This is a genomic window from Pseudochelatococcus sp. B33 (assembly GCF_053570585.1).
In genome coordinates, this window is sequence record NZ_JBSEFH010000007.1 from 1 (window position 1) to 112,259 (window position 112,259).

A 112,259-nucleotide genomic window follows, 5' to 3' on the forward strand; every position below is an offset into this window, starting at 1 on the left:
CGGACGCTTCCGGAAACGTGATGATTTGATGGTGCGCAGGGCGGATTGCAGCGTATCCCGGTCCCGCTCGGGATATTGGTGCCGTGGCTTTTTGCTTCTTTCGCGCTTCCGGCCCCTTTCGTCGCGCTGCGGGGGGCTACGATCGAGCCAACACCATCGCTTCATGCTGTATGCCGTGTTGGCGAAGGTAATGACGGCTTTGGCTTTGGTACAATGCCGATGATGTTGATGAACCGGCCCATGCGATCCTTCTGCTCGGCAAAAAAATGCTCGACGCGGGCGCGGACTTTCGATTTCTTGCCGTTGGCGCGACGCACTGCGTCTGGCATCGGCCGGTCTGCGGCTTCTGCGGCCATTGCTCCGATCAGGTCGCGGGTGCTCGTTGCTTCAAGAGTCTACAGCAGCGTCACCGCCTCGCGCACCTGCCCGTCATCCAATACGGCCGGGGATGCGGGTGATACTTGCGGTTATTCCACTTTCCGTGGTGGTTTCCTTGTCTGACCACCAGAATCGCCAGCCACAGCGCGGAAAGTGTGTCTCAGGCGGGCTGGTCCAACCGATAAACTTTCGAGGCCGTGCCACTGAAGAGCGCTTGCTTCTCGTCGCCCGAACAGCCAGCGGCAATCCGCTTGAAAGCGTTCCATAGCACCGGATAGGTGCAGGTTTGTTTGTCGACGGGGAAGTTGCTCTCGAACATGCATCGCTCCGCGCCGAAAAGCTCCACCGCAGTCTCGACGAAGGGCCTCCACGCCGCTGCCAACGTCTCCGAATCAGGCGGTGCGGCGTGGGTGTTGAAGCCGAAGCCGCAATTTGGCATCCCAAGTCCGCCAAGTTTCACGTAAACATTTGGGCAACCGGCGAGATCGGTCATGGCGACCTTCCAACGGGCGAATGTTTCGTTGCGCTGCAGGGCGAACGGGCCGACACCCAAGACACCCCCCAGGTGATTCAGCACGATCACCGCTTCGGGCACCGCCCGCGCCATCTCCGTGACCTCCGCTATCTGCGGATGGAACTGCCAGGAATCGTAGACGAGCCCGGCTGCGGCCAAGCAACTGAGGCCGATCAGGAAATCCGGATCCTGCATCATCCCCTTCGATGACCGCATCTTGCCGTACGCGCCAATCGACGGTTCGTATTCGCATCGGTTGCGCACCCCGCGGAACCGCCCGCCTCCCGCTCTGACATGCGCCTCAAGCACGGGTACCACCGCGTTCCCACGCCTCAGATCGGCATAGCCGACGATGCCGTCGTTCACTCGCGTCGGACCATAACCGCCGCTCGCGCTCTGCGCCGCGAGACCGTTCGCAAATTCGGTCTCGCCAACCGGCTTCATCGCCTCGGGTCCCGATGCGCGCCACATTGCCCTGCACTCGACAAACACCGTCGCCACGATCCGATGTCCGGTCTCGAAATCGTCCCGAAACGCCTCCAGCAGGTAGCGTTGCGGCGGCCGATCCCATAGATGGTGGTGGCAATCCACGATCTCGATCTCTGGCTCGAGGATCTCCTCCGGCGCCTGTTCGGCATAGCGCTCAGTCAATTCGGCCAACGTGCGTCGCACATCCCAGTCGTGTTTGGTTTCCGACTTGTTCATGATATTCTCTTCATAAAGTCGTCGGGGGATGGGCCCCGGAGCAGTGCCTTCTGGTGACCTGTTCGTGTCCACCCCAAGGATGCAATGCCATTTTTCGTTGGGTGTTCCGGCCTCGCTCTCCGGAGGACCGCCTCAAGCACCATCACCATCGGTCCGAAAGCGGATGGAACTACGCTTGACGCTGCAGGAAAGCCCCTGAGCCCCTACCGCAGAGACGTATCCGGCGTTGGCGTCGACGGGAAGCGGCTATGACAGATGGTTCGGGGCTGTCGGAATACCTCTGCTTGATATTCTCCCGCTTGATATTCTCCGCTGCCGGTCGCGTTCACTATCTTGCTGTCCAGCGTTCCCCCACATCACGACAAGGGGACCGCAGGGTCAAGGCCGACATTGTCGGGCCTTCCCCCGTTTTTCTCACGAAACTTGATCGCACCTTGTCACTACTCACCGATCTCCAACGCACCCGCGTCGATCAGCTCGCGTGTGTCTCGGACTTCGGCTTCGATCATGGCGGCGAAGTCCTCCGGCGTGCCGCTCGTGACTACGACAAAGCCCTGGGCCTCGATATTCGCCTGAACCGCAGGATCGAGCAGGGTCTTGCGCACTTCGGCATTGATCTTCTCGACCAACTCCGGCGGCATGCCTTTCGGAGCGAAAATACCGTACCAGTTGGTCTTGTAGATGCCTTGATAATCGCTTTCGTCCGAAGATGGAACGTCGGGCAAAGTCGGGTTGCGCTCCGGCGCCATTGCCGCGATGAACTTCAGCTTACCCGCGTCGATACCCGGCAGGTAGCCGGAGCTATTACCCAATCCGACATCGACGGCGCCACTCATGAGATCGGCCAATTGATCGGCCACGCCATTGTAGGGCACGAAGTTGAACTGGACGCCTGCCTTGAACTGAATCGCGGCATTGAGGTAGTGAGCGTTGCTTCCTACCCCACCGCCAGCCACGCGCACTTCTCCCGGATGCGCCTTGGCATAGTCGATGAACTCCTGAAACGTATTGAACGGAGCTGCGGCGTTCGCGACCAATACATTCGATCCGTACGCGGTTTCGAGAATTGGCAGCAGGTCCTCCTGCGGCTTGTATGGCGTGCTCGCCGCGAAGTTCGCCGCGACGATCGGCGGGCCTGAGGTGAACAGCAGGCTGTAGCCATCCGGGGCCGAATTCCGTGCCACTACGGCGGTGCCGACTATGCCCGCCGCCCCGGGGCGGAAGTCAAGCGGGAAAGCTTCACCAAGCCTGCGGGCCAAGGGTTCGAAGATGACACGCGCCAGCGCATCCGAGCCGCCTCCGGAGGCCCAAGGGACGATCACCTCGACAGGACGTGTCGGCCACTCGTCCTGTGCGATCGCCGGTGTTGCCAAGACTATTGCCGGCAGACCCACCACAGCAATAACGGCCGCTAGTGCCCTGAAACTTCTCAATTGCTCCCCCCTTGTAACAGCCCCGGATATTGATGCCCGAAGTCGATTGAATTCATAACTCAGTTTCATTTTAGGGTCAACAAGGCTGCGACAAGCAGGCAGCCGGTGATTTCCTCGCACGATAACTAATTCAAAATTCTCATTTTTTGTCTGTCTCTAGTCAGAGATTTTGGGATAACCGGCGCGATGATCTAACGGAGGCTCTGGCGCATCAGGGTTGCCGGTTTAGGTGGCTTCCCAACCTCAGTCGCAGCGTGTTGCACCGCTGCCTGCAGCGCCACGGCATATCGCGCCGGTCTCCGTTTGCGGGCTGCCTGCCGAAGCCTATACGGACTCCTTCCAAGGATGCAGCGCCGCCGCGGCCCGGCCGGCTGCCCGACCGAATGTGATGCATTCGGCCAGATTGCCCCCGCCCTGGTAGACGAACTGGAAGGCCGAGGCAATTTCTCCAGCGGCGTACAGCCTGGCGATCGGCCTGTCCTGCCAGTCGAGCACGCGCCGCTTGCCGTCAGCCCGCAGGCCGCCCTTGGTGTTCGGTCCGCCCGGATAGAGCGGGATTGCATAGAACGGGGGCGTGGCGACCGGGCCCAGCGTGTCGGGGTCGCGGTTGAAGTCCGGGTCGTGCCCGCTCATGCAATGGTCATTGTAGGTCTCGACCGTCTGCTTCAGGGTCTTGCTGTCCATGAGACCTTTGTTGTCGGGGTGTTCGTTAATCTTGCGCGCCAGTTCCTCCAGCGTCTCGCCTTTCAGCACCCAGCCCTTCTCTATCGCTTCCAGATTGTCGTCGCCCCAGGTAACGCCCGCATAAGCGGCCGCGGCAAGGCGCACGACCGGACCTTTGCAACGAAGCTCTTCGTCGAATACCATCCAAGACGGTATCCGGGGATAGAGCAGCGATATCGTGTCGAACGGCAGCACCTCCTTATAGAAGATGTACCGGCTCGGGTCCTTGGTGATCCGCCGCTCGGAGGCGAAGCGCCGGCCGTAGTTGTCGACGACGATCTCGTTGGGCTTGCCGACGGCCGAGGTGTTGAGACCGATCTTCAGCCCGTGCCGGCGTTCCGGTATGGCGCAGATGATGCGGCCTGCCACTTTCCCGGCCTTGGCGATGCCCGCACCGACCTTGAGCGCCATTTCGATTCCGTCGCCGGTGTTCTCGGTCGAGCCGTAGAAGGCCCAGCCCTCACCGCCCGGCCCTTCGAGGAAGGCCTTGCGCATGCGCTTGTTGTATTCGTACCCGCCGCAAGTGAGAATGACGGCGCGTCGGGCTACGTAAGTCGTCTCTCCGCTGTCGCCCGAAGCGCGCACCCCGGTCACTGCGCCGTCCTCGTCGACGATCAGCGACTGCGCCCGGGTGGCGAAATCGACCCGGATGTCGCGCGATGCGATCCCCGTCCGCAAACAGGTGTAGAAGGCCTCGCCGGCTTCTTTTTCGTCCTTCTGGGCGTCCCTGGTGTTGCGGATACGGGACGCTTCGTCACTGCGCCCGGTATAGGTGCTTCTGACCACGGCGTAACCCGCGTCGCGCGCGCCCGGAAAGTCGGGAAAGGCGGCGTTGCTGAGCTTGAAGGTCTTGAAGTCCGGATCGAGGCTGCGCATGAAGTCCTCATTCTCCGGTGAGAGGTTGGCCCAGACCTCGGCAAGCTCGTCAGAAAATTCCGGCTGCTCACCTTCGAGGCTCTGCGCAAGGTTCTCGCCGCTGAACATCGCCTTCACGTATTCCTTCAAGGCTTGAGGATCCCCCGACGGGTCGGGGCTGTGGAAACCTCCGCCGCTTATGCGCGTGTTGGGATAGTGATGCTCCTTGGGCTGCTTTTCGACGACGATGACCTCGGCCCCCGCATCGTGGGCGGCAATGGCCGCGCATGCGCCCGCTCCACCAAGCCCGACGATCACTACATCCGCCTCGTATTCCTGCTCTCGCATCTGTTCACCTTCCTCCAATCGTTGCACCGCACCGCTGCCGCCGGAGCGGCGACGGAGCCGCGGAACCGACTGACGCGCGACCGTCCGGTAGTCCAGAACCCGACAGGCTGACCAAGCCGCGGCCGGAACCCAAATGAATAGGCATCTGTAGCCTACCTTCAACGATGATTGAATTCTTAATTCAATTATACCGCCGGTCAATCGGCTTTTTCGCTTCGGCTTCAGCGATCGGCTCAAGGAATATCCGCACCATCTCTTCGGCGGCATGCGCCAGCGCGTGATGATGCTATCCTTTGGCCTGTAACCCCAAGGTGCCCATCGCCGGTGAGCAGACCATGGCGCTGACCGCGCAGACCATGCCGCTTCTACGGGTCGAAAACCTGCAGAAGCATTACCAGCTTGAGGCCGGGTTGTCGGGCGATGAGAGCGTGAGCGCGCGCGCCGTTGACAGCATCTCCTTCGATCTGCAGCGGGGAAAGACGCTGGGCTTGGTGGGCGAATCCGGTTGCGGCAAGACCACGGCCGGCAAGACCACGGCCGGCAAGACAATCCTGAGGCTGATCGAGCCGACCCGGCCCAGGACGGTGCCGAGCCCGGCCAAGCCGTGGCCGGGTTGCCGCCTCCATACGTGCTGCCCCGCCGCTTTCGCGCGCTGCCGGACGGAGGATCCGGTGCTGCTGCCGATGGCGGGCGGACGATCTCCACGATTCATGAGAAAGGGGGCGCATCCCTGCCGTCCGCGCGCCGATGCAAGGCCCTGCAAAGCCTGCATCGGTGCAAAGGCTACTTGGCCGCCTCGGTTTCCTGCTGGAGCTGCTTGAGCGATTCGTGCACCATCCCCGCCTTGTGGCGCAGGTGCAACTTGAGGATCGCGCCGAGGCGGACCGGATCACGGTCCCGCAGCGCCTGCATCATCTGCTCATGATCCGCGACGGCCTCCCGCCAGCGTTCCGGCGACTTCTGCGCGACAAAGCGCACAGAATGGATGCGCACCATCATTGTCTGATAGAGCTGCGTCAGCGCGCTGTTGTCTGCGATTTCGAACAGGGATTCGTGGATCTGGCGGTTGAGGCGCAGGTAAGGCACCGCCTCGCCCTTCTCGTAGTGACCGACCATCGCCTGATGCAGGGATTCCATGCGCGCGATGTCCTTGTTGGTCGCACGCTCGCAGGCGAGCTCCCCTGCGAGCGCTTCCAGCGCACCCATGATGGGGAACAGCTCGTCGATCTCGGCAGGGGTGATCTTGGCGACCGTCGCGCCGCGGTTGGGTGACAGGACGAGAAGGCCTTCCGCCGCCAGCACCTTCAGCGCCTCGCGCAGCGGGGTGCGGGAGACGCCGAAGCGCAGGCAGAGCATCTGTTCCGACAGCTTGTCTCCAGGCTTCAGTTCGCCGCGGACCATCATGTCCCGCAACTGCACTGCAAGCTCGCCGTGAAGGCTCCGCCGCTGTATGATGTCAGTTTGCGACATTCCCATCGAGTACGCTTGATGTAACGGTCATTGATCTGATTCTTTCCATCTTGGGTTTCGACGAGTTCGACTGACCCAATTCATCTTAAAGATCGACATTTTCGATAGCACGGTCCTCCAGATAGTCAATCGCAGTTTGAACGCCGCCCCGGTGGTGCGGCACGCCGCTGGCCCTCAATCCCATCTCCACCCCGGCCAGCGCGCCTATAATGGTCAGGTCGTTGGTGTCGCCGAGATGACCAATACGGAAGACCCGTCCCGCCAACCTGCTCAGCCCGCTGCCGAGGGAGATGTTGAAATGGCCGAGCGCCTTGGCGCGGAACTTGTCCGCGTCGTGACCTTCAGGCATCAGGACCGTCGTCACTGATGAAGAATAGCAGTGCGGATCGCGGCAGAATACCTCCAGCCCCCACGCCTGCACCGCGCGGCGCGTGGCCTCGGCGTGGCGGTCGTGTCGCGCGAAGACGTTTTCCAGTCCCTCCTCGTGCAGCATGTCGATCGCTTCCGCGAGCGCATAGAGCAGATTGGTTCCCGGCGTGTAGGGGAAGAAGCCCGTCGCATTGGCCGCAAGCATCTCGTTCCACGACCAGTAGAGCTTCGGCATGGTGGATTTCTCCGCCGTCGCGAGGGCTTTGCCCGAGACCGCCGTGAAGGACAGGCCGGGTGGCAGCATCAGCCCCTTCTGCGACCCACCGACGGTGACGTCGACGCCCCATTCTTCGTGCCGATAGTCGATCGAGGCCAGCGAGGAGATGGTATCGACCAGCAGGAGGGCGGGATGGCCGGCAGCGTCGATCGCCCGACGCACGGCTTGGATGTCGGATGTGCAGCCGGTGGAGGTTTCGTTGTGGACGATGCATACCGCCTTGATCTCGTGCTGCCGATCCTCGCTCAGGCGTGCCTCGATCGCGGAGGCATCCGCGCCCACCCGCCAGTCAGAGGGAATGAAGTCGGGCTTGAGCCCCAGCCTGGTCGCCATGTTTTTCCACAGCGTGGCGAAATGCCCGCTCTCGAACATCAGCACCCGGTCCCCCGGAGACAGCACATTGACCAGCGCGGCTTCCCACGCCCCGGTGCCGGACGCCGGATAGATGACGACCGGCCCGCTGGTTTTCAAGATCGTTTTCATACCTTCGAGCACGCGCAGCCCGAGTTTCTGGAACTCGGCGCTACGATGGTCGATCGTCGGCATGTCCATCGCCCGCAGAACCCTGTCGGGCACGGGGGTGGGTCCGGGGATCTGCAGAAAATGCCGGCCAGCGATCCGTACTCTGTTGCTGGTCATCCAATCTTCCTTTCTTTCGCGAGTCCGCATCCGCTTCGGTTCCGCTCTGGACGCCGGACCGCGAACGAGCCGACTGAATTGAATAATGAATGCGATCTTATGTCAAATCCGCCGCAGTGATCCTGCAAGCTCAAGCTTCGCCCCTCTGCGGGGCGGCGTTGTTTCCCGGCGCACTGCAGCACTTTCCGCCGGGGGTCCGGAGCCCGGTCAGCTGGTTGCTCGCTTCTGTCCCGCAGGCGGGTTCAGGTGCGCCGGACGTGCTGGCCATAGCGACGGGTCATACGGTTCCATCGGTGAGATGGGACACGCTCTTGGGCACGGTGTAGTATTGCAGCCCCTCGGTGCCGCCTTCGCGGCCGTAGCCGCTGTCCTTCACGCCGCCGAACGGCGTCTCTGGAGTCGACGCGGTCAGATGGTTGATCGAAAGCGTACCGACCTCGAGCTCGTCGGCCAGCCGGCCGGCGTTGTGGGCGGACCTGGTGAAGGCGTAGCCGGAGAGGCCGAACGGCAGGGAGTTGGCCTTGTGGATGGCCTCGTCGAGGCTGCCCACCTTCGAGACGAGGGCGATCGGACCGAAAGGTTCCTCGGACATGGCGCGCGCGTTGTCGGGAACGTCGGCGATGACGGTCAGCGGATAGAAGTAGCCGCGATTGGCGATGCGGCTGCCGCCTGCGACGACCTTCGCGCCTTTCGCCGTGGCGTCCTCCACGAACATCTCCATTGCCGCGATTCGGCGCTCGTTGGTCAGCGGACCCATCTGGCTCTCCGGATCGAGACCGTCACCGACCCGAACCTGCTTCGCCTTGTCGGCGAAAGCCTCGGTAAAGCGGTCATAGATGGCGTCGGCCACGAAGAAGCGGGTCGGCGCATTACAGACCTGGCCGGAGTTGCGGATCTTGCCGGTGACCGAGATCGCCGCAGCAGCCACCGGATCGACATCGTCGCACACGATTACCGGGGCGTGCCCGCCAAGCTCCATAATTGCCGGCTTCATGTGCTGCGCGGCCATCGAGGCGAGATGCTTGCCGACCGGCACCGACCCGGTGAAAGTGACCAGGCGGACCGTCGGACTGGGGATGAGATGATCCGAAATATCCGACGGTTTGCCGAAGACGAGGTTGAGAACGCCCGCGGGCAGGCCGGCTTCGGCGAAGGCCTCGACGAGCTGGACGGCGCCAGCAGGAGTTTCCTCGGAGGCCTTCAGGATGATCGAGCAGCCCGCCGCCAGCGCGCCGCCGACCTTTCTGGCCGGCGCGCTCACAGGGAAGTTCCAGGGCGAGAACCCCGCCACCACGCCGATCGGCTGGCGCAGAACCGAATAGCGCATGCCGGGTTCGCCCATCACGATGCGCCCGTAGACCCGCCGTCCTTCCTGCGCGTCCCAGTCGATCAGGTCGCAAGCGCGCAGGATCTCGGAGCGAGACTGGGCGAGCGTCTTACCCTGCTCCAGCGTCATCGCCACCGCCATCTCCTCGACGCGGGCGCGCACGATCTGCGTGGCCTTTAGGATGATCTCGGCGCGCCGCGCAGGCGAGGTACGGGACCAGATCTTGAAGCCGGCAGCTGCCGCCGTCAGCGCGTCGTCCAGATCTGCCTTGTCGGCATGCGGCACGATGCCGATGACGTTCTCGTCCGCCGGGTTGATCACCGGCTGGCCGTCTCTGGCCCTCCACTCTCCGCCGATGAAGAGCTTCAGGTCGGGATAATTTCTCATCGTCTACTTCCTGTGGGCGCCGGGAAGGGCGGTGGCTTCTCAGATAGGGCTGGGTTTCCGGCAGCCGCATGCCGTCGTGTTCGCGCACGCGGTAGCCTGCGTTTCTCCAGCGTCTCCTTCTTCGCGAATAATCTCTTGCATTCTTAATTCAGATTCTGATAGTTGGTCAATAGGCAATAACTGCTCTCGCAGCCGCCTTGCCCATATCTGAAAGTGGGGAGCCTGCAATATGTAATCAGCAGGAGAATATCCCATATATATCAGCATAGGCGCGTAATCGCAGGATATGCGTTGAAGTACAGATAAAACATAGAATATAAAAACGCCATTTAGACTTGAAATAAACCTTGTAAATTGGGAGGAAATGCATTGCGGTCTGAGTGTGAACGAGATTCTGGACTTGGTCGCATGAAGGGGTTGGATGGACCCGGTATGCTTGCCGGAATCCGCGTCATCGAATTCGCCGACGAACTTGCCGAATATACGGGACTGCTCCTGGGTGGCCTCGGGGCCGAGGTGATCAAGGTCGAGCCGCCGCAGGGAAGCCCGACGCGGGCGTTCGGCCCGTTCTTCGGCGACGAGCCCGATCCCGAACGCTCGCTCTTCTTCTGGAACTACAACCGCGGCAAGCGTTCGGTGGTTCTCGATCTGGACGAGCAGAAGGGCCGTACGCACATGCTGCGCCTGCTGGAAGGCGCCGACGTGCTGATCGATTCGAGCAACGGCCGGCTGGGTCAGGCGCTGGGGCTCGACCCGGCCGCTCTCGGCGCCCGCTTTCCCGCCCTCGTGGTCGCCCGCATGACGCCGTTCGGGGATGTCGGCCCCTGGAAGGATTTCAAGGGCAGCGACCTGGTCCATCTCGCACTCGGCGGCGAGATGATGGTGTGTGGCTACGATCCGGACCTGAACTTCAAGTACGACCTGCCCCCGATTGCACCGCAGGCGTGGCACTCCTACCAGATCGCCGGCGAGCAACTCGCTATCGGCATCGCTGCGGCGCTCGCCTATCGCCAGAGCTCCGGGGAAGGTCAGGAAGTGTCCTGCGCCGTGCACGACGCGGTGGCCAAGAACACTGAGCTCGACGTCATGTACTGGGTCATGCGCCGCGCGCCGCTATGGCGCTTGACCTGCCGGCACGCGATAGAGAAGCCCAACCATCTGCCGACCATCGTCCACACCAAGGACGGACGCTGGCAGATCGCCCATTCGATGGGCACGGCGGATTTCGTCAACCTCACCAGGCTCCTTGACAAGTACGGGATGGAGGGCGAGTTCGAGGCGCCGCCGCCGGAGGCCAAGATCAGCGGGCGCAACGTGCCCGGCACGGTCGCGGAAGGGCGCTCGAAATACCTTTCGGCGGTGCAGCGCTTCATCGGCACCTTCACCTACGAGAACCTGCCTTGGAAGCAGGCGCAGGAAGAGGGGCTTCTGTGGGCGCCGCTGCGCAAGCCGCACGAGAATGCGGTCGATCCGCACTGGCTGAAGCGCAATACGTATGCCGACGTGCACCATCCGGAGCATGGCCGCAGCTTCCGCTACCCGGTCAGTAAATGGCTGTCGGACGAGACGGCTTGGCAGGTCGGCCGCCGCGCGCCGCTTCTGGGCGAGGATACAGAGGCGGTGCTGGCCGCGCCGCCGCGCCGGCCGAGCGTGCCGGCCGAGCCAAAGCCTGGGGCGACCCCCCTCCTGTCGGCTGCCCACGGCAAGCCGTTCCCGTTGCAGGGAGTCCGCATCCTCGACTTCTCCTGGTTCCTGGCATCGGCAGGTGGCACACGGTTCCTGGCCGCGCTGGGCGCGGAGTGCCTTAAGGTGGAATGGAAGGACAACCCCGATACGCGGTTGGCAGCGATGGCGCCGGTTGGTGGCCGTGAGGCCCGTGAGAAGGCCACCTCAGTGCTTGAGGGCATCACCGATATCAATATGGGCGGCCAGTTCAACAACAAGAACCCCGGCAAGCGCGGCATCTCCCTCAATCTGCGCGATCCGAGGGGGCTACAGATCGCCAAGGACCTGCTGCAGGTCTGCGACGTGGTGGCGGAGGGCTTCTCGCCCGGCGTCCTCGACCGTCTCGGCTTCGGCTACGATGTGATGAAGAAGATCCGCCCGGACGTGATCTACATCCAGCAATCGGGCATGGGCGCCCACGGCCTTTACGGCCGCATGCGCACGGTGGGGCCGGTGGCGGCCGCCTTTACCGGCCTGTCGGAGATGTCCGGCCTGCCCGAACCCGCCCTGCCGGCCGGCTGGGGCTATTCCTACCTGGATTGGGTCGGCGCCTACAGCTTTGCGCTCGCTCTGCTCGGCGCGATCTACTACCGCAACCGCACCGGCAAGGGACAGTGGATCGACGCGTCGCAGTGCGAGTCGGGTCTATTCCTGCATGGCTCGACGGTTCTCGACTGGTCCGCCAACGGCAATGTCTGGCGGCGCGTCGGCAACCGCTCGCCCTACAGGAAGGCGGCTCCGCATGGTGCCTACCGCTGCGCGGGTGACGACCGCTGGATTGCGATCGCCTGCTTCACTGACGAGGAATGGAGGGCCCTCGCCGACGTCGCGGGGCATCGGGAATGGCTCGACGATCCGCGCTTCGCCCATCTTTCGGCGCGCGTGCGCAATCATGACGCGCTCGACGCGGCCCTCCAGTCGTGGACCGTGACGCAGGAGCGCTACGAGCTGATGTCCAAGCTCCAGAAGGCGGGGGTGGCGGCGGGCGTCTGCCAGACGGCAGAGGACCGCTGCGACAACGACCCTCAGCTCGCCGCGCTGGAATGGCTGACGGAGGTCACCGGCTCCAAGATCGGACGTTGGCCCGTCTACGGCCTGCCTTTCCAGATGAGCGAAACGCCGCCCTATGTCGGCGGGCCGATCGACCGCGGCGCGCCCTGCTATGGCGAGGACAATATGTGGGTGCTGACCGAACTGCTCGGCATGACCCCGTCCCAGGTCGAGGCGCTGGCGGAGGAAGGCGTAATCTAGAGCCTTCGATGAAAGGACCGAGGGCCGTCTGTCGCCCTCAGCGAGGCGATCCGGCGGAAGGAAATCCGGCCGGCTGGCCTACAGACCCCACCCGGCCGGGCGGCTGGGTCCCGCAATCGAGAATCGATGGAAGACGCGATGTACAAGAGGTCAGAACTCAAGGACAAGGTTGCCGTTATCGGGGTGGGAAATACCCCATATGGCAGCTTTCCCGAAACCGACGATTACGGCCTGGGTGCCCAGGCGTTCAAGGCGGCGGTGGAGGACTGCGGCATCGACAAGAGCAAGATCGATGGTCTCTTGGTGTGCCGCATTCCTTCCTATGTGCGCATGGGAGAGGTGCTGGGCATTGATCCGCGCTGGACCGTGACCATGCCCGGCCACGGCCGTATGTCGGGCATGGGCATCATAGAGGCGGCACTGTCGCTGATCGCGGGCGAGACGACGCATGTGGCGCTCGTCTACGGAAACATAGGCCGTTCGCGGCGCATGTACTACGGCGGCGAGAACGTCTCCCCCTGGGATCCGTGGGGAATGACGTCGCCCGGAGCCGGCCACGCGATGGCGTTCCGGCGGCATATGGAGATGTTCGGCACCACGACACGGCAGCTCGCCGAGGTGTCCGTGGCCATCCGTCACCATGCCTGCCTCAACCCCGACGCGGTGATGAAGCGGCCGATCACCATCGACGAGCATGAGGAGGCGCGCTTCATCACCGCGCCGCTGCGGCTGCTCGACTATTGCCTCATCAACGACGGAGCCGTCTGCATCATCATGACCACGGCCGAGCGCGCCAAGGACTTCCGCAAGCCGCCGGCCCTGCTCTCCGGCTGGGGTGGGCGCGAGAGCTTCAAGAGATCCTCGCTGGGCAATTTCGACATGAACTTCTGGCACGACGCAGTGAGCACCGCCGGTCGTGAGGCCTACGAGATGGCCGGCGTGTCGCACGATGAAGTCGATGCGCTCATGGCATACGACAATTTCTCCCCCACCGTGCTCTTCAGCCTCGAAGGGCTGGGCTTCTGCAAGCAGGGCGAATCGGGAGCCTTCGTCGAGGGCGGAGCGCTCAAGCTGGGGGGCAGGCTGCCCACGAACACCGACGGCGGGCACCTGTCCAATTCCTACATGCAGGGCTGGGCGCTGAACGTCGAGGCGGTGCGCCAGGTGCGCGGCGAGTGCGGCGAGCGTCAAGTGCCCGGCTGCGAGGTGGTGCAGTATGTCCAGGCGACACCCTGCACGCGTTCGATCATCTACACCAGGGGTTGAGGAGGAGCGCCATGACGACGACCTACGCCAAACCGTTGCCCAAGATTAACCCGCTCAACAAGCCCTTCTGGGATGCCGCCCGGGAGGGACGCCTCGTCATGCAGAAGTGCTCCGAATGCGGCGATATCCACTTCCCGCCCGGACCGGTCTGCCCGAAATGTTTGAGCGAGGCGCAAGAATGGGTGCCCGTCTCCGGCAAGGGGACGCTGCAGTCGTGGATCGATTTCCATCGCGCCTACTGGCCCTCCTTCGCCGACAGCCTGCCTTACCGGGTGTGTCTGATCGAATTGGAGGAGGGACCGCTTCTGATCAGTAACCTCGTCGGCGACTCGGAAGGCGCAAAGCTGGGCGCTCCGGTCCATGTGGTGTTCGACAAGGTTACCGACGAGATCACGTTGCCGAAGTTCACGCTGACCTGACCCCCGCCGGCCGGTTCTTCAGCGTCCGGCCGGCGGATTTCAGATACGCATGCCAGCGACCGGGGAGACAAGGGAGACGCTCATGAGTCTGAGGATGAAGAAGACGAACAAGACGGTGCGCAAGGACGTGCTGGTCATAGGCGGCGGCACGGCCGGCTTCGCGGCGGCCATCGCTGCCGCGCGCAATGGCGCCGACGTGCTTGTGCTCGAGCAGCGCGACCATCTCGGCGGCACCCATTCCGGCGGCATGGTGATGATGATCCGCTCGATGCGCCATATGAAGGCGCCGGTGGGCTTCGAGCAGAAGAAGCTGCTGATGACGACATATGAGAGCTCCTTCGACGACGAGCAGCTCGTTCGCTCGATCGCCCAGGAATACATCGACCGGATGCTGAGCATCGGCGCGGCCTGGGGCCAGACCGGGCAGGCGACCGCGCGGCAGATGTTCGACCCGGAAGTCGCCAAATGGGTCATCCAGCAGATGGTCGAGGAGGCGGGCGCGGAAATCTGGCTCAATTCCCAGGTGACCGACCTGCTGCGGGAGGGCGACAAGGTGACGGGCGTCGTTCTCGACAGCCTGCGCGAGCGCGTCGAGGTGCACGCGACGATCCTGATCGATTCGACCGGCGACGGCGACATCGCAGCGGCGGCCGGCGCCTCATTCCAGTTCGGCTCACCCGATGACGGCCTGTGCCAGCCGATGAGCCTCTATTTCGGCGTCGGCGGTGTCCAGCTCGACAAGACGCTTGATTATATGCGGACCCACCCGGAGGAGTTTGGCCAGGAATATGTCGACCGTCTGCTGCAGATGCGGGCGGAGGACAAGCCGTTCACCATGTTCCCTTTCAAGAACAAAATCCGCGAGGCGCTGGCCAATGGCGACTATCCGCTCCCGCTCGGTCTCGAGACGGTCAATCCGGACACGCTGAGCTACATCGTGCGGCCGATGTTCAGGAACGGCAGGCTGCGTTACGACGTGACCTACCACAACATGGACATGGCCTACAACATAGACGCCACCGACAGGATCGAGCTGACGCGCGCCACGCTCTCGATGCGGGACATGGCCAACCGCATGACGGCGTTCTATCGGAAGTACATTCCCGGCTATGAGGACTGTTACCTGTCGCACACCGCGCAGTCGGTCGGTATCCGCGACAGCCGCCGCATCGACTGCGACTACACGCTCACGGTGGATGACGTACTCGCCGGCCGCAGCTTCCCGGACGGCATCGGCCGCTACGGCAGCGTGATGGACGTGCATGACAAGTCCGGCAAGAAGTCACTTTCCCTTACCGAGGTGGGTGGATCCGGGTGGTTCCACATCCCCTTCCGCTGCCTGCTGCCCAAGGGCGTCGAAAATGTGATAGTGGCCGGGCGCTGCATCTCGGCCGATTACCACGCCCAGGGGAGCGTGCGCTCCCAGGCGGCGGCGATGATGACCGGACAGGCGACCGGAACGGCCGCCGCACTCGCGGTGCGCCAGAAGCGGATGCCGCGGGAGCTGGACATCGCCGAGCTCCAGAGCGTCCTGCGTTCGCAGGACCAGGTGATCTGACCCCCAGGCCGGCGCCGGCTTCTCCCGGCTCCGGCCGGTTTCCGGGGGGATGGCCCCGAAGAGAGCCGGACCGTGCGGCAGGCCCGTTATCCCCGACGCCACGGATACGATCTTGAACCGAACCGTCCCTCTCATCCTCGCGGTTGCCCTGTTCATGGAGAACATGGACTCGATGATGATCGCGACGTCGCTGCCGGCGATCGCCGCCGATCTCAAGACGAGCCCAATCGCGCTGAAGCTGGCGTTCGCCGCCTACTTCGTCTCGCTGGCCATCTTCATCCCTGTCAGTGCCTGGATGGCGGACAAATTCGGCGCCAAGCGCGTGTTCCGCGTGGCGATCGGCATCTTCATCGTCGGCTCGGTCCTGTGCGCGGTGTCGGGCTCGCTCACGGCTTTCGTGATATCGCGCTTCGTGCAGGGCATGGGCGGCGCGATGATGACGCCCGTCGCCCGGATCATCCTCGTGCGCATAACCCAGAAGCGCGACTTGCTGTCGGCAATCACCTGGCTGACTTTCCCGGCCCTGGTCGGACCGCTCCTCGGGCCGCCCGTGGGCGGGTTCATCACCACATTCTTCAGCTGGCACTGGATCTTCCTCATCAACGTGCCGATCGGGCTGCTGGGCATCCTCGTCACGGGGACCTATCTTCCCCATGTGCCGCCGACGCAGGTGGGGAGCGTCGATTTCACGGGCTTCACCCTATCGGCGGTTGCCGCTTCCGGCATTGTTTTCGGCCTCTCGGTGATCAGCCTGCCGGCGCTGCCTCCGGTGGCGGGAGTGGCCACCACGGTCGCGGGTCTGGCAGCGCTGGCGCTATATGTCCGCCACGCGCGCCGCTGCCCGCATCCAATCCTCGATCTCACGCTGTTCTCGAACCTGGCATATCGAACTGCCGTTGCCGGCGGCTCGGTCTTCAGGGTCGGCAACGGCGCGCTGACCTTCCTGCTGCCGCTCATGCTCCAGCTCGGCTTCGGTCTGTCGCCGCTCGAATCCGGCATGCTGACCTTCGCCACGGCCATCGGCTCGGTGATCGTCAAGATGATGATCCGCTTCTTGCTGAGGACGGGCGGCTTCCGCATGGTGCTGATCGCCAGCGGAATCCTTTCGGGCATCTTCATTGCGATCATCGCCGGCTTTACGCCCTCCACGCCGGCGATGGTCATCATCGCGGTGTTCGTCGTCGTCGGCTTCGCCCGCTCGATCTTTTTCACCTCCCTCACCTCACTGACCTTCTCCGAGGTGGACGAGCATTCTGCAGGTCAGGCGGCGGCGATCTCGGCGGTCACCCAACAGGTCAGCATAGCGCTCGGCGTCGCGGTCGGCGGCGGCGTCCTGGAGGTCGTCTCGGACCTGTCCGATGATGGGACGATCACCCTTGCCGCCTTCAAGGTCGCCATCCTCATCGTCGCGGGGGTCACGGCGCTCGCGTCGATCTTCTTTTTCCGTCTCGCGCCGGACGCCGGCAGCGACGTCTCCGGACATCGCCCGCGCATCCTGTCTCCTGCCCGTCCGGACGATCCGCCGACCGCAACCTAACTGTGGCAGCAGCCGGAGGTGTTCCAGGCGCTGGCAATGAGTTTCTGCCTCGTCATCTGGCCGCTCAGCCTGGCCTTTCTGCTGGTGACTGTGGCGCTGCTCATCCGGAGCGGTTGGCGCAGCCGGCGGCAAGAGCGGCACGAGGCGGCGGCGACCTGAGCGCGGCCGTCACGCCTGCGCCCGACCTCTGGCTGGAGGTTGCGGCGGGGATTGACAGTTTGTTGTCGGGCGTGATTGAATGAATTCATAATACAATCTGTGGTGACAGGCATTGCACCAACAGGCATTGCACCAGAGGAGGAAGCGCCAGCCCCTGCTTTGTTTGCGCGACGCGTCTGCTGCGCTGCCGGCGTCTCGCGCCAGGCCGGGATGACCGGTGTCCGGGATTGCAGCAGAACCGTTTGCCCTGCGGCCGTCCGCGATTTGCGCGGGACCGCAGTGTTTGCGGGACCGGTACGGGGCGATGGCTGTCGGCAAGGGAGGGAGGAAGGAAAGATGGCGACCTATCCCGACCCGCGCTGCGAGGAGGCTGCGCCGGGTTGGCCGTGCGACGGGAAGCTGATGGAGCTGCTCGGCCAGCTGCAGCTACGCGCCTGCGAGACGGTGCCTTTCGCGCGTATCGGCCAGTACTTCCAGCCAGCCGCTTGCCGAAGCAACGTCACAGGCGTCATCAAGGCCGGACTGCCCGTCTACTGGAACATCTCAAAAAATAAAACCGGCGACCCCGGTTTGACGACAGGAGGTCTCTATGAACGTCAATAGCAAGAATGTCCAGGCTGAGCGGGAAGACATTGTGGCTGAGCTGTGCGGCCATGTGGTTTCCACGACGCTCGACGATATTCCCGGCCCGGTGCGGGAGCGCATCGGCGAGCATGTGATGGACGTGCTCGGCGTCGGGCTGGCCGCCTCCGGCGAGCCGGCGGGCCGGATCGTGGCCAGCATGTTTCCGGGCCGCGAGACCGGATCGCGGATCATCGGCGACGGCAAGCGGGCCGAGCCCTGGGACGCCGCATGGGCGAACGGCACGCTCTGCCACCTGCTCGACTTCGACGACGCCGGCTTCACCCATCCGAGCGCCTGCACCGTGCCGGCCGTTCTCGCCGCCGGCGAGCGGCAGAACGCCACCGGAGCCGACTTCGTCGTCGCCATGGCGGTCGCCTATGAAGTCTTCGCGCGCCTCATCCGCTCGTTCCGCTTCTACGACGGCGCGTTGAAGAAACGCGGCGTCCATACGATGAGCGTGGTCGGTGGCATCGCGGCCGCCGCGGGCGTGGGCAAGCTGCTGCGCCTTGACAAGGACCAGCTTTTGGTCGCGGTCGGCCTGGCGGCCTCTCAGAGCTTCGGCGTGATCGAGCATTTTGGCACCTGGGCCAAGCCCGCCCATGCCGGGAACGCGGCCCGTGCCGGCGTTTTCAGCGCCATGCTGGCCGAACGCGGCTATCAGGCGAGCCGGACAGCGGTGCTCGGGCACTACGGGCTTTTCAATGCCCTGCTCGGGGAAGGCAATTATGACATCGCCAAGATGGATACCCCCTGGGGCGGGAGCTGGGCGATCGAGAAACCGGGCATCGGCATGAAGGCCTTTCCCCTGTGCAATTGCGCGCAGCGCGCGGCGCGCGCCGTGGTCGACCTGCGTCGCGACAGGCTGCACGATCCGTCCGCGGTCGAGCGCGTCGAGGTCTCGCTGACGCAGGGGCTGATGGAAAATCTGCATGTGGACTGGCCGCAACAGGGCCTCGGGGGCAAGTTCAGCATCAGGTATGTCATCGCCGCAGGTCTGGTCGACGGGGATGTCACCATCGACAGCTTCAGCGACGCCTCCCTGGAGCGCCCCGAGATCCAGGACATGATGGGCCGCATCGAGGTCGCCGTCCTGGACGGCGGCTACGAGGACAACGAGTTCAGGAAGGCGACGCCCATTCGCATCTCGCTCAGGGACGGGTCGACGCTGGAGCTAAATGAACGCAGTCCGCTCGGCTCTCCGGACAACCGCATGAGCCGGGCCGACGTGGCGAGCAAGTTCGCCGCCTGCGCTGGCCGTGTCCTGGACAGCGCGCAGGTGCACAGGTCCATAGCCTTGATAGAGAACCTCGAGGATACGAACGTCAGCCAGCTCGTGGACGCGCTCGTGGCCGGAAGCGCGTTGCCGCGGCCCTGAAGGAAGGCTCTGAAACATGCATACGCAGATCATCAGGATGCAGGGCACGCGCGCGTCTTCCCCGGTGGAGCCGCGGCCCGACATATCGGTCTACTGGAAGCCGGGTTGCTCGATGTGCCTCAAGGTGAAGGAATTCCTCACCGACCTCGGCGTCACATTCGAGTCGCTCAACGTCGCCGCGAATCCGGATGCCCTTGACGAGTTGATGGCCTCGGGCGTGCGGGGCCTGCCCGTGGTCAGACGCGGCGAGGAAATGATCATCGCCCAGTCGCTGGACGATCTGGCGGAATTCGTCGGTGCCGCGCATGATGTGGCCGCGCGCGAGAAGCTTACCCAGGAGCAGTTGCTCGACCGCTGGGGCGAGGTGCTGGATCGGGCCCGCGTGATCATCGTCGACTTCACCGAGGAACAGTTGGAACGGCAAGCCATCCTCGGCCGCGACCGCACCATCAAGGAGCTCAGCTCGCATGTCTTCCAGATCCCCGAAGCATTCCTGACGATGGTGGAAGAGGGCAGAACCAACATCCGCGAGATGATGGGGAGGCCGAGAAGCGACATCGTGACCCGGAATGATCTCCACGCCTATGTGCAGAAGATCGATGCGCGCTATCGCGACTGGCGCCGGCGGGGAGGCGAGAGCGCCATCGGCGATCACATCACGACCTTCTGGGGCACGCAGCCGTCGCATCCCGTGCTGGAGCGCTTCGTCTGGCACTCGACCCAGCATTCACGCCAGCTCGACGTGATCGCCGCAGGAATGGGCGCCGAGTTCCGGATTCCGCCCGAGCTCTATGCCGGCCTACCGCTGCCGAATCGCCTGTGGGCATGAGCGTGCGGGGAACGGTGCCTGCCGATTTCCCCCCACGAGCGGCGCGTGGATTGCGAGCGGCGGGTGGATTGACCGTCCTTCCCGGGCGGTTTCCCGGCGCTCGTGAATGAATTCATTGTCAGCAACCAACCGCTAATACAGGAAATGAGTCGCGATCATGAAGATAACCGCCATCGAAACCCATCTCGTCTCCTCGCCGCTCGACACGGTCTGGCAAACCGGAATCGGCACCGGCACGCGGCGTGACGAACTGCTGGTGGTCGTGCGGACCGATGAGAACCTCTACGGCATCGGCTCCTCCTATCACGCGCATGCACCGCTGGCCGTCAAGGGCATCATCGATGAAAAGCTTGCGCCGATGGCAATCGGCGAGGACGCACTCGATATCCAGGGCGTCTGGGAGAAGCTCCACTACGGTTCAGTCTATCTGGGCTCTTCGGCCGTCTCGGCGATCTCAGGCATCGATATCGCGCTGTGGGACATTCTCGGCAAGGTCACCGGCCAGCCGATCGCGCGCCTGCTGGGCGGCGGCGGGGTCGACAGGGTCGTGGCCTATGTCGGCTGCATGGTGCTCGGCCACAAGCCGATGGACGAACTGATGGCGGAGGTGCAGTCCTATCTCGACCTTGGCTACAAGGCGCTCAAGGTGCGCGGCGGCGCCGGCGTCGAGCGTGACATCAAGGTGGTCAAGGCCGCCCGTAAGCTCGCCGGTCCCGACATCGACATCATGATCGACATGAACGCCAGCTACTCTTGGCCCGAGGCGGTGCGCGTTGCCAGGGGCCTGGGCGAGGTGGGGGCCTTCTGGATGGAGGATCCCTTCGACTTCACCGTCGCCAACCACCATGACGACGTCGGCCGCCTGACGAAGCTGGCGCTGGTCCCGATTGCTTCCGGCGGCAATGTCTACTCCCGCTATGACGTGCGCAACCTGATAGAACGGGGCGGAGTCGACTTCATCACGCCGGACGCCGTCAAGTGCGGCGGCATCTCCGAGGCGCTGAAGGTCGCCCATCTTGCCAGCGCCTACAACATGCTAGTTGCGCCGCATACGTTGAACGGGCTCGGCCAGGTCGCGAACGTACATTTCGCGGCGGCGATCCCAGCCCATGTCCGTGCCCATGTCGAGTGGGATCCGACCCCGCACAACCCGTTGCGTGACGAGCTGCTGACCAATCCAATCAAGGTAGTCGACGGCTTCCTCGAGGTGCCGACGGCGGCGGGCCTTGGCACCGACCTTAACTGGGAGGTCGTGCGTCAGCTTCCCTTCTCCACTGGCGAGGAGATCAAGGGCCACGGCAAGCGGCGTTCGCGGCGGTGGAACAGATGAGCCGCCGTCATTGGAGCATGCTGTCTTTTCACGGAAACGACAACATGCTATAACTTGTTGATTTTGAACGATAATCTCTCTAACATCTGGTTGCGCGGCCAAGTCGCGCAACTGAAACAACCTCTGGGCAACCCCATTGGTTCGCCCACGTTTGTTGCGTTCGGAATGCGTTTGTCGAATACTGGCCGTCTGGGATAACCGAGCGGCGCCACGATGCGCGAGAGACGATCAAGGGCGCGTTGCACCTGCGGAGGCATAGTGATGTCGTTCTATCGAGGCATGATCTGCCAGAATGTGACCATCGCGGGCGACCAAGGAACCCCGATAACCGCTTATGCGGCCAAGCCGGAGGGTACGGGTCCCTTTCCCGGTGTGGTTCTCGTCCACCATCTCCCGGGGTGGAGCGAGTTCTATATCGAGACTGCAAGACGCTTCGCCCATCACGGCTATCTTGCGATCTGCGCTAATCTCTATCAGCGCGCCGGCGAGGGGCACCCCGACGATGTCGCCGCCAGGGTGCGCGCCGAGGGCAGCGTTCCCGACACTCAGGTGATCGGTGACACCGAGGCTGCGGTCAAGTGGGTGCGCACGCAGCCCGAGAGTAATGGCAAGGTCGGCATTTTCGGCTCCTGTTCCGGCGGCAGGCATGCCTTCCTTTATGCCTGTCGGAAGGCGGACATCGATGCCTGCGCCGATCTCTGGGGCGGCCGTGTGGTGATGGGCGAGGAGGAACTCAACGCCAAGACTCCCGTTGCGCCAATCGATCTGACGAAGAGCCTCTCCTGCCCGTTGATCGGCATCTTCGGTAACGACGATCGCGCGCCGAGCCCCGAGCAGGTGAACCAGCACGAAGCCGAACTCAGGAAGTACGGCAAGACCTACGAGTTCCATCGCTATGATGGAGCCGGGCACGGTTTCTTCTATTGGCACCGGCCGCTCTACCGTCCCGAGCAGGCCATGGACGGATGGAGCAAGATACTCGCTTTTTTCGAGAGGCATCTGGCAAAATAGGAGGCGCCGGGTATGTGTACGTCCATTGTCGAAATCGTCCGTGCGCAAGGTATGGCCAAGCGGGGCGACGAATGGTTCCCGCTTTCGCAGGCGGTGGTCGCCTACGATCATGCTCGCCATGCACCGTTGGGCGATGTCGTGACGCTCGACTTCATCAACACCGCATTGGAACCCGGAGCACGGGCCGGCATCGAGCTGACCCTCGAAACAGCCAAGGAACTACGCGATGCTCTCGACCGGGCGATTGCCGCCGCCGAGTTCGAGGAGGCGGAAGTGAGGGGCAAGGGCGCAGCACCCCACCTCAACCGGGCGGCGTGACCGGCAAAACAAGCAGGGGGGACACGACCGTCCCTTTGGTGCCAGCGCACCGCCAGCTGCGTTGTTCCACTTCTCCCTCACCCGGGAGAAGCAGCATCCCGACGAGCATCTTGCCAAATGGCAGAGCATCCTGCAGGGGGATGCCTACGCTCGACCGCTGATACCGGTTCACCCGGTCTTCGGCGGATCGCCCGCTCACCTGCCGTATTCCATCCATGTCCAGCCGAGGCATTGCAGCCAGGCGCCCGTCCATGAGGCGGCGTCCGGGTGCTTGAGCGCGCCGGGTTCGGGGCGATCGGCGATCCATGGTTCCGGCGGCGGGAGAGCGGGGTCGGTCGCCAGCGGCAGCCGCGCGCTGCGATGCATCTCCCGCCATAGCGCCAGCCCGGCGGTCGGCCCGCGCGCCACCCCCACCGTCAGAATCGGAATCCGCCGCAATAACGGGCCAAACCACAGGGTGATCTTCAGATCGTCACGGTAATGCGATCCGTCGATCAGATATCCCTGCGCGTCCGGCACCGGCAGCACGCCGCCCAGCAGCACGCCGTCGAGCAATTCGGCGCATGCCGCGATGTCATGGTCCGAGACCGCTTCGCGCGCCAGGGGCACGACGTGGCCGGTCGTCAGCGTGACGTGTTGGAGACGGTTCGTCATCTGGTTCTCGCAGTCCTGTAACACGCGCGGATTCCGCCCCGCGCGGATCCCTATGTCGTCGCCAATCGATATGACACACGCCCTGGTTGACACCCCTGCCGCCGCCTGTGCAAGTGCTGAATTCCGGCAGGCATCGCGCATGCTTCTCGTTGACAATCCGCTATAACAGATGATAGAAATTATAGAATAAGTATTTTGGTCAGCGCCGTCGCTGAGTGGACTTGAACTTGATAACACTAAGCAATGCTTCGAAACTATTCACCACCGCGTCCGGCTCGATCACGGCTCTTGACGATGTAACGCTCACGGTCGAACGCGGGCAGATCTATGGCATTATCGGCTATAGCGGCGCCGGCAAGAGCACGCTCATCCGGCTGCTGAACGGGCTGGAGCGTCCGGACAGCGGCTCCGTCGTCGTCGGCGGGCTCGATCTGTCGCGCGCCTCCGAGGCGGAACTCGCGCGGGCACGGCCCAAGATCGGCATGATCTTTCAGCATTTCAACCTGCTCTGGTCGCGCACGGTGGCGCGCAACATCGCCTTCGCGCTCGAGATCGCGGGGGCGGACAGGGCCGTCATCGCCCAGCGCGTCACGGAGCTCGTGCGCCTCGTCGGGCTGGAGGGACGGGAAGACGCCTATCCTTCCCAGTTGAGCGGCGGGCAGAAGCAGCGTGTCGGCATCGCCCGCGCGCTCGCCAACCGGCCCGATGTGCTGCTGTGCGACGAGGCGACTTCGGCGCTCGACCCCGAGACCACCGATTCGATTCTCGACCTGCTGTCGGACATCAACCGCCGCTTCGGCCTCACCATCGTGCTGATCACCCACGAGATGCACGTGGTGCGGCGCATCTGCGACGCGGTCGCGGTCATGGAGGCGGGGCGGATCGTGGAGCAGGGCCGGGTGGCCGACATCTTCGCCAATCCGCGCCAGCCGGTGACCCGGCGTTTCGTGCGTCAGATCGCCGAACTGGAAGAGACGAAGGAGACCGGCGCCACCTTCGATCCCTACGCCATCGACATCGGATCGGGCGCGCTGGTCAGGCTTGTCCCCTCGGGCCCCGGGGCGCGCCAACTGGTGCTGGCCGATGTCGCGCGGCGTTTCGGCCTGTTCATCGACATCCTGCATGGGCAGCTCGCGTTCACGCGCGAAGGCGCTGCGGGCGAGCTCTATGTCGAGGTGCCGGCGAAGGGCGAGGAACTCGTCGCGGTGCTCGCCTATCTCGCCGAGCGGGACATCGCCTCCGAAATCGTGCGGCGGGGTGACTGATGCTGGAAGCGCTCTTTCCCAATGTCCGCCTCGATCCGCTGCTGCAGGCGACGTACGATACCGTCTACATGACCGCGCTCGCCGGCGCGGCGACGTTCCTTCTGGGGCTCGTTCTGGGCGCGCTGCTGTTCCTCACCGGGCCGGGGCAGCTGCTGGCGAACCGTTTCGTGTATGGAACGCTGTCGATGTTCAGCAACATCTTCCGGTCGATTCCCTTCATCATCCTCATCGTGCTGCTCATCCCGCTCACCAAGCTTCTGGTGGGGCGGATTCTCGGCGTCAACGCGGCCCTGCCGGCGCTGATCGTGGGCGCGGCCCCCTTCTACGCGCGGCTCGTCGAGATCGCGTTCCGCGACGTGGACAAGGGCGTCATCGAAGCGACGCGCGCCATGGGCGGCGGCATCTTCACCATCGTGTTCAAGGTTCTCATCCCGGAATCGTCGCCGGCGCTCGCGGCGGGGCTGACGGTGACGCTCATCTCGCTGGTCGGCTTCACCGCCATGGCCGGCGTCATCGGCGCCGGCGGGCTCGGCCATCTCGCCTATCTCGAAGGCTTTCAACGCAATAACGCCGACGTGACGCTGGTCGCGACGGCAACCGTTCTCGTCATCGTGTTCGCCATTCAGTTCGTCGGCGACTGGGTGACGCGAAGGCTCGATAAACGTTAGCGCGGCGGGCTGAAAATCTGATCGGTGCTGCCGCGCCATCCCTTTGTTTGAGCATCGAATTCATCCAAAAAACGGTACCCATTCTTTGGTTTGATGCTTTCGTTCCCGTTAGTCCAACGCAAGGAAGTCGCCATGATCAAAGCCCTCATCTCCGCAGCCGTGCTCGGTGCCGTCACCTTCGCGGCGCCGGCGTTCGCCCAGACCAAGCTGACGGTGGGCGCGTCCTACGTGCCCCACGCCGAGATTCTCGAACAGGCCAAGCCGATCCTCGCCGAGGAAGGCATCGAGCTCACCATCGTGCCATTCCAGGACTACATCCTGCCGAACACGGCGCTTGCCGCCGGCGAGATCGACGCCAACTACTTCCAGCATGAGCCCTACCTCAATTCCGTGCTGGCGGACCACAAGGACGATGCCACGTATGATTTCGTCAGCGTCGGCGGCATCCATATCGAGCCCATCGGCATCTATTCGAAGCGCGTGAAGAGCCTCGGTGACCTGCCGGAGAACGGCACCGTCATCCTGCGCGATGCGGTCTCCGAGGAGGGGCGCATCCTGTCCATCTTCCAGCGCGAGGGCGTGATCAAGCTGCGCGACGGCGTGACGCCGATCACGGCCCGCATCGCCGACATCGTCGAGAACCCGAAGAACCTGAAGTTCCAGGCCAATGTCGAAGCCGGCCTGCTGCCGCGGGTCTACGAAAACGACGAGGCCGACGCTGTCGTCATCAACGCCAACTACGCGCTCGACGCCAAGCTCGACCCGGTCAAGGATCCGATCGCGGTGGAAAGCGGGGAAAACAATCCCTACGCGAACCTCATCGTGGTGCGCAAGGCCAACGCCGAAAAGCCCGAGATCACGAAGCTGGTCGAGGTGCTGCGCTCGAAGCCCGTCCAGGACTTCATCAACGAGAAGTACAAGGGCGCGGTGCTGCCCGTGAGCGAGTGACGGGGCGCATCGCCCGTTGCCCGATCGCCCGCCCGGCCTTGCCGGGCGGGTTTTTTATGCTTTCGGCAAGCTTATTTCTTCGCGAAAGCGTCGGCGGCGGCGCGGCCCACGGCGGAATCGTCCGAGAAGAAGGCGTTGACGCCGGCCTTGAGGTACACGGTGATCTCGCCCACGCTGTCGCCGCGGGCGGTCTTGTCGTCGGCGGGGTCCTTCCGGAAGCCCGCGGGCAGGAAGCTGTTCTCCGGCCGCAGGGTCCAGATGACGACGGCAAGGCCGGCGGCGTGCGCGCGCTCGGCGAGGCCGGTGGGCTCGCCCGGCTTGCCGTCGACGACGGGGACGATGAGCGTCTTGTAGGGCGCCAGGATATCGGCGTAGGTACTGATTTCCTTCAGCCCCTCGTCGGTGATGAGGTCGTCGTAGGTGCGCTTTTCTGCCTCGCCCTGCACGATGAAATCGTACGGCCGGCCCTCGCTGTCGATGAGCTGGGCGAGGCGCACCGGCGTCTGCTGCCGCAGCTCCTTGAGATTGCCGACCTCGAAGGACTGTACGATGACCGGCGCTTCCTTGCGGTTGAGGTCGTTCCTGTTCAGGATCTCGATGAGCGCCGGTTCCAGCGGCTGGCCGATGCTCTTGAAGAACGTGGGGTGCTTCGTTTCGGGTGCGATGCCGATGGTGCGGCCGCGCTTTTCCGATTCGGCGCGGGCGAGGTCGATGACTTCCTGGAAGGTCGGGATCTCGAACTGGTCGTTGAAGGCGGTGTTGGCCGGGCGGATCGCCGGGATGCGCTCGCGCGCCCGCAGGGTCTTGAGCTCGTCGAGGGTGAAGTCCTCGACGAACCAGCCGGTGATCTCGACGCCGTCGATGGTCTTGGTGGTCTTGCGGTCGGTGAATTGCGGCAGCTCTGCCACGTTGGTGGTGGCCTCCTTGATGCTGCCGTCGGCGTCGAGGATGGCGATGGCGTTCTCGTGGCGGGCGACGAGGACCCCGTCCTTGGTGATGACCAGATCGGGCTCGATCACGTCCGCGCCGTCCTCGATCGCCTTGAGGTAGGAGGCGACCGTATGCTCCGGCCGCAGGGCGGAGGCGCCGCGATGGGCGATGACCGTCGGCTCCGGCGGCCAGTCGGCTCCGCCCGCGCTCTGCCAGCTGTACGCGCCCTCGTTGGCGCCCGCAAGGCCGGGCGCCGCGAAAACCCCATAAAGGAGCGCCGCGACCACGGCGGCCGATTTCAGATTGGCGGAAGTCGTCATCGTTGTCCTCGCTGCGCGGTGGGAATCGGAATGCGTGCGACCCTACCATAGGCGAAGGCCACGTCCGGCCAATGACGCACCGGACGTCGCCCGCGATATGTCCGCAAGGGCGCTCACCGTCTCCGGGACTGTCTTGCGGGGCCGCCTGCATTCTTCTCCGTCAGGCTTGCGCGGGGCCGCCCACTCCCAGATAGGCGTCGGTCGATTGCAGCGTCGCGTAGGCGAAGGCCAGCGTCGCCATGGCGGAGGCGTGGACCTGCGCGGCCGGAATGGTCTTGCCGTCGAAGTCGAGATCCCGCGTGGCGACGGCATCGTGCACCACCGTGGTGCGATAGCCGTAGTCGGCGGCAGCCCGCGCAGCGGCCTCGACGCACATATGGCTCATTGCCCCGGCGAGGGTCAGGTCGGTGACGCCGCCGCGGTCGAGCAGGGCCTTGAGATCGGTGCCGCGAAAGGCGTTGACCGTGTTCTTGAGCACGACGGCCTCGCCTTCGCGCGGCTCGACGGCCTTGTTGATCGCCGCGCCCTCGGAGCCGGGGGCGAAGAACGGCGCGTCGGCGGTGGGGAATTCGTGGCGGACATGCACCACGAGGTCGCCGCTGGCGCGTGCCGCATCCAGCAGGCGGGCGGCGTTTCTGGCGGCCGCATCGATGTTGTCGAGCGTGAACCTGCCGCCGGGGAAATAATCGTTCTGCAGATCGATGATGACGAGTGCGCGCTTGCTCATATCGGCCTCCCTGATGCGCCGCGTCGCGTCACGCGGCTCGTGTTCCGGCTTGCAGGGATAGGCGGGTCGTGACAGGATGCCCATTGGCGAATATGACAAAGAACGGGGCATTTCCGACAAATGAACGGATCCCGGCCGACCGCCCGGGAACGCACCCGGCACATTGCGATCCTGGCCTATCCCCGGGCGCAGGCGGCGGCGATTCTCGGGCTGACGGACCTGTTCACCATCGCCGGTCAACTGGCCCGCAGGCGCTCCGGTATTTCCCTGCCGCGATTGCGGGTCGGCCACCTCGGCCTCTCGGTCCGGGGCGATGCGGTCGTGCCGCTGTTCGACACCCATCCCGGCCCGCCGGGCGAGCCCGATGTCGTCATCCTGCCGCCGTGCCTCGGCGATCCTCCCGCGGTGACGGACATGGCGGCCGTGGCCGGATGGCTGCGTGAGCGCCATGCTCGGGGCGCCGTGCTCGCGTCCGTGTGCGCCGGCGCGTTCCTGCTCGCCGAGACCGGCCTGCTTTCGGCAAGGCCGGCGACCACCCACTGGACCTATGCCGGGCGCCTCGCCGCCCGCTTTCCCGCCGTGCGCGTGGATACCGGGAAACTGCTGATCGACGATGGCGACATCATCACCGCCGGCGGGCTGATGGCCTGGACCGACCTCGGCCTGCATCTCGTGGGGCGGCTTCTGGGCACGGCCGCGATGATCGAGACGGCGCGCTTTCTGGTGGTCGATCCGCCCGGCCGCGAGCAGCGCTGCTACAGCGCGTTCGTGCCGCGCCTCGACCACGGCGACGAGCCGATCCTCAAGGTGCAGCGCTGGCTGGAGGCGAACGGCACGCGGGCGGTCACCGTCGCCGACATGGCGGCGCAGGCGGGCCTGGAACAGCGCACGTTCCTGCGCCGGTTCATCGCCGCCACCGGTCTGCGGCCGATCGAATATTGCCAGCACCTTCGCATCGGCCGCGCGCGTGAATTGCTGGAGAGCACGCATACGGCGGTCGACACCATCGGCTGGGACGTCGGCTACGACGATCCGGGTTCGTTTCGCAAACTGTTCCTGAGGCTCACCGGCCTGACCCCGGGCGACTATCGCCGCCGTTTCGGCGCATCGCGCCCCGGTCCATCTGTCCCGGAACCGGGCAGGGCCTGAGGCCGTTCATCATCCGGAAGGGCGTGCGCCGGTGCCGGGGGCGTGATCGGCGCGCGGGGCTTCTTGTGTTAATCTGTATGGCCGGGATGCGTTGCCCGTCCCGGGGAGGTCAGTATGGCGCTTGTGTTCGACAACAGTTACGCCCGGCTGTCGGATCGCTTTCACGTCCGCCAGCAGCCGCAGCGGATGCCGGCGCCGGAACTGGTCCTGTTCAACGAGGCGCTCGGCCGCGAGCTCGGGCTCGATCCGGCCGACTTTTCAGCCGGCGAACTCGCGGCGATGCTGTGCGGCAACGTCCCGCCCGAGGGGGCGGAGCCGGTGGCGATGGTCTATGCCGGCCACCAGTTCGGCACCTGGGTGCCGCGTCTGGGCGACGGACGCGCACTGCTCCTGGGCGAGGTCGTGGACAGGCAGGGGCAGCGTCTCGACATTCACCTGAAGGGCTCCGGCCGCACGCCCTTCTCGCGCGGGGGAGACGGGCGCGCGGCGCTCGGGCCGGTGCTGCGCGAATACATCGTCAGCGAAGCCATGGCGCGGCTCGGTATTCCGACGACGCGCGCGCTCGCGGCGATCGCGACCGGCGACGCTATCATGCGCGAGACGTGGTTGCCCGGCGCGGTGCTGGTGCGCATCGCCGGAAGCCACGTCAGGGTGGGGACCTTCCAGTATTTCGCCGCCATCGGCGATCGCGACGCACTGCGTCAGCTCGCCGATTATGCCATCGCGCGGCTCTATCCCGAGGCGGCGGAAGCGCCCAACAGGTACAGGGCGCTCATGGAGGCGGTCATCGGCCGGCAGGCGCGGCTCGTGGCGCGCTGGATGGGAGTGGGATTCATCCACGGCGTGATGAACACGGACAATACCTCCATCGCCGGCGAGACGCTCGACTACGGGCCATGCGCCTTCATGGACGCCTTCGATCTCGGCGCGGTGTTCAGCTCCATCGACACGCTCGGCCGCTATGCCTACGGCAACCAGCCCAACATCATCTACTGGAACCTCGCCCGCCTCGCCCAGGCGATCATGCCCCTGCTCGCGCCGGAACCGGAAGCGGCGGCGCGGGAGGCGCAGGCCGCCATCGACCTGTTTCCGGACCAGTACGAGGCCGCTTGGCTCGGCGAAATGCGCCGCAAGCTGGGGCTCGCCTCGGCGCGGGAGGAGGATCGGGCGCTGGTGCGCGACCTGCTGCGGCTCATGCACGACAGCGGCGCCGACTACACGCTGACCTTCCGCCGTCTCGCGGACAGCCTCGCGGCCCCCGATGCGCCGCCGGCCGATGCGCTCGACCCCGCCCTCGCGCCGTGGGTGGAACGCTGGCGCGACCGCCTGTCGCAAGATCTTGCAGCCGGGGAGAGCGCGGAATTCGATGCCGTCCGGCAGGCCATGAACGGCGTCAATCCGCTCTACATCCCGCGCAACCATCTGGTCGAGGAGGCACTCGCGGCGGCCTATCAGGGCGACTACGCGCCGGCTCGCGCCCTGCACGGGGTGCTGGCCGATCCCTTCACCGGGCGGGAAGCCCACGCCGAATACGCCCGCCCGCCGCGGCCGGAACAGATCGTGCGTGCCACCTTCTGCGGCACGTAGGGCAACATCTTGGACGCCCTCGTGGAGCGCTTTCGTGGCCGCGCCAAACGATCACGTTGCACGGGACGATCGTCCCGGCAATTGATGTTCGTCAATTCCGGCCCGCGAACGACAAATAATAAAAAAATATGAAAATAAGTTCGAAACCCATATCCGCGGTCATTGACAGTTTTCACGGCGGGGGGATGAAGATAGCCGCATCACAGTACCCATGAAGAGGATCTGACTTTGGTTTACGTCGATATTCCCTCGCTTGCCGAGATCAAGGCCCTGAGCGAATTGCGCGCCGATGCGGTCGTGTCGATATATCTGCCGACGACGCCGGTGACGCAGGACATCGAGGCGAGCCGGATCGCGCTGGGCAATCTCGTCAAGGCGGCTGTCGGCCAGCTCGGTGAGTCCGGGTTCGACAAGCGCCGCCTGGCCGCGCTGCAGGAACAGCTCGACGATCTGCGCGCGGACGATGCGTTCTGGATCTATCAGGCCAACAGCCTCGCCATCGTCGCCACGCCGGACCAGTTGCGGACCTATCGCCTCGCCAACAAGCTCACCGAGATCCTCGAGGTTTCCGACCGGGTGCATCTCAAGCCGCTGCTGCGCGCCGTCACGTTCCCGCATACGGCCTACGTGCTGTCGCTGTCCGAGAACAACGTGCGCCTGATCGAGCTTTCCGCGGACCTGCCGGCGCGGGAGGTCTCCGTCAGCAACATGCCGAGCGACGCCGCGTCGGCGGTCGGCAGGAAGACGGTGAACGACAGCACGATCGACCAGCGCGGGCATAGCCCGGGCGGGCAGAAGACCTTTCTCACGCAGTACTCCCGCAAGGTGGATGCGGCGCTGCGGCCGCTGCTGGTGGGGCGCTCGGTGCCGCTCATCCTCGCCGCGACGGAGCCGCTGGCGTCGATCTACCGCTCCGTGGCTTCCTATCCCCATCTGCTGGCGCAGGGGATCTCCGCCAGCACGGATCGCTGGACGCTGCCTGAGTTCACCGACGCCGCGCGCCCGATTCTCGATGCCCATTACGCTGCGCAGATCGACGACCTGAAGGCGCTCTTCGCCGTCCGCGCGGGCGAACGGCGGGCGACGACGGATGTCGCCGACACGGCGCGCGCCGCCACCTTCGGCCAGGTCGATACGCTGTTCGCGGATATCGACGAGATCGTGCACGGCACCGTGGACGAGGCCACCGGCGAGGTGCACTTCGGGGAGGAGGGACCCGACACCTACGGCATTGTCGACGAAATCGCGGTGCGGGTGCTGAACAGCGGCGGACGGGTGCTGGCCGTGCGGCGCGCGGACATTCCCGGCGAGGGTTCGCTCGCCGCGATCCTGCGCTTCCCGATCTGAGGATCGCGCCGCCCCGCCGGTGACGATGACGCCATGCGGCGGGGGCGTTCCGCAGTTGCCGTTCCGCAGCGTGCGCAAGGGCGGATACCGCTTTCGTCGGCAAAGCTGCGCTCTCGTCAAGCCGGGGAACCGGGGTAGGTCGTGCGCAGGATGTCGATCCAGGCGCGCGCCGCGTGGGAGAGATAGGCGCCCCTGCGCCAGATCATGGCCATGTGCCAGTCGGTGAGCGGGTCGTTCAACGGGAAGGTGCGCACCGCCGCGTGCGGGCTCTGCTCCGCGATCATGCGCGGCAGGAAGGCGGCGCCGAGGCCCGCCGCCACGAGGCCGACGATGAAATCGATCTGGCTGCTGCGCGCCGCCACGGACGGGGTGAATCCGTGGCGCTTGCAGAAGTCGAGAATGATCCGGTTCAGTGCGAAACCGCTTTCGAACAGAATGAACGGCAGCTGCTGCAGGGCCTGCGGCTCGAAGCGGCCGGCGCGCGCCAGATCGTGCGCGGCCGGGATCAGCGCCATGAGCGGCTCGGCCCGCACGCTCTGCCATTCGAAATCGTCCGACACCGGCAGCAGCGAGCCCGCGAGGTCGATCTCGCCGGACAGCAGGATTTCCTCCAGCCTGTCGCTGCCGGCCTCGATCAGCCGCACGTCGACGCCGGGATAGAGATTGCGGTAGCGGGCGAACAGCGGCGCGAACAGGATGCTGCTGCCGATGCGCGGCAGACCGAGCTTCAGCGTGCCCCGCTTCAGCCCGCGCAATTCGCCGATCTCGGCGAGAAGATCCTCCCGCTCCGCCAGGATGCGCAGCGCGCGGCGGTAGACGATGTCGCCGGTTTCGGTCAGCACCGTGCGATGGCCGACGCGGTCGAACAGCGGCGCGCCGATCTCCTCCTCCAGCCGCCGGACCGCCTTGCTGACCGTGGATTGCGTGGCGAACACCACCTTGGCGGCCTGCGAGAAGCCACCCTGGCGAACCACTTCCACGAATGCGCGCAACACTCTCAGATCCATCTCTATTCCATATCAGAATAGTGATCAGTCAATCAATTCATTTGAAGAATATGTCAGGAAAGCATACCTTTCCAGCATGACATTTTCCATGAGCGCGTTCCGATCGGAATTCGCTCAAAATCAAAAAGTTAGAGCATGTCAGCGTTTCCGTGAAACGATGACATGCTCATGCCTGGATGAAGCCCATGACCACCAGAAACGCCAGCTTCCGCACCGCGATCGGCGCCTTCGGGCGCACCCTGTCCGGCAACAGATGGGTGCAAGCCGGGCTGCTGCTTGCGTTCTGGCTGGCGGGGGAGGGCGTCGTGCGCGTGCTGTCCCTGCCTTTCCCCGGCGGGCTCGTGGGGCTGGTGCTCGTGCTGCTGCTGCTTCTGAGCGGCCGGCTGCGGCTGTCCCGCATCGAGCGGGGGGCGCAGTGCCTCCTGTCGGACATGCTGCTGTTCTTCGTGCCGGCCGTGCTTGCCATCCTCGATCATCGGGCGTTCCTCAGCCTGACGGGGCTGAAGATCCTCGCCGTCATCGTTCTCAGCACCGCTACCGTGATGATAGCCACGGCCCTTGCCATCGACCTCTGCTATCGCTGGGCATCGCGTGATGAGCATGGAAACGCTGTTGCGGAGTGATCCGTTCCTTCAGGCCGTATTCTGGTCCGCGGCGACGATCGGCTTCTATCTGGTGACGAAGGCCGTCTACCGGCGCTGGCCCCGCTGGTGGCTGCTGCCGCTGGGGTGGACACCGGCCCTGCTGATCGTCGCCGTCCTGTTCCTCGATACGAGCTATGCCGAGTACATCCGCGGCACGCAGTGGCTGATGGCGCTGCTCGGGCCGGCGGTCGTGGCCTTCGCGGTGCCGATCTACCAGCGCCGCGCCCTGATCCGCAGGCACTGGCCGTTGCTGGCTTTCGGCATGGTCGTGGGCAGCACCACCGCGGTCGTCTCGTCATGGGGCTTCGCCACGCTGCTGGGGCTCGACGGGGAGCTGCGCCTCAGCCTGCTGCCGCGTTCCCTCAGCACGCCCTTCGCCATGGCGGTGTCGAGCGAGATCGGCGGCGTGCCGGATTTGACGGCCGTGTTCGTGGTGATGACCGGCATTCTGGGCGTGGTGCTCGGCGACCTGCTGCTCACATGGCTGCCGCTGCGCTCGAGCATCGCGCGCGGCTCGCTCTTCGGCATGGGCGCTCACGCGGCGGGCACGGTCAAGGCCTACGAGGTGGGCGCCGAGGAGGGCGCCGTCGCTGGTCTCATCATGGTGCTGGTGGGGCTGCTCAACGTCCTGCTCGCGCCGCTCGTGGTCGTCGCCTTCAACGGTTTCTAGAGCGCGTTCCGATCAGATGGAATCATTTGATCGACAAGAATTCGCTCAAAATCCAAGAGGGAAAGCATGTCAGCGTTTCCGCGGAACGATGACATGCTCTAATCGACGGCCAGCGAGTCCCGCGTCAGGTCGGCAACGGATTTCGCGCCGGTCAGCGTCATGGCGACGCGCAGCTCCTTCTCGAACAGCTCCAGCAGGTTGACGACGCCCGCCTCGCCCGCCGCCGCGAGCGCGTAGACGAAGGCGCGGCCGATCAGCACCGCGTCCGCGCCGAGCGCGATCATGCGCGCGACGTCAAGCCCGGTGCGCACCCCGCCGTCGACGAGGATCTTGAGATCGTCCTTCACCGTGTCCACGATCGCCGGCAGTGCCCGCACCGAGGAGAGCACGCCGTCGAGCTGGCGGCCGCCGTGGTTGGAAACGACGATGCCGTCGGCGCCGAAGGCCACCGCGTCGCGCGCGTCGGCGGGGTCGAGGACGCCCTTGATGACGATCGGCCCCTTCCAGAAATCGCGGATCCATTCGAGGTCCCGCCACGAGATGGAGGGGTCGAAATTGGTGCCGAGCCAGCCGATGTAGTCCTTGAGGCCGGTCGCCTTGCCCAGATAGCGGGAGACGTTGCCGAGATCGTGCGGCTTGCCGTGCAGGCCCACGTCCCACGCCCAGGCCGGATGGGTGAACGCCTGCAGCACGCGGCGGAATTCTGCGTTGGGGCCGCTCATGCCCGAATGGGCGTCGCGGTAGCGCGCGCCGGGCACGGGCATGTCCACCGTGAATACCAGCGTCCTGATGCCCGCGGCCTGCGCCCGTTCCAGCGCGTTCCTCATGAAGCCGCGGTCGCGCAGCACGTAGAGCTGGAACCAGATCGGCCGCTCGACGGCCGGCGCCACTTCCTCGATGGGACACACCGAGACGGTCGAAAGCGTGAAGGGAACGCCCTTCTGCGCCGCCGCGCGCGCCGCCTGCACCTCGCCGCGCCGCGCACACATGCCGGTGAGCCCCACGGGCGCGAGCACGACGGGCATGTCGAGCTTCTCGCCCCACAGCTCCGTGCTGACGGAGAGGTCCGCCATGTTCCGCAGCACCCGCTGGCGCAGGGCGATGTCGGCGAGGTCGCTGACATTGCGCCGCAGCGTACGCTCCGCATAGGCGCCGCCGTCGATGTAGTGGAACAGGAACGGCGGCAGCTTGCGGCGGGCGGCTTCGCGATAGTCGGTGGCAGCGGAGATGATCATGGCGTCTACTCTCTAAAGCATGTCGGCGTTTCCGTGAAACGATAACATGCTCTCACTCTTAGATTTTGAGCGGATTCTTGGATTTTGAGCGGATTCTTGTCAATTGGATGATTCCATCCGATCGGAACGCGCTCTTGCCGACGGTCCCCATTACGGATTTTCGGAGGCGAGGACGCTTTCGGGGTCCTCGGCGAGCGCCTCCCGGTCCCGCCAGTGCCAGACGAACAGGCCGACACACACCGGCACGAACGCGTAGAACGCCGTCTGCAGGCTGGTGACATGGCCGGCGACGGCGCCGACGAGCCCGCCGATGATGCTGCCGAGCGGCGACGTCATCATGATGAGGCCCGACACCTTCCCCTGTCCGAACCGCGCGCCGATGCGTACCACCCGCAGCAGTGTCACGGTCTGCAGCAGGCCGAGGCTCGCGCCGAGCAATACCACGCCCGGCCAGAATGAGGCGGGCGTCGCCGCCGACCCCTGCAGCAGCAGGGCGACGACGGCCAGCGAGAAACCGACGAGATAGCTGTTGCGCGGTCCGATCGACAGGATGAGCCGATCGGACCAGAACAGCGCGCCGATGAACGCGAGGCCGGCGGCGGTGACGAAGGCCGACGCGCCGGCGCTGTCCATGCCGAACACCTGCAGGGCGATGGCGACCACGAACATCGTCACAAACACCATCAGGCTTTCGATGAAGATGTCCACGACGCAGATCCAGCGCAGTTCCGGGTGACGCGCCAGTTCCATGAGCTGCGCCAGGAAGGTGCGGATGGGCAGCCGCCTGCCGCCGTCCTCGGTCAGGCGCTTTTCGGCCGGGCGCGTTTCGGACCGGCGCAGCACCAGCGGCGAGACGGCGATGGTGACGGCGAAGCTCGCGGCCAGCGCCCACCACGTGCCGGCGAAGCTGAGCAGGGCGATCAGCCCCACGGCGACGGAGGGGCCGATCAGGAACTGGCCGCTCATGTGCATCGCCCTGTACCATCCCGCCTTGGCCGAACCCATCCGGCGGATCTGCTCGAAGAACACCGTGTTGAGCGACACGAACCGCAGCGGCATGAAGAAGCTGATGGCGACGATGCAGCCCAGCAGGAACGCAGCATGCGCGCCGAAGGGAATGAGCGCGTAGGTCGCGCCGGCGAGCCCGCTGCCCAGGATGAAAAGCCGGCGCGGCCCGAAATGGTCGACGAGAAAGCCCGTCGGAATGCTCATGAACAGCGTGCCGAACATCTGCCCGGCGACGATCATGCCGAACTGCGCCGCGCTGGCGCCGAGCTCGATCGCGTAAAGGGCCGTCGCGAGCTTCGCCACCCCCACGCTCGTCCCCATCAGGGAAGCGAGCAGGGCGAAGACGATGAAGAAGCGATTGGCGGCAAACCAGTCCTTCAGCGCGGTCGAGGACACGCGATGCTCCTGTCGTGCGGTGGATCCCCGGCCGTGGGCGGGCGCGCCGCGCTGCCGGTCGGCATGATCGATTAATGAATTCTATCAACATACATTGAAATTGCGTCCCGACCCATGTCGTCCCGCCACTTCTGTCCGTCGTCCGGCGCATGTCTGCGCATCCCGGCCGCCGGCATCTATGGGACGCGGGCAACAGCGACAATTTCTCCGGCCCGAGACGGCGCCGTGTCACGCCAGTGTCATCGCCCGACCATGAGATTAAGACGTTCGTATCGTTCCATCCCGCGCACACGGACTCCGGAGAAAAAAATCCCATGAAACGTCCCATCCTGCTGGCCATCGCCGCGGGCCTGCTGTCAGCTACGTCCCTGACGGCGGCCGAGCCGCTGAATTTCAACCGGATCGCGGTCTTCCCCGTCATCCGCAACCTGCCGGAAGGCGCTGATCCCGAGAAGCAAACGGTGTCCGAGATCATCGCGGCCAATGCCGAGGGCACGCTGCTCGTCTACACCGATTCTCCCGGCAACCGCGTCGGCCTCGTCGACATCACCGATCCCGCCGCGCCCAAGCCTGCGGGCGTCGTCGCCGTCGAGGGCGAGCCGACCTCGGTCATCGTCGTGGGCAACAAGGCGCTCGTCGGCGTCAACACGTCGGAGAGCTATACCGAGCCGTCGGGTTTCCTCGGCGTGGTGGATCTCACCAGCAAGACCCTCGAAAAGAAGATCGATCTCGGCGGCCAGCCGGATTCGGTCGCCCTGAGCCATGACAAGAAGACGGTCGCGATCGCCATCGAGAACGAGCGCGACGAGGACCACAACGACGGCGCGCTGCCGCAGCTCCCGGCGGGCTTCCTCGTGCTCGCCACCGTGGGCGACGACGGCAATGTGGACGAGGCCGACGTGCGCCGCGTGGACCTCACCGGCCTTGCCGCCTACGCGCCCGAGGATCCGGAGCCGGAGTTCGTCGACTTCAACGCCAACGGCGAGGTCGTCGTCACCCTGCAGGAGAACAACCACATCATCATCGTCGACTCGAAGGATGGCAAGATCGTCAACCACTTCCCGGCCGGCGCCGTGACGCTGGAGAACGTCGACACCAAGCGCGACGGCGTCATCAACCCCACCGACAGGGTGGAGAACGCCCTGCGCGAGCCCGACGCCGTGCGCTGGATCGACAACGAGCGCTTCGTCACCGCCAACGAGGGCGATTACAAGGGCGGTTCGCGCGGCTTCACCATCTTCAACCGCGACGGTACGGTGGCGTTCGAAAGCGGTTCCGCCTTCGAGCACGAGATCCTGCGCATCGGCCACTATCCGGAGAAGCGCAACGCCAAGGGCGTGGAGCCCGAGGGCATCGCCATCGGGCAATACGGCGACGACACGCTGATCTTCGTCGGTTCCGAGCGCGGCTCGGTGGTGGGCGTGTACCGGGAGGAGGGCGTGGGCAACGACCCGACGTTCCTGCAGCTTCTGCCGGGCGGTGGCGTCGGCCCCGAGGGCCTGCTGGCCATTCCGCAGCGCGATCTGTTCGTGATCGCCAACGAGACCGACCTGCGCAAGGACGGCGGGCCGGGCACGACGGTCGCCATCTTCAGGCGCGAGGAGGCGCCCGCGGCCTATCCGACCATCATCTCGGGCGATGACGCCGCCGGGCTGCCGATCGGCTGGGGCGCGCTTTCGGGCGCCGCCGCCGATCCCACCGTTCCCGGCCGTCTCTATGTCGTGAGCGACAGCTTCTATTCGCAGGGCGCCATCTACGTTGTCGACGCGACGCAGACGCCCGCCCGCATCGTCGAGAAGCTTGTCGTCACCAAGGACGGCGAGCCGGTGCCGAACCTCGACCTCGAAGGCATCGCGGTGCGTCCCGCCGGCGGCTTCTGGCTGGCGTCGGAGGGCAACCCCGAGCGCGAGAAGAACCCGACCCATTCCCAGATCCTGCAAGTCGACGAGAAGGGCGTACTCCAGGAGGTCATCGACCTGCCGGAGGACCTCCAGAAGCAGGCGACGCGCTACGGCTTCGAGGGCATCGCGGTGGCCGGCGAGGGCGACAACGAGACCCTGTGGATCGCCGTCCAGCGCGAGTGGAAGGACGATCCCAAGGGGCACGTCAAGATCCTCGCCTACACCCCCGCCTCCAAGGAATGGGGCGCGCTGCACTACCGCCTCGACACGCCGGAGAAGGGCTGGGTCGGCCTGTCGGAAATCACGTATGTCGGCAACGACACCTTCGTTGTCATCGAGCGTGACAACTTGGTCGGCGACGATGCCGCGATCAAGAAGCTCTACCGCTTCCCGGTCAGGGACCTGAAGCCCGCCGCCATCGGCGCGAAAGAGATCGCGGTGGTCGAGAAGACGCTGGTGCGCGACATCCGGCCCGACCTCGCAGCCGCCAACGGCACGGTGCTTGACAAGGTCGAGAGCTTCACCGTCGACAAGGACGGCGTCAGCTACATCATCACCGACAACGACGGTGTGGACGGCTCGTCGGGCGAGACGCAGTTCATCAACCTCGGCAAGATCGAGCTGAACTGACGTAATAAACCGTATGGGGACAGAGCGGGCCGGCGGAGCGATCCGCCGGCCTCGTCGTTGCCGGTATCACGACGGACGTGTCAGGACGCGCCTTCGGCTGCCTCTACTGTCGGCGGGAAGCGCAGGAGGCGCTCGACGCGTTCCTCCAGCACGAGATCGGGCCGTTCGGCCTCGGCCATGCGCATGATGTCCTGCGTGGAGGGCGCGGCCGACACCGCCACCATCTCGCCGAAGCTCGCCGCGAGGAACGGCAGCAGGGCGTCGCCGAACGAGTCGCGGTAAAACAAAAGCTTGCCCGCCGCGCCCTCGCAGCGCGTGCGGATCAGGGCCGGCCTGCCGGACGGATCGGTCTGTCGCTCCAGTTCCTGCACCGTGCAGGGCAGGGCCTCGGCGCGCACGTCGGGGACCTGTTCGAGGCGGTCGATCAGCGCCATGCGCGCCAGATCGCCGGGGCCGTTCGGGCGCGTGCCGAAATCCGCGTCGTCGAGATCGAGGGGGCGCAGGCCCAGATGCGTCATTAGCGCGCGATAGGCGATGGCGGCGCCGCGCTCGTTCCAGTGCGTGTCGTCGCGCATGTAGAGGTGGCCCGCGGGCTTCCCGGCGAGAAGGTCGGGGCGCAGATCGATGACCGGCAGCCCGTGGGCCCGCGCCATGGCGACGACCTGATCGTAGGGAGAGGGATTGCCGCCCTGGCGCAGATAGTCGGGCATGTATTCGCCGTAGATCGTGTGCTTGTCCGGGGGGATGGCGAAAGCGTAGCCGATGCCGCGATCGGCGAGCGCCTGCCTGCGCTCCGCCAGTCTGTCGCGCCACCTGTCGAGCCGGTCCGGATCGAGCTCGACCGCGCGCTGGAACAGCGCCAGCGCACCCTCGCCGGCATAGAACAGCCAGCCGTCCTTGCCGGCGACGACCTGGTCCGTCGGCAGCCGGTTGAGCAGGGCGGTCGACAGGGCCGTGTAGGTGCGGATGAGCGCGGCGCGAAAACCGAAGCGGTCGTTGACGAACGCCTCGAAGCGTTGCGGAAGATCGTCCCATTCGTCGAGGCTGCGCGGCAGGGGCGGCAGTACGCCGGCCCGCCGGTTCTCGCCGGGAAGCGCCTCGCCGCGCGCAAACGGCGAGAGCAGCGTGCCCGTCATGCCGCCGACGATGAAAAGTCCCAGCAGTCCGGCAAGACCATAGCCGTAGACGCGCGCCGCGAGGGGGCGGGGGGAGGCCGGAGGAGGAGCTGTCGCCATATCTTGATCTCGGAAATGTCCTGTCTCGGAAATCGCGGTGCCTCAGAACCGGAAGTAGATGAACGGGTTGTAGGTGCCGCTCGCCATCTGCGCCGCCGACAGCCACGCGATCGCGACGAGCAGCGCGAAACGCGCGACAAGCGCCGCGCGTCCGTCCGCGCCGATCCTGAGCGTATCGAGCCCCGGCGACAGCACGCCCCGCGACTGCCCGGCCCGGCAACGCCAGTCGGCGGTGAGGCGGCTGAACAGGGAGGCGCTCGCCAGTATGCCGAGAACGAGGCAGATCTGCACCCCGGGATCGAGATATTGCGCCGGATCGGGGCCATCCGCCACCCCGTTCAGCCCGGCCATGGCGGCGAGATAGGCGAACGCCGCGCCGATGTCGTCGGCGCGGAAGAAGACCCATGCCACCATCACCGCGAGAAGCACGTAGGCATGGCGCAGGACCGTGGGCAGCCGCGCGAGCCACCGGCCGAGGCCGGCGCGCTCCAGCGCCAGGAACAGGCCGTGCAGCGCCCCCCAGACGACGAAGGTCCAGTTCGCCCCATGCCACAGGCCGCAGGCCAGGAAGACGAGGATGAGGTTGAACCACACCCGCCATTCCGCCACCCGGTTGCCGCCGAGCGGAATGTAAAAGTAGTCGCGGAACCAGTTCGACAGCGAGATATGCCAGCGGTGCCAGAACTCCTGCATCGAGCGGGCGGTGTAGGGATAGTTGAAGTTCTCGAGAAAATCGAAGCCGAAGATGCGCGCCAGCCCGATGGCCATGTCGGAATAGGCCGAGAAGTCGAGGTAGATCTGCAACGTGTAGCAGACGATCCCGAGCCAGGCCACGGGGGTCGTGAGCTCCCCGGCCGGCAGCGCGAACACCGCGTCCGCCACCTCGCCGAGCGGGTTGGCGAGCAGCATCTTCTTGCCGAAGCCGGCCACGAACCGCTCCACGCCCGACACCACGTAATCGAAGCGCGTGCGCCGCTCGGTCAGCTGCGTGTGGATGTCGTGATAGCGGATGATGGGACCGGCGATGAGCTGCGGGAACAGCGAGATGTAGAGCGCGAAATCCACCGGGTTGCGCTGGGCGCTCGCCTCGCGCCGGTAGATGTCGATGACGTAGGACAGCGCGTGAAAGGTGAAGAACGAGATGCCGAGCGGCAGGTGCGGCGCGTCGAACGCGACGCCCGCAAACCCCAGCGGCACGATCACGGCGTTGAACTGGTCGACGAGAAAGCCCGCATACTTGTAGAAGCCGAGCAAGCCGAGATTGACCGCGACCGCCGCCGCCACGACCGCCTTGCCGCCCTGCTGTGCCGGATAGCGCTGCAGCAGCAGGCCGAACCACCAGTTGGCGGCGATGGAGGCCAGCATCACCAGCGTGAAGAACCGCTCTCCCCACGCATAGAACAGAATGCTGACGAACAGAAGGACGGCGTTTCTCAGCCTGAGCGGCGACAGGAAATAGAATATCAGGGCAACCGGAAGAAACAAGAATACAAAGACGGGCGATGCAAAGACCATTTTATCTCTGTTTTCTTGTTGCTTCGGCTGTTTTGCGGGGAGCGGATAGACGGGCGTCGGCAGCGTTCGCCGTTTCTATGTCAAGCAGCCGCCATCCACAAGCTGCGCGTCGTCCGGCCGGGGCTTGATTCACGCGCAAGCCGGGATAAGCTGCGGCGCAGCTCTCCCCGGTGTTCTTTCCGGCAAGCACGGGGCGTCCCCGCATTCCGTTTCGAAGAGAAGCCGCAGTGCCCGTCCGGCCCATCGTCCGCTACCCCGATCCCGTGCTGAAGGCCCCCGCCGAGCCCGTCGCGGCGTTCGACGCCGGTCTGCGGGCGCTCGCGGCCGACCTGCTCGACACCATGCGCGCGGCGCCGGGCATTGGCATCACCGCGCCGCATGTCGGCGTCCTCAAGCGACTCGTGGTGATCGAACTGTCGCCCGAGGGGGGCGTGCGCCACTACGTCAATCCGGAGGTGGTCGAGGCGTCGGCCGAGCGCATCCGGCACGCGGAGGGCAGCGTGTCTCTGCCCGGCGTCACCGAGGAGATCGAGCGCGCGGCGCGGGTGCGCGTGCGCTATCGGGACCTCGGCGGCGGGGCCCACGAGGAATGGGCCGAGGGCCTGCTCGCCGTCTGCCTCCAGCACGAGATCGACCAGCTCGACGGCGTCTTCTGGCTCCAGCGCCTGTCGCGCCTCAGGCGCGAGCGCGTGCTGCGCCGCTATGACAAGGGCCTGTCGGCACGCTGAATTCCCGTGCCGTTTGCGGACGTGATTTGCCCGAACCGCCGCCAGTCGTCTATTCTCGGGCGACTCGGGAGCAATGCGATGGCGATCAACAACAAGCACCAGTTCACGGCGTGGTATTGGCTCGTGGCCATCGTCGGCCTGATGCTGTTCCAGTATTTCCTCACCTCCGTGACCCAGGTCGCGCGGATTCCCTACAGCCAGTTCGAGAGCTATCTCAACGAGGGCAGGATCGCGGAGGTCGCCGTCTCCGACCGGTTCATCCAGGGCCAGTTCAAGGAGCCCATAGACGGCCGGCCGATGTTCGTCACCACCCGCGTGGAGCCGGATCTGGCGCGCCAGTTGCAGGAGCACGGCGTCGTCGTCACCGGGCAGATCGAGAGCACGTTCTTTCGCGATCTGCTGTCGTGGATCATTCCGCTCGCGCTCTTCGTCGGTGTCTGGCTGTACATCCTGCGGCGCGTGGGCGGGATCGGCGGCGGCGGCGGGCTGATGCAGATCGGCAAGTCGAAGGCGCGCGTCTACGTCCAGTCCGACACCGGCGTCACGTTCAAGGATGTCGCGGGCGTCGACGAGGCCAAGGACGAGCTCAAGGAAATCGTCGATTTCCTCAAGGATCCGCAGGGCTACGGGCGCCTCGGGGGCCGGATGCCGAAGGGGATCTTGCTGGTCGGCCCGCCCGGCACCGGCAAGACGCTGCTGGCGCGGGCGGTGGCGGGGGAGGCAAGCGTGCCGTTCTTCTCCATTTCCGGCTCGGAGTTCGTGGAGATGTTCGTGGGCGTGGGCGCGGCCCGCGTGCGTGACCTGTTCGAACAGGCGCGGGCACGGGCGCCGGCCATCATCTTCATCGACGAGCTCGATGCGCTCGGCCGCGCGCGCGGCATCGGCCCGCTCTCGGGCGGCCACGACGAGAAGGAGCAGACGCTCAACCAGCTGCTCGTCGAGCTCGACGGCTTCGACCCGTCGTCGGGGCTCGTGCTGCTCGCCGCCACCAACCGGCCCGAGATCCTTGATCCGGCGCTGCTGCGCGCCGGCCGCTTCGACCGGCAGGTGCTCGTGGACCGCCCCGACAAGGTGGGCCGCGTGCAGATCCTCAACGTCCATCTGAAAAAGGCCAAGCTCGCAGCCGACGTCTCGCCGGAGGAGATCGCCGCGCTGACGCCGGGATTCACCGGCGCGGATCTCGCCAATCTCGTCAACGAGGCGACGCTGCTCGCCACCCGCCGCAGGGCCGCGGCGGTGATGATGGAGGACTTCAACAACGCCATCGAACGCATCGTCGCCGGCCTCGAAAAGCGCAACCGGCTGCTCAATCCGAAGGAGCGGGAGATCGTCGCCTACCACGAGATGGGCCACGCGCTCATCGCCATGGCGCTGCCCGGGGTCGATCCGGTGCACAAGGTGTCGATCATCCCGCGCGGCATCGGCGCGCTCGGCTACACCATCCAGCGCCCGACCGAGGACCGGTTCCTGATGACGCGCGAGGAGCTCCAGAACAAGATGGCGGTACTGCTCGGCGGGCGCGCCGCCGAATGGATCGTGTTCCGGCACCTGTCGACGGGGGCCGCGGACGATCTCGTCAAGGTCACCGACATCGCCCGCGCCATCGTCACCCGCTACGGCATGACCGAAAAGCTCGGCAACGTGGCGCTGGAGAAGGACCGGCAGTCGCACCTCGCCACCGACCAGCCCTACTACGGCTTTTCCGAGCGGAGCTATTCCGACGAGACCGCTGCGCTGATCGACGAGGAGGTGAGGCGGATCGTCGACGAGACTTTCGAGCGGGCCGTGGCGCTGCTCACCGAGCGGCGCGCCGTGCTCGACGCTTCCGCGCGCAAGCTGCTGGAGAAGGAGACGCTGGCGGAGGACGACCTGAAGGCGCTGGTCGGCAAGGCGGCTTCGCACGCGGAGGCCTGAACACGTGGGGGCGCAACCCGCGCAGCCGCGGCAGCCTAAAGCAATTCCAGCAAAAGTGGGAACCGGTTTTGCATCCGGAATTGCGTAAAAACAAAGAGATAGAGCATTTCTCCATTTCAGCGAAAAAGAGAAATGCTCTACCGCCAGTCGCTCGCCGCGACGAAGCTGGCGGCGATCCGCTCGAAGCCGATCCGCTCCTGCTCGCCGAAGCGTCCCGTCACCGGGCTGTCGAGATCGAGCACGCCGAGGATCCTCTCGCCGGCGAGGAGGGGGACCACCAGCTCCGACTGCGAGCTGGCGTCGCAGGCGATGTGGCCGGGGAAGGCGTGAACGTCCGCCACCACGATGGACCGGCGCTCTTTTACGGCCGCGCCGCACACGCCCCTGCCGACCGGAATGCGCACGCAGGCGGGCTTGCCCTGGAACGGGCCGACGACGAGCTCGTCGGGCGATCGCAGGAAGTAGAAGCCGGCCCAGTTCAGACGGGGAACGAGCTGGAAGATCAGCGCCGAGGTATTGGCCGCGTTGGCGATGACGTCGCGCTCCCCCGCGAGCAGCGCCCGAAGCTGGGCGTCGAGGCCGGCATAGAACAGCGCGGGATCGGATGCCTCTGTCGTCCTTGCCTCGAACATTGAAACTCCTCGCTGCAGCTTGCAGGATCGATGCTCCGGCCGTGCGACGGTCCGGGCGGTTACCGCGCCGCGCCCGTGCTCGGGATCATGCGCTGGGCCACGTCGTCGCGCCGGATGAAGCGGTGGACGAACACCATGAACACATGCCCGGCGATCAGAAGGAGCAGCGTCCACGCCAGCACGCCGTGCACGGCGTTGGCCGGCGCCACCGCCCAGGCGATCTGCTCGCCCGTCGCCGGAAACACCGGGATGCCGAACGGCTGGAAGCCGCGTCCCGACCCCCACGCCCGCAGCAGCGCCAGCGCCGGCACGATCACCATCAGGGCATAGAGGCCGATATGGCCGGCCCTGGCGAGAGCCCCCAGCAGACCCGGTTCGTAGGGCGGACGGTGGCGGCGGTTCAGCAGCCCCCACAGCACGCGCACCACGACCAGCATGAACAGCAGCGCGCCGACCGGCTGATGGGTGCCGACGAAGAACGACACCAGCGGCGTGCGGCCGAGGGTCAGTCGCAGCCCCATCCCGACGAACTGCCACAGAAAGATCGCCGCCATTGCCCAGTGCAGCGCGCGGCTCACGGCGCCGTATCGCTGTGCGTTGTCAAACCACCCGCTTATCATCGTGCCTCGCATGGAATCCCGAAGTAAGTACGGCATCTTAAAACGCCGGCGCAATATCCGGGATAACAACATCGTGCATCCGGGGCGAGACCGGCTCGCGGCTGTGGATCCCGCCCGCTCCCCTGCCGTTCAGTCGGTGGTGCGCCGTTCCCAGAACACCGCGCCGTCGAAGCTGAACACTTCCTCGCCGGCGCCGTTCAGCGCCCGGTTGCGGGTGCTGACGATGCCCCAGTCCGGACGCGAGGCGGTGGGGCGCTTGTCGGTGACCGCGGTGCGATAGGTCAGCACGTCGCCGGCATAGACCGGCTTCAGCCAGCGCAGGTTGCGGAAGCCGGGCGAGGGGCCGAGCCGGCCCACGGAAAGGCCGGCCTTCGCCGCCCGGCGCGCCTCGCCGGTCTGGTAGGCCAGCATCACCTTCATCCACACGGCGGCCGTGTGCCACCCCGAGGCGCACAGCCCGCCGAAATGCGTGCGCCGCGCCGCTTCCGGATCGGTATGGAAGGGCTGCGGATCGTAGGCGCCGGCGAAGCGGACGATCTCTTCGGCGCTGAAAAGGTGGCTGCCGATGACGGCTTCCTCGCCGACCGCGATATCCTCGAACCAGACGGCCGGGGGCCTGTCCGCCGCCGGCGCCTCGGGCGCGGCCTGCGGCGGCGCGGAAGGGGACGCGTTGCCGCCGGGGCGGTCGGCCGGCGCGTCGCGGCGTCCGAACATCACCCAGCAGGACTGCGCGTAGACCGCCTCGTCGCGCTGGTTGACGACGTCGAAGACGAAGCGCACGAGCCCCATCTCCGGCCTGCTGCGGGAGGGACGGGTCTCCGGGACGGTCTGGCGGATGCGCAGCGTGTCGCCGGGCAGAACGGGCCGCATCCAGCTTCCCTCGTCGACACCCGGCGACCCCATGCTGGAGGAATCGGCGAGGACGTGATCGTAAAACATGCGCATCGTCAGGGCGCATGTGTGCCAGCCGGAGGCGATCAGCTCGCCGACGAAGCTCTTCCGCGCCGCCTCCGGATCGGTATGCATCGGCTGGGCGTCGTATTCGCGCGCGAAGGCGATGATGTCGTCGGCGTTGACGGTGACGCCGCCGTAGACGGTCGTCGCCCCGGGGACGAAGTCCTCGAACACGTGGGTGGGCATCGTTGACCTCTAAAGCAGTCTGCGTTTGATCTGATCATCAAATTAAACGCAAGTTGCGGAAAACTATAAAAGCCAGAGAGGCTTGCACAGCAGGTGCTGTTTCAGCACCAATGCAAACCTCTCTAGCATGTCGTTACGTGCCGAAGGGACCCCCGTCTCTCCCTAACGACTGTTTGTTACACCAGCCCGGCGCCGGCGGCAAGGACCCCTGCGGCGAGCGCCAGTGCGGACACGCCTGTGATCAGCAGGCCGAAGCGGCGCGAACCCAGCGCCACGCTGTAGATGGCCTTGCCGACGATGTTGGCGGCGATGGCGAGCAGGATCGCGAGTTCGAGCGCGCCGTCCGACAGTCCGGCGGCCGGCGCGGCGTTCGCCTGTGTGGTCTGCGCCAGACGCGTGATCGACAGGATCACCGAATCGATATCGACGAAGCCCATGATCACCGACACCAAGATCATGCCCCGGTCGCCGAACAGCGCGGAGGCGACGCGCGCCGCCACGGTGGCGAAGGCGATGATCGCGGCGAGCTTCAGCACCGATCCGATCTCGAACGGGTTGTCGGCTTGCGGTGCGTCGGCGGCGGGGGACAGCTCTCCGTCCGCGGGTGCGCCGGCCGGGGCCGCGTGCGTGAGGGCGCAAAGCACGGCGGCGAGTGTCAGCACCAGCCCCGTGGCCGCGAGCGCCGGCAGGATGCGTCCCAGCATGGCCGGGGCGAAGATGACGACGAGCGCCGCGCCGCGCGCCACCGATACTGCGCTTGCCGCGAGCGCGCCCGATGCGATGGCGCGGATGTTGGCGCCGGGCAAGAGGGAATCCCGTGCCGACGTCAGCGCCACGGCGGTGGAGGAGACGAGGCCGCCGGCAAGCCCCGCGATGAGCGGCCCGCGCGTGCTGCCGAAGACCTTGACCGCCACGTAGCCGACGAAGGAGACGCCCGCGAGCGCGATGGCGAATATCCAGATCTCGGAGGGATTGAGCGCATCGTAGGGACCCATGGCGCGGTCGGGCAGCAGCGGCAGCACGATGAAGGCCATGGCGAGCAGGAAGATGGCGGAACGCAGTTCCGGCCAGGTGAGCCGCTGCACGAACGCGTGCAGACTCTCCCGGCTCGCCAGCAACGCCGTGAGCGCGATCGCCGCGCCGGCAGCCGCCGCCTGATGATCGAGCGCCGCCAGCACGCCGAGCAGGAACGTCGCCTGCCCGGCAACCACCGTGGTGACGCTGAAATCGTGCTGGGCCTCCGCCTCGCGCCATTTGAACGCGCCGAAGACCCCCGAGAAGGCCACCAGGGCCGCGCCGATCAGGATGGCGGCCGAGAAGCCGGGCGTTTCCGCGATGGTGCCGGTGAGCCCGCCCAGGAGGCCCGTGATACCGAAGGTGCGTATCCCCGCCGTGCGTGCGCCCGGCGCGTCGTCGCGCTCGCGCCAGTGCCGCTCGGTGCCCACGAGCAGGCCGATGGCGAGCGCGAGCCCGAGTTGGAAGAGCAGCGAGGACGCGTTCATCGCCTGAGCTGCCTTGGCCTGAGCTGCCTCGGCCTGGACTGCCTTGGCCTGGACTGCCTCGGCTTGGGCTGTCTTGCGAGCCGTCTCACGGTTCCACGTCCGGCGTGTCGCTGGTGACCAGCAGCTCCACCCTGTCGGCGGAGAAGACGGCCTGGCCGAATTCGATCGGCCGCCGGTCGCGGTCGACATTGACGCTCGTCACCGCCAGAACGACGCGGCCGGCGGCGAGGTTGAGCAGCGCCGCCTCCTCGCCCGTGGCCGGGCGGGCGGCGATGCGCGTCTCCAGCCGGCGGTAGTCGTCCACCCCGCAGGCGGCGAGCGCGGGCGTCACCGCGTTGTGCCGCCGGTAGGCATCCGCGAAGCCCGCGAAGCGCGGCAGCGGCAGATAGAGCGTGCCGCAGGAGACCGGCGTGCCGTCGGCGAACCGGCGCGTGCTCACGGCCGCCACCGGCGCATCGACCGCGATCGCCAGCGCGCGGGCGATGGCGGGCGTCGCCGGGATTTCCTCCGCCCGCAGCAACTCGCCGCCGGGCTGGTGGCGCTCGCGCGCCACGTTCTCGGAGAAGCGCGTGCGCGGGCCGATGGGGTAGGACAGCGGCCAGTTCTCCACGAAGGTGCCGCGCCCCTGCGCCGCCTTGATGAGGCCGCGCTCGGCGAGCGCCGCGATGGCCCGGCGTACCGTGTGGCGGTTGACGCCAAAGCGCGCCGCGAGCCGCGCCTCCGTCGGCAGTTGCTCGCCCGGCCCGAACCGCTGCGTCGCGATGTCGGCCTCGATCTCGTCGGCGATCTGCCGCCACGCCGCCACCCCCTCGCCGCGATAGAGCGGGGAAGGGTGGGCCATCTGGGCCGCGTCGTCATCCGATAGCGTCATCGGGCCTTCGTTCACATCCGTCATTGTCTCGCATCACCCGTGCATCCGGCCACAGGATACGCCGCCGGCCCCCTGTCACCAAATCTTCACTGGCAATCCTGGTCAACTTGTCTACAAATAGAGACAAATCGAGCGCCAGCACGCAAGCGTCAACCGCATGGTTTCCGATATGGCCGCTGCGTGCAACTGTCAAAAGCCGAAAAATGATTGAAAATGAGAATGATAGGCCAAGTATTGCCGCCGGCGTTGCGGCGCGGCAACGGATCATGGCCCTGTGCGCCGATGCGTCGGCCGCCGATCTCGGCGCGGCGCTGACGGCGCTCGGGCCTTTGCCGCCCGTCGTCGACCTGCGCCCGCCGGATGCCGGGCTCCTGATGGTACAGGGGCGCATGGGCGGCGACGGCGGGCCGTTCAACATCGGCGAGGCGACCGTGGCGCGCGCCGCCGTGCAAGTGGGCGGAGCAGCCACCGGCGACGCGGCTCTGGGCGAGGCGGCTACGGGCTTCGCATGGCATCTGGGGCGTGATCTCGCCAAGGCGCGCCTGGCCGCGGTCATCGACGCGCTGTGGCAGGACGAGACGCGCCGGGCGTCCGTCGAGGCGGCCCTGTCGCCGATCGCGCGGCGCATTGCCGAACGGGCGGCGCAGCGCGCGGCCGAGACGGCGTCGACGCGGGTCAATTTCTTCACCATGGTGCGGGGGGACGACTGATGGCCGGCGCCGATGGTTCCGTTCCGGGCGTCGGGCTCGCGGACGTCGCGACGAGCGCGCAGGCGGTTTTTCGCGTCATGGTCGATGTGCTGTCGCGTCCGGGCACGATCCGGCCGCTGCCGGTGAGCCTCGTGACGTCGGCGCCGCTGACGCCGGAACTCGCCGCCGTCGCCGTGACCATGGTGGATCAGGAGGCGCCGCTGTGGCTCGATCCGCCGCTGGCGCGCAGCGAGGCGGCGCTGCGTTTCCTGCGCTTCCATTCGGGCGCACGTCTCGTCGGGCAGCCGTCGCAGGCGGCCTTCGCCCTCGTCAGCGACGCCCTGTCCATGCCCGAGCTGCAGGCCTTCGCCCAGGGAACGGCGGATTATCCCGACAGGTCCACCACGGTCGTCGTGGCGGTGGACCGTCTGGCCGAGGCCCAGCCCGGCGCGCGCGGCGCGCTGGAGCTGGAAGGGCCGGGCATTCTCGGGCGGGCGGCGCTGTCCGTGGGGCCGCTGCCGCTCAACATCCGCACCCAGTTCGCGGAGAACCGCGCGCGCTATCCGCGCGGCGTCGACTGCTTCTTCGTCTCGCGCGGGCACGTCGCCGCGATCCCGCGCTCGGCAACGGTTTTCGGGGAGGGCTGAGCCATGTACGTCGCGGTCAAGGGCGGCGAGGCCGCCATCGACAACGCCCATGCGCTGCTCGCGCACCGGCGGCGCGGCGACCCGGCCGTGCCCGAGGTCGCGCCCGCGCAGATCGCCGAACAACTGACGCTCGCCACCGACAGAGTGATGGCCGAGGGCTCGCTCTACGACCCGGCGTTGGCGGCGCTCGCCATCAAGCAGGCGCGGGGCGATCTGGTGGAAGCGATCTTCCTGGTGCGCGCCTTCCGCACCACTTTGCCGCGCTTCGGCCAGTCGGTGCCGGTCGACACCTCGGCGATGGCGATCGAGCGGCGCATCTCCGCCACCTACAAGGACCTGCCGGGCGGGCAGGTGCTGGGGCCGACCTTCGACTACACCCACCGCCTTATCGACTTCCTGCTGGAGGCGGGCGCCGAACTGCCGCCGCTGCCTGAGGCCGATGCCGTCGGGCCGGAGCCCTCGCCCCGCGTCACCGATCTCCTCGACGGCGAGAGCCTGATCGAGCGCGAGACGCGCCCCGAGGACGAGGCGCCGGCGCCCGACATCACCCGCGATCCGGTGTCGTTCCCTGCAAGCCGGGCCGAGCGGCTCCAGATGCTGGCGCGCGGCGACGAGGGATTTCTGCTGGCGCTCGGCTATTCGACCCAGCGCGGTTTCGGGCGCACGCATCCCTTCGTCGGCGAGATCCGGTTCGGCGACGTGCCGGTGGAGTTCGTGCCGGAGGAACTGGGCTTTCCCGTGCCGCTCGGCCACGTCCGGCTCACCGAATGCCAGATGGTGAACCAGTTTCATGGGTCAGGCGACACGCCACCGCAGTTCACGCGCGGCTACGGGCTCGTGTTCGGCCAGTCCGAGCGCAAGGCCATGGCGATGTCGCTGGTCGACCGGGCGCTGCGGGCGAGCGAACTCGGGGAATACTCAGGCGCGCCGGCGCAGGACGAGGAATTCGTCCTCTCCCATTGCGACAACGTGCAGGCCACAGGCTTCGTGGAGCACCTGAAGCTGCCGCACTACGTCGACTTTCAGGCCGAACTCGACCTCGTGCGCCGTCTGCGCGCCGAACACGAAGCCCGGCATACGCGGGAGACCGCCGAATGAGCGCAGCCAGTCAGGTCACGGGCTACAACTTCGCCTATCTCGACGAGCAGACGAAGCGCATGATCCGGCGCGCCGTCCTCAAGGCGATCGCCATTCCCGGCTATCAGGTGCCCTTTGCCTCGCGCGAGATGCCCATGCCCTACGGCTGGGGTACCGGCGGCGTGCAGGTGACGGCGGCGATTATCGGCCGCGATGACGTGCTGAAGGTCATCGACCAGGGCTCGGACGACACCACCAACGCCGTCTCGATCCGCAAGTTCTTCGCCAGGACGGCCGGCGTCGCGACGACGACCAGCACGCGCGATGCGACCATCATCCAGACACGCCACCGCATCCCGGAGGAGCCTTTGCGGGAGGGGCAGATCCTCGTCTATCAGGTGCCGATCCCCGAGCCGCTGCGCTTTCTGGAGCCGCGCGAGACCGAGACGCGCCGGCTGCATGCGCTGAGGGACTACGGCCTGATGCACGTCAAGCTCTACGAGGACATCGCCCGCCATGGCCACATCGCCACCACCTACGCCTATCCGGTCGAGGTCGCGGGCCGCTACGTGATGGACCCGTCGCCGATCCCGAAGTTCGACAACCCGAAGATGCACATGAACCCGGCCCTGCAGCTCTTCGGCGCCGGGCGCGAGAAGCGCATCTACGCCGTGCCGCCGCACACGCCGGTGAGGAGCCTCGATTTCGACGATCACCCCTTCGCGGTGCAGCACTTCGACAAGCCCTGCGCGCTGTGCGGGGCCGAGGGCGTCTATCTCGACGAGGTGGTGCTCGACGACAGGGGCGGGCGCATGTTCGTCTGCTCGGATACGGATTTTTGCGAGGAGAGGCGGGCGCAGGGCTGCATCGGTGAAATGTCGCCGGGATGGAAGGATGCGCCCGCCAATTCCGCTCCTGCCAAGCCGCAGCCGGAGGTGGGCCATGGTGGCTGACGACGATCCGCCGCTGCTCTCGGCACGCGGGCTGACGAAGTATTACGGCGAGCGGCTCGGCTGCACCGACGTGAGTTTCGACCTGCACGAGGGCGAGGTGCTGGCCATCGTCGGCGAGTCGGGCTCGGGCAAGTCGACGCTGCTGTCGCTGCTCGCCAGCGAGCTTCCGGCGACGTCCGGTTCCGTGCATTACCGCTTCGGGGACGGCGTGACGCGCGACCTCGCCACGCTGACCGAGGCCGAGCGCCGGCATCTGCTGCGCACCGACTGGGGCTTCGTGCGCCAGGACGCGCGCGAGGGCCTGAGGATGGGCGTGTCCGCCGGCGGCAACGTCGGTGAACGCCTGATGGCCGTGGGCGCGCGCCACTACGGCGACATCCGCGCCGCCGCCCTCGACTGGCTCGGGCGCGTCGAGATCGACTCGCGGCGCATCGACGACACGCCGGACGGCTTTTCCGGCGGCATGCGCCAGCGGCTCCAGATCGCCCGCAATCTCGTCACCGGTCCGCGCCTCGTGTTCATGGACGAGCCGACATCCGGCCTCGACGTGTCCGTGCAGGCGCGCCTGCTCGATCTCGTGCGCTCGCTGGTGCACGGCATGGGGCTTGCGGTGATCATCGTCACCCATGACCTCGCCGTCGCACGATTGTTGTCTCACCGCATTATGGTGATGCGCAGGGGCCAAGTGATTGAGCATGGATTGGCGGATCAGGTTCTTGACGATCCGCGCGAGGCCTATACCCAACTTCTCGTTTCATCGGTGCTGGCGGCATGAGTACGCAACCCGTTGTCGTTCTTGATGATGTGTCGAAGAGCTTCACCCTGCACCTGCAGGGCGGCGTGCGCATCGGCGTGGTCGCGGGCGTGCGCCTGGACGTGGCGGCGGGCGAGTGCGTCGTGCTCGGCGGGCCGTCGGGCGCGGGCAAGTCCTCCATCCTCAAGATGATCTACGGCACCTACCGCTGCGACCATGGCCGCATCCTGCTGCACGACGGCGCCGGGGTCGTGGACGTCGCGGCCGCCACGCCGCGGCGCGTGCTGGCGCTGCGCCGTTCCGCCATGGGCTACGTCAGCCAGTTCCTGCGCGTCATCCCGCGCGTGCCGACCATCGAGATCGTCGCGGAGACGGCGCGCGAGAACGGCCTCGGCCCGGACGCGGCGCTGATGCGGGCGCGCGATCTGCTGACCCGCCTCAACGTGCCCGAGCGGCTGTGGGAGCTGCCGCCGGCGACGTTCTCCGGCGGCGAGCAGCAGCGGGTGAACGTGGCGCGCGGCTTCGCTGCCGAGCGGCCGCTGCTGTTGCTGGACGAACCGACCGCCTCCCTCGACGCCGTCAACAGAAAGGTCGTCATCGACCTCATCAATGAGCGAAAGCGTCGCGGTGTGGCCATGATTGGCATCTTTCACGATGAGGACGTGCGCGACGCGGTCGCCGACCGCATCATCGACATCCGCGGTTTCGCCGCGCCGCAGGCCGCCTGAACGGCGAGTAAGACAAGAAGAAGATCGTTCATGACAACCGACAGCCTCGTCCTCGAAAACGCCTCCCTCGTTCTGCCCGACCGGGTGGTCGAGGGCGGCTGGATCGCCGTCGCCGACGGCGTCATCGCCGAGATCGGCGAGGGGCGCGCGCCCGAGCGCGGCCAGGACGTGGGCGGCGACTATGTCATCCCGGGGCTGATCGAGCTGCACACGGATCATATCGAGAGCCATTTCATCCCGCGCCCGCACGTGCGCTGGCACGCGCTGAGCGCGGTCATGGCCTATGACGCGCAGATCGCCGCGGCCGGCATCACCACCGTGTTCGATTCGCTGCGCGTGGGCTCCGACTTCGACCTGCAGGCGCTCGACAACGACGACCTGTGGCGGCTCTCCGCGGCGCTGGCGGAGGCGAAGGAGGCGGGCCACCTGCGTGCCGAGCACCGCACGCACCTGCGGTGCGAGATCTCCTCCGGCGACGTGCTGGAGCAGGCCGAGGGCTTCGTCGCGCGCTATCCCGTGCACCTGATGTCGCTGATGGACCACACCCCCGGCCAGCGCCAGTTCCGCGATATCAGCATCTGGAAGCTCTACTACATGGGCAAGACCGACGCCTCCGACGAGGAGGCGAGCAAGCTCATCGCCTGGCGTCTCGACCTGCACGAGCGCAACGCCGAGCGTCACCGCCAGGCGCTGGTCGAGTTCGCCCGCAAGCACGGCGCGGTGCTGGCGAGCCACGACGACGGCACCCATGAGCATGTCGCCCAGGCGGTGGCGGACGGCGTCGCGGTGGCCGAGTTCCCCACCACGCTGGAGGCGGCGCAGGCGTCGCACGCGGCCGGCATCCAGGTGATGATGGGCGGCCCCAATGTGGTGCGCGGCGGCTCGCACTCCGGCAACATCGCCGCCGAGACGCTGGCGCGCGATGGCATTCTCGACCTGCTGTCGTCCGACTACGTGCCGGCGAGCCTGCTGATGGCGGCGTTCGACCTGCCGCGGCGGGTGCCGTCGATCACGCTGCCGCAGGCGCTCGCGACCGTCACCGCCAACCCGGCGCGGGCGGCGGGGCTCGACGATCGCGGCGCGCTCGCCGCCGGGCGGCGGGCGGACATCGTGCGTGTGCATGTCGCCGGCGGCGTGCCCGTGGTGCGGGAAGTATGGCGCGAGGGACGCAGGGTGGCATGACGCAGGACGGCGGGGCTCAGGGCGGCAGGGCGCAGGACGGCAGGGCTCCTGGCGCATTCGTTTGCATCGTGGGGCCGAGCGGCGCCGGCAAGGACAGTCTGCTGTCTCACGCCCGCAAGATGCTCGCCGACGATCCTGCCATGGTGTTTCCGCGCCGTCTGGTGACGCGCGCCAAGGATGCGTCCGAGGATCACGACACCATCACCCAGGAGGCGTTCGACGCCGGCGTGCGCGACGGCGCCTTCAGCCTGCACTGGCAGGCCAACGGCCTGAGCTACGCGCTGCCGATGGAGGTCAAGCAGGCGGCCGAGGCGGGCAAGGTGGTGGTCTGCAACGTGTCGCGCGCGGTCATCCCCGATGTCCTCGAACGTTTCGCCCGTGTCTATGTGGTGCTGATCACCGCGCCGCCGACGGTGATCATGGAGCGCCTGCGCCAGCGCGGACGCGAGTCGGGCGCGAGCATCGCCGCGCGCATGGAGCGCAGCAAGCGCCTCAGCGCGGTGCTGAACCCCGACCTCACCATCATGAACACCGGGCCGGTGGAGATCGGCGGCGAACGCCTGTCGGGCTTCCTGCGGCGCGTGGCCGAGAGGGGCGCCGCCGTCGGCGAGCGTGTGTAGGGCGTCCGGGCCGGCCTTGAAAGCGCGGGGCGAATGGGTCATCCTGCCGCGACCATGCCGGATGTGTCGGGCCCGTGCGGCTTGCTGACCGGCTGGACCCCGCCCGAAACGGACCGGTGGAGAAAACCCGATGACTTTCGCATTTCTTCGCCGTTTGGCGATTCCGGCTGTCGCTGTTCTCGCCCTCGCCCTCGCGCCGCCGGTTGTCGCCCAATCGCAAAAACCCTTCGAGCGCCGCGATCTGGCGAGCGAGGCCGTGCGCTTCGATTCCGTGTTGCGCGCGCGGGCTCAAGCAGCCGATCTGAAACGGCCTGTCGCCCAATTGCGCAAGGACCTCGCGGCTGCGCAGGGTCGCGGCGACACCGCGCGGGCACTCCAGCTCGCGAGCGCCGTTCTGGTGCACGAGCCGGCGGTTGCCGCCGACTGGCTCACCTATGCGCGGCTTTCCGCCGCCCTCGACACCGACGACTACGCGGAGCAGCAGCGGCTGCTGCGCAACGCGCGGGTCGCCGCCTACGCCGGCTTCCAGCACGCGACGAGGCCCGCCGACAAGGCTGAGGCGTTGGTGGTGCTGGGCGAGGTGCAGATCAACGCCTCGCTCTTCCGCCCCGCGCTCGACGCCTACCGCGCCTCCCTGGCGCTGGTGGACGATCCCGCCGTACGTCAGGTCTATGACGAACTGCGCAGCCGCTACGGTTTTCGCGTCATCGACAACAGCGTCGACTCCGACGCCGCCTCGCCGCGTGCCTGCTTCCAGTTTTCGGAGCGGGTCGCGGCGGGCGTGGACTTCGCGCCCTTCGTCGCCGTGGCGGGCTCCGCCAACGCGGCGGTGACGGCCGAGGACCAGCAGATCTGCGTCGATGGCCTCAGGCACGGCGAGCGCTACGCCATCGTGCTGCGGCAGGGCCTGCCGGCCGCCTCCGGCGATACGCTCTCCCGCAACGCCGACTACGAGATTTTCGTGCGCGACCGCGCCCCGTCCGTGCGCTTCACCGGCCGCAACTACGTGCTGCCGTCGAGCGGGCAGGAGGGCATCCCGCTCGTGTCCGTCAACACCGAGGCGGCCGAGATCGACATTTTTCGCGTCGGCGACCGCAGCCTGCTGCCCACCATCCGTGACGGCGGCTTCCTCGACCAGCTCGGCCGCTGGGTGATCGACACGCTTGCGGGTGAGCGCGGCGAGAAGATCTGGAGCGGCACGCTCGCCACCCGCTCGCCGCTCAACGCCGACGAGGTGACGGCCTTTCCCGTCAACGAGGCCATCGGCGAGCGGCTCTCGCCCGGCGTCTACGTGCTGACCGCCCGGCCGGCCGGCGGGCCGCCGGCGGACGAGGATTACAGCCAGCGCGCCACGCAATGGTTCGTCGTCTCCGACCTCGGCCTCACCGCGCTGTCGAACGCGGGCGGCCTCAGGGTGCTGGTGCGCTCGCTTGCCTCCGCCGCGCCGCTCGCCGGCGCGGAGCTGAAGCTCGTCGCCCGCAACAACGAGGTGCTGGCGAGTGCGGCGAGCAACGACCGCGGCGAGTTCACCTTCGACGCCGGCCTCGGCCGCGGGCAGGGCGGGGCGCGGCCCTCGCTCCTCGTCGCCACGACGCCGCAAGGCGACTACAACTTCCTCGATCTCGAACAGGCGCCCTTCGACCTGACCGATCGCGGCGTCGCCGGGCGCGCCGCGCCGGGTCCGCTCGACGCGCAGGTGTTTTCGGAGCGCGGCGTCTACCGCACCGGCGAGACCGTCTACGTGACCACACTGCTGCGCGATGCCTCCGGCAACGCCGCCGCCGGCCTGCCGGTGACGCTCGTCGCGCGCCGGCCCGACGGCGTCGAATACCGGCGCGCCGTCGTCGCCGACCAGGGGCTCGGCGGGCGGGCGTGGTCGCTGCCGCTGCTCGCCGGCGCGGCCCACGGCACGTGGCGGGTGCAGGCCTATATCGACCCCAAGGGCGAGCCCGTGGGCGAGACCACCTTCCTCGTGGAGGACTACCTGCCCGAGCGCATCGACGTGAAGCTCGCGCCGCAGGCGGAAGAGCTCGCCTGGGGGACGGACGCGGTCGTCGATGTCAGCGCCGACTTCCTCTACGGCGCGCCGGCGGCGGCGCTCGCGGTGAGCGGCTCCGTGACCGTGCAGCAGGCGCGAGAATCCGCCGTTTCGGGCCTTGAGGGCTATCGCACCGGCATCGACGACGAAGCGTTCGAGAGCGTGTTCGTCGAACTCGCGGACGGCGTGGTGACGGATGCGCAGGGCAAGGCGCGGCTGACGGTGCCCGTGCCCGAGGTCGCCGCCTCCCGGCCGATCGAGGCGCGCGTCGCGGTGCAGGTAGCGGAAGCGGGCGGGCGGGCGGTCGAGCGCACGGTGACGCTGCCTATCCTGCCGCAAGCACCGGTGCTCGCCGCCAAACCGCTGTTCACGAACCTGTCGGAGGGGGCTCAGGCGGGCTTCGACGTCGTGGCCGTCTCGCCCCAGGGCGCGCGCCAGGCGGGCAGGGCGCGCTGGACGCTGTCGCGCATCGAGCGCAATTATCAGTGGTACAACCGGGGCGGAAGCTGGTCCTTCGAGACCGTGACCAGTACGCGCCGCGTCCGCGACGGCGAGATCGAGCTTGCCGCCTCGGGCGGGCCGGCGCGTATCAGCGCGCCCGTCGAATGGGGCCGGTACCGGCTTGAGATCGTGTCCACCGAGGGCGCGGCCGAGCCGGTGAGCGTGACGTTCTCCTCCGGGTTCGGCGGCGACGCGACGGCCGACGTGCCCGACCGTCTCGACCTGACGCTCGACAAGGCGGCCTATGCGGCCGGCGACACGATGACGGTGGCGCTGAAGCCGCGCTTTTCCGGCAAGGTCACGCTTGTCGTCGCCAGCGACCGCCTGCATGAGGAGCACCTCGTCGATGTCACGCCCGACGGTACGACGGTCAGCCTGCCGGTGAAGGCCGAATGGGGGCCGGGGGCCTATGTGGTCGCCTTCGCCCACCGTCCGCTCGACGTTGCGGCGCGCCGCCAGCCGGGCCGGGCACTCGGGCTCGCGTGGTTCTCCGTCGACCGGCAGGCGCGCACCCTCGGCGTCGAACTCGATGCGCCCAGGGAGGTCGAGCCGCGCCGGACCCTGTCCGTGCCGGTCAGGGTCGACGGCCTCGCGGCGGGCGAGGAGGCGTTCGTCGCGGTTGCTGCGGTCGATGTCGGCATCCTCAACCTGACGCGCTACGAGCCGCCGCGCCCCGACGAGCATTTCTTCGGCCAGCGGCAGCTCGGCACCGATATCCGCGACCTCTACGGCTTCCTGATCGACGGCATGCAGGGCACGCGCGGCGCGATCCGCTCCGGCGGCGACGGCGGCGCATTGCAACTCGAGGGGTCGCCGCCGGCGCAGGAACCGCTGGCGCTTTACTCCGGCGTGGTGAAGGTCGGCGCGGACGGCGTGGCGCATGTCGATTTCGACATTCCCGCCTTCAACGGCACCGTGCGGTTGATGGCGGTGGCGTGGGCGCAGGGCAAAGTGGGGCAGGCGAGCGCCGATGTCGTGGTGCGCGATCCGGTGGTGGTTTCCGCCAACCTGCCGCGCTTTCTCAACGCCGGCGACACGTCGCATCTGTTCCTCGCCGTCGACAACGTCTCGGGCGAGGCGGGCGACTACCGGCTGTCGCTCGCGACCGAGGGGCCGGTCGTGGCCGACGACTTCGCGCTCGCCGATCCCGTCCGGCTGGAGAAGGGCGGGCAGGCGGCCTTCTCCGTTCCCCTCGACGCATCCGGCGTCGGTCAGGCTGCGGTGACCGTGGCTATCACGGGGCCGGGCGTCGAGGCGGCGCAGATCGTGCAGCAGACGCTGCGGCTCGGCGTCGGCGCGGGCTCGCGGCCGCTCACCCGCCGCACGGTCAAGGCACTGGCGCCCGGCGAAACTGTCAGCGTGTCGCGCGATCTGCTGGCGGATATCGTGCCCGGCACCGGCGTCGTGTCGCTGTCCGTGTCGCCGCTCGCGGCGCTCGACGTGCCGGCGCTGCTCGCGGCGCTCGACCGCTTCGAATACACCTGCACCGAGCAGACGGTGAGCCGCGCGCTGCCGCTGCTCTATGCCGCCACGCTGCACCGGTTCGGCGTGCTGCCGGAGGACGCGGATACGGAACGGCGCGTCGGCGAGGCGGTGTCGCGCGTGCTGTCGCGGCAGGATTCCAACGGGTCCTTCGGGCTGTGGTCGGTGGGCGGCGACGACCTGTGGCTCGATGCCTACGTGGCCGATTTCCTGACGCGGGCGCGCGAGGGTGGCCATGATGTGCCGCAGACTGCCTTCACCCAGGCGCTCGACCGGCTGCGCAACGCGGTGGTGAACAGCACCGATTTTCCCGACGGCGAGGGCGAGGCGCTCGCCTACGCGGCCTATGTGCTGGCCCGCAACGGCCGGCCGGTTATCGGCGACCTGCGCTATTTCGCCGATGCGCGCATCGGCTCGTTCGGCTCGGCGCTGGCCAAGGCGCAGATCGGCGCGGCGCTGGCGCTGCTCGGCGACCGGCCGCGCGCCGACCGCGTGTTCGCCACCGCCGCCCAGACGCTTGCCGGTGAAAAGGACACGGACGCGGGTCGCAGCGATTACGGCTCCGTGCTGCGCGACGGCGCTGGCCTGCTGGCGCTCGTCGCCGAGACCGGCGCGGGCCGGGCGGAACTGGCGCCGATCACCGAGGCCGTGGAGGAGGCGCGCGGCGAGCGCGCGCTCACCAGCACGCAGGAGAACGCCTGGCTGCTGCTCGCCGCCGTCGGCCTTGCCCGGGAGGCCGAGACCGTGTCGCTCACGGTCGACGGCGCGGCGCACACGGGGCCGCTGTTCCGCACGCTGCCGGAAGCGGCGCTGGCGCAGGGGCCCGTCAACGTCACCAATACCGGCAACGCGCCGGTGCGGGCGGTGATCGGGACGGCGGGCAACCCCTCGGCGCACGAGGGCGCGCTGGCGCAGGGCTACGAGGTCGAGCGGCGCTATTTCCACCTCGACGGCAAGCCGGCCAATCTCGCCGAGGTGGCACAGAACGAGCGCCTCGTCGCCGTGCTGACGGTCACCGAACGCGAGGCGCGCGAGGCGCAGGTGCTGCTGGTCGACTACCTGCCGGCGGGCTTCGAGATCGACAATCCGCGCCTCGTCGACAGCGGCGATGTCGCGGCGCTGCCGTGGCTCAAGCGCGACGTCGAGCCGGCCCATGCCGAATACCGCGACGACCGCTTCGTCGCCGCCTTCGACCGCGAGCCCGACCAGTCGGCGTTCTTCTCCGTCGCCTATGCCGTGCGGGCGGTGACGCCGGGGCAGTACCTGCATCCGCCGGCCATCGTCGAGGACATGTTCAGGCCCGAGCGGTTCGGCCGCACCGGCTATGGCACGGTCGAGGTGCGGGGAGACAGGGGACCGAAGTGAGGGCCGGAGTGAGGGCCGGAGTGAGGCGATGGCTGAAAGCCGTGGCGCTCGCCGCAGTCGTCGCCTGCCTTGCCGCCGGCGTCGGCCTTTGGCGCTTCGCGGCCGGCCTGCCGGAACTCGATCTCGCGCCCGCCTATCGGCACTCCGCCGTGGTGCTCGATCGCAACGGCACGCTGCTGCGTGCCTTCACCTTCGATGACGGGCGCTGGCGCCTGCCCGCGGCCGTCACCGATGTCGACCCGCGCTTCATCGATCTGCTGATCGCCTACGAGGACAGGCGTTTTCTCGACCACGGCGGCGTCGATCCGCTGGCCGTCGCGCGCGCCGCCTTCCAGATGGCCGTGAGCGGGCGCATCGTCTCGGGCGGCTCGACGCTCACCATGCAGGTGGCGCGGCTGATGGAGCCGCGCGGCGAGCGCTCGTTCACCGCCAAGCTGCGGCAGGCCGTGCGCGCCGTGGCGCTGGAGCGGCGCTTCTCCAAGGGCGAGATCCTGTCGTTCTACCTCAACCTCGCGCCCTACGGCGGCAATCTGGAGGGCGTGCGGGCCGCGAGCCTCGCCTATTTCGGCAAGGAGCCGCGCCGCCTGTCCACCGCCGAGGCGGCGCTGCTGGTGGCGCTGCCGCAATCGCCCGAGGCGCGCCGGCCGGACCGTTTTTCGGAGACGGCGCGCGCCGCCCGCGACCGCGTGCTGCAGCGGGCCGAGGCGCGCGGGCTCGTCAGTGCCGCCGAGGCCGACGCCGCCCGCACCACGCCCGTGCCGGAAGCGCGAAAACCCTTCCCCATGCTCGCGCCCCATGTCGCGCAGGCGGAGCGTGACGCGCGCCCCGAGACCGGCGTGCACCGGCTCACCATCGATGCGCCGTTGCAGGGTTCGTTCGAGGCGCTGGCGCGGGAGGCGGCGGCGCGCATCGGGCCGCAGATCTCGGCCGCCATCGTCGCGGTGGACAACGCCACAGGCGAGGTGCGGGCGCATGTCGGCGCTGCCGATTTCGGCGCGGCGGAGCGGGCGGGCTGGGTCGATGCCGCGCGGGCCGTGCGCTCGCCGGGATCGGCGCTGAAGCCGTTCGTCTATGCGCTCGCCTTTGACGCCGGGCTCGCCCATCCCGAGACCATCCTGGAGGACCGGCCGACGCGTTACGGCCTCTATGCGCCGGAGAACTTCGACCAGACGTTCCAGGGCACGGTGACCGCGCGCAAGGCGTTGCAGCTGTCGCTGAACGTGCCCGCCGTGGCGCTGCTCGCCGAGGTGGGGCCGGTGCAGTTCCTGACGCGCCTCAAGGCGGCGGGCGTCGCCATCGAGCTGCCGAAGGAAGCGGGCGAGCCGGGCCTCGCCATCGCGCTCGGCGGGCTCGGCATCCGCCTCACGGACATGGCCGCAGCCTTCTCGGGGCTGGCGCGCGGCGGGGCGGTGCCGGCGCTGCGCTACCGGATAGGCGGGGCGGAACCGGCTCCGCCGGAGCCTGCCCGGCGCAGCGCCCTCACGGGCGCCGTGGCGGCATGGTATGTCGCCGATATCCTGCGCGGCGCGCCCGCGCCCCAGAACGCGCTCTCCGGCCGTATCGCCTACAAGACGGGCACGTCCTACGGCTACCGCGACGCGGTGGCCGTGGGCTTCGATCGCCATACGACGGTCGCCGTCTGGCTCGGCCGTCCCGACGGCGGGGCCGTGCCGGGCCTCTTGGCGCGCAACACCGCGGCTCCCCTGCTGTTCGAGGCGTTCGCGCGGCTTGGTGCGCGCTTTGGCCGCGAGCCGGTGCCGGTCCCGGCCCCTCCGGGCCGGCTCACGGCCACCACCGCGACGCTGCCGCCGCCCCTGCGGCATCTGCGCCGCGACGCGCCCGGCACCGTCATGGCCACCGTGAGCGCGCCGTTGCGCATCGCCTATCCGCCCGATGGCGCGGTGATAGACCTCGGCTTTTCGGGTGGGGAGGGAATGTCACAGGCGTTGGCGCTGAAGGCGACGGGCGGCGCGCCGCCGCTGACATGGCTCGTCAACGGCCGGCCGGTGGAGCAGGGCGCAATCCGGCGCGAGACGTCGTGGCGGCCGGACGGCGCCGGCTTCGCGCGGCTTTCCGTCATCGACGCGCGCGGCGGCGCGGATCACGTCAACGTCCGATTGCAGTAGGGGGCAAATCAGCCGAACGCGTTGGAGATGATGAAGACCGCGCTCTTGAAGAAGGCGTAGAGCACGCCGCTCACCACGACGAGCGAGACGATCGTCCCCAGGAAGCCGAGCAGGGTCCAGACGCCGTCGCGCCCCAGGATGCCGAGCGAGAACAGGCAGATGGCGAGTGCCGGCAGCATGTTGCCGAGCGGGATCGGCAGCAGCAGGATCACGGCCAGCACGAAGCAGGTCGCGCCCACGAGGTATTCGATGGGCGGGCTCGCGAGCTGGACCAGGCGCGGACGCAGCAGGCGCTCGGCGCGGAACAGCCACGGCACGGCGCGTTCTGTGACGGCGGCGAAATCCTTGCGCGCCATTGACCGGCTGGCGATGACCTTCGGCAGCCACGGCTTGCGGCCGAACATGAGCTGCGCGGACAGAAACACCAGCGGCAGGCCGAGAATGGCGGACGTGCCCGGCGGCGTCGGCAGGATGTTCGGAAAGGCAAAAATGAACATCAGCGCGCCGAAAGCCCGGTCGTGCATGGTGTCGAGCAGGTCCCCGACCGAGATGCGCTCGCGGCTGGTGTCGCGCGCGAGCGCCCGCAGGATCGCCCACAACCTGCGCCCCGGCGGACGGTGGCGGACCTTCGGGATCGAGCCCGCGCTTCCGCTGGCTGACCTTGCGCTGGCTGACTGGGACAATGGATGAACCTCCCGGACCGCCGGCTTCGGCCGGCTGATTCCTTGGCATCTCCCGGCGGCGATTTCCATGAGATGGAGCGTCGCCGGGCGCCGGTCAAGTGTTCATCTCGAAACGATTGGCGGCTGCCGGAACGCTTCCCGGTCCGGCCGGATCGGGAAGCGCGCCAGGGCGGATCATTCCTCGCGCTGGCCGGTGAGGGAGAGCAGCAACTGGAACATGTTGATGAAGTTCAGGTAAAGCGAGAACGCGCCGAAGATGGCGAGCTTCTGCTGCGACTCGTGGGTGAAGTTCTCGGAATACTGCTCCTTGATGTTCTGCGTGTCCCAGGCGGTCAGCCCGACGAACACCAGCACGCCGATGACCGAGACCGCGAACTGCAGCACGGTCGAGCCGACGAACAGGTTGACGACGCTCGCGATGATCACGCCGATCAGGCCCATGATCAGGAACGAGCCGAACTGCGACAGGTCGCGCTTCGTCGTGTAGCCGTAGAGGCTCGTCGCGCCGAACATCGCCGCCGTGATGAAGAACGTGCGCGCGATGCTGGTGCCGGTGAACACCAGGAAGATCGACGCCAGCGACAGGCCCATCACGGCGCAGAACGACCAGAACAGCGTCTGGGCGCCGCTCGCCGAGATCTTGTCGATGCGGAACGAGAAGAACAGCACGAAGGCGAGCGGGGCCAGCATCACCACCCACTTGAGCGGGGTGGAGAAGATCGGCACGTAGAGCGCCGGCGTGGTGCCGACGATGAAGGCAACGACGCCCGTGACCACGAGGCCGAGCGACATGTAGTTGTAGACGCGCAGCATGTGCTGGCGCAGGCCCTCGTCGAAGGCGGCGCGGTCGATGCCGCGGGCGGTGCCTTGCCAGCCGAAGCCGGGTTGCGGGTTGGTCATCGTAAACTCCAGTAGGGTCGAGCTTGAAGGATGGGGGAAAGGTAGTCTCCGGCGGCGGTCGCCGCCGGAACGTCAGTAAAGCGTCCGGATCAGGCGGTCGGCCGCGTGATCGATCTCGCGCGCGTCGCCCCCGCCGCCGCCTTCCCTGGCCACGAGCGCGTAGGCGACATCGCCGATCTGCCAGTGGGCGATGGCGAAGGCGTCCTTGTGGGCGACCGTGACGGGCACCACGTCGAACACGCCGGGCCGCAGCGCGATGAGCGACACCGGCCCCAGATCGGGCGTGCCGATCGACAGCCTGACGCCCGGTCCGTAGGCCGAGGGCGCGATGGCCACGTCCTCCACCCGCCAGTCGTCCGGCAGGGCGGGCAGCACGATCGCGGTCTCGGCCAGGATGCGCCCCGGGTCGTAGGTCTTGTCGCCGCTGGCGTCGCGGGCGGCGGGCTCGCGTCCATCGAAGCCGGCGATGGCCTCTTCCACATAGGCCGGCGGCAGCCCGGAGGCCGCGACCTCGCTGACGCCGAGCGCGCCGAACTGGGCGTGCGCGAACCAGCCGATGGCGAGGAACAGGCCGATCGCCGCCATGCGGCGGAAGGTTTCCGAGCGCCTGCGCCAGCGCAGCGCCCGCGCCAGCCGGCGCGCGGCCTGCGCCGTCGCGGGACGGGGCGCGGCCGGTATCTCCGTCAGCGCGAGCACCAGTTCGTCGCGCAGGCGCATGTCCTGCATGACACGCGCCGCGAGTTCGGGCCGCGCGGCCAGATGCGCCTCCACGACAATGCGCCGCCGCAGGGGCAGTTGGCCGTCGAGATAGCCTTGCAGATCGGCTTCGACGACGGAATCAGCCAGTATTGTCATCGGTGCCTCCTACCACGCGCAGATGGGTGACGTTCGTCGGTGTGGCCGGCAGCGTTTCGACGGGCCTGTCCTCGAAGGCGCGCAGCGCCGCGCGGGCGCGGGCGAGACGCGACATCACCGTGCCCACGGGCACGTCGAGCGCCTGCGCCGCCTCGCCGTAGCCGAGCCCCTCGATGGTGACGAGGTGCAGCACCGCCCGCTGCTCCTCGGGCAGCGACATGAAGGCCTGGCGCACCTGCGCCAGCCGCAGGGCGTGGTCCTGCTCCGGCGGGTGCTGCAGCGCGGCCGGGTCGCCCCGCATCTCGCTGGTCAGCCGCTCGATGCGCCGGCGTTCGGCGCGGCGCGAGCGCCAGCGATCCACGAACGTGTTGTGCACGATCGACAGCAGCCATTGGCGCAGGCCCCGCTCGGCGCGAAAACCGCCCTGCTTCTCGTAGGCGCGCAGCAGCGCGTCGTGCACGAGGTCTTCCGCGTCGGTCGCGTCGCGGGTCAGGCTCAGCGCATAGCGGCGCAGGGCCGGCAATTGATCCAGCACGTCGAGACCGTCGGCGGCGGCTGTCAGTGCGGCCGTTTCCGGTGCAGAAGCGTTGGCGGGCGTGTTGTCGTGTTCCATGACGCGTATACGGAGCCGGTGCGCGTTCTATTCCGCAGGATCGCATTTTTTCAGGCGTTCCGGCGCCGGACGTCGCATTTTTTTGCGGCGCGGATGCAAACGGGGGTTGTTGGCGGCGCACGGCTACGCCTATATGGTGCTGGTGCATGCAACATGCACCGTCGAAGATCACGGAGCCATTTGTGTCCACCCGTTGCGAACCGAGCTGTCGTAGAACGCGATTCGAACCGGGGAGGACATGGAGAATCGGATATGCCGGCATGAGCGCGCCGGCAGCGATGCCGTTGATCCGGTCTGCTTTCTCCCAGCCCGACACAGCCGCGGACCCCGACTGATGCCCATGGAGTGGATGGCGGACCCCTCCGCGTGGGCCGGTCTTGCAACGCTGATCGTGCTTGAGGTCGTGCTCGGCATCGACAATCTGGTGTTCATCGCCATTCTGGCGGACAAACTGCCGCCCGAGCAGCGCAACCGGGCGCGCATCATCGGCCTGTCGCTGGCGCTCGTCATGCGCCTTGGCCTGCTGGCCTCGATCTCGTGGATCGTCACGCTCACCGAGCCCATCTTCAGCGTGCTCGGGGCGCAGATATCCTGGCGCGACGTGATCCTGATCGGCGGCGGTGCGTTCCTGCTGTTCAAGGGCACGAGCGAGCTGCACGAACGGCTTGAGGGCCATCATGGCGCCAAGGAATCGAATGGCGCCTATGCCGTTTTCTGGCATGTGATCGCCCAGATCGTGGTGCTCGACGCGGTGTTCTCGCTCGACTCGGTCATCACTGCCGTCGGTATGGTGAAGGATCTGGCGGTGATGATGATCGCCGTCATCGTGGCTGTGGGCGTCATGATGGTGGCGAGCAAGCCGCTGATGTCCTTCGTCAGCCGCCATCCGACCGTGGTCATCCTGTGCCTCGGCTTCCTGCTGATGATCGGTTTCAGCCTGATCGTCGAGGGGCTCGGCTATCACATCCCCAAGGGCTATCTCTACGCCGCCATCGGCTTCTCCATTCTGGTGGAGGCCGCGAACCAGCTCGGCCGCCGCAACGTCCAGAGGCGGGTCACGAGCATCGATCTGCGCGACCGCACCGCCCGGGCCGTGCTGCGCATCCTGCGCGGCGGCAAGGACGCGCCGGAGGCGTCGGAGGAGGTGGCCGCCATCATCTCGACCGGCGGCGGCGAGACGGCGTTCACGCCCGCCGAGAGCCGCATGATCGAGCGCGTGCTGATGCTCGGCGAGCGCAACGTCCGGTCCATCATGGTGCCGCGCGTCGACACCATCTGGCTCGACGTCAACGACGATCCGGAGGTGGTGCTGCAGGAGATCCGCGACAGCGGCCGTTCGCGTTTTCCCGTGTGCCGGGGCGATGTCGACAACGTCGTCGGCGTCGTGCACGCCAAGGATCTGCTGGAGCAGCAGCGGCGCACCGGATCGATCGATCTGGAAGCGGCGGTGCGCGCGCCGCTCTATGTCAACGACACCATGCCGGTGCTGCGCCTCCTGGAGAACTTCAAGACCTCGAACGTGCATCTCGCCATCGTCGTCGACGAACACGGCACGTTCGAGGGCGTGGTGACGCCGACCGACGTCCTCGTCGCCATTGCCGGCGACCTGCCGGAACTCGCGGGCGAGGAGAAGCCGGAGGCGATGCGCCGCGAGGACGGCGCGTGGGTGCTCGACGGGCGCATGGCCATCGACGAGGTCGCGCGCACCCTCGAGCTCGAGGACATGGACGAGGAAGGCGATTTCACCACGCTCGCCGGCTTCATGCTGGCGCATCTGGGGCGCCTGCCCGAGGAGGGCGAGGCCTTCACCTGGCGCGGCTGGCGTTTCGAGGTCGCGGATATGGACGGCCGGCGCATCGGCAGCGTCATCGCGGGCGCGAACGGCGCGGCCTCTTAGAGCGGTCATCATTTCATGGAAACGACGACATGGTCTGAACGTGTTCTAGCGCAGTGTGCGGAAAAGTGGAGGCCACTTTTCGTCGACAAAGCTGCGCAAATTCAAGAATCTGGAGCGCAGGTTCTGATTCTGTCGGAACCTGCGCTCTAGACCAGAATTAACTCTGAATCGCCATTTTGCTCTATCTCTCTGTTTGTGCATCAAATTTATCCCAAAAATGGGTTCCATTTCGGGTTTGATGCAATAGGGCGGCGGACGGAAAATCGGAGGCGGCGCATGCGTGTAACAATGATCGGTGCGGGTTATGTCGGGCTGGTGTCCGGGGCGTGTTTCGCCGATTTCGGCCATGTCGTGACCTGCATCGACAAGGATCCGGCCAAGATCGCCGCGTTAAAGGCGGGCGAGATCCCGATCTTCGAGCCGGGGCTCGCCGAGCTCGTCGCCACCAACGCCCGCGCCGGGCGGCTATTCTTCGACGATGACGTGACGGAAGCCGTCCGTTCCGCCAACGCCGTGTTCATCGCCGTCGGCACGCCCTCGCGCCGCGGCGACGGGCATGCGGATCTCTCCTACGTGCATCAGGCGGCACGGGAGATCGCGGCGGTCATCAACGGCTATACGGTCGTCGTCACCAAGTCGACGGTGCCGGTGGGCACGGGCGACGCCGTGGAGGCGATCATCCGCGAGGTGCGCCCCGATGCCGATTTCGCCGTGGTGTCGAACCCCGAGTTCCTGCGCGAGGGCGCGGCCATCGCCGATTTCAAGCGCCCGGACCGCATCGTCGTCGGCACCGAGGACGAGCGCGCCGCGGACGTGATGCGGGCGCTCTACAGGCCGCTCTATCTCAACCAGTCGCCGCTCGTCGTCACCAACCGCCGCACGGCGGAGCTGATCAAGTATGCGGCCAACGCCTTTCTCGCCACCAAGATCACCTTCATCAACGAGATCGCCGACCTGTGCGAGAAGGTGGGTGCGAACGTGCAGGAGGTGGCGCGCGGCATCGGGCTCGACAACCGCATCGGCGCGAAGTTCCTGCACGCCGGCCCCGGCTTCGGCGGCTCGTGCTTTCCCAAGGACACGCTGGCGCTGGTGAAGATCGCCCAGGACGCGGATTCGCCCGTGCGCATCGTCGAGACGGTCGCTGCCGTCAACGAGGTGCGCAAGCGCGCCATGGGCCGCAAGGTGATCGCCGCCTGCGGCGGCAGCGTCGCCGGCAAGACCATCGCCGTGCTGGGGCTGACCTTCAAGCCCAACACCGACGACATGCGCGAGGCGCCCTCCATCGCCGTCATCCGCGCGCTGCAGGACGCGGGCGCAACCATCCGCGCCTACGATCCCGAGGGCATGGAGCAGGCGCGCACGGTGCTGGACGACGTGATCTACGCCAACGACGCCTATGCCGCCATCGAGGGCGCCGATGCGCTCGTCATCGTCACCGAATGGGACGCCTTCCGCGCGCTCGACCTCGAGCGGGTGAAGGCCCTGCTCAACCAGCCGATCATGGTCGACCTGCGCAACATCTACCCACCGCAGGACCTGCTGAGCCGCGGCTTCACCTACGTCAGCGTCGGCCGGCCGCAGGACCTTTACGAGGGAGAGATCGCATGAGCCTCGAATCCGTGCGCGCCTTCCTGGGGGAGCGCGCGCCCGATGTCGAGATCATCGAGCTTGCGGTGAGCACGGCCACCGTCGCGCTCGCGGCCGAGGCCCACGGGGTGGAGCCGGGGCGCATCGCCAAGACGCTGTCGCTGCGCTTCGGCGACGCGGTCGTGCTCGTGGTCGCGCGCGGCGACGCGCGGCTCGACAACCGCAAGCTGAAGGCGTATTTCGGCGCCAAGGCCAAGATGCTGGGACCCGAGGAGGTCGCGGCGATCACCGGCCATCCGGTGGGGGGCGTGTGCCCCTTCGGCCTGGCGACGCCGCTGCCGGTTTATTGCGACGTCTCGCTCAAGGCGTTCGACGAGGTGGTGCCGGCAGCGGGCTCCATCCACTCGGCGGTGCGCATCAACACGCTGCGCATGGCGGAAATCGTCGAGGCGACGTGGATTGACGTGTGCCAGGAAGCCGTCCCGGCCGAATGAGGAGCGCGAGGCACGGGCGTCAGGGCTCCAGTTCCACGTCCCAGTAGAGATAGTCGAGCCAGCTTTCGTGCAGGTAGTTGGGGGGGAACAGTCTGCCGTTCTGGTGCAGATCGTGGACGGAAGGCGCGTAGGGCATCTGCGTTGGCCACATATCGATCTCGCGCGGCATGCGGTTGCCCTTGCGCAGATTGCATGGCGAGCAGGCGGTGACCACGTTTTCCCAGGTTGTCTGCCCGCCTTTCGAGCGCGGGATCAGGTGGTCGAAGGTCAGATCCTCGCGGGAGCCGCAGTACTGGCAGGAGAAGCGGTCGCGCAGGAAGACGTTGAAGCGGGTGAAGGCGGGGTGGCGGGAGGGTTGGACGTAGGTTTTGAGGGAAACGACGGAGGGAAGGCGCATCTCGAAAGTGGGACTTCGCACCGCCGTGTCGTACTCTGAGACGATGTTCACCCTGTCGAGAAACACCGCCTTGATCGCATCCTGCCAGCTCCATAACGAGAGCGGGTAATAGCTCAGCGGCCTGAAATCGGCGTTGAGCACAAGAGCCGGACAGCCATCCGGCGTCGCTGGAAGTGGGACGTGAACCGTCACCTTGCCGTCTCCGTATCCCCCGACTAAGGGGTTTCCAAAAACAGACTATTCTGCTTCGCGACGGATATTCTACAGCGCCTGTGACGTTGTTGTGAAGGATATTTATCCTTGTTGTGGAAGCTTCATGTGGATGGCGGCAAGCGGTTTTCGGCATTGAGAAATCAGTCACTTTCCGCCGGACCCGTGTCACGGATTTTTGACTCCCCCGGCGGGGGGAGCGCCGAATCACGCGCCGCCCCCTTTGCTGCACGGAGATGACAGCGGCCGGTCGATGTAGGCTGCATCCGGCAAATCGCGCCAATACGCATGTTCGGACACAATTTCGCCGGGAAGCGAACGGGGGGTGCCCCAATCCTCTGCTTGCGGCTGAAGGCTTATGATGCTTAAATTCCGGCAGATATATTACGGTTCTATTGTGCTGCTGGCCGCGATGGTTGCGCTGATGGCTATTTTTAGTGGGAAAGATAACCTTCATGAGTATTGCGCTCGGATATTGCTCCGCCCCGCCCGGCGTTGATGCGACTGTGCCTTCTTCTTCCAGCACCGCAAGCCAGACCGATTCCGGCACGGATCCGCAGTCGGGGCGGACGGTGAGCGTGCATAGGGAGCCGGAGCGCGGTTCGCTGCCGGCGCTCAGGCGGCAGCGGCAGGAAAGGAGCGGAACGAGGCCCGCCGGCGCGCCGATGGAAACCAGTCTGTTCAGGGCGCTGATGGAAGTGCGCGTGGCGCCTCCGGACGTTCAGCAACAGCTTTCCGTGGAAGATCTGGGTTCTCTCGTCGCGAAATACGACTTGTCCCGTGATGAGGCGAACATCGTCGCCTCCGTCCTGCACGGGAGAAACGAGAAAATTCGGCGAAGGACCAGGAGGGACGAGGAAGTCGTTCGTCTGCGGAAGATCGTGGCGGAATGCCTCGCGCACGAATCCGGGCCATCGGCGGCGCCGGGCGCGGGCATGGCTGCGCCCGCCAGTGCTTTCATCAGCGGCGGCAGGGGTGCGGCCGAGGTCGCGTGGGCGTGGTTTCGGCACTATATCCGCCTGCCACAGACCTGACGACTGTCTCATGTTTATGCCATAAAGCCGGCGTAGGGGAGCGGGGGTATCTGGAGCGTGGCCGGACCCGGCGCGATCGTTCGATTTCTGCGGGTTCTGCCTTGCCGGAACGTGCTCGAATCGCGGATCCGATGGGACAGCCTCCGGTCACGGACGGTTTTGGTGATCCGTTCCTTTTGGTGATCCGTTCTTGCGGTCTGGAGTTGGCGATTGAGCATTTCGTCGGAGGTTTTCGCGCCGGCCCGGCGGCCGTGGTTCTCCGGGCCGGAGATCGTGCTCGTCCTCGTGACGGTGGTCTGGGGCACGACGTTTCTCGTCGTTCAGCACGCGCTGACCGTGACGGGGCCGTTCTTTCTCGTCGGCTTGCGTTTTGCCACCGCCGCGCTGCTGCTGGGGCTCGGATCGGCGCGGTCGATGGCGGGCGTGACGTGGCTCGATCTGCGGGCAGGCGGGGCCATCGGCGTGGCGCTGATGCTGGGCTATTCGCTGCAGACGGTCGGTCTGCAGACCATTCCCAGCAGCCAGTCGGCATTCATCACGGCGCTCTATGTGCCCTTCGTGCCGCTGCTGCAACTCCTCGTGCTGCGCATCATGCCGCGTCCGATGGCGTGGGTCGGCATCGCGCTCTCCTTCGTCGGCCTCATGCTGCTCGCCGGCCCCGAGGGGACATCGATCCGCTTCGAGGCGGGCGAATTGTGGACGCTGGCCTCGGCCGTGGCGATCGCCGGGGAGATCATCCTCATCAGCGCCTTCGCCGGCCGCGCCCATGCGCGCCGGGTGACGGTGGTACAGCTCGCCGTCGCCTCGGCTCTCAGCTTCGCCGCCATGATCCCGGCGGGAGAGAGCGTGCCGCCGTTCTCGTGGCTGCTCGTCGCGACCGCCTGCGGGCTCGGGTTCGCCAGCGCCCTGATCCAGTTCGCCATGAACTGGGCGCAGCGCACCGTCTCGCCGACGCGCGCCACGCTGATCTACGCGGGTGAACCGGTCTGGGCAGGCATCTTCGGCCGCATCGCCGGCGAGCGTCTCGGCCCGCTCGCCATCCTCGGCGGGGCGCTGATCGTCGCCGGCGTGCTCGTCAGCGAACTGCGCCGGAAGGACGGACAGGCGCAGCACCCGTGACGGGCTCGGTGCGGAGGGCGCTTACTTCTGCCTCACCTGCTTGTCGTACACTGCGAGAACGAGCGCCTTTTCCTGGGATGTCAGCCTGAAGTCGCCGGTACCCTCCAGCATCTTCACGACGAAATTGCGCTCTGCCGCCTCACTGCCCGGCATTTCCCGGACGGCGTCCAGAAGGGCGCCCACCAATACGCGATTCGGTCCCTGCCTGAGCCGTGTTTCCAGAAGCGTCAGAAGAGAGCCGTTCTCCGGCGGCCTTTGCTGGCTGACGGCGCGTCCTTGCCCATCGGCGCCCGAAACGCCTTCTTGCCTGCCGTTCAGGCCTGCGGGTGCGGCCGAATCGTATCCGAGCGGGGGCCTGAGCAGATCAGACGGAACGCTGCCGAACATCGTATTCCTCACCATGGCTGACGAATGGGCGGGCGCTGTCAAGCTGACAGCAGAACATAAATACAAAATATCACGCCAATCCAACCACAATAGACGGAATATTGCAATAACTCATCCTGGAATGATTGCCCGATGGATATAGTAATGTTCAGGTATATATGGTGTACCAATTTGCGGACAATATCCCGGATATGAAGCATGTCCGGGATATTGGCAAAAGTAGTTTTCAACTATACCAGTCCATCATCCGTATCGCGCCGTGCTCACCAGCCTGTCGACAAGGTCCGCGAAGCTGATGCCGATATGGGCCGCCTGTTCCGGCGCCAGGCTGAGCGGCGTCATGCCGGGCTGGGTGTTGGTTTCGAGGATGTACAGCCCGCCGTCCGCGCCCGCCTCGGGGCGGTCGTCGTAGCGGAAATCCGACCGGCTCAGGCTGCGGCAGCCCAGCACCTCGTGGGCGATCTCGGCCCAGCGCAGCGCCTGTTCGGTGATCTCGGCGGGAACCGGCGCCGGCACGAGATGCTGCGTGCGCCCTTCCGTGTACTTGTTGGTGTAGTCGTAGAAGCCTTCGGCGGTGCGCAGCTCTGTCACGGCGAGCGCCTTGCCGTCGAGAACGGCCACCGTCAGCTCGCGTCCCGCGATGAAGCGCTCGATCAGCACGTGGTCGCCGTAGGCCCAGTCCTCGTCAGAGGCGATCAGGTTGTCGCCCGCGGCCACGATGCGCACGCCCTTGGACGAGCCTTCGGCCACCGGCTTGATGACGTAGGGCGGCGGCAGCGGATGGCCGTTGCGAAAATCGTCGCGCGTGCACAGCCTGCCCGTCGCGCAGCGCAGGCCGGCGCGGGCGAAGATGTCGCGCGCCAGCGCCTTGTTCATGGCGACCGCCGACGCGAGCAGGCCCGAATGGGTGTAGGGCACGCGCAGCAGATCGAGCAGGCCCTGCACCGAGCCGTCCTCGCCGAGCTTGCCGTGGAGCGCGTTGAACACCACGTCCCGCGCCGGATCGAGCGTGGCGACGAGTTCCTTCACGCCATCGGCCGGATCGACGAGAATCACGTCGTGGCCCTTGCTCTTGAGCGCCTCGGCACAGGCCCGGCCGCTGACCAGCGACACCTCCCGCTCGGCCGAGAAGCCGCCATAAAGAACCACCACCCGCGTCGCCGCCATCGTCCCTCTCCCTGTCAATGCCGACCCCCAACGCACCATTTATAGGCCGGCAAAGATGAACGTTCTCCCAAAAACCGGCGAATCCATGAACGCCACGGGCATATCGGCCGCGCCATGGTCGCCCTGAACAGCTTCATAGACGACAAGAATTTGACGAAAGCATCCGGAAAATAAATTTCGTCAGATATAAGAATGTACTGATTTGCTCGATTGAGATTGAACGATCTCTTGTTATTCTGTCTCGCGGCTGCGCGCATGGCAGGATGGCCGCATCCGGTATTCGAACGACGGAGTGATGACCATGGGTTTGCTGAGCTTCATCAAGGGCGCGGGCGAGAAGCTGTTCGGCGCCAGCGAGGCGCAGGCGGCAACCGCCGACGATCTCAAGAAGGAAGTGGAGAAGCACGGCCTCAACACCGAGGGCCTCGACATCCAGGTCGACGGTGACAAGGTCACGGTGAAGGGCAACGCGACCACCACCGAAGAGGCGGAGAAGATCGCGCTCGCGGTCGGCAACACGATCGGCGTCGCGTCGGTGGAGACCGATATCGCGGTGGAGAACCCCACGGAAGACGCGAAGTTCTATACCGTGGAAAAGGGCGACACGCTGTGGAAGATCGCCGAGGAGCAGTACGGCGCGGGCAAGGGCGCGAAGTACACGGTGATCTTCGAGGCCAACAAGCCGCTGCTGAGCCATCCCGACAAGATCTATCCGGGCCAGGTGCTGCGCATTCCGCCGCTTGCGTAAGCGCGGGGAGCATGGTGAGATCCGGCATGAGCCCGTCAGCCGCCGCACCCGCCGCGAAGCCCGCCCCGCGCATCGTCATCACCTATTGCACGCAGTGCCAGTGGCTGCTGCGTGCGGCGTGGATGGCGCAGGAGCTGCTGTCGACCTTCGCGACGGATCTGGCCGAGGTATCCCTTGTGCCCGGCACGGGCGGCATCTTCCGCATCGACTACGACGGCGAGGCGATCTGGGAGCGCAAGCGCGACGGCGGCTTTCCGGACGCGAAGACGCTCAAGCAGCGCGTGCGCGACAGGCTCGACCCCGCCCGCAGTCTCGGCCACATCGACGCTCACGGGCGCCCGGACTGACACCTTCATCACAGCGTCACGCCCGCGCGTGGTCCGTCCGGATCCGCGCCGAAGCAAACCGCCGCAGCGCGTCGTCAGGCCGGGTCCGGCCTGATCATGCCAGAGGCACGCAATCGCACAGTCCGTGCCGGCCCCGATCGGTCGGACGGGCCGTCGTATCATCGCCCAAGCCATGGAGTCAGAAGATGAGTGATCTTGTGTTTATCGCCTTTCCGACCGAGGAGAAGGCCGAAGAGGTTCGCAAGCGTTTGCTGGAGTTGCAGCAGGAATATCTGATCGAGCTCGGCGATGCCGTGATCGCGGTCAAGGAGCCCGACGGCAAGATCCGCCTCAACCAGCTCCTCAACCTCACCGCCACCGGTGCGCTGTCGGGGGCGCTGTGGGGCGCGCTGATCGGCTTCATCTTCCTCAACCCGCTGCTCGGTTCGGCGGTGGGCGCCGGCGCCGGCGCGCTGAGCGGCAAGCTCACCGATGTCGGCATCAACGACAACTTCATGAAGGAAGCGGCCGAGGCGCTCCAGCCGGGAACGGCGGGCCTGTTCCTGCTCATCCGCAAGTACACCGCCGACAAGATCCTGAAGGAGTTCGAGGGCGTCGGCGGCACGATCGTCCAGACCTCGTTCGACGAGACCAAGGAGGAAGCGCTGCGCCAGGCGCTCGCCGGACATGCGGCGATCGAGGCGCGGCCGGCGGCGGATGAGACCGGCACCACGCAGCCCGCCCCCGGCGGCATGGTGAGCTGAGGAGACGCAATCGCGCGTCGTCCTGCGTGTCAGTCCGGGCTGGCATCCTGCCCGGACAAGTCCTTGTATCTGCCGGCCCCCGGCACTTCGTGGTTGTTTTCCACGCGGTCGCGATAGAGCGCCGCGCGCACCAGGAGCATCAGGCCGACCGGGGTGGTGATCGTCAGGAAGACCGCGATCAGGATCTCGTGCACCGACGGCCGGCCGCGCAGCACGGAAAAGCAGAGCATCGACGCGGCCAGGATGAAGCCCGTGCCGAGCGTCGCGCCCAGCGTGGGGGCGTGCACCCGCTCGTAGAAGGACTTGAGCCGGATGAGGCCGATCGACCCCGTCAGCGTCAGGGCCGAGCCCAGGAAGACGAAGAGCGCGGTCAGATAGGCCGCCCAGGCCGGCAGGTCCTTGAGGGCGAGGTTGATGTCGATCACTCGATCACCTCGCCGCGCATGAGGAATTTCGACAGCGCCGCGGTGCCGACGAAGCCCAGCAGGCCGATGATCAGCGCCACCTCGAAATAGATCGTGCTGGCGATGCGGATGCCGTAGGTCAGCAGCAGCAGCATGGCGTTGACGTAGAACGTGTCGAGCCCGAGCACCCGGTCCTGGGCACGCGGGCCGAAGATGAGGCGGTAGGCGGCGCAGGCCATCGCCAGCCCGAGAAAGAGCTGGGCGATGAACAGCGACCAGTCGAGCACCAGAAACGGCAGATCGAACGCGCCGGCAGGGGGGAGTGCAGGGAAATTCATTCAAAAATCTCCATCAGCCGCCGCTCGTAGCGATTCTTGATGGTGTCGATCCAGAACTGCTCCTCCTGAAGGTCGAGGACATGGATCAGCAGGACGCCCGACGAGGAGGAAAAGTTCGTCCATATGGTGCCCGGCGTCGACGTGAGGACGATGGCGAGCACGGCGAGCCCGTAGGGGTTGCGCATGTCGAGGCGCACCGCCATGAAGCCCGGCGCGCCGCGCCGGCTCTTCGGCCGCAGGATGATCTTCCCCACCGCGATGTTGGAATTCACGATGTCGATGAAGACGATGCACGCGAGCTTGATGATGGTCCACGGCCGACGGATGCGGGTGCTCTCCTGCCCGAGCGCGGTCATCATCCAGCCGCCGCCGAGCGCCAGCACGGCGGCGAAAGTCAGCGTCGCCGGCGCGACGGACTGGTTCAGCAGCAGCCACATCACGACGATCGACAGCGACAGCAGCGGATAGGGCAGCACCCGTCTCATGGCGGCGTTCCTCCCGGCGGTGTTCCTCCCGGCGGCGTGCCTCCCGGCGCGCTCCCGCCGGCGCCGGGGGAGAGCACGCTGTCGATATAGGCGGAGGGCGCGTGCAGCGACATGGCGGTATCCTCCATGAAATCGAACACCGGCCCGGCGCGCACCGTGAGAGCCACGCACAGCAGCAGCAGGAAGGCCACCGCCGCGATCTCGACCCCGCGCACGCCTGGCACGACGGTTTCCAGCGGCGACCAGAACGTCTGGATGCCGATACGCGTCATCGCCAGCATGGCCGAGAGGCCGGAGAGGATCAACAGCGCAATGAGCACCCAGGTGACGATGTATTGCGGGCCGCCGGTGCCGATGCCGGCCGGGTCCATGATCGCCGACATCAGCGCAAACTTGGCCAGGAAGCCCGACAGCGGCGGCAGGCCCGCGAGCAGCAGCCCGCAGGCGATGAAGCTGCCGCCCAGGAACGCCAGAATGGCGGGGATGCGCTCGCCGACCTCGACCTCCTCGGTCACGTCGTCCTCGTCCGTGTAGCCGAAGGCCTCCATGGTCACGGCGAGCACGTCCGCGCCGGGATCGCGGCCGCGCTCCACGAGCTCGATCAGCAGGAAGAAGCCGGCGATGGCGAGCGTCGAGTTGACGAGGTAGAACAGCGCGCCGCTGGTCGCCGCCGCGTTGCCGACGCCGATCGCCGCGAGCAGGGTGCCCGAGGACACCAGCACGCTGTAGCCGGCAAGCCGCGACATGGTCTGCGTGGCGAGTACGCCGATGAGGCCAAAGGCGATCGTCGCCATGCCGCCGTAGAGCAGCACCTGCGTGCCGAAATAGGCGGAATCGCCCGCGCCCGCGCCGAACAGCAGCAGCGACAGCCGCAGGATGACGTAGACGCCCACCTTGGTCATCACCGAAAAGACGGCAGCGGCCGGCGCGCTCGCCGCCGCATAGGCGGTCGGCAGCCAGAAGCTGAGCGGCCACATGCCCGCCTTCACCAGAAAGGCGATGCCCAGGATCGCCGCCCCGGCCTCGAGGAACATCCGGTCATGCTGGCCGAGATCGGGGATGCGCGTGGCGAGATCCGCCATGTTGAGCGTGCCCGACACGCCGTAGATCAGGCTGACCCCGATCAGGAACAGCGACGATGCGGCCAGGTTGACGACGATGTACTGCAGCCCGGCCCGGACGCGCACGACGCCCATGCCATAGAGCACCAGCCCGTAGGAGGCGGCGAGCAGCACCTCGAAGAACACGAACAGGTTGAACAGGTCGCCGGTGAGGAACGCCCCGTTGAGCCCCATCAGCAGGAACAGGAACAACGTATGGAAATGCGGGCCCGCCCGGTGCCAGCGCGCCAGCGAGAACACCAGCGCCGCAAGCCCGAGGATGCTCGTCAGCAGCACCATCATGGCCGACAGCCGGTCGAGCACCAGCACGATGCCGAACGGCGCCGGCCAGTCGCCGAGCGCGTAGGAGGCCGTTTGCGCCAGCGCCGTCATGCCGTCCGCGCGGCGCAGCAGCAGCACCGAAATGACGAGCAGCGCCGCGCTCACCGCCACCGCCAGCGCCGCCTTGACCGGCCGCCGGCGGTCGTCGATGAGCAGCAGCAGCGCGCCGGTCACCAGCGGCAGCACGATGGGCGCGATGATGAGGTGGTCGGCGGGCGATGCTGCCATCAGAGGTCGCTCTCCCGCCCGTCGACGTGATCGGTGCCGGTGAGGCCGCGCGAGGCGAGCAGCACCACGAGAAAAAGGGCCGTCATGGCGAAGCCGATGACGATCGCCGTCAGCACCAGCGCCTGGGGCAGCGGGTCGGTCAGCGTGGCGAGGTCGCCCGACGCGCCGGATTCGAGAATGGGCGGCGCGTTGGCGCGCAGCCGGCCCATGCCGAAGATGAACAGGTTCGTGGCATAGGACAGCAGCGACAGGCCGATGATGACCTGGAACGTGCGCGGACGCAGCAGCAGCCACAGACCCGAGCCCGTCAGCACGCCGATGGCGACTGCGACGATGATTTCCATCACTGGCCTCCCGTGGTGGTGGTCGCCGCGCCCGATCCCTTCCGCGAGGACGCGTATCGTGTGGGCTTGGGCGTGCGGATCGACTGGTGGGCAATGGCGACCAGCATCAGGACGGTCGCGCCCACGACCAGCGAATAGACGCCCAGATCGAACAGCAGCGCGCTCGCCATCGGTATCTTGCCGAGCACCGGCAGCTCGACGTACTGGAAATGCGACGTCAGGAACGGATGGCCGAACAGCCACGAGCCGAGCCCGGTGAAAGCCGCCGTCAGCAGCCCGATGCCGATCCAGCGCACCGGCAGGATGCGCAGCCGGTCCTCGACCCAGCGCGTGCCGCTCGCCATGTATTGCAGGATGAACGATATCGACATCGCCACGCCCGCCGCGAAGCCGCCGCCCGGCAGGTCGTGGCCGCGCATGAAGAGATACACCGCGAAGACGCCGACGACGGGGAAGAACCACAGCATGATGAGCCGCGGAACCTCCAGATACTCCGCCACCGTCTGGCCGATGTTGCGGTCCGGGTGGGCGTCGTCGTAGGCGATCTGCAGCCGTTGCTGCTCGGGCAGCGCCATGCTCTCCGGCGCCGGGCGGAAGCGGCGCAGCAGCGCGAACACCGTCAGCGCCACGATGGCGAGCACGGTGATCTCGCCCAGCGTGTCGAAGCCGCGGAAGTCGACCAGGATCACGTTGACGACGTTGGTGCCGCCGCCCTCGGTATAGGCGCGCTCCAGGAAGAAGCTGGCGATGGTGTCCGGCAGCGGCCGCGTCATGACGGCGTAGGACAGCATGGCGATGCCGAGGCCGGCCCCGACCGCCATCACGAGATCCCACCCCCGGCGCACCCGCACGTTGAACGGCACGGCCGCCGCCGTGTCCACCTCCTCGAAGCGCTTGGGCATCCAGCGCAGCCCGAGCAGCAGCAGCACCGTGGTGACGATCTCGACCAGCAGCTGCGTCAGCGCCAGATCGGGCGCCGACAGCCACACGAACGTGATGCAGGTGGACAGCCCCGCCCCGCCCATCAAGACCAGCGCCGCGAGGCGGTGATACTTGGCCTGATAGGCGGCGCTCACGGCGCACGTGATGCCCACGAGCCACATCAGCGCGAAAGCGGGGTCGAAGCCGTACCAGTCGATCCGCTCCAGCGACAGCCGCCGCGGGCCGAAGCCCTCGACGTAGAGGGGAAACACCGCCGCCACCAGCGCCAGGGCGACGAGGAGCCGCAATTGCGGCTGCAGCCGCCGGGTGCCGAGCAGCACTTCGAGCTGCCGCGCCCACTTCCACGACACCGTCACCATGATGCGCTCGAAGATGCGCTGTCCCTTGAGCCGGCGCAGCAGCGGCGGGCCTTCCTCGCCCAGCGCCAGATAGCCGCGTAGCAGCAGATAGACCAGCACCCCGCCCAGCATCGCCACGATGCTCATCAGCAGCGGATAGTTCAGGCCGTGCCAGACCGCGAGACTGTAATAGGGCATCTCGTCGCCGAGGATGGAGGAGACGGCGATGTGGAGGAACGGGCCGATGGTGAGCGCCGGGATGACGCCGACCAGAAGGCACAGCAGCACCAGGAACTCCACCGGAAAACGCATCCAGTGCGGCGGTTCGTGCGGCGTGCGCGGCAGGCCCACGGGCGCCGGCCCGAAGAACACGCCCAGGATGAAGCGCAGCGAATAGGCAACCGAGAACATGCTCGCCACCGTGGCGAGGAACGGCAGCGCCCCGTCGAACAGGGAATCGACGTGCTCGACGATGGTCTCGGCGAAGAACATCTCCTTCGACAGGAAGCCGTTGAGCAGCGGCACGCCGGCCATGGCCGCGCTCGCCACCATGGCGAGCGTCGCGGTGATCGGCATGTAGCGGATGAGGCCGCTCAGACGGCGGATGTCGCGGCTACCGGTCTCGTGGTCGATGATGCCGGCCGCCATGAACAGCGAGCACTTGAACGTGGCGTGATTGAGCAGGTGGAACACCGCCGCCACGACGCCGAGCGGGCTGCCGAGCCCGAGCAGAAGCGTGATGAGGCCGAGATGGCTGATGGTCGAATAGGCCAGAAGGCCCTTCAGGTCCTGCTGGAAGATGGCGATGTAGGCGCCGAGCAGGAGGGTCGAGACGCCCGCCCCGCCGACGATCCAGAACCACGGCTCCGTGCCCCCCATGGCCGGCCAGAGTCGCGCGAGCAGGAACACGCCGACCTTCACCATGGTGGCCGAATGCAGATAGGCGGAGACCGGCGTCGGCGCGGCCATGGCGTGCGGCAGCCAGAAATGGAACGGGAACTGCGCGCTCTTCGTCAGCGCGCCGATCAGGATCAGCACCAGCGCGGGGCGGTAGAGAGGATGCGCGCGGATGACGTCGCCGGCGCCCAGCACCTGGTCGAGGTCGTAGCTGCCGACGATGTGACCGAGAACGAGAACGCCCGCCAGCAGGCAGAGCCCGCCGATGCCGGTGACGGTGAGCGCCATGCGCGCGCCCTCGCGCGCGCCAGGGTTGTGGCTCCAGTAGCCGATGAGAAGAAACGAGAACAGGCTGGTCAGTTCCCAGAAGAACACCATCTGCACGAGGTTGCCGGACAGCACGACGCCCAGCATGGACCCCATGAACGCAAGAAAGAATGAAAAGAATCGCGGAACGGGATCTTCCGGCGACATGTAATAACGGGCATAGACGACCACCAGGAAGCCGATGAGCGCCACGAGGCCCGCCATGATCCAGGCGAAACCGTCAAGACGGACGATGAAATTCAGGCCGATACTGGGAAGCCACTCGATGGTGGCGTTCACCACGATTCCCTGATCCATGACCGAGTAGAACGTGGTGACGATGAGCGTGCAGGTAAGCGCCACGGCGCCGGTGATGATGCCGGCCGTATCCCGCGCGTCCCGCGGCAGCGACGCGACGACACCGCTTCCCAGGAAGGGAAGGGCGATCAACAAAAAAAGTCGCGCGTCGTCCCACATCGGTTCTTGGCGGCATCGTATGGAGTTTTGGGGAGGTCAGAGTGTCTATCCGAGGCGGAAAGTCACCCTTCACGGTTCGTTTCGGATAACAGACGCGGGGGCTGGCGCGCAAGCGGGATATCGCACAACCTGCGTGTTGAATTGATATTCGTGATGTCGCCTCCTCGAGCCGTAAGCGGCTTCCCCCTGGATCGTTCACTGGATCGTTCACCTGGGGGACCGTGCTCCCCCGGTGCTCTCCCAGGTTGTCTCCCACACGATTGTTTCGAACATTTAACGGATATATTGATAACCTGTTTCCGCGGGCGACATTTTTGGCGATAGCGACAAAAATATCATGGATCGGAGCGGCTCCTCGCGAACACGCCATCGCCATCGATCCTTCCGATCGCGCGGCCTTTCCCGAATGCGGTATCCGCTTTCCGGGATGAGGTCATAGCTGCCGATCCCGGAACAAATATGGCCGAAATGCAAAAGGGGCCGTGAAACGGCCCCTTCGCATGCATGTCGCCGGCAATCCCGGGCGGCGCGTCCGTCCGCGCTCAGGGAGCGGGCGCCAGGGCGCGGGCGATCTCGCCCGCGTTCCATTCGATCATCCCGATATAGGTCGATGCCGGCTGCCCCGGCTTCGCCAGCGCGTCCGAATAGAGCTTGCCGCCGGTCTTCGCGCCGGTCTCGCTCGCGATCTGCTCGATCAGCTTGGAGCTGGAGATGTTCTCGACGAAGACCGCTGTGATGTCTTCCCGGCGAATCTGGTCGATGATGCGCGCCACGTCGGTTGCCGAGGCCTCGGCCTCGGTGCTGACGCCCTCCGGTGCGATGAACGTCAGGCCGTAGGCATCGCCGAAGTAGCCGAAGGCGTCGTGCGAGGTCACGACCTTGCGCCGGCTCTCGGGAATGGCGGCGAATTGCGCCTTTAGCTTCGCGTCGAGCGCCTCGAGCCGGGCGATATAGTCGGCGGCGCGGTCGCGGTACTGCGACGCATGGTCGGGGTCGAGCTTCTCCAGCGCCGCGGCGACGTTTCGCGCATAGATCACGGCGTTGGCCACGTTCTGCCAGGCATGCGGATCCTCGGAGCCGTGATGATGCCCCGCGTGAGCGTGCGCGTGATCCGCGTGGCCGTGCCCGGCCTCCGCGTGATCATGGCTATGGCTATGGCCATGATCGTGACCTTGATCATGGGCATGATCGTCATCGTCATCCGCCGCGCGCGGCTTCACGCCCTCGGACACGATCACCCGCGGCCCCTTGAAGCCAGAAGCCTCCACGAGGCGGGTCAGCCAGCCCTCGAACGCGAGGCCGTTCTCGAACAGGATCGCGGCCTCGCCGAGTTTCCGCACGTCGGCGGGCGTGGGCTCGTAGACGTGGGCGTCGCCGTCCGGGCCGACGAGCGTCGTGACGTGGACACGCTCGCCGCCGACCTCGCGGACGATATCGCCGATGATGGAGAAAGTCGCCACCGCCTCGACCGGCGCGTCTTGCGCATGCGCGCTCGCCGAAACACCCGCCGCCAGCCAGAAACTCGCAGCCGCAACCAGCAGGGACCGTCTGTCGACCATGGACAAGCTCCTCGAATCATGCGCCGCCCCTATCGGTGCGGGCGGTCCGTTGAAAACGATACGTTATAACGTACTGTATATAGCCGGCGCGCGCGGCGCGCAAGATGGCTTTGGCCGAACAAGGCAGCTTTCGGCAAACTTTGGCTTTCGCCGCTCAGGTCGGTTTCCACGGGATGATGTAGTCGATGTTTTCAAAGGCGCCCCGGTGTACGGAGACGCCGTAGGCGGCGGCGATGTTGGCGTCGGAGAGCGCCTCGCGCCATGGGCCGTCGGCGACGATCGCGCCCTCGCGCAGCAGCAGCAGGCGGTCGCAGAAGCGGCAGGCGAGCGACAGGTCGTGCAGCACCGCGACGACGAGCCGGCCTGCCCGTGCCATCCCGCGCAGCAGCGCCATGGTGAGGAGCTGATGGCGCGGATCGAGCGCGGCGACGGGCTCGTCGGCCAGCAGAACCGGCGCCTCGACGGCGAGCGCCCGGGCAAGCAGTGCGCGCATGCGCTCGCCGCCCGACAGGGTGTCGATGGCGCGCCGGCGCAGGTCGGCGATGCCGGTCGCCTGCATCGCCCGGTCGACCGCCGCTGCATCGGGCGCCTCGCCGCCGCTGGAGCGGCCGCGATGCGGCAGGCGCCCGAGCCGCACCACGGCCTCGACCGACAGCCCCCAGTGCGCCGGGCCGTTCTGCGGCAGGTAGGCGAGGGTGCGGGCGAGCGTCCGGCGATCGATCGCCCCGATGGGCGTGCCGTCGATCAGCAGCGATCCGGAATCGGCGGCGACGAGGCCGGCGAGCGCCTTGAGCAGCGTGGACTTTCCCGCGCCGTTGGGGCCGATGAGCCCGACGAGCTCGCCGCCGTCGAGGGAGAAGCTCAGGCCGTCGAGGATGCGCGTGCGCTGCGCCGCGACCGAAAGCCCGGAAGCGTCGATGCGCATCAGTCGCGCTCCCGCGTTCGGCGGATCAGCACCAGCAGGAAGGGCGCGCCGACGATGGCGGTCACCACGCCGAGGTTGAGCTCGGGTTCCATCGGCAGCAGCCGCAGGCCGATGTCGGCGGCAAGGGTCAGCACGGCGCCGGCGAGCCCGGCGAGCGGCAGCACGCGGCCGGGCTCGCGCTGCGCGAGCCGGCGCACCAGATGCGGCGCGACGAGTCCGACGAAGCCCACCATGCCCACCACCGCCACCGCGCTGCCGACGGCCATCGCCGTGCCGGCGATGAGGCGCACGCGCACGAGCGCCAGGTCGAAGCCGAGGCTCTGGGCCACGTCCTCGCCGAGGCTGAGCGCGTCGAGCGCCGGGGCCGAGGCGATGAGCAGCAGCCAGCCGGCCAGCATCGGCACGATCACAAGACCGACGTCGGCGAGGCTGTGGTCGGCGAGCGAGCCCATCATCCAGAACACGATCTCCAGCGCCGCGTAGGGGTTGGGCGACAGGTTGAGCGCCAGCGCTGTCAGCGCCCCCGCAAGGCTGTTGACCGCGACGCCCGCCAGCACCAGCGTCAGCACGCCCGCGCCGCGTCCCGCCATGACGTGGAGAACGATGCTCGCCACGAGCGCGCCAGCCATTCCCCCGAGCGGCAGCGCGAGCGAAACGGCGCCGGCGAGCCCGCTGTAGAAGACGATCACTGCGCCGAGCGCTGCGGCACCCGACACGCCCATCACGCCCGGCTCCGCCAGCGGATTGCGCAGCAGGCCCTGCATGGCCGCCCCGGCGATGCCGAGCGAGAAGCCCGTCAGCAGGCCGAGAAGGGCGCGCGGCAGCCGCAGCTCCACGAGGATCAGCGCGGCGATCGTGTTGTCGCCGGCGACAAGGTCGCGCAAGGCCGCAGCGACATCGAGCGTGGTGTCGCCGAGGGCCGTGGACAGCACCGTGAGCGCGCCGGCCGCAAGGGCGAGTGCCGCCACGAGCGCGGGCGCGGCGGGGAAGGGGAGGGCGCGGGCGCCGGTCATGCGCCGCCGCTCCGCAGCGCGCGGCGCAGGTGGGCGACGGCCTCCACGAGGTCCGGGCCGCCGCACACCCACAGCCGCGAGGGCATCGTCACCGCGCGCGTGCCGCTTGCGGCCAGCGCTTCGAGCGCCGGATGGCGCAGCAGGCGGTTGGCGCGGGCGGGCGCGGTGTTCTCCTCGCCGTCGACGATGAGCACGTCGGGCCGCAGGGCGAGCATGGCTTCGAGCGACAGCCGCCCGTGGCCGGCGATGCCGGCCCGCGCGGCGGCGTTCGTCAGGCCGGCGGCGCGGATGACCGTATCCGCCAGAGTGTCCGTCCCCGCAACGATGTTGTTGGCCTGAAGGGCAAGGGCCGAGAGCGGCGGCAGCGGCATGACGCGCGCCAGGTTGTCGAGCCGCCGGTCCATTGCCGCGATGGCGGCCTTGCCCCGGTTCGGCCGGCCGACGGCGTCCGCGACCGCGCTCATCTCATTGCGGATGGCCGGGAAATCGTGCGCCACGTCGAGCTGGCGCAGGGGCGCGCCGAGCCGGCGCAGCAGCGAGACCGTTGCCGGCGACGTGAAGGTGCTGGCGAGCACGAGATCGGGCGCGAGCGCCAGCACGTCCTCCGCCCGGCCGCGGGTCGCGGGAAAGCGCGCCGCCTCGCGCGCCCGGTGGAAGTTGCGCGGATCGTGCGACAACGCGGTGAGCGCCGCGATCTGTCGCGGGTCGGCCAGCGCCAGCAGCAGCGCATCGGCGCACAGGTTGATGGACACGATGCGCTGCGGCGGCGGCGTGCGCGCCGGCGCCGGGGCGGCGCAGGCGAGCATGAGGACACAGAGCGCGGCAGTCCGCCACCCCGTCGCCGCCCCCGGTCGCTGCGCTGTCATACCATGCCCGTTCATGTCCCCGCGGGCATCACTGCGGCGAAAACCGCAGGCCCGCATACACCCCGAGCCCCGGTTTGCGAAAACCCGTGGGATTCTCATAGCGTCGGTCGAACAGGTTGTCGACGCGGGCGAAGATCACCGTCTGCTCGTCCGCCTGATAATCGGCCGCCAGATTGACCATGGCATAGCCCGAGGTGCGCAGGCGCGGGATCGAGAAGTCGCGGTTGCCGTCGACGAAGGCGCCGATATAGAGGGCGGTCGCGGACAGCCGCAGCCTGTCGGTCGCCTGCCACAGCGCGGTGAAGCTCGCCTTGTGGCGCGGGCGGCGCAGCAGCTCCTGCCGGGCGATGTCGTCGCGCGCCAGGGTGAAGGTGTAGTCGGCGCGCAGATCGACCGTCTCGGTGAGCGCCACCGCCGCGAAGGCCTCGACGCCGCGCGTCGTCGCCTTGCCGACATTGGTATAGGAGGTGAAGTCGGCGTCGGTGTTGATGAGGTCCTCGATATCGTTGTGGAACCAGGTCGCGCCCACCACCACCCGCTCATCGGCGAAGGGCTGCTCGAAGCCGATGTCGTAGCCGGTACTCTTTTCGGGCTTGAGATCGGGGTTGCCGTAGAAGTTGAAGGCCGGGCGCGAGTCCAAAAAGCGCTGGCTGAGCGTCGGGGCCTTGAAGGCCGTGCCGACGCTCGCCTTGAGGCGGGTTTCCGTGCCGGGCACGGTGAAGGTCGGCGCGATGCGCCACGTGGTGTGGCCGCCGAAGTCGTCGTTGTCGTCGTGGCGGATGTTGGCGGCGAAGGAAAGCCGCTCGGCGACCTTGCCCTGCCATTCGACGAAGCCGGCGTTGTTGCCGCTCGACGCCGTGGTGCTGGTGTCGTCGAACCGCTCGCGCTCGTGCTGGAAGCCGAACACCAGCGTGTGCTCCGGGGTGACGGCAACATTCGTGCGCCAGTCGTAGATGGTGCGCTCGCCGAGGAATTCGGACACGAAGCCCGGCCCGAATTCGCTGGCGGGGCCGGTATTGCGGCGGTCCTCGTTCGAATAGCCGACGCCGAAGGTGTTGGTGATGCGCCCGTCCCACAGCGTCCACACGCCCTCGACGCGGGTGACGAAGCGCTGGTTGCGGGTCTCGCTGCGCGCAGCGTCGGGCACGCTCGGCCAGCCGCCGTCGGCGGTGAATTTCAGCCGCGAGTCCGAATAACGGCCGGTGAGGTTCAGGCGGAAGGTGTCGGTCACCGCGAAGCCGAGCCGGGTGGCGAAGGCCCAGTTGTCGTAGAAATCGTCATTGATGCGCTGGCCGGGCGGCACGAGTTCGGAGGGCGTGACGCGCACCGCCTCGGTGCGCAGGTGCGCGGCGGAGAAGAAGTAGTCGAAGCGCTCATCGCCACCCGACACCTGCGCGCTCTGGTTGAAGGTGCCGAACGATCCGCCCTCGACCTGAAGCTCGGCCTTCGGCGGCCCCTTGCCGGCTTTCGTCGTGATGCTGATGACGCCGCCGAGCGCATCCGCGCCGTAGAGGCCGCTCTGCGGGCCGCGCAGCACCTCGATGCGGGCGATGTCGGCTGTCGGCACGTGGGCGAAGTCGAACGCGCCGTTCGGCGTCGCGGGGTCGTTGACCGGCACGCCGTCGATCAGCACCTTGACGTGGTTGGCGTTGGTGCCGCGCAGGAACACCGAGGTCTGCCCGCCCGGTCCGCCGGTCTGCACGACGTTGGTGCCCGGCACCGTGGCGAGCGCGTCCGGCAGGGTGCGCCGCTGCTGGCGGGCGATGTCGGCGGCGGTGATCACGGTCACCGACGACCCCACCTGCCGCACGGGCGTCGGCAGGCTGGTGGCGGTGACGGTGATCTCGTCGAGCACGAGGCCGGGCTCGGCTTGCTGCGCGTTGGCGGCGGCGGACAGCAGGACGGCCGGAACGGCGGCCAGGCGGCCAAGCCGAAAGGCGCGGCGCGCGCGCCGGCGCGCCGGCATGGAGCGGAAGGGGGTAGGCACAGCGGGCAGCCTCTCGGAAACGCCGGCAGGAGCACCGCCGGCGGGTGTGGGCACGTCACCGCGAAAGGGTCTGGCTCGCCCCGCGGACGCGGGAGCGTCAGTCCCCACCGGCAGCCCCCGACCGATGACTCCGCTGTGACCACGGCTGACGGCAGGTCTCCTGGCTCGCGGCTCGACGCTTCTGCCGCCTTCCCGGAGCGCGCTCCAGTGGCATGAGGACGGAAAGCTCGCCGCTTACAGTTGCGGGGACAGCCGCAGCATTGGGCGCGAACCTCGGGGCGCGCGCCTGTACTGCGTTCCCTATTAATCCTTCAAGGAACCGTCATCCGATCGATAGCCCCTGGAATGGGTGCTGTCAAAGCGTCCTGGCGCCCTGGCGAACATTGTCGGGGGTATGTGTCCGATTGGCAGCGGCCATGCAAGCGGCGACTGACGCAAATATAGGCGATCATGTTAAATAACGAACCATCCGGAGCCGCGGCCATCGTCGCGGTGCCGAAATATATGCCGTCACGACAAAATTCGGTCGATGACCGCCGATACGGACGGCGGCGATCGATCGAGGAACGCGGGCGATGCAACGTCCCGTCTTTTCAGGAGGAGCGTCAGGTGTCCATCAAGGTCAGTGAAGCGTTGGCCGAGGCGCATGCGGCCGATGGTCCCCAGGCGGCCGGCGGACCGCCCGCCGAGGCGACCGCCTTCATGGTGATTGCGGCGATCAGCGTCTGCCACATGCTCAACGACATCATGCAGGCGCTGTTCACCTCGATGTATCCGATCTTCAAGGACGAGTTCAGCCTCAACTTCATTCAGATCGGCATCCTGACGCTCGCGTTCCAGTGCACTGCCTCGCTGCTGCAACCGCTCGTGGGCATGTATACCGACAAGCACCCCATGCCCTATTCGCTGCCGGTCGGCATGGCCTTCACCTTCTGCGGCCTGCTGCTGCTCGCGGTGGCGCACGACTACCCGCTGCTCGTGCTCGCGGCATGCCTCATCGGCATCGGCTCGTCGGTGTTCCATCCCGAAGCGTCGCGCGTGGCGCGGCTGGCGGCGGGTGCGCGCCCCGGCCTGTCGCAGTCGCTGTTCCAGGTCGGCGGCAATTTCGGCACGGCGGTGGGGCCGCTGCTCGCGGCGTTCATCGTGCTGCCGCGCGGCCAGGGGAGCGTGGGGTGGTTCTCGCTCGTGGCGCTCGTCGCCATGGTGATCCTCTCGCGCGTCAGCATCTGGTACGGCAGCTACCGCAGGGCGCAGGCCGGGCGGCCGAAGCCCGCGCGGCAGCACCATCTGCCGCGCCGCACCGTGGTCGTCGGCATCGTCGTGCTGTGCCTGCTGACGTTCTCCAAGAACGTCTACATGGCGAGCATCTCCAGCTACTACATGTTCTACCTGATCGAGACGTTCGACGTGTCCGTGCGCGACGCGCAGCTCTTCCTGTTCCTGTTCCTCGGCGCGGCCGCGGCGGGGACGGTGATCGGCGGGCCGATCGGCGACCGCTTCGGCCGCAAGCTGGTGCTGTGGGTGTCGGTGCTCGGCGCGCTGCCGTTCTCGCTCCTGCTGCCGTTCGCCGACCTGTTCTGGACGGCCGTGCTGTCGGTGCTCATCGGCGGCATCATCGCGTCGTCGTTTCCGGCGATCGTCATCTTCGCGCAGGAGCTGGTGCCGGGCAAGGTCGGCATGATCTCCGGCCTGTTCTTCGGGCTCGCCTTCGGCATGGGCGGCCTGGGGGCTGCGGTTCTCGGCGCGGTGGCGGACGTCCGCGGGATCGCGTTCGTCTATCAGATCTGCGCCTTCCTGCCGGCCATCGGCCTGCTGGTGGTGTTTTTGCCGGACATCCGACAAAAACGTCTGCGCATCGTCGGTGGTGTCGGATCTGCGGCCGAAAAATGACGCGCCGTCGAAATTAATGACGGCGACGCATGACGTTAACCATGGAAGCGGCACTTGAGTTAATCCCGGCTTAACCGGGCGATCGGTAATGTAGGGCGAATCATGCGGCGGCGTGGTTTCGCGCCTTGCCTTCTCCGACCGACAACGAGCCGATCTGCCCCAAACATGCGAACGATTCGACGGAATTCGTCCCACGCCGATGACATCCCGGATGCGCTGCGCCGATTCGTCTTGCAACGGGCGGTCGAACTGACGGGCTTCCTGCTGCTGGCGCTGGTGATAGCCGCGGTGCTGGCGCTGATGACGTGGTCGGTGTCCGACCCCAGCCTCACCCACGCGACCGAGGGCCGCGTCGCCAATCTGCTCGGCACGCCGGGAGCCGTTTTCGCCGATCTGACGATGCAGATCTTCGGCCTCGGATCGGTGGCGCTGCTGCTGCCCTGCGCGGTGTGGGCGATCCGGCTCATCGGCCGGCGTCCGCTGCCGCGCCTCGTGCTGCGGCTCGGGCTGTGGCTCGTCGGCACGGGTGCGGCGGCGGCGGTGGCGAGCGCGCTGCCGGGCACCGAGCGCTGGCCGCTGCCGTCGGGTCTCGGCGGCGTCGTCGGCGATGCGCTGCTGTTCGGCGGCAGGGGACTGATCGGCGAGGGCGGCATCGGCGGCCTGATCGTCGGTCTGTGCTATGCGGGGACCGCCATTCTGGCGCTTTCCGCCGCGTCGGGCTTCGGCCTGTCGGCGCCGCCCGCCCATGCCGGGGAGGACGACGAGGACGATCTGCCTTTCTCCGGCTCCGAGGATCACGACGAGCCCGGCTGGGGCATCGTTTCGCTCGGCGCGGTGGTGCATGGGCTCATGATGCTCAAGGCCTCGATCGCGCGCCGCTTCCGCAGGCCGGAAACGGACTATGCCGCCGCGTCGCCGCGCGTCGCCCGCGAGCCCGCCTTCGGCGACGGCTTGACCGATCACCTGGCCGCTCCCTTGGCCGCTCCCTTGGCCGCTCATCCGGCCGCTCACCCTTCCGGCCGTGTGAGCGCGCCGCCGCGTGCGCCGATGCCCGCCCCGCAGCCGGCGGACATTCCGCCGGAGGTGGCGGCGTTCGCGCCCGCGCGCGAGCGTCCCGTGCAGATCCATCTGCCGCGCGAGCCGCTGGTGCAGCCGGCGACATCGGCGGCTGTCGCGGCGGACGAGGTGGTGCCGCTCTGGCGCAGGCCGTTCCAGCTGCCGCCCAACGTCCGCTTCACGCGCAGTACCGACCGCGAGCTCGCTGCGCGGCACAGGGGCGCGGGCGACGGCGGCGCGGTGGACGGCGACGGGCCCGATTTCCTGCCCGCTGAGGCGTTCTCCCACGAGCACGGGCAGCCGGCGCACGTCGATGACGATTTTCCCGATGATGACATCGCGTTCGACCAGGACATGCATCAGCTCGCGGACCAGCCGGCGATCGACAGCGACGATGCGGACTGGGCGCACGACGTCCAGTTCTTCACCGCCGGCGAAGCGGACGCCCCGGCTGCCGACGACGGGCGCGATCTTCCCGGCATGTCCGAGGCGGTGGCGCTGCCCGAGGCTGCGCCGGTCCTGCTGCGCCACGCCCGCCGGCCGCCTGCGCTCGCGCCGTCCAATGACGACGATCCGCGTCTGCCCCGCCCCGCCCCGGCTGCGCCCGCCCGGCCGGCTGCGCCTGCCCCCGTGCCCGCCACGACGACCACGCGGCGCGTGCCGCAGGCCGCCCCCCGGACGCCGTCGCGCTATGAAATGCCGCCGCTCGCGGTGCTGGCGCTGCCGAGCGGCCCGCGCGACACGATCTCCGAAGACGCGCTCGAACAGAACGCCGCCCTGCTGGAGAGCACGCTGGAGGATTTCGGCGTGCGCGGCGACATCATCCACGTGCGCCCCGGCCCGGTGGTGACGCTCTACGAACTCGAACCCGCTCCCGGCACGAAGTCGTCGCGGGTGATCTCGCTCGCCGACGACATCGCCCGCTCGATGAGCGCCGTGTCGGCGCGCGTCGCCGTGGTGCCCGGCCGCAACGCCATCGGCATCGAGCTGCCGAACGCCAAGCGCGAGACGGTCTATCTGCGCGAATTGCTCGCGTCGGAGGAATTCCAGCGCTCCAAGTTCAAGCTGGCGCTGTGCCTCGGCAAGACGATCGGCGGCGAACCGGTGATCGCGGATCTCGCGCGCATGCCGCATCTGCTGGTGGCGGGCACGACGGGTTCGGGCAAGTCGGTTGCCATCAACACCATGATCATGTCGCTGCTCTACCGGCTGAAGCCGGAGGAATGCCGGCTGATCATGGTCGACCCCAAGATGCTCGAACTGTCGATCTACGACGGCATCCCGCACCTGCTGTCGCCCGTCGTCACCGATCCCAAGAAGGCGGTCGTGGCGCTGAAATGGGCCGTGCGCGAGATGGAGGAGCGCTACAAGAAGATGTCGAAGCTGTCGGTGCGCAACATCGACGGCTTCAACGCCCGCGTGCGCGACGCCAAGGCCAGGGGCGAGGTCATCACCCGCACCGTGCAGACCGGCTTCGACCGCGACACCGGCGAAGCGATCTACGAGGACGAGGTCATGGACCTCGATCCGCTGCCCTACATCGTCATCGTTGTCGACGAGATGGCCGACCTGATGATGGTCGCCGGCAAGGAGATCGAGGGCACCATCCAGCGCCTCGCCCAGATGGCGCGCGCGGCCGGCATCCACGTCATCCTGGCGACGCAGCGCCCCTCGGTGGACGTCATCACCGGCACCATCAAGGCGAACTTCCCCACCCGCATCTCGTTCCAGGTCACGTCGAAGATCGACAGCCGCACCATTCTCGGCGAGCAGGGGGCGGAGCAGCTGCTCGGCCAGGGCGACATGCTCTACATGGCCGGCGGCGGCCGCCTGACGCGCGTGCACGGCCCCTTCGTGTCCGACGACGAGGTGGAGAAGATCGTCGCCCATCTCAAGACGCAGGGCCGCCCGCAATACCTCGAAGCCGTCACGGCGGACGAGGACGCCATGCCCGAGGGCGACGGCGGCGCGGTGTTCGACAACACCGCACAGGGGGCCGCCGGCGGCAACGACCTCTACGAGCAGGCCATCGCCATCGTGCTGCGCGACAAGAAGGCCTCCACCTCCTACATCCAGCGCCGGCTCCAGATCGGTTACAACCGCGCCGCCTCCATCATGGAGCGCATGGAGCTCGAGGGCATCGTGGGACCGGCGAATCACGCCGGCAAGCGCGAGATCCTGGTCGGCGGGGAGGACCACGCGGAGCATGGATGACCGGGGCGCTTCGCGCCTTTGGACCGAGACGGGCACGCGCTTGTGAGGTGAGATAGTCCTTGCAATCGCCGACCTGCTTTCGCCATATCAGCCATGTTGGATGACGTCAGCCGCAATGGTTTGGCAGACGGGAGCGGGTGACGGCGATGAAGCGTGTCAGGCGGGGGAGTGGGATGATGCGGACGCTCGTTGTCGCGTCCGTGGCGGTGCTGTCGATGTCGTCCGGCCACATCTCGCCCGCCCATGCGCAGGATCCGCTGACCCGTTTCCTCGACGGTATCTTCGGCCAGCAATCCGGTCCCCGGCAGTCGCCCTCCCGGCAGCCTGCACCCGTGCAGCCCGCTCCCGCCGAGGCTCCGCCGCCACCCCCCGCGCGCGGCGCGGCGCCCCAGCGCGGCGCGCCTGCCCCGCTTCCGGTGGGCCAGCCCGCGCCTCAGGCGCAGCCCGCCCAGCCGGTGCAGGCGAGAGTCCATCCGCTGCCGCCGCCCCGCCCGCCGGGGATCGGCGGGGCTGCCGTCGCGCAGGTTGCCGCTGTTCCCGCCACAGCCCCGGCCGCCGAGCCCGTGCAGGTGGCGCAGCCGGCGCGCGCACCGCAGCCGGCCGCGATGCCGCGCAACGCCAGCGAGGCGGTCGCGCGGGTGAACGCCTATCTCAACGGCATCAACACGCTGACCGCCCGTTTCGTGCAGACGGGGGCCGATCGTCAGAAGGTCGGCGGCACGCTCTATGTCCAGCGTCCCGGGCGGCTGCGCTTCGCCTACGATCCGCCGAGCACGCTGGAGATCGTCGCCGACGGGCGGTCGGTGGCGGTGCGTGATTCGCGGCTGCGCACCAACGATGTCTATTCGATCGGCCAGACGCCGCTCAAGTTCCTGCTGCGGGACAACGTCGACCTGGCCCGTGACGTGCGCGTGCGCAACGTGGACATCGATCCCGGCGGCCTGATTGCCCTCAGCCTGGAGGACAGCGCGACGCTGGGCGGCACGTCGCGGGTGACGCTGCATTTCGACGCGCGCGCCAACGTGCTGCGCGGCTGGGCGATCGTCGATCCCCAGGGGTACGAAACGACCATCGCGCTGTCCGGCGTCGAGGTCGCCCGGCGGTGATCGCCGGGTGGCGTGGCGGGGGCCGGCGGCCGGTCGATGGCGAATGCGGGTTGTGTCGGCCGTGAAGCCGATGCAAGCTCGCCTCACCCGTCCCTTTCGCTCCTCCGAACCCCGCAGGGCCAGCCGTGCCGTTCACTCTCACAACCTGGAACATCAACTCCGTCCGCCTGCGCCTCGATCAGGTGATCCGGTTTCTGGCCGAGAACGAGCCGGATGTCCTGTGCCTGCAGGAAACCAAGTGTCCCAACGACCAGTTTCCCTCCGCCGCGTTCAAGGCGCTCGGCTACCAGTACGTGGCGCTCAACGGCCAGAAGGGGTATCACGGCGTCGCCACCATCTCGCGCATTCCCTTCCATGAGACGCAGGCGCTGCGCTTTTGCGACAAGGACGATTCGCGCCACATCACGGTCGAACTCGCCGGCACCGGTGCATCGAGCGGCCCCAAGGGCGTGCTCATCCACAATTTCTATGTTCCCGCTGGCGGCGACATTCCCGACCCGGCGCTCAATCCGCGTTTCGCGCACAAGCTGGCGTTCCTCGACGAACTCATGGCGTGGAACGAGGCCTTGCGCCCGGCCGGGCGTGCGAGCCTTCTCGTCGGCGATCTCAATATCGCCCCCTACGAGACGGACGTCTGGAACCACAAGGCGCTGCTCGGCGTCGTCAGCCACACGCCGGTTGAGACCGAGCGCCTCGAAGCCTTCCGCCGCGCCACCGGCTATGTCGACGCGGTGCGCACGCTCAGGCCCGAGCCCGAGAAGGTCTTCACGTGGTGGAGCTACCGTTCGCCCGACTGGGCGGCGGCGGACAAGGGGCGGCGGCTCGATCACGTATGGCTCGCGCCCGACATCGCCCCGGCGCTGGAGAGCGCCGCCGTCTCGCGCGATGCGCGCGGCTGGGAACGCCCTTCGGACCACGCACCCGTGACGGTACGCCTCGGCCTGTGACGGTGCGCACGCGGCAAGGGGATAAGTCCCTATATCTGCGCCAATAATGGCGTTGTGCGCCGCTTTTGGTAAGGAAGGATCAACCTGTATCCGCAAAGATAGACCCGGAAACAGCCCCCGGCCGGAGAGCCGGCGGGGTCGACGGGAGCACTATCGGCGATGAAACCTCGCAGCGGCATCATTCAGTTGAAGACCTTCCACGTTCAGGAAAAGCGTCGGCGCGTCGCCCAGATCGAGACGATGATCGCGGACTTCCGGCGCATGGCGGAGGACCTCGACAAGGAGATCGTCCACGAAGAAAAGCGCTCGGGCATTTCAGACGTCAGCCATTTCGCCTATCCCACCTACGCCAAGGCGGCCGCGCAACGGCGCGACAACCTGCTGCAATCGGCCGATGATCTGAAGCTGCAGCTCAACGACGCGCTCGCGGATCTCGACGAGGCGCTGTCCGAACTGCGCCGGGCGGAGGCGCTCGACGACCGTGAGTCCGTGCGCGAGCAGCCGGCGCTGCGCCCGGCCGGCGCGCCCGCATGACAGCCCCGGTTCAGCCGGTGCGGTGACGCAGCACGATGAGAGACGCGGCGAGGCTGTCGAAGCGCCCCGCCAGAACGGACAGAATATAGAGCCCGCCCGCCGCCAGGATGATGGCGGAAGAGGCGGGCGCGCTCCAGTGGTATGACGCGAGAAGGCCGGCGACGCTCGCGAGCACGCCGAAGAGGACGGCGATCAGCATCTGCCCCGCCACGTTCTGCGACCAGAAGCGCGCCGCGACCGCAGGCAGCATGATCAGGCCCACCACCATCAGTGTGCCGAGTGCCTGGAAGCCGCCGACGAGGTTGAACACCACGAGCGCGATGAAGCTTACATGGACGATCGATCCGAGCCCCACCGGTCCGAAGCCCCCGACCGCGCGCAGGAAACCGGGATCGAGGCATTCGACGATCAGCGGCCGGTAGATGACCGCGAGCACGATCAGCGTCACGCTGCTGATCGAGACGATGAGCAGCAGCGCCGCGTCGTCGAGCGCCAGCACCGAGCCGAACAGCACGTGCAGCAGATCGACGCTGGAGCCGCGCATCGACACGATGAGCACGCCGAGGCCAAGCGATATCAGGTAGAAGGCGGCGAAGCTCGCGTCTTCCCTGAGCGGCGTGGCGCGCGAGACGAGGCCCGCGAGCACCGCGACCGCCAGACCGGTGGCGACGCCGCCGACCGTCATCGCGACGAGCGACAGCCCGGCGACGAGAAAGCCGATGGCCGCGCCCGGCAGGATGGCGTGCGCCAGCGCATCGCCCATCAGGCTCATGCGCCGCAGCACCAGCAGCACGCCGAGCGGGCAGCCGCCAAGCGACAGCGCCAGACAGCCGGCGAGCGCGCGGCGCATGAAACCGTAGTCGTTGAACGGCGCGATGAGCCAGTCGTACAGCATCACGCCGCCTGATGATCGCAGACCGGCGCGTCGTCGTCGAAGCCCTCGCACATGCGCCGCGCCGAGAGCAGGTTCGCGCCGGTCAGCACCTCGCCCGTGTCGCCCCACGCCACCGGCGAGCGGGCGAGCAGGAGCACCTGCGGGAAGTGCTCGCGCACGAGGTCGATGTCGTGCAGCACGGCGATGACGGTGCGGTTCTCGCCGTGCCAGTGCTTGACCACATCGATGAGATCGGCGGTGGTCTTCATGTCGAGCGCGGTGAAGGGCTCGTCGAGCAGCAGCAGCCGCGCGTCCTGCAGCAGCATGCGCGCGAACAGCGCCCGCTGGAACTGGCCGCCGGAAAGCGTGCTCACGGGCCGGTGCGCGAGGCCCGACAGGCCGACGGTGGCGATGGCCTCCCCGACGCGGTCGAGCTCGTTCCTGCCGATGCGCCCGAACGCGCCGCAGCGCCGCCACAGCCCCATGGCGACGAGGTCGAGCACGGCAATCGGGAACGCGCGGTCGACCTCGCTGATCTGCGGCAGATAGGCGATGTCGCGCCGGTCGATGCCGGAAATGTCGATGCGCCCCGTCGCCGGCCGCAGGGCTCCCATGATCGCCTTGAGCAGCGTCGACTTGCCGGCCCCGTTCGGGCCGACGACGGCCGTCAGCGATCCGGGCGAGAACTCGCCCGACAGATGATGCACGGCCGGGTGGCGGCGATAGGCGACGGTGAGGTTCTCCAGCCGGATGGCGGGCGCGGCGCCGTCCGCGACGCGCGGCGCAGAGCGGGCGCGCGCGCCGTCGTCATGCCCGTGCCGGTGAGGCGCATGGCCGTGGCCGTGCGGGTGGTCGTGCCCGTGTAGGCCGGATACGTAGGCCCGGGATTCGTCCGCCATGATCAGATCCAGCCCATGGCCCAAAGGGCAACGCCCCAGAGAGCCGCCGCCGCCAGAACCGCCGCCGCCAGCCGTTCGATGGCCGCGCGGCGCAGAACGGACACGCCTTCCCTCTCGATCCCGCCAGACAATGGAGCCTCACATACATCGATCCACAATGAATGATGTTATAGTGTAACGAACAGAAATAGCAACCGTCCAGACGGTAACCGCAACTGCGAGCCCCACTTCGAGCCGGGACGCCTTGCCCTTCTTGCATGGAACCCATTCAATGTGCCGCCTATCGCGGAGAGGGGGTATCTGGTAACGTTTCGGATGAAACGGCCGGCGGAAACGTTGCGGCCGCATATAATCATTCAGGGACGATCCCGGTGTTTCTACCCGAACTTCTGACCCTTGCCGGTGTGATGCTGCTGGCCTGCATCAGCCCCGGACCGGACTTCATCGCGGTGACCTCCCATGCACTCAACGGGCGGCGCGCGGGTCTCGGCGCGGCTGTCGGCGTCACCGGTGCTTGCGGCGTGTGGTCCACGCTCGCCGTGTTCGGCCTCGGCGTGGTGCTGGCGCGGATGGCATGGGGCTATGAACTGCTGCGCCTCGTCGGCGCGGCCTATCTCGTCTATCTCGGCGTGCGCATGCTCTACGGCATGCGCAAGGTGGGGAAGGCGGACGAAGGGGCGCAGCAGCCGGCGCCCGCCACACTGACGCGGCCGGGAGCGATCGGCACGATGGCCTTCCTGCCTTCGGTGCGCAGGGGCTTCCTGGTCGGCATGACGAACCCGAAGTCGATGGCCTTTTTCGGCAGTCTGTTCGTCACCATCCTGCCCGTCGGCGCGCCGGCGTGGGTCTATGCCACGACGGTCGCGGTGGTGATCGCGGTCGCGCTCGGCTGGTTCTCGACGCTCGCCGTGATATTTTCGTCGTCTGGCGTGCGCATGGTGTATGCGCGGCTGCGCCGGCCGTTCGATGCCGTGATGGGGGCGGCGTTGATCGGTCTCGGCGTCAAGCTCGCGGTCAGTCGCTGACGCCTTCCGGGCCGGGAGGCGTTGCTTTCACGACAGGTCTGTAACCCTCTCATGGAGGGCGCGGCGCGCGCCTTCCCTTTCAGGATCGTGCCCCATCATGACAACGACAGCGACCGCGTCCAGCCCCGTCGACCCTGCTCCGGGTTTCGTCGAGTTCGTGGCGCTCATCGCGCTGATGATGTCGATCATCGCCCTGTCCATCGACAACCTGCTGCCCGCCTTCGTGCCCATCCAGCAGGAGTTCCGGCTGCTGAACGCCAACGACGTCCAATACGTCATCTCGAGCTACATGCTCGGCTTCGCCGTGAGCCAGCTGTTCTACGGGCCGCTGTCGGATTCGGTGGGGCGGCGGCCGGCGATGCTGCTCGGCATGTCGATCTACCTCTTCGGCACCCTGATGGCGCTTCTCGCTTCCAGCTTCGAGATCCTGCTGCTGGCACGCGCCGTGCAGGGCGTCGGCGGCGCTTCATCGCGGGTGCTGGTGATGACCATCGTGCGCGACCGCTACAAGGGCGAGGACATGGCGCGGGTGATGTCCTTCGTCATGATGGTGTTCATCATCGGCCCGGTGATCGCGCCCGGCAGCGGCGCGCTGATCCTGCTCCTCGGCTCGTGGCGGCTGATCTTCGTCAGCATGCTGGTGCTCGGGGTGACGATCGGGGGGTGGTTCCTGCTGCGCATGCCGGAGACGCTGCGGCCCGAATACCGCACGCGGCCCTCGGTGCGCGCCGTATGGAGCAACCTGCGCGAATGCGTGACCAACCGGATCACGCTGGGCTACACATTGGCCACGAGCCTGATCCTCGGCGCGCTGATCGGCTACGTCACGTCCTCGCAGCAGATATTCGAGACCGATGTCTACGCGCTGGGCGGGTGGTTCTCGGTGGTGTTCGGCGTCGTCGCCGCCGTGATGGGGGTCGCCGCCTTCGTCAACGCCCGGCTGGTGCGGCGGGTCGGCCTGGAGCGCCTGGCGTGGTGGGGCACGCTGGCCTTCGCCGGCGCCGCGCTCGTGCTGGCGGTCGTGACGCTGGCCTGGGAGCTGGCGGGGGGCGGGCCGCCGCCGCTTGCGGTCTTCGTCGGGCTGCTGGCGCTGCTGCACTTCATCTTCAGCCTGACGGTGCCCAATTTCAACGCCCTCGCCATGCGGCCGATGGGCCGGATCGCGGGCACGGCCTCCTCCTTCGTCGGCGCGGCGACGACGGCGCTCAGCACCCTGTTCGGCGTGGCGATCGGGCAGCTCTACGACGGCACCGTGCTGCCGCTCGCACTGGGCTATCTCGTGCTGGGCTTCGCCGCCATCGGCATGGTCGCGTGGACCGAGGCCGGACGCACCCCGGATGCGGACGAAGCCGGCTGATGCAATCGCCGGCGGAAGGTCTTACATAGGGGACTATCCGTCGAATCGACGGACCGGACCTTTCACAATCAAGTAATGACAGACGCCGACGACACGTCCCGAGACGCCACCGCCGCCGAGCCGCAGACGGACGGCGCGGACAGGAACACCGACAACGACCTGTGGGCCGAGGATGAGGGCGCGCGGGATCAGACGCCGGCCTCGCTGCGCGCCGGGGCCGAGGTGATTCGCCGTTTCTGGAAGACCCTGCCGCATCTGCCCGGCGTCTATCGCATGATCGACGCGCAGGGCCACGTGCTCTATGTCGGCAAGGCGCTGGACCTGAAGAAGCGCGTCGCGTCCTATGTGCGCGGCATCGGCCACGGCGGCCATCGCACCATGCGGATGATCGCCGAGACGGCGGCGATGGAGTTCATCACCACCGACACCGAAACCGCGGCCCTGCTGCTGGAAGCCAACCTGATCAAGCAGTTGCGCCCGCGCTACAACGTGCTGCTGCGCGACGACAAGTCGTTTCCCTATATCCTGCTGACGGGGGACCACCCCGCGCCGCAGCTCGTCAAGCATCGCGGTGCGCGGGTGCGCAAGGGGCGCTACTTCGGCCCCTTCGCCGACGGCGGCGCGGTCAACCGCACGGTCAACGCGCTGCAGCGGGCGTTCCTGCTGCGCACCTGCAGCGACAGCTACTACGAGAACCGCACGCGCCCGTGCCTGCTCTACCAGATCAAGCGCTGCGCCGGTCCCTGCACGGGCGAGATATCAATCGAGGATTACGCCCAGCTCGTCGCCGAGGCGGCGGACTTTCTTTCAGGGCGCTCGACCACCGTGAAGCGCCGGCTGGCGCAGGAGATGCAGGAGGCGGCGGAGGCGCTCGAATACGAGCGCGCGGCGCGCTATCGCGACAGGCTCGCGGCGCTCTCCGCCGTGCAGGGCACGCAGAACATCAACCCGCAGAGCGTGGAGGAGGCGGACGTCTTCGCCATTGCCGCCGACGCCGGCATGTTCTGTGTGCAGGTGTTCTTCTTCCGCAACAGCCAGAACTGGGGCAACCGCTCCTATTTCCCGCGCGCCGACCGCAACCTGCCGGAGGAGGAGGTGCTCTCGGCCTTTCTGGCCCAGTTCTACGAGGACAAGCCCTGCCCGCGCCTCGTGCTGGTGTCCCACAAGCCGACCGAGCACGATCTGTTGCAGGACGCGCTGTCGGCCCACGCCGGCCACCGGGTGGAGGTCGCGGTGCCGAAGCGGGGCGAGAAGCATACGCTCGTCGCCCATGCCCTGCGCAATGCGCAGGAGGCGCTGGCGCGCAAGCTCACCGAGACCGCCTCGCAGGACAAGCTGCTCGGCGCGGTGGCGCAGGCGTTCGGCCTCCAGCGCGCGCCGCGGCGCATCGAGGTCTACGACAACTCGCACATCATGGGCACGAACGCGGTGGGCGCGATGATCGTTGCCGGGCGAGACGGTTTCATGAAGACGCACTACCGCACCTTCAACATCCGCTCGACCGACATCGCCCCCGGCGACGACTTCGGCATGATGCGCGAGGTGCTGCAGCGCCGCTTCACCCGCCTCGTGAAGGAGGGCGCGCGCCCGGCGCACGAGGCGGCCGGCGAAGCCGCCGGGGAGGCGGTCGACGGGGACGAGGGCGACGAGGCGCCGTTCCCGTCCTGGCCCGACCTGCTGCTGATCGACGGCGGGCAGGGACAGGTGGGGGCGGCGCGCGCAGCACTGGCGGAACTCGGCGTCACCGACGTGCCGGTCGTCGGCGTCGCCAAGGGCCTCGACCGCGACGCGGGGCGCGAGACGTTTTTTGTGGAGGGCCGCGCCCCCTTCCGCTTGCCGCCGCGCGACGCGACGCTCTACTATATCGAGCGGTTGCGCGACGAGGCGCACCGGTTCGCGATCGGCACGCATCGGGCCCGGCGCAAGCGGGAATTCACGAAAAGCCCGCTCGACGAGATCCCCGGAATCGGGCCGGCGCGCAAGCGGGCGCTGCTGCTGCACTTCGGCACCGCCAAGGCGGTGTCGCAGGCGTCGCTGGAAGATCTGCGCAGTGCGCCGGGAATCAATGCGGCGACGGCCGGAATGGTCTATAGGTTCTTCCATGACCGAGACGGTTGAGACACCAGCGCGCGATGCCCGGGGCTTCCGGCGGGCGTCAGGGTGCTGACTTCATCTGGTGGATCAGGCATGACGACGACCCCTCCGAACGTTTCCGCCGGCGCGCCGGGCGCTGCCCGGGGAAGTTCCAAAGCCAAATCCGGCCGCAAGTCCGGTCGTCTGTCAGGGCCGTTCAGCCTGCCCAACCTGCTCACCTACGGGCGCATCGCCGCCGTGCCGGCGCTGGTGGTGTGCCTGTTCTGGCCCAGGGAGCTGGAGATGCGCTGGGCGGCGCTGGTGATTTTCGCGCTCGCCGCCATCACCGACTATCTCGACGGCTATCTGGCGCGCGCCTGGTCGCAGCAGTCGGCGCTCGGGCGCATGCTCGATCCGATCGCCGACAAGCTGCTGGTGGCCGCATCCCTCCTGATGCTGGTGGCGGACGGCACCATCAGGAGCTGGTCGCTGTGGGCGGCGATCATCATCCTGTGTCGCGAGATACTGGTGTCGGGCCTCAGGGAATTCCTGGCCGAACTGCGCGTCAGCGTGCCCGTCACCAGGGTGGCGAAGTGGAAGACGGCGGTGCAGCTCGTGGCGCTTGCCTTCCTGATCGCAGGCCAGGCGGGCGAGGCGGTGCTGCCGGGCACGCACAGGATCGGCATCGGCCTCTTGTGGATCGCGGCCCTGCTGACGCTCTACACGGGCTGGGACTACCTCACCCACGGTATCAGCCACATCCTGGCGCAGGACGAATCGGGCCGGCGCGAATCAGCCAAGGACGAAGCGGACGGGCAGCCGCAGGCGTAGGACCCGGCCCCGGTCGAAGGCCGGCGGCGCCGATATAACGCGACAATGCATAGGGCGGTTCTGCGTGCGGCGCGCGCGCAGCACGCATGCGCGCGCCGTCTTTGTGTCTGCCCATATTTTAGGCTATTGACGAGCCATCATGGCGAACACGCAGGCGCTGGCGGGCGCCGATACCCGCTCTGGTCGCGGTTATGACTTGTGGCGGCGCGAGCTGCGCGCCACGCTGGCGCTCGGGTGGCCGCTGGCGATGAGCACGCTTGCCCAGATGGCGGTCATGATCACCGACGTCATCTTCATCGGCCGGCTCGGCTCGCAGGCGCTCGCCGCGGCGACGCTCGCCACCAACCTGTACCATCTGGTGATGCTGTTCTGCCTCGGGCTGCTGATGGCCGCCCCGCCCATGATCGCGCGCGAGCTGGGGCGCAACCGCTTCGCGGTCGGCGAGGTGCGGCGCACGGTTCGGCAGGGGCTGTGGTCGGCCGTCATCGTCTTCATCCCCTGCGCCGTTCTGTTGTGGAACGGCGAACGGATGCTGCTGCTGATCGGCGAGCCGGCGGATCTCTCGGCAATGGCCGGCGGCTACCTGCGCGCCTTCCTGTGGGGGCTGCTGCCGTTCCTGGCGTTTCTGGTGCTGCGCTCGTTCGTGTCGGCGCTGGAGCGCCCGCAATGGACGCTCGTGGCGGCGCTCTTCGGCATCGTGTTCAACATCGTGGGCAACTGGCTGCTGGTGTTCGGCAATCTCGGCTTCCCGCGGCTGGAGCTCGTCGGATCCGGCATCGCCAGCGCCGCCGCCAACGGGCTGGTGTTCATCGTGCTGGCGGTCGTCGTGGTGTGCGACCGGCGTTTCCGGCGCTACCGTCTGTTCGGCCGCTTCTGGCAGGCCGACTGGCCGCGCCTTGCTGCGTTCTGGCGGCTGGGGCTGCCGATCGCGGTGGCCTCCACCCTCGAAGTGAGCGTCTTCAACGCCGCCGCCTTCATGATGGGCTGGATCGGCGAGGCGGAACTCGCGGCCCATGCCATCGCGTTGCAGCTCATCGGCGTGGCGTTCATGCTGCTGGTGGGGCTCTCCCAGGCGGTGACGGTGCGCGTCGGCCGGGCGTTCGGCGCCGGCGACACGGACGGCGTGGCGCGTGCCGGGTGGGTCGGGTTCGGCATCGGCATGACGGTGATGGCCATCTCGGGGCTGACGATGACGTTCATGCCCGAGACGCTGGCGAGCATCTTTCTCGATACGCGCGACCCCGCCAACGCGCGGGCGGTTCAGCTCGCGGTGACCTTCCTGGCGCTGGCGGCGCTGTTCCAGCTCGCCGACGGGGCGCAGCTTCTCGGCATCGCGGCGCTGCGCGGGCTGCACGATACGCGCGCGCCCATGATCTACGGCGTCATCGGCTACTGGCTCATCGGCCTGCCGCTCAGCGTCTGGCTGGCGTTCGGCGCGGGGCTCGGCGGCGCCGGCATCTGGACCGGGCTCACCATCGGCCTCTGCGTCGTCGCGGTGCTGATGCTGGCACGCTGGATGCGGCGCAAGCAACTGGGACTGCTGGCCGAGGCGGGGCGCGCTCATGCCTGAAAAAACCCGCGCCGGCGGCCGGCGCGGGTTGAACTCGGGCGGCGCGCGGCGGCTGCGTTACGCCGCGGCCTGCTTGCCGTGAACGAGGTTTTCGTAGTCGGAGAGCAGCATGTTGGTGATCTCGCCCGGCGTGAACGTGTGCGGGCCGATCTCCGACACCGGGGTGACCTCCGCCGCCGTGCCGGTGACGAAGCTCTCGGTGAAGTCGGGCAGCTCGTCCGGCAGGATCTCGCGCTCGACGACCTTGATGCCGCGCTTCCTCGCCAGCTCGATCACCGTCTGGCGGGTGATGCCGTTGAGGATGCCTTCGGGCGTCGGCGTGTGCAGCTCGCCGTTCTTGACGAAGAAGATGTTCGCGCCCGTGGCCTCGGCCACGCGGCCCTTCCAGTCGAGGAACAGCGCGTCCGAATAGCCTTCGCGCTCCGCCTCGTGCTTGGAGATGGTGGCGATCGAATAGAGCGCCGCCGCCTTCGCCCTCGCGGGGGCCGTATCCGGGTCGGGGCGCCGGTAGCGGGCGAAGGCGAGGCGGATGCCCCTCAGCCGCTCCTCGCGGGTGAAGTAGCTCGGCCACACCCAGGCGGCGATGGCGAGATGAATGGTGTTCTTCTGCGCCGACACGCCGAGCGCCTCCGCGCCGCGCCACGCGACCGGGCGGATGTAGGCGTCGACGAGGCCGTTCTCCCTCAGGACGAGCGCCTTGGCCGCGTCGATCTCCTCGACGGTGTAGGGGATATCGAAATCGAGCTCGCGGGCGGATGCGATGAGCCGCTCGCTGTGCTGGCGCGACTTGAAGATGACGCCGTCATAGGCGCGTTCGCCCTCGAAAACGGCCGACGCATAATGCAGGCCGTGGGTGAGAATCGGGATGTTCGCCTCCTCGCGTGGCACGAGCTTGCCATCGAACCAGATGACTTCCTTCTTCTTTTCTTGCGGTGTGACCGACATGAATCTACTCCGAAATCTTCTCCGAAAAGCCTCGCTTGGACGGTTCGGGAATCAGGGTGCGGACCGCGGCAGTCGTTGGCGGCGACGCATATCGCCGGGCGAGGGCCACTCCGTATTATTTCCTTTCGCGGAAACCACTTGACGGGTAACAATCTTCCTGAAATATGTCAATAAGGCTGACATAAATCATTTTGTGCAGTCTCCACGATACCCTCCATTCGTAGCATGACTGCACATATTCCGATCAGACGCAATCCGGGGAATGCCTTGTGAATACAGCCATTGCGCCAGGCCGGGTGCCCGCACCGGGTCAAACCGCCGGTTCCGATAATGGCGGGGAGGTGCCCGACATGCAGGTGGGCAACGATATCGTCGAGCTGCTGTTCTTCGCCTATCGCGACTTCGTCGGCGACGCGGACCGGCTGCTGACCCAGTTCGGCTTCGGCCGCGCGCATCACCGGGTGCTGCATTTCGTCGAGCGCCAGCCTGGCATGACGATCGCGGAGATGCTCGACATTCTTGGCATCACCAAGCAAAGTCTCAACCCGATCCTGAAGGATCTTGTCGAGAAAGGCTACATCGTGCAACGTACCGGGACGGTGGACCGGCGCCAGCGGCTGCTCTACCCGACGGAGAAGGGGCGGGCGCTGTCGCTCGCTCTCACCGCGCCGCAGCTCGGGCGCATCTCGCGCGCCCTCGACGGTCTGGAGCCCGACGTGAAGGACAAGGTGACTGCGTTTCTGTTCGCGATGATCGATGCCGACGACAGGGACCACGTCGCCCGCATCGTCTGGAAGGCGACGGAGGACGACGGGGATCGGCAGCTATGACGGTTTCCGGCACGGTTGCGGATGAGGCGGGGCGCGCGCCGGCGAAGGAATCGCTGGCCGACGATGCGCCGCACGTTCTCGTTGTCGACGACGACCGGAGGCTGCGCTCGCTGCTGTCGCGCTTCCTGAACGAGAACGGCTACCGGGTCACGGTGGCCGCCAATGCGGCCGCGGCGGAGACCACGCTCGGGTCGCTGATCTTCGACGCCCTCGTGCTCGACGTGATGATGCCGGGCGAGAACGGCTTCGACTTCGCCCGCCGCTGGCGGCGGAAGTCGGCCGTGCCGATCCTGATGCTCACGGCACGCAGCGACAGCGCGGACAGGGTCACGGGCCTCGAGATCGGCGCCGACGATTATCTCGGCAAGCCGTTCGAGCCGCGCGAGCTCCTGCTGCGGCTCGCCAACATCATCAAGCGCGGCGCGGGCGGCGAGGCGCCGGGGCCGATCCGCGCCACGCCGGAGGCCATCCGCTTCGGCGGCTTCATCTTCCGCTTCGATCGGGGGGAACTGCGCCAGGGCGACGAGATCGTGCGCATCACCGAGCGCGAGCGCGAGATCCTGACCATTCTCGGCCAGGCGGCCGGCGGGCAGGTGGCGCGCGAGGATCTCGTTGGCCAGGGCGCGGTCGCGGCGGGCGCGGGCGCCCTGGCCAACGACCGCAACGTCGACGTGCAGATCAACCGCCTGCGGCGCAAGATCGAGCGCGATCCGGCCAATCCGGTCTATCTGCAGACGGTGCGGGGCGTCGGCTATCGCCTGCTGATCGACGGATAGGCCACGGGGGACAGGGTGATGAGCAGCCCCGGCATGACCGGCCGCAAGCCGGGAATGGCCCTGAGAATCTGGGATGCGCTGGCGGGCGGGCCGCGCCGCCTGTCCGGGTGGCTCGGCGAGGTGATGCCCAAGGGGCTTTTCGTCCGCTCGCTGATCATCATCATCGCGCCGATCGTCATTCTGCAGTCGGTGGTCGCCTATGTGTTCATGGAGCGCCACTGGCAGCTCGTGACGCGCCGCCTGTCGTCGGCGGTGAGCGCCGATGTCGCCGCGCTCATTGATATCTACGAGCTCTATCCGCAGTCCCCGGGCGCGACCGATCTCGTGCGCATCGCGCAGGAGCGGCTTGGCCTCGACGTCGAGTTCATGCCCGGCACCGAGCTGCCGCCGCCGGGCCCCAAACCCTTCTTCTCCATCCTCGACGAGGTGCTGTCGGACGAGATCCGCCGGCAGGTCGCGCGCCCGTTCTGGATCGACACCGTGGGGCGCTCCAACGTGATCGAGATCCGGATATTGCTCGACGAGGTGGTGATGCGGGTGTTCGCGCGCCGCAGTCTGGCCTATGCGTCGAACTCGCATATCTTCCTCATCTGGATGCTGGGGACGTCGCTGGTGCTGGTGACGATCGCGGTGCTGTTCCAGCTCAACCAGATCCGGCCGATCCTGCGGCTTGCCGACGCGGCGGAGGCCTTCGGCATGGGGCGCGACGTCGATTTCCGGCCGCGCGGCGCGCGCGAGGTGCGCCGGGCGGGCCGCGCCTTCCTCGAAATGAAGCGGCGCATCGAGCGCGCCATCGAGCAGCGCACCACCATGCTGAACGGGGTCAGCCACGACCTGCGCACCATCCTGACCCGCTTCAAGCTGTCGCTGTCGCTGATGCCGGACAGCCCCGACGTGCAGGACCTGCGCAAGGACGTGGACGAGATGGGGCACATGCTCGAGGCCTATCTCGCCTTCGCGCGGGGCGACGCGGGCGAGCAGGCCGTGCCCACCGACATCCGGGCCATGCTGGAGACGCTGCGCGCCGATCATGCGCGCCAGGGGCATGCGCTGTCTGTGAGCGTGTTGGGCGACATGACGGTGACCGTGCGGCCGTTCGCCTTCCAGCGTCTCGTCGGCAATCTCGTCGCCAACGCCGCCCGCTACGGCGAGAAGGTGACCATCACCGTCACGCGGATGCCGCGCTGGCTGACGATCGCCGTCGAGGACGACGGGCCGGGCATTGCATCCGAATCGCGGGAGGACGCGTTCAAGCCGTTCGTACGGCTCGATTCGGCGCGCAACGTCGACGATGGCGGCACGGGCCTCGGCCTCGCCATCGCCCGCGACATCGCCCGCTCGCACGGCGGCGAGATCGAGCTGTCCGACAGCCCCCTCGGCGGCCTGAAGGCGACGATCCGCGTGCCGGTGTGATGCACGACAACCGGACGGTGCGGCGGCGCGGGTTCGATGATCCGCCCGCCCCGCCGACTATTAACCGAAAAGTGCGCACACTTCGGAAGAATTTGATGCGTTAACAAATGGATAGAGCTGCGGCCCGATTCATGTTCCATGTCCGTAGCTCTAACCATTCAGGGACGGGCTCTCAGGAACGGATTCGAGCGGCCAGTTCCGCGCTCAGGGAGTTGAGAATGGCGTTGAGAATGTCGATGTTGGCATCGATCAGCAGTGGAATGCCGCCGGCGTGGTCCTTGCCGCTTGCCTCTCCGATTCCAAGATAGGCGTGAAGCAGATTCGCGAGACTTCTCAGGCGAAGCGCAGTGTTGCCGAGATCGTCGAGAATCTCGCACGGCGTGTCGTGCACGGCGTGTCGTAACGGCACGAAACAATAGTAGCCATGGGTGTCTCCATTATTGCCTTTCAGGGCAATTCCCTGCGGCCGGTGCAGGAGCCGGGAGCTGAAAGCCGCTGATGGAACGGCGAGAGGTGGCCTTTAGGCTCGCGCCCTGGACATGCGCTACATCCTCCCGGCCGCGAGAATAGCGACCGAGCCCGGGGAGGCCGGACATGAAGATGCACCGCTCCGGCGCAGATTGAAACAATCGGCGCGCAAACCAGATGTTGGTGTTTGCCGCTCTTTTCCTTCGCACTGGCCTTGGCGGCGCGTACCACCATCATCACGGAGCTTTCAGGCTCCAGGAAGGTACGTAAATTTGGCCATGCCTTTACGCAAGCGCAATTCCTGCTTTTTCCTCAGGGACTTGGGATCGATTGACCGGAGCGCCGCCCCCCAGGAGCGACGGCCGGGAGCCGAGAATCGTGCTGGACCGCAATACGGCCTTCAGGCGCGCGCCCCGGATATGCGCCACATCCGGCCGGCGTGTCTTACTCCGCCAGTTCCTCCGCCCGGCGCTTCGCGGCCGCGACGGCGCGGGTGACGATCGGGCCGATGCCGTCCTCGCCGCCGAGCACGTCGAGCGCCGCCGCCGTGGTCCCGCCCTTCGAGGTCACGGCCTCGCGCAGCGCGGCGGCGGACAGCGGGGAGGTGTCGAGCAGCGCGCCCGCGCCCGTCACTGTGGCCCGTGCCAGCCGCTCGGCGAGGTCGGCGGGAAGGCCGGCCGCGACGCCGGCCTCGGCGAGCACCTCGACGAGATAGAACACATAGGCCGGCCCCGAACCCGAGACCCCGGTCAGCGCATCGATGAGATGCTCGTCGGTAAGCCATTCGACCGCGCCCGCCCCCGCGAGCAGGGCCGTCGCGGTGGCGCGCTGGGCATTGCTCGCCCGCGCCGATGCGGCCACGCCGGTGACGCCCCGCCCGATAGAGGCGGGCAGGTTCGGCATGGCGCGCACGATGGCGTGCGCCGCGGGGAAATGGCGGGCGAGGCCGTCGATGGTCTTGCCGGCGAGGATCGACAGCACCAGCGTGCCGGGCCCGACCAGCGGGCGGAGCGCCGGCGCCGCCTCGTCGAGCGCCTGCGGCTTGATCGCCAGCACCAGCACTTCGGGCTGCGCGATATCGGCGAGATCGGTATTGAGCGCGATGCCGCGCTCGGCCGCCAGCCGCTCGATGTCCTCCGACGGGTGCGGATCGAGGATCGTCACGTTGACGGGATTGAGCCCCGCTTTCAGCCAGCCGCCGAGCAGCGCCGCGCCCATCTTGCCGGCTCCCGTCAGCACCAGCGAGGACGGGAGCGCGGGATCGGGGCCGGAGCCATCGACGATATCGGCGAACCGCTGCACCGTCTGCGCACCCGTGGGCATGATCGTGTCTCCGTGTTCAGGCCTCGCCCTCGGTCTCGAAGAGGACGCTTTCCAGCGCCTCCTGAGCGGACTTGCCGGCCCATAGCACGAACTGGAACGCCTGATAATAGCGCTCGCAGGTGTCGATGGCGACCTGCAGCATGATTTCGCACTGGTTACGGGTC

At 67.3% G+C, this 112,259-nt stretch carries 100 protein-coding genes, 2 pseudogenes and 1 riboswitch (1 of these 103 running past the window's edge); of the genes and pseudogenes, 57 read left to right on the forward strand and 45 right to left on the reverse strand.

The features are described 5' to 3' along the window. Positions 1–161: 161 nt before the first annotated feature. The 3 genes from ACUSIJ_RS08965 to ACUSIJ_RS08975 all read right to left on the reverse strand — a co-directional run bounded on the left by ACUSIJ_RS08965 (position 162) and on the right by ACUSIJ_RS08975 (position 3,099). On the reverse strand, positions 162–356 hold the full coding sequence (locus tag ACUSIJ_RS08965) for a hypothetical protein (RefSeq protein WP_449308043.1): 195 nt from the start codon (positions 354–356) through the stop codon (positions 162–164). Between the two features lie 182 nt (positions 357–538). Next, positions 539–1,597 carry an amidohydrolase family protein gene (locus ACUSIJ_RS08970; protein ID WP_449308044.1) on the reverse strand — a complete coding sequence of 353 codons (1,059 nt, stop codon included), beginning with the start codon at positions 1,595–1,597 and terminating at the stop codon, positions 539–541. Positions 1,598–2,037: 440 nt separating this feature from the next. Further along, positions 2,038–3,099: a Bug family tripartite tricarboxylate transporter substrate binding protein gene (locus ACUSIJ_RS08975; RefSeq protein WP_449308045.1), complete on the reverse strand. Its 1,062-nt coding sequence runs from the start codon at positions 3,097–3,099 to the stop codon at positions 2,038–2,040. A gap of 164 nt (positions 3,100–3,263) precedes the next feature. Here ACUSIJ_RS08975 and ACUSIJ_RS08980 point away from each other — a divergent pair. Further along, positions 3,264–3,362: pseudogene (locus ACUSIJ_RS08980) on the forward strand (IS481 family transposase); the annotation flags it as partial. Here ACUSIJ_RS08980 and ACUSIJ_RS08985 read toward each other — a convergent pair. Continuing rightward, complete coding sequence (locus ACUSIJ_RS08985) at positions 3,355–5,223, reverse strand: FAD-dependent oxidoreductase (protein WP_449308046.1); 1,869 nt, start codon at positions 5,221–5,223, stop codon at positions 3,355–3,357. The pseudogene ACUSIJ_RS08980 and the gene ACUSIJ_RS08985 overlap by 8 nt on opposite strands. A 68-nt stretch (positions 5,224–5,291) precedes the next feature. On the opposite strand from ACUSIJ_RS08985, the gene ACUSIJ_RS08990 reads away from it, so the two are divergent. Further along, positions 5,292–5,777, forward strand: coding sequence for an ATP-binding cassette domain-containing protein (locus ACUSIJ_RS08990; protein ID WP_449308047.1), 486 nt, complete (start codon positions 5,292–5,294; stop codon positions 5,775–5,777). On the opposite strand, the gene ACUSIJ_RS08995 is transcribed toward ACUSIJ_RS08990, so the two are convergent. From ACUSIJ_RS08995 to ACUSIJ_RS09005, 3 genes are all read right to left on the reverse strand, one after another. Further along, positions 5,740–6,426, reverse strand: a complete 687-nt coding sequence (locus ACUSIJ_RS08995) for a GntR family transcriptional regulator (RefSeq protein ID WP_449308048.1) — start codon at positions 6,424–6,426, stop codon at positions 5,740–5,742. The genes ACUSIJ_RS08990 and ACUSIJ_RS08995 overlap by 38 nt on opposite strands. An 85-nt stretch (positions 6,427–6,511) precedes the next feature. Then, positions 6,512–7,711, reverse strand: coding sequence for a pyridoxal-phosphate-dependent aminotransferase family protein (locus ACUSIJ_RS09000; RefSeq protein WP_449308049.1), 1,200 nt, complete (start codon positions 7,709–7,711; stop codon positions 6,512–6,514). A gap of 277 nt (positions 7,712–7,988) precedes the next feature. Next, positions 7,989–9,425: an NAD-dependent succinate-semialdehyde dehydrogenase gene (locus ACUSIJ_RS09005; RefSeq protein WP_449308050.1), complete on the reverse strand. Its 1,437-nt coding sequence runs from the start codon at positions 9,423–9,425 to the stop codon at positions 7,989–7,991. Positions 9,426–9,857: 432 nt separating this feature from the next. On the opposite strand from ACUSIJ_RS09005, the gene ACUSIJ_RS09010 reads away from it, so the two are divergent. The 13 genes and pseudogenes from ACUSIJ_RS09010 to ACUSIJ_RS09070 form a co-directional block, all read left to right on the forward strand. Continuing rightward, positions 9,858–12,401 (forward strand): CoA transferase, encoded by a 2,544-nt coding sequence (locus ACUSIJ_RS09010; protein WP_449308051.1) that lies wholly within the window; start codon positions 9,858–9,860, stop codon positions 12,399–12,401. 138 nt (positions 12,402–12,539) lie between these two features. Further along, on the forward strand, positions 12,540–13,667 hold the full coding sequence (locus tag ACUSIJ_RS09015; RefSeq protein ID WP_449308052.1) for a thiolase family protein: 1,128 nt from the start codon (positions 12,540–12,542) through the stop codon (positions 13,665–13,667). A gap of 11 nt (positions 13,668–13,678) precedes the next feature. Continuing rightward, the gene (locus tag ACUSIJ_RS09020; RefSeq protein ID WP_449308053.1) at positions 13,679–14,086 is read left to right on the forward strand and encodes a Zn-ribbon domain-containing OB-fold protein; all 408 of its coding nucleotides are present in this window, start codon (positions 13,679–13,681) and stop codon (positions 14,084–14,086) included. An 82-nt stretch (positions 14,087–14,168) separates the two neighbouring features. Continuing rightward, positions 14,169–15,644, forward strand: a complete 1,476-nt coding sequence (locus ACUSIJ_RS09025) for an FAD-dependent oxidoreductase (RefSeq protein ID WP_449308054.1) — start codon at positions 14,169–14,171, stop codon at positions 15,642–15,644. 112 nt (positions 15,645–15,756) lie between these two features. After that, a complete protein-coding gene (locus ACUSIJ_RS09030; RefSeq protein ID WP_449308055.1) occupies positions 15,757–17,181 on the forward strand; it encodes an MFS transporter in 1,425 nt (474 codons plus the stop codon). A 36-nt stretch (positions 17,182–17,217) separates the two neighbouring features. Continuing rightward, positions 17,218–17,340 (forward strand): hypothetical protein, encoded by a 123-nt coding sequence (locus ACUSIJ_RS09035; RefSeq protein ID WP_449308056.1) that lies wholly within the window; start codon positions 17,218–17,220, stop codon positions 17,338–17,340. 336 nt (positions 17,341–17,676) lie between these two features. Next, positions 17,677–17,943 (forward strand): hypothetical protein, encoded by a 267-nt coding sequence (locus ACUSIJ_RS09040; RefSeq protein WP_449308057.1) that lies wholly within the window; start codon positions 17,677–17,679, stop codon positions 17,941–17,943. Further along, positions 17,930–19,339 (forward strand): MmgE/PrpD family protein, encoded by a 1,410-nt coding sequence (locus ACUSIJ_RS09045; protein ID WP_449308058.1) that lies wholly within the window; start codon positions 17,930–17,932, stop codon positions 19,337–19,339. Before ACUSIJ_RS09040 ends, ACUSIJ_RS09045 begins: the two co-directional genes overlap by 14 nt. Before the next feature lie 16 nt (positions 19,340–19,355). Beyond that, positions 19,356–20,168, forward strand: a complete 813-nt coding sequence (locus tag ACUSIJ_RS09050; RefSeq protein WP_449308059.1) for a glutaredoxin family protein — start codon at positions 19,356–19,358, stop codon at positions 20,166–20,168. Between the two features lie 157 nt (positions 20,169–20,325). Beyond that, on the forward strand, positions 20,326–21,498 hold the full coding sequence (locus tag ACUSIJ_RS09055) for a mandelate racemase/muconate lactonizing enzyme family protein (protein ID WP_449308060.1): 1,173 nt from the start codon (positions 20,326–20,328) through the stop codon (positions 21,496–21,498). A gap of 261 nt (positions 21,499–21,759) precedes the next feature. Next, positions 21,760–22,509: a dienelactone hydrolase family protein gene (locus ACUSIJ_RS09060; RefSeq protein ID WP_449308061.1), complete on the forward strand. Its 750-nt coding sequence runs from the start codon at positions 21,760–21,762 to the stop codon at positions 22,507–22,509. Positions 22,510–22,521: 12 nt separating this feature from the next. Then, positions 22,522–22,827: a DUF6295 family protein gene (locus tag ACUSIJ_RS09065; protein WP_449308062.1), complete on the forward strand. Its 306-nt coding sequence runs from the start codon at positions 22,522–22,524 to the stop codon at positions 22,825–22,827. Positions 22,828–22,852: 25 nt separating this feature from the next. Continuing rightward, positions 22,853–22,975 (forward strand): annotated as a pseudogene (locus ACUSIJ_RS09070) (IS66 family transposase); the annotation flags it as partial. 47 nt (positions 22,976–23,022) lie between these two features. Here ACUSIJ_RS09070 and ACUSIJ_RS09075 read toward each other — a convergent pair. Beyond that, positions 23,023–23,481: a hypothetical protein gene (locus tag ACUSIJ_RS09075; RefSeq protein ID WP_449308063.1), complete on the reverse strand. Its 459-nt coding sequence runs from the start codon at positions 23,479–23,481 to the stop codon at positions 23,023–23,025. A 227-nt stretch (positions 23,482–23,708) separates the two neighbouring features. Between ACUSIJ_RS09075 and ACUSIJ_RS09080 the strand changes: the two genes are divergently transcribed. From ACUSIJ_RS09080 to ACUSIJ_RS09090, 3 genes are all read left to right on the forward strand, one after another. Beyond that, entirely contained in the window at positions 23,709–24,746 is a 1,038-nt protein-coding gene (locus ACUSIJ_RS09080; RefSeq protein ID WP_449308064.1) for a methionine ABC transporter ATP-binding protein, read from the forward strand. Further along, positions 24,746–25,414 carry a methionine ABC transporter permease gene (locus ACUSIJ_RS09085; protein ID WP_449308065.1) on the forward strand — a complete coding sequence of 223 codons (669 nt, stop codon included), beginning with the start codon at positions 24,746–24,748 and terminating at the stop codon, positions 25,412–25,414. The genes ACUSIJ_RS09080 and ACUSIJ_RS09085 overlap by 1 nt, the downstream gene beginning before the upstream one ends. 132 nt (positions 25,415–25,546) lie before the next feature. Next, a complete protein-coding gene (locus ACUSIJ_RS09090; RefSeq protein WP_449308066.1) occupies positions 25,547–26,362 on the forward strand; it encodes a MetQ/NlpA family ABC transporter substrate-binding protein in 816 nt (271 codons plus the stop codon). A gap of 71 nt (positions 26,363–26,433) precedes the next feature. On the opposite strand, the gene ACUSIJ_RS09095 is transcribed toward ACUSIJ_RS09090, so the two are convergent. Together ACUSIJ_RS09095 and ACUSIJ_RS09100 are read right to left on the reverse strand one after the other, a co-directional pair. Then, the gene (locus tag ACUSIJ_RS09095; RefSeq protein WP_449308067.1) at positions 26,434–27,612 is read right to left on the reverse strand and encodes a glycerophosphodiester phosphodiesterase; all 1,179 of its coding nucleotides are present in this window, start codon (positions 27,610–27,612) and stop codon (positions 26,434–26,436) included. 160 nt (positions 27,613–27,772) lie between these two features. Further along, positions 27,773–28,339 carry a cysteine hydrolase family protein gene (locus ACUSIJ_RS09100; protein ID WP_449308068.1) on the reverse strand — a complete coding sequence of 189 codons (567 nt, stop codon included), beginning with the start codon at positions 28,337–28,339 and terminating at the stop codon, positions 27,773–27,775. Between the two features lie 120 nt (positions 28,340–28,459). Between ACUSIJ_RS09100 and ACUSIJ_RS09105 the strand changes: the two genes are divergently transcribed. The 3 genes from ACUSIJ_RS09105 to ACUSIJ_RS09115 all read left to right on the forward strand — a co-directional run bounded on the left by ACUSIJ_RS09105 (position 28,460) and on the right by ACUSIJ_RS09115 (position 32,422). Continuing rightward, positions 28,460–29,488, forward strand: coding sequence for a GlxA family transcriptional regulator (locus ACUSIJ_RS09105; protein WP_449308069.1), 1,029 nt, complete (start codon positions 28,460–28,462; stop codon positions 29,486–29,488). 114 nt (positions 29,489–29,602) lie between these two features. Beyond that, complete coding sequence (locus ACUSIJ_RS09110) at positions 29,603–31,075, forward strand: protein adenylyltransferase SelO (RefSeq protein ID WP_449308070.1); 1,473 nt, start codon at positions 29,603–29,605, stop codon at positions 31,073–31,075. Between the two features lie 228 nt (positions 31,076–31,303). Further along, on the forward strand, positions 31,304–32,422 hold the full coding sequence (locus ACUSIJ_RS09115; RefSeq protein WP_449308071.1) for a baeRF11 domain-containing protein: 1,119 nt from the start codon (positions 31,304–31,306) through the stop codon (positions 32,420–32,422). A 116-nt stretch (positions 32,423–32,538) separates the two neighbouring features. On the opposite strand, the gene ACUSIJ_RS09120 is transcribed toward ACUSIJ_RS09115, so the two are convergent. Next, entirely contained in the window at positions 32,539–33,429 is an 891-nt protein-coding gene (locus ACUSIJ_RS09120; RefSeq protein ID WP_449308072.1) for a LysR family transcriptional regulator, read from the reverse strand. Between the two features lie 185 nt (positions 33,430–33,614). Here ACUSIJ_RS09120 and ACUSIJ_RS09125 point away from each other — a divergent pair, with 185 nt between their 5' ends. Both ACUSIJ_RS09125 and ACUSIJ_RS09130 read left to right on the forward strand, forming a co-directional pair. Next, positions 33,615–34,052 carry a CidA/LrgA family protein gene (locus tag ACUSIJ_RS09125; protein ID WP_449308073.1) on the forward strand — a complete coding sequence of 146 codons (438 nt, stop codon included), beginning with the start codon at positions 33,615–33,617 and terminating at the stop codon, positions 34,050–34,052. Continuing rightward, a complete protein-coding gene (locus ACUSIJ_RS09130) occupies positions 34,024–34,743 on the forward strand; it encodes an LrgB family protein (RefSeq protein ID WP_449308074.1) in 720 nt (239 codons plus the stop codon). Before ACUSIJ_RS09125 ends, ACUSIJ_RS09130 begins: the two co-directional genes overlap by 29 nt. Before the next feature lie 98 nt (positions 34,744–34,841). On the opposite strand, the gene lldD is transcribed toward ACUSIJ_RS09130, so the two are convergent. Further along, positions 34,842–35,978: an FMN-dependent L-lactate dehydrogenase LldD gene (lldD, locus tag ACUSIJ_RS09135; protein WP_449308075.1), complete on the reverse strand. Its 1,137-nt coding sequence runs from the start codon at positions 35,976–35,978 to the stop codon at positions 34,842–34,844. 150 nt (positions 35,979–36,128) lie between these two features. Beyond that, a complete protein-coding gene (locus ACUSIJ_RS09140) occupies positions 36,129–37,382 on the reverse strand; it encodes an MFS transporter (protein WP_449308076.1) in 1,254 nt (417 codons plus the stop codon). A 314-nt stretch (positions 37,383–37,696) separates the two neighbouring features. On the opposite strand from ACUSIJ_RS09140, the gene ACUSIJ_RS09145 reads away from it, so the two are divergent. Further along, positions 37,697–39,913: an esterase-like activity of phytase family protein gene (locus ACUSIJ_RS09145; protein WP_449308077.1), complete on the forward strand. Its 2,217-nt coding sequence runs from the start codon at positions 37,697–37,699 to the stop codon at positions 39,911–39,913. Positions 39,914–39,993: 80 nt separating this feature from the next. Here ACUSIJ_RS09145 and ACUSIJ_RS09150 read toward each other — a convergent pair whose 3' ends face one another. Further along, positions 39,994–41,148, reverse strand: a complete 1,155-nt coding sequence (locus ACUSIJ_RS09150) for an alginate O-acetyltransferase AlgX-related protein (RefSeq protein WP_449308078.1) — start codon at positions 41,146–41,148, stop codon at positions 39,994–39,996. A 42-nt stretch (positions 41,149–41,190) separates the two neighbouring features. Next, the gene (locus ACUSIJ_RS09155; RefSeq protein WP_449308079.1) at positions 41,191–42,663 is read right to left on the reverse strand and encodes an MBOAT family O-acyltransferase; all 1,473 of its coding nucleotides are present in this window, start codon (positions 42,661–42,663) and stop codon (positions 41,191–41,193) included. A 227-nt stretch (positions 42,664–42,890) separates the two neighbouring features. On the opposite strand from ACUSIJ_RS09155, the gene ACUSIJ_RS09160 reads away from it, so the two are divergent. Next, positions 42,891–43,391, forward strand: a complete 501-nt coding sequence (locus ACUSIJ_RS09160; RefSeq protein ID WP_449308080.1) for a peptide deformylase — start codon at positions 42,891–42,893, stop codon at positions 43,389–43,391. Between the two features lie 78 nt (positions 43,392–43,469). Next, entirely contained in the window at positions 43,470–45,305 is a 1,836-nt protein-coding gene (gene ftsH / locus ACUSIJ_RS09165; protein ID WP_449308081.1) for an ATP-dependent zinc metalloprotease FtsH, read from the forward strand. Between the two features lie 137 nt (positions 45,306–45,442). On the opposite strand, the gene ACUSIJ_RS09170 is transcribed toward ftsH, so the two are convergent. The 5 genes from ACUSIJ_RS09170 to phnF form a co-directional block, all read right to left on the reverse strand. After that, entirely contained in the window at positions 45,443–45,937 is a 495-nt protein-coding gene (locus tag ACUSIJ_RS09170; protein ID WP_449308082.1) for a GAF domain-containing protein, read from the reverse strand. A gap of 59 nt (positions 45,938–45,996) precedes the next feature. Continuing rightward, positions 45,997–46,515 carry a cytochrome b gene (locus ACUSIJ_RS09175; RefSeq protein WP_449308083.1) on the reverse strand — a complete coding sequence of 173 codons (519 nt, stop codon included), beginning with the start codon at positions 46,513–46,515 and terminating at the stop codon, positions 45,997–45,999. A gap of 171 nt (positions 46,516–46,686) precedes the next feature. Continuing rightward, positions 46,687–47,697 (reverse strand): MaoC family dehydratase, encoded by a 1,011-nt coding sequence (locus ACUSIJ_RS09180; RefSeq protein WP_449308084.1) that lies wholly within the window; start codon positions 47,695–47,697, stop codon positions 46,687–46,689. A gap of 176 nt (positions 47,698–47,873) precedes the next feature. Further along, complete coding sequence (locus tag ACUSIJ_RS09185) at positions 47,874–49,199, reverse strand: MgtC/SapB family protein (RefSeq protein ID WP_449308085.1); 1,326 nt, start codon at positions 49,197–49,199, stop codon at positions 47,874–47,876. An 85-nt stretch (positions 49,200–49,284) separates the two neighbouring features. Beyond that, positions 49,285–50,070, reverse strand: coding sequence for a phosphonate metabolism transcriptional regulator PhnF (gene phnF, locus ACUSIJ_RS09190; RefSeq protein ID WP_449308086.1), 786 nt, complete (start codon positions 50,068–50,070; stop codon positions 49,285–49,287). A 203-nt stretch (positions 50,071–50,273) separates the two neighbouring features. Between phnF and phnG the strand changes: the two genes are divergently transcribed. From phnG to pbpC, 10 genes are all read left to right on the forward strand, one after another. Then, positions 50,274–50,780 carry a phosphonate C-P lyase system protein PhnG gene (gene phnG, locus ACUSIJ_RS09195; RefSeq protein WP_449308087.1) on the forward strand — a complete coding sequence of 169 codons (507 nt, stop codon included), beginning with the start codon at positions 50,274–50,276 and terminating at the stop codon, positions 50,778–50,780. Continuing rightward, positions 50,780–51,406 (forward strand): phosphonate C-P lyase system protein PhnH, encoded by a 627-nt coding sequence (gene phnH / locus ACUSIJ_RS09200; RefSeq protein WP_449308088.1) that lies wholly within the window; start codon positions 50,780–50,782, stop codon positions 51,404–51,406. The genes phnG and phnH overlap by 1 nt, the downstream gene beginning before the upstream one ends. A gap of 3 nt (positions 51,407–51,409) precedes the next feature. Then, complete coding sequence (locus ACUSIJ_RS09205) at positions 51,410–52,504, forward strand: carbon-phosphorus lyase complex subunit PhnI (RefSeq protein ID WP_449308089.1); 1,095 nt, start codon at positions 51,410–51,412, stop codon at positions 52,502–52,504. Continuing rightward, positions 52,501–53,436 carry an alpha-D-ribose 1-methylphosphonate 5-phosphate C-P-lyase PhnJ gene (locus tag ACUSIJ_RS09210; RefSeq protein ID WP_449308090.1) on the forward strand — a complete coding sequence of 312 codons (936 nt, stop codon included), beginning with the start codon at positions 52,501–52,503 and terminating at the stop codon, positions 53,434–53,436. The genes ACUSIJ_RS09205 and ACUSIJ_RS09210 overlap by 4 nt, the downstream gene beginning before the upstream one ends. Then, positions 53,426–54,211 carry a phosphonate C-P lyase system protein PhnK gene (phnK, locus tag ACUSIJ_RS09215; protein WP_449308091.1) on the forward strand — a complete coding sequence of 262 codons (786 nt, stop codon included), beginning with the start codon at positions 53,426–53,428 and terminating at the stop codon, positions 54,209–54,211. The genes ACUSIJ_RS09210 and phnK overlap by 11 nt, the downstream gene beginning before the upstream one ends. Beyond that, complete coding sequence (phnL, locus tag ACUSIJ_RS09220) at positions 54,208–54,918, forward strand: phosphonate C-P lyase system protein PhnL (RefSeq protein WP_449308092.1); 711 nt, start codon at positions 54,208–54,210, stop codon at positions 54,916–54,918. The genes phnK and phnL overlap by 4 nt, the downstream gene beginning before the upstream one ends. 30 nt (positions 54,919–54,948) lie before the next feature. Continuing rightward, positions 54,949–56,100, forward strand: a complete 1,152-nt coding sequence (locus ACUSIJ_RS09225; RefSeq protein WP_449308093.1) for an alpha-D-ribose 1-methylphosphonate 5-triphosphate diphosphatase — start codon at positions 54,949–54,951, stop codon at positions 56,098–56,100. Next, on the forward strand, positions 56,097–56,720 hold the full coding sequence (gene phnN, locus ACUSIJ_RS09230; protein ID WP_449308094.1) for a phosphonate metabolism protein/1,5-bisphosphokinase (PRPP-forming) PhnN: 624 nt from the start codon (positions 56,097–56,099) through the stop codon (positions 56,718–56,720). The genes ACUSIJ_RS09225 and phnN overlap by 4 nt, the downstream gene beginning before the upstream one ends. A 130-nt stretch (positions 56,721–56,850) precedes the next feature. Beyond that, on the forward strand, positions 56,851–62,106 hold the full coding sequence (locus ACUSIJ_RS09235) for an alpha-2-macroglobulin family protein (RefSeq protein WP_449308095.1): 5,256 nt from the start codon (positions 56,851–56,853) through the stop codon (positions 62,104–62,106). Positions 62,107–62,126: 20 nt separating this feature from the next. Then, positions 62,127–64,232 carry a penicillin-binding protein 1C gene (pbpC, locus tag ACUSIJ_RS09240; protein ID WP_449308096.1) on the forward strand — a complete coding sequence of 702 codons (2,106 nt, stop codon included), beginning with the start codon at positions 62,127–62,129 and terminating at the stop codon, positions 64,230–64,232. Positions 64,233–64,240: 8 nt separating this feature from the next. Here the strand turns inward: pbpC and ACUSIJ_RS09245 are convergent, their stop codons facing one another. The 4 genes from ACUSIJ_RS09245 to ACUSIJ_RS09260 form a co-directional block, all read right to left on the reverse strand. After that, a complete protein-coding gene (locus ACUSIJ_RS09245; RefSeq protein ID WP_449308097.1) occupies positions 64,241–64,915 on the reverse strand; it encodes an exopolysaccharide biosynthesis protein in 675 nt (224 codons plus the stop codon). 174 nt (positions 64,916–65,089) lie between these two features. Continuing rightward, positions 65,090–65,815 carry a Bax inhibitor-1/YccA family protein gene (locus ACUSIJ_RS09250; protein WP_449308098.1) on the reverse strand — a complete coding sequence of 242 codons (726 nt, stop codon included), beginning with the start codon at positions 65,813–65,815 and terminating at the stop codon, positions 65,090–65,092. A gap of 72 nt (positions 65,816–65,887) precedes the next feature. Next, the gene (locus ACUSIJ_RS09255; protein ID WP_449308099.1) at positions 65,888–66,670 is read right to left on the reverse strand and encodes an anti-sigma factor family protein; all 783 of its coding nucleotides are present in this window, start codon (positions 66,668–66,670) and stop codon (positions 65,888–65,890) included. Further along, positions 66,654–67,283, reverse strand: a complete 630-nt coding sequence (locus ACUSIJ_RS09260; RefSeq protein WP_449308100.1) for a sigma-70 family RNA polymerase sigma factor — start codon at positions 67,281–67,283, stop codon at positions 66,654–66,656. Before ACUSIJ_RS09260 ends, ACUSIJ_RS09255 begins: the two co-directional genes overlap by 17 nt. Before the next feature lie 340 nt (positions 67,284–67,623). On the opposite strand from ACUSIJ_RS09260, the gene ACUSIJ_RS09265 reads away from it, so the two are divergent. From ACUSIJ_RS09265 to ACUSIJ_RS09275, 3 genes are all read left to right on the forward strand, one after another. After that, the gene (locus ACUSIJ_RS09265; protein ID WP_449308276.1) at positions 67,624–69,180 is read left to right on the forward strand and encodes a TerC family protein; all 1,557 of its coding nucleotides are present in this window, start codon (positions 67,624–67,626) and stop codon (positions 69,178–69,180) included. Between the two features lie 276 nt (positions 69,181–69,456). Then, complete coding sequence (locus tag ACUSIJ_RS09270; protein WP_449308101.1) at positions 69,457–70,788, forward strand: UDP-glucose dehydrogenase family protein; 1,332 nt, start codon at positions 69,457–69,459, stop codon at positions 70,786–70,788. Continuing rightward, positions 70,785–71,261, forward strand: coding sequence for a YbaK/EbsC family protein (locus ACUSIJ_RS09275; protein WP_449308102.1), 477 nt, complete (start codon positions 70,785–70,787; stop codon positions 71,259–71,261). Before ACUSIJ_RS09270 ends, ACUSIJ_RS09275 begins: the two co-directional genes overlap by 4 nt. Positions 71,262–71,280: 19 nt before the next feature. On the opposite strand, the gene ACUSIJ_RS09280 is transcribed toward ACUSIJ_RS09275, so the two are convergent. Continuing rightward, a complete protein-coding gene (locus tag ACUSIJ_RS09280) occupies positions 71,281–71,850 on the reverse strand; it encodes an HNH endonuclease (RefSeq protein WP_449308103.1) in 570 nt (189 codons plus the stop codon). Between the two features lie 473 nt (positions 71,851–72,323). On the opposite strand from ACUSIJ_RS09280, the gene ACUSIJ_RS09285 reads away from it, so the two are divergent. Together ACUSIJ_RS09285 and ACUSIJ_RS09290 are read left to right on the forward strand one after the other, a co-directional pair. Continuing rightward, positions 72,324–72,902, forward strand: coding sequence for a hypothetical protein (locus tag ACUSIJ_RS09285; RefSeq protein ID WP_449308104.1), 579 nt, complete (start codon positions 72,324–72,326; stop codon positions 72,900–72,902). Between the two features lie 210 nt (positions 72,903–73,112). Further along, entirely contained in the window at positions 73,113–74,021 is a 909-nt protein-coding gene (locus ACUSIJ_RS09290) for a DMT family transporter (RefSeq protein ID WP_449308105.1), read from the forward strand. A 21-nt stretch (positions 74,022–74,042) separates the two neighbouring features. On the opposite strand, the gene ACUSIJ_RS09295 is transcribed toward ACUSIJ_RS09290, so the two are convergent. Further along, complete coding sequence (locus ACUSIJ_RS09295; protein ID WP_449308106.1) at positions 74,043–74,408, reverse strand: hypothetical protein; 366 nt, start codon at positions 74,406–74,408, stop codon at positions 74,043–74,045. A 243-nt stretch (positions 74,409–74,651) separates the two neighbouring features. Further along, positions 74,652–75,575 (reverse strand): D-alanine--D-alanine ligase, encoded by a 924-nt coding sequence (locus tag ACUSIJ_RS09300; RefSeq protein WP_449308107.1) that lies wholly within the window; start codon positions 75,573–75,575, stop codon positions 74,652–74,654. Between the two features lie 301 nt (positions 75,576–75,876). Between ACUSIJ_RS09300 and lysM the strand changes: the two genes are divergently transcribed. The 3 genes from lysM to ACUSIJ_RS09315 all read left to right on the forward strand — a co-directional run bounded on the left by lysM (position 75,877) and on the right by ACUSIJ_RS09315 (position 77,413). Continuing rightward, positions 75,877–76,323, forward strand: a complete 447-nt coding sequence (gene lysM, locus ACUSIJ_RS09305; RefSeq protein WP_449308108.1) for a peptidoglycan-binding protein LysM — start codon at positions 75,877–75,879, stop codon at positions 76,321–76,323. A 26-nt stretch (positions 76,324–76,349) separates the two neighbouring features. Next, positions 76,350–76,670 (forward strand): SelT/SelW/SelH family protein, encoded by a 321-nt coding sequence (locus ACUSIJ_RS09310; RefSeq protein WP_449308109.1) that lies wholly within the window; start codon positions 76,350–76,352, stop codon positions 76,668–76,670. A 185-nt stretch (positions 76,671–76,855) separates the two neighbouring features. Then, positions 76,856–77,413 (forward strand): DUF1269 domain-containing protein, encoded by a 558-nt coding sequence (locus ACUSIJ_RS09315; RefSeq protein ID WP_449308110.1) that lies wholly within the window; start codon positions 76,856–76,858, stop codon positions 77,411–77,413. A 29-nt stretch (positions 77,414–77,442) separates the two neighbouring features. Here ACUSIJ_RS09315 and mnhG read toward each other — a convergent pair whose 3' ends face one another. The 11 genes from mnhG to ACUSIJ_RS09370 all read right to left on the reverse strand — a co-directional run bounded on the left by mnhG (position 77,443) and on the right by ACUSIJ_RS09370 (position 89,964). Beyond that, positions 77,443–77,838 carry a monovalent cation/H(+) antiporter subunit G gene (gene mnhG / locus ACUSIJ_RS09320; RefSeq protein ID WP_449308111.1) on the reverse strand — a complete coding sequence of 132 codons (396 nt, stop codon included), beginning with the start codon at positions 77,836–77,838 and terminating at the stop codon, positions 77,443–77,445. Then, complete coding sequence (locus ACUSIJ_RS09325) at positions 77,835–78,155, reverse strand: K+/H+ antiporter subunit F (protein ID WP_449308112.1); 321 nt, start codon at positions 78,153–78,155, stop codon at positions 77,835–77,837. The genes mnhG and ACUSIJ_RS09325 overlap by 4 nt, the downstream gene beginning before the upstream one ends. Beyond that, positions 78,152–78,640: a Na+/H+ antiporter subunit E gene (locus tag ACUSIJ_RS09330; RefSeq protein ID WP_449308114.1), complete on the reverse strand. Its 489-nt coding sequence runs from the start codon at positions 78,638–78,640 to the stop codon at positions 78,152–78,154. The genes ACUSIJ_RS09325 and ACUSIJ_RS09330 overlap by 4 nt, the downstream gene beginning before the upstream one ends. Beyond that, positions 78,637–80,310 carry a monovalent cation/H+ antiporter subunit D gene (locus tag ACUSIJ_RS09335; protein ID WP_449308115.1) on the reverse strand — a complete coding sequence of 558 codons (1,674 nt, stop codon included), beginning with the start codon at positions 80,308–80,310 and terminating at the stop codon, positions 78,637–78,639. Before ACUSIJ_RS09335 ends, ACUSIJ_RS09330 begins: the two co-directional genes overlap by 4 nt. Beyond that, the gene (locus tag ACUSIJ_RS09340; protein WP_449308116.1) at positions 80,310–80,654 is read right to left on the reverse strand and encodes a Na+/H+ antiporter subunit C; all 345 of its coding nucleotides are present in this window, start codon (positions 80,652–80,654) and stop codon (positions 80,310–80,312) included. The genes ACUSIJ_RS09335 and ACUSIJ_RS09340 overlap by 1 nt, the downstream gene beginning before the upstream one ends. Further along, entirely contained in the window at positions 80,654–83,614 is a 2,961-nt protein-coding gene (locus tag ACUSIJ_RS09345) for a monovalent cation/H+ antiporter subunit A (protein ID WP_449308117.1), read from the reverse strand. Before ACUSIJ_RS09345 ends, ACUSIJ_RS09340 begins: the two co-directional genes overlap by 1 nt. Positions 83,615–84,156: 542 nt before the next feature. Beyond that, positions 84,157–85,173: a metal ABC transporter substrate-binding protein gene (locus ACUSIJ_RS09350; protein ID WP_449308118.1), complete on the reverse strand. Its 1,017-nt coding sequence runs from the start codon at positions 85,171–85,173 to the stop codon at positions 84,157–84,159. Between the two features lie 154 nt (positions 85,174–85,327). After that, complete coding sequence (locus ACUSIJ_RS09355; protein ID WP_449308119.1) at positions 85,328–86,098, reverse strand: ABC transporter ATP-binding protein; 771 nt, start codon at positions 86,096–86,098, stop codon at positions 85,328–85,330. Next, positions 86,098–87,111 (reverse strand): FecCD family ABC transporter permease, encoded by a 1,014-nt coding sequence (locus ACUSIJ_RS09360; protein ID WP_449308120.1) that lies wholly within the window; start codon positions 87,109–87,111, stop codon positions 86,098–86,100. Before ACUSIJ_RS09360 ends, ACUSIJ_RS09355 begins: the two co-directional genes overlap by 1 nt. Beyond that, on the reverse strand, positions 87,108–87,977 hold the full coding sequence (locus ACUSIJ_RS09365; RefSeq protein ID WP_449308121.1) for an ABC transporter substrate-binding protein: 870 nt from the start codon (positions 87,975–87,977) through the stop codon (positions 87,108–87,110). Before ACUSIJ_RS09365 ends, ACUSIJ_RS09360 begins: the two co-directional genes overlap by 4 nt. 28 nt (positions 87,978–88,005) lie before the next feature. Beyond that, positions 88,006–89,964, reverse strand: a complete 1,959-nt coding sequence (locus tag ACUSIJ_RS09370; protein ID WP_449308122.1) for a TonB-dependent receptor plug domain-containing protein — start codon at positions 89,962–89,964, stop codon at positions 88,006–88,008. A gap of 133 nt (positions 89,965–90,097) precedes the next feature. Beyond that, a riboswitch (cobalamin riboswitch) is annotated at positions 90,098–90,303 on the reverse strand. A gap of 363 nt (positions 90,304–90,666) precedes the next feature. On the opposite strand from ACUSIJ_RS09370, the gene ACUSIJ_RS09375 reads away from it, so the two are divergent. The 5 genes from ACUSIJ_RS09375 to ACUSIJ_RS09395 all read left to right on the forward strand — a co-directional run bounded on the left by ACUSIJ_RS09375 (position 90,667) and on the right by ACUSIJ_RS09395 (position 97,711). Then, entirely contained in the window at positions 90,667–91,854 is a 1,188-nt protein-coding gene (locus tag ACUSIJ_RS09375) for an MFS transporter (RefSeq protein ID WP_449308277.1), read from the forward strand. A gap of 165 nt (positions 91,855–92,019) precedes the next feature. Beyond that, complete coding sequence (locus ACUSIJ_RS09380; RefSeq protein ID WP_449308123.1) at positions 92,020–95,124, forward strand: DNA translocase FtsK 4TM domain-containing protein; 3,105 nt, start codon at positions 92,020–92,022, stop codon at positions 95,122–95,124. Positions 95,125–95,297: 173 nt separating this feature from the next. Beyond that, positions 95,298–96,230 carry an outer-membrane lipoprotein carrier protein LolA gene (locus ACUSIJ_RS09385; RefSeq protein WP_449308124.1) on the forward strand — a complete coding sequence of 311 codons (933 nt, stop codon included), beginning with the start codon at positions 95,298–95,300 and terminating at the stop codon, positions 96,228–96,230. A 125-nt stretch (positions 96,231–96,355) separates the two neighbouring features. Beyond that, entirely contained in the window at positions 96,356–97,177 is an 822-nt protein-coding gene (gene xth, locus ACUSIJ_RS09390) for an exodeoxyribonuclease III (protein WP_449308125.1), read from the forward strand. Positions 97,178–97,336: 159 nt separating this feature from the next. Next, positions 97,337–97,711: a flagellar export protein FliJ gene (locus ACUSIJ_RS09395; protein WP_449308126.1), complete on the forward strand. Its 375-nt coding sequence runs from the start codon at positions 97,337–97,339 to the stop codon at positions 97,709–97,711. Between the two features lie 10 nt (positions 97,712–97,721). Here the strand turns inward: ACUSIJ_RS09395 and ACUSIJ_RS09400 are convergent, their stop codons facing one another. From ACUSIJ_RS09400 to ACUSIJ_RS09410, 3 genes are read right to left on the reverse strand one after another with little or no spacing between them, the layout of a single operon-like run. Continuing rightward, the gene (locus tag ACUSIJ_RS09400; protein ID WP_449308127.1) at positions 97,722–98,606 is read right to left on the reverse strand and encodes a metal ABC transporter permease; all 885 of its coding nucleotides are present in this window, start codon (positions 98,604–98,606) and stop codon (positions 97,722–97,724) included. Beyond that, positions 98,606–99,484 carry a zinc ABC transporter ATP-binding protein AztA gene (gene aztA / locus ACUSIJ_RS09405; protein ID WP_449308128.1) on the reverse strand — a complete coding sequence of 293 codons (879 nt, stop codon included), beginning with the start codon at positions 99,482–99,484 and terminating at the stop codon, positions 98,606–98,608. The genes ACUSIJ_RS09400 and aztA overlap by 1 nt, the downstream gene beginning before the upstream one ends. A 2-nt stretch (positions 99,485–99,486) precedes the next feature. Then, a complete protein-coding gene (locus tag ACUSIJ_RS09410) occupies positions 99,487–99,615 on the reverse strand; it encodes a hypothetical protein (protein ID WP_449308129.1) in 129 nt (42 codons plus the stop codon). Between the two features lie 240 nt (positions 99,616–99,855). Between ACUSIJ_RS09410 and ACUSIJ_RS09415 the strand changes: the two genes are divergently transcribed. The 5 genes from ACUSIJ_RS09415 (at position 99,856) to ACUSIJ_RS09435 (ending at position 106,340) form a co-directional block, all read left to right on the forward strand. Then, entirely contained in the window at positions 99,856–100,509 is a 654-nt protein-coding gene (locus tag ACUSIJ_RS09415) for a LysE family translocator (protein ID WP_449308130.1), read from the forward strand. 97 nt (positions 100,510–100,606) lie between these two features. Then, positions 100,607–101,866, forward strand: coding sequence for a multidrug effflux MFS transporter (locus ACUSIJ_RS09420; protein WP_449308131.1), 1,260 nt, complete (start codon positions 100,607–100,609; stop codon positions 101,864–101,866). Positions 101,867–101,941: 75 nt separating this feature from the next. Then, the gene (gene uvrC / locus ACUSIJ_RS09425; protein WP_449308132.1) at positions 101,942–103,984 is read left to right on the forward strand and encodes an excinuclease ABC subunit UvrC; all 2,043 of its coding nucleotides are present in this window, start codon (positions 101,942–101,944) and stop codon (positions 103,982–103,984) included. Positions 103,985–104,053: 69 nt separating this feature from the next. Beyond that, positions 104,054–104,770 (forward strand): CDP-diacylglycerol--glycerol-3-phosphate 3-phosphatidyltransferase, encoded by a 717-nt coding sequence (pgsA, locus tag ACUSIJ_RS09430; RefSeq protein WP_449308133.1) that lies wholly within the window; start codon positions 104,054–104,056, stop codon positions 104,768–104,770. Positions 104,771–104,909: 139 nt separating this feature from the next. Then, positions 104,910–106,340, forward strand: coding sequence for an MATE family efflux transporter (locus tag ACUSIJ_RS09435; protein ID WP_449308134.1), 1,431 nt, complete (start codon positions 104,910–104,912; stop codon positions 106,338–106,340). Positions 106,341–106,397: 57 nt separating this feature from the next. Here ACUSIJ_RS09435 and ACUSIJ_RS09440 read toward each other — a convergent pair whose 3' ends face one another. Further along, positions 106,398–107,285 carry a branched-chain amino acid aminotransferase gene (locus ACUSIJ_RS09440; protein ID WP_449308135.1) on the reverse strand — a complete coding sequence of 296 codons (888 nt, stop codon included), beginning with the start codon at positions 107,283–107,285 and terminating at the stop codon, positions 106,398–106,400. 350 nt (positions 107,286–107,635) lie between these two features. Between ACUSIJ_RS09440 and ACUSIJ_RS09445 the strand changes: the two genes are divergently transcribed. Genes ACUSIJ_RS09445 through ACUSIJ_RS09455 form a run of 3 tightly spaced genes read left to right on the forward strand, consistent with a single transcriptional unit; the run spans position 107,636 to position 110,304 of the window. Continuing rightward, positions 107,636–108,115, forward strand: coding sequence for a MarR family winged helix-turn-helix transcriptional regulator (locus ACUSIJ_RS09445; protein WP_449308136.1), 480 nt, complete (start codon positions 107,636–107,638; stop codon positions 108,113–108,115). Further along, positions 108,112–108,891 carry a response regulator gene (locus tag ACUSIJ_RS09450; RefSeq protein WP_449308137.1) on the forward strand — a complete coding sequence of 260 codons (780 nt, stop codon included), beginning with the start codon at positions 108,112–108,114 and terminating at the stop codon, positions 108,889–108,891. The genes ACUSIJ_RS09445 and ACUSIJ_RS09450 overlap by 4 nt, the downstream gene beginning before the upstream one ends. Positions 108,892–108,945: 54 nt before the next feature. After that, entirely contained in the window at positions 108,946–110,304 is a 1,359-nt protein-coding gene (locus tag ACUSIJ_RS09455) for an ATP-binding protein (protein WP_449308278.1), read from the forward strand. 172 nt (positions 110,305–110,476) lie between these two features. Here ACUSIJ_RS09455 and ACUSIJ_RS09460 read toward each other — a convergent pair whose 3' ends face one another. The 3 genes from ACUSIJ_RS09460 to ACUSIJ_RS09470 form a co-directional block, all read right to left on the reverse strand. Then, positions 110,477–110,713: a hypothetical protein gene (locus ACUSIJ_RS09460; protein WP_449308138.1), complete on the reverse strand. Its 237-nt coding sequence runs from the start codon at positions 110,711–110,713 to the stop codon at positions 110,477–110,479. 503 nt (positions 110,714–111,216) lie between these two features. Continuing rightward, positions 111,217–112,095, reverse strand: a complete 879-nt coding sequence (gene proC, locus ACUSIJ_RS09465; protein ID WP_449308139.1) for a pyrroline-5-carboxylate reductase — start codon at positions 112,093–112,095, stop codon at positions 111,217–111,219. Between the two features lie 16 nt (positions 112,096–112,111). After that, on the reverse strand, positions 112,112–112,259 hold the final stretch of the coding sequence (locus ACUSIJ_RS09470) for a YbjN domain-containing protein (protein WP_449308140.1). 359 nt of this gene lie beyond the right edge of the window; only the last 148 of its 507 coding nucleotides appear in the window; the start codon falls outside the window, past its right edge; it ends in the stop codon at positions 112,112–112,114.

What these genes read in the sequence shown, in the direction of transcription:
- phnH (WP_449308088.1), top strand. Translation starts at nt 50,780, where the DNA reads ATGGCCGGCGCCGATGGTTCCGTTCCGGGCGTCGGGCTCGCGGACGTC.
- ACUSIJ_RS09040 (WP_449308057.1), top strand. Translation starts at nt 17,677, where the DNA reads ATGGCGACCTATCCCGACCCGCGCTGCGAGGAGGCTGCGCCGGGTTGG.
- ACUSIJ_RS09000 (WP_449308049.1), bottom strand. Translation starts at nt 7,711, where the DNA reads ATGACCAGCAACAGAGTACGGATCGCTGGCCGGCATTTTCTGCAGATC.
- ACUSIJ_RS09315 (WP_449308110.1), top strand. Translation starts at nt 76,856, where the DNA reads ATGAGTGATCTTGTGTTTATCGCCTTTCCGACCGAGGAGAAGGCCGAA.
- ACUSIJ_RS09020 (WP_449308053.1), top strand. Translation starts at nt 13,679, where the DNA reads ATGACGACGACCTACGCCAAACCGTTGCCCAAGATTAACCCGCTCAAC.
- ACUSIJ_RS09210 (WP_449308090.1), top strand. Translation starts at nt 52,501, where the DNA reads ATGAGCGCAGCCAGTCAGGTCACGGGCTACAACTTCGCCTATCTCGAC.
- phnL (WP_449308092.1), top strand. Translation starts at nt 54,208, where the DNA reads ATGAGTACGCAACCCGTTGTCGTTCTTGATGATGTGTCGAAGAGCTTC.
- ACUSIJ_RS09260 (WP_449308100.1), bottom strand. Translation starts at nt 67,283, where the DNA reads ATGGAACACGACAACACGCCCGCCAACGCTTCTGCACCGGAAACGGCC.
- ACUSIJ_RS09395 (WP_449308126.1), top strand. Translation starts at nt 97,337, where the DNA reads ATGAAACCTCGCAGCGGCATCATTCAGTTGAAGACCTTCCACGTTCAG.
- ACUSIJ_RS09295 (WP_449308106.1), bottom strand. Translation starts at nt 74,408, where the DNA reads ATGTTCGGCAGCGTTCCGTCTGATCTGCTCAGGCCCCCGCTCGGATAC.
- lldD (WP_449308075.1), bottom strand. Translation starts at nt 35,978, where the DNA reads ATGATCATCTCCGCTGCCACCGACTATCGCGAAGCCGCCCGCCGCAAG.
- ACUSIJ_RS09010 (WP_449308051.1), top strand. Translation starts at nt 9,858, where the DNA reads ATGCTTGCCGGAATCCGCGTCATCGAATTCGCCGACGAACTTGCCGAA.
- ACUSIJ_RS09085 (WP_449308065.1), top strand. Translation starts at nt 24,746, where the DNA reads ATGCTGGAAGCGCTCTTTCCCAATGTCCGCCTCGATCCGCTGCTGCAG.
- ACUSIJ_RS09005 (WP_449308050.1), bottom strand. Translation starts at nt 9,425, where the DNA reads ATGAGAAATTATCCCGACCTGAAGCTCTTCATCGGCGGAGAGTGGAGG.
- ACUSIJ_RS09050 (WP_449308059.1), top strand. Translation starts at nt 19,356, where the DNA reads ATGCATACGCAGATCATCAGGATGCAGGGCACGCGCGCGTCTTCCCCG.
- ACUSIJ_RS09065 (WP_449308062.1), top strand. Translation starts at nt 22,522, where the DNA reads ATGTGTACGTCCATTGTCGAAATCGTCCGTGCGCAAGGTATGGCCAAG.
- ACUSIJ_RS09130 (WP_449308074.1), top strand. Translation starts at nt 34,024, where the DNA reads ATGAGCATGGAAACGCTGTTGCGGAGTGATCCGTTCCTTCAGGCCGTA.
- ACUSIJ_RS08995 (WP_449308048.1), bottom strand. Translation starts at nt 6,426, where the DNA reads ATGTCGCAAACTGACATCATACAGCGGCGGAGCCTTCACGGCGAGCTT.
- ACUSIJ_RS08965 (WP_449308043.1), bottom strand. Translation starts at nt 356, where the DNA reads ATGGCCGCAGAAGCCGCAGACCGGCCGATGCCAGACGCAGTGCGTCGC.
- ACUSIJ_RS09205 (WP_449308089.1), top strand. Translation starts at nt 51,410, where the DNA reads ATGTACGTCGCGGTCAAGGGCGGCGAGGCCGCCATCGACAACGCCCAT.
- ACUSIJ_RS09025 (WP_449308054.1), top strand. Translation starts at nt 14,169, where the DNA reads ATGAGTCTGAGGATGAAGAAGACGAACAAGACGGTGCGCAAGGACGTG.
- phnK (WP_449308091.1), top strand. Translation starts at nt 53,426, where the DNA reads ATGGTGGCTGACGACGATCCGCCGCTGCTCTCGGCACGCGGGCTGACG.
- proC (WP_449308139.1), bottom strand. Translation starts at nt 112,095, where the DNA reads ATGCCCACGGGTGCGCAGACGGTGCAGCGGTTCGCCGATATCGTCGAT.
- ACUSIJ_RS09185 (WP_449308085.1), bottom strand. Translation starts at nt 49,199, where the DNA reads ATGAACGCGTCCTCGCTGCTCTTCCAACTCGGGCTCGCGCTCGCCATC.
- ACUSIJ_RS09045 (WP_449308058.1), top strand. Translation starts at nt 17,930, where the DNA reads ATGAACGTCAATAGCAAGAATGTCCAGGCTGAGCGGGAAGACATTGTG.
- ACUSIJ_RS08985 (WP_449308046.1), bottom strand. Translation starts at nt 5,223, where the DNA reads ATGCCGCCGAAGAGATGGTGCGGATATTCCTTGAGCCGATCGCTGAAG.
- ACUSIJ_RS09450 (WP_449308137.1), top strand. Translation starts at nt 108,112, where the DNA reads ATGACGGTTTCCGGCACGGTTGCGGATGAGGCGGGGCGCGCGCCGGCG.
- ACUSIJ_RS09060 (WP_449308061.1), top strand. Translation starts at nt 21,760, where the DNA reads ATGTCGTTCTATCGAGGCATGATCTGCCAGAATGTGACCATCGCGGGC.
- ACUSIJ_RS09150 (WP_449308078.1), bottom strand. Translation starts at nt 41,148, where the DNA reads ATGGCGACAGCTCCTCCTCCGGCCTCCCCCCGCCCCCTCGCGGCGCGC.
- ACUSIJ_RS08990 (WP_449308047.1), top strand. Translation starts at nt 5,292, where the DNA reads ATGGCGCTGACCGCGCAGACCATGCCGCTTCTACGGGTCGAAAACCTG.
- ACUSIJ_RS09105 (WP_449308069.1), top strand. Translation starts at nt 28,460, where the DNA reads ATGAACGGATCCCGGCCGACCGCCCGGGAACGCACCCGGCACATTGCG.
- ACUSIJ_RS09310 (WP_449308109.1), top strand. Translation starts at nt 76,350, where the DNA reads ATGAGCCCGTCAGCCGCCGCACCCGCCGCGAAGCCCGCCCCGCGCATC.
- ACUSIJ_RS09380 (WP_449308123.1), top strand. Translation starts at nt 92,020, where the DNA reads ATGCGAACGATTCGACGGAATTCGTCCCACGCCGATGACATCCCGGAT.
- ACUSIJ_RS09075 (WP_449308063.1), bottom strand. Translation starts at nt 23,481, where the DNA reads ATGACGAACCGTCTCCAACACGTCACGCTGACGACCGGCCACGTCGTG.
- aztA (WP_449308128.1), bottom strand. Translation starts at nt 99,484, where the DNA reads ATGGCGGACGAATCCCGGGCCTACGTATCCGGCCTACACGGGCACGAC.
- ACUSIJ_RS09350 (WP_449308118.1), bottom strand. Translation starts at nt 85,173, where the DNA reads ATGGTCGACAGACGGTCCCTGCTGGTTGCGGCTGCGAGTTTCTGGCTG.
- ACUSIJ_RS09155 (WP_449308079.1), bottom strand. Translation starts at nt 42,663, where the DNA reads ATGGTCTTTGCATCGCCCGTCTTTGTATTCTTGTTTCTTCCGGTTGCC.
- pgsA (WP_449308133.1), top strand. Translation starts at nt 104,054, where the DNA reads ATGACGACGACCCCTCCGAACGTTTCCGCCGGCGCGCCGGGCGCTGCC.
- ACUSIJ_RS09360 (WP_449308120.1), bottom strand. Translation starts at nt 87,111, where the DNA reads ATGACCGGCGCCCGCGCCCTCCCCTTCCCCGCCGCGCCCGCGCTCGTG.
- ACUSIJ_RS09325 (WP_449308112.1), bottom strand. Translation starts at nt 78,155, where the DNA reads ATGAATTTCCCTGCACTCCCCCCTGCCGGCGCGTTCGATCTGCCGTTT.
- ACUSIJ_RS09265 (WP_449308276.1), top strand. Translation starts at nt 67,624, where the DNA reads ATGGAGTGGATGGCGGACCCCTCCGCGTGGGCCGGTCTTGCAACGCTG.
- phnN (WP_449308094.1), top strand. Translation starts at nt 56,097, where the DNA reads ATGACGCAGGACGGCGGGGCTCAGGGCGGCAGGGCGCAGGACGGCAGG.
- phnF (WP_449308086.1), bottom strand. Translation starts at nt 50,070, where the DNA reads ATGACGCTATCGGATGACGACGCGGCCCAGATGGCCCACCCTTCCCCG.
- ACUSIJ_RS09035 (WP_449308056.1), top strand. Translation starts at nt 17,218, where the DNA reads ATGAGTTTCTGCCTCGTCATCTGGCCGCTCAGCCTGGCCTTTCTGCTG.
- ACUSIJ_RS09365 (WP_449308121.1), bottom strand. Translation starts at nt 87,977, where the DNA reads ATGACAGCGCAGCGACCGGGGGCGGCGACGGGGTGGCGGACTGCCGCG.
- ACUSIJ_RS09235 (WP_449308095.1), top strand. Translation starts at nt 56,851, where the DNA reads ATGACTTTCGCATTTCTTCGCCGTTTGGCGATTCCGGCTGTCGCTGTT.
- phnG (WP_449308087.1), top strand. Translation starts at nt 50,274, where the DNA reads ATGATTGAAAATGAGAATGATAGGCCAAGTATTGCCGCCGGCGTTGCG.
- ACUSIJ_RS09440 (WP_449308135.1), bottom strand. Translation starts at nt 107,285, where the DNA reads ATGTCGGTCACACCGCAAGAAAAGAAGAAGGAAGTCATCTGGTTCGAT.
- ACUSIJ_RS09180 (WP_449308084.1), bottom strand. Translation starts at nt 47,697, where the DNA reads ATGCCCACCCACGTGTTCGAGGACTTCGTCCCCGGGGCGACGACCGTC.
- ACUSIJ_RS09225 (WP_449308093.1), top strand. Translation starts at nt 54,949, where the DNA reads ATGACAACCGACAGCCTCGTCCTCGAAAACGCCTCCCTCGTTCTGCCC.
- ACUSIJ_RS09145 (WP_449308077.1), top strand. Translation starts at nt 37,697, where the DNA reads ATGAAACGTCCCATCCTGCTGGCCATCGCCGCGGGCCTGCTGTCAGCT.
- ACUSIJ_RS09375 (WP_449308277.1), top strand. Translation starts at nt 90,667, where the DNA reads ATGGTGATTGCGGCGATCAGCGTCTGCCACATGCTCAACGACATCATG.
- ACUSIJ_RS09250 (WP_449308098.1), bottom strand. Translation starts at nt 65,815, where the DNA reads ATGACCAACCCGCAACCCGGCTTCGGCTGGCAAGGCACCGCCCGCGGC.
- ACUSIJ_RS09285 (WP_449308104.1), top strand. Translation starts at nt 72,324, where the DNA reads ATGAGTATTGCGCTCGGATATTGCTCCGCCCCGCCCGGCGTTGATGCG.
- ACUSIJ_RS09015 (WP_449308052.1), top strand. Translation starts at nt 12,540, where the DNA reads ATGTACAAGAGGTCAGAACTCAAGGACAAGGTTGCCGTTATCGGGGTG.
- ACUSIJ_RS08970 (WP_449308044.1), bottom strand. Translation starts at nt 1,597, where the DNA reads ATGAACAAGTCGGAAACCAAACACGACTGGGATGTGCGACGCACGTTG.
- ACUSIJ_RS09330 (WP_449308114.1), bottom strand. Translation starts at nt 78,640, where the DNA reads ATGAGACGGGTGCTGCCCTATCCGCTGCTGTCGCTGTCGATCGTCGTG.
- ACUSIJ_RS09170 (WP_449308082.1), bottom strand. Translation starts at nt 45,937, where the DNA reads ATGTTCGAGGCAAGGACGACAGAGGCATCCGATCCCGCGCTGTTCTAT.
- uvrC (WP_449308132.1), top strand. Translation starts at nt 101,942, where the DNA reads ATGACAGACGCCGACGACACGTCCCGAGACGCCACCGCCGCCGAGCCG.
- ACUSIJ_RS09300 (WP_449308107.1), bottom strand. Translation starts at nt 75,575, where the DNA reads ATGGCGGCGACGCGGGTGGTGGTTCTTTATGGCGGCTTCTCGGCCGAG.
- ACUSIJ_RS09340 (WP_449308116.1), bottom strand. Translation starts at nt 80,654, where the DNA reads ATGGAAATCATCGTCGCAGTCGCCATCGGCGTGCTGACGGGCTCGGGT.
- lysM (WP_449308108.1), top strand. Translation starts at nt 75,877, where the DNA reads ATGGGTTTGCTGAGCTTCATCAAGGGCGCGGGCGAGAAGCTGTTCGGC.
- ACUSIJ_RS09385 (WP_449308124.1), top strand. Translation starts at nt 95,298, where the DNA reads ATGATGCGGACGCTCGTTGTCGCGTCCGTGGCGGTGCTGTCGATGTCG.
- ACUSIJ_RS09275 (WP_449308102.1), top strand. Translation starts at nt 70,785, where the DNA reads ATGAGCCTCGAATCCGTGCGCGCCTTCCTGGGGGAGCGCGCGCCCGAT.
- ACUSIJ_RS09120 (WP_449308072.1), bottom strand. Translation starts at nt 33,429, where the DNA reads ATGGATCTGAGAGTGTTGCGCGCATTCGTGGAAGTGGTTCGCCAGGGT.
- ACUSIJ_RS09100 (WP_449308068.1), bottom strand. Translation starts at nt 28,339, where the DNA reads ATGAGCAAGCGCGCACTCGTCATCATCGATCTGCAGAACGATTATTTC.
- ACUSIJ_RS09095 (WP_449308067.1), bottom strand. Translation starts at nt 27,612, where the DNA reads ATGACGACTTCCGCCAATCTGAAATCGGCCGCCGTGGTCGCGGCGCTC.
- ACUSIJ_RS09445 (WP_449308136.1), top strand. Translation starts at nt 107,636, where the DNA reads ATGCAGGTGGGCAACGATATCGTCGAGCTGCTGTTCTTCGCCTATCGC.
- ACUSIJ_RS09255 (WP_449308099.1), bottom strand. Translation starts at nt 66,670, where the DNA reads ATGACAATACTGGCTGATTCCGTCGTCGAAGCCGATCTGCAAGGCTAT.
- ACUSIJ_RS09055 (WP_449308060.1), top strand. Translation starts at nt 20,326, where the DNA reads ATGAAGATAACCGCCATCGAAACCCATCTCGTCTCCTCGCCGCTCGAC.
- ACUSIJ_RS09355 (WP_449308119.1), bottom strand. Translation starts at nt 86,098, where the DNA reads ATGCGCATCGACGCTTCCGGGCTTTCGGTCGCGGCGCAGCGCACGCGC.
- ACUSIJ_RS09125 (WP_449308073.1), top strand. Translation starts at nt 33,615, where the DNA reads ATGACCACCAGAAACGCCAGCTTCCGCACCGCGATCGGCGCCTTCGGG.
- ftsH (WP_449308081.1), top strand. Translation starts at nt 43,470, where the DNA reads ATGGCGATCAACAACAAGCACCAGTTCACGGCGTGGTATTGGCTCGTG.
- ACUSIJ_RS09090 (WP_449308066.1), top strand. Translation starts at nt 25,547, where the DNA reads ATGATCAAAGCCCTCATCTCCGCAGCCGTGCTCGGTGCCGTCACCTTC.
- ACUSIJ_RS09435 (WP_449308134.1), top strand. Translation starts at nt 104,910, where the DNA reads ATGGCGAACACGCAGGCGCTGGCGGGCGCCGATACCCGCTCTGGTCGC.
- ACUSIJ_RS09345 (WP_449308117.1), bottom strand. Translation starts at nt 83,614, where the DNA reads ATGTGGGACGACGCGCGACTTTTTTTGTTGATCGCCCTTCCCTTCCTG.
- ACUSIJ_RS09455 (WP_449308278.1), top strand. Translation starts at nt 108,946, where the DNA reads ATGGCCCTGAGAATCTGGGATGCGCTGGCGGGCGGGCCGCGCCGCCTG.
- ACUSIJ_RS09420 (WP_449308131.1), top strand. Translation starts at nt 100,607, where the DNA reads ATGACAACGACAGCGACCGCGTCCAGCCCCGTCGACCCTGCTCCGGGT.
- ACUSIJ_RS09400 (WP_449308127.1), bottom strand. Translation starts at nt 98,606, where the DNA reads ATGCTGTACGACTGGCTCATCGCGCCGTTCAACGACTACGGTTTCATG.
- ACUSIJ_RS09270 (WP_449308101.1), top strand. Translation starts at nt 69,457, where the DNA reads ATGCGTGTAACAATGATCGGTGCGGGTTATGTCGGGCTGGTGTCCGGG.
- ACUSIJ_RS09110 (WP_449308070.1), top strand. Translation starts at nt 29,603, where the DNA reads ATGGCGCTTGTGTTCGACAACAGTTACGCCCGGCTGTCGGATCGCTTT.
- ACUSIJ_RS09335 (WP_449308115.1), bottom strand. Translation starts at nt 80,310, where the DNA reads ATGGCAGCATCGCCCGCCGACCACCTCATCATCGCGCCCATCGTGCTG.
- ACUSIJ_RS08975 (WP_449308045.1), bottom strand. Translation starts at nt 3,099, where the DNA reads ATGAAACTGAGTTATGAATTCAATCGACTTCGGGCATCAATATCCGGG.